The sequence below is a fragment of the Pantoea agglomerans NBRC 102470 genome, from assembly GCF_001598475.1.
Taxonomy (GTDB): domain Bacteria; phylum Pseudomonadota; class Gammaproteobacteria; order Enterobacterales; family Enterobacteriaceae; genus Pantoea; species Pantoea agglomerans.
The window spans coordinates 1-115,343 of the sequence record NZ_BCZA01000007.1; the positions used below are offsets into that span (position 1 = coordinate 1).

The following is a 115,343-nucleotide window of genomic DNA, read 5'->3' on the forward strand; positions in this document are numbered from 1 at the left end:
AGTAGTGCGGGGCTTTTTTACGTCTGCACTTTGCCACGTTAAACTGAAACATTTTCATTTTCTGCATCAAACCTCGACATCTTACAACGATCAGGCTAATGTTGGGCATCCAGATGTCTAAACGTTTATATGGTTGTAAGAGGTGAGCAGGTTATGCCAATCAGGGTTCCCGACGAATTACCGGCAGTGAATTTTTTGCGTGACGAAAATGTCTTTGTGATGACATCGTCGCGCGCCAGTGTTCAGGAGATCCGCCCGCTTAAAGTGCTCATACTGAATCTGATGCCGAAAAAGATCGAAACGGAGAATCAGTTTCTGCGTCTGCTTTCCAACTCGCCCTTACAGATCGATATTCAGCTGCTGCGCATCGACAGCCGCGAGTCACGCAATACGCCCACTGAGCACCTCAACAACTTCTACTGCAATTTTGAAGATATCCAGCATGATAACTACGATGGCTTAATCGTGACAGGTGCACCACTCGGGCTGGTTGATTTTAATGATGTCGCTTACTGGCCACAGATTCAGCGCGTTCTGCACTGGGCAAATGAGCATGTCACCTCAACCCTGTTTGTCTGTTGGGCGGTTCAGGCCGCGCTTAACATTCTGTATGGCATTCCCAAGCAAACCCGGCATAACAAACTGTCTGGCGTCTATGAGCATCAGATACTGCATCCCCATGCGTTACTGACCCGCGGTTTTGATGATAATTTCCTCGCACCGCACTCACGCTATGCTGATTTTCCCACTCATTTGATAACGGATTACACCGATCTTGAGCTGTTTGCTGAATCGGAACAAACCGGTGCCTATCTGATGGCGAGTAAAGACAAACGTCTGGTGTTTGTTACCGGTCACCCGGAATATGATGCCCTGACGTTGTCTGGTGAGTATCATCGCGATTATGAAGCGGGGGTAAATCCGGAAGTCCCTTATAACTATTTCCCGCAGGATAATCCGGTATTGCCACCCCGCGCCACCTGGCGCAGTCACGGCAATCTGTTGTTCTCGAACTGGCTCAACTACTACGTTTACCAGATCACGCCGTTCGATCTGCGTCACATGAACCCAACGCTGGAATAGTCCCGTCTGAAGATCAACTGAACCGTGTTAGCCGATGGCAACACGGTTTTTTTTCGCCTTTAAAACGTTAACTGAAAGCGATTCCTTTAATGGATTAAAGTTTTATTTCAGATAAAACATCAGGATAGGTTGTTTTGTATTTAAAAATGGAAATAGTTTTTTATTTAAAAAAATAAATGCTTATGCTCTGATCCTGTAGCTCACAAAATAAACACCGTGTGGATCCGCTGCTTTCGATCCTTTGAATACAGGAGAACGCCAGCATGACAGACTCAGTGATCAGCCATACCCTGATTTTCAGCCAGCCCTTTAGCCATGCAGAACAGCAGCTGTTAACGCCCGAGGCTGTTTCTTTTTTAGAGTCTCTGGTCGCACGCTTTGCACCGCAACGCGAAGTGCTGTTATCGGCTCGCCAGCAGCGTCAGCAGCAATATGACCAGGGCTATCTGCCAGACTTCGATATGGAAACGGCTTCCATAAGGGCCAGTGAATGGCGTATTCAATCTATTCCGGCAGATTTAGAAGATCGTCGGGTCGAGATCACCGGTCCACCCGATCGGAAAATGGTGATTAACGCCCTGAACTCAAACGTTAAAGTCTTTATGGCCGACTTTGAGGATTCGCTGTCTCCGGAGTGGTCAAAGTTGATTGAAGGGCAGCTGACACTGCGCGAAGCAGTACAGGGCACCCTGAGTTATACCAGCGACAAAGGCAAAATTTATCAGCTCGGCGCTACCCCTGCGGTACTGATGTGCCGGGTGCGCGGTCTGCATCTGTCAGAAAAACATGTCAGCTGGCAGGGGAAGGCAATTCCGGGCGGGCTGTTTGATTTCGCGCTCTATTTCTTCCACAACGTCCGGCCATTACTGGCCAAAGGCAGCGGGCCTTATTTCTATCTGCCGAAAACCGAGAGCTGGCAGGAGATCGCCTGGTGGCGTGAGATCTTCAGTTTCAGCGAGGATCAGTTCGATCTGCCGCGTGGCACTATCAAAGCCACTGTCCTGATCGAAACCTTACCCGCCGTGTTTCAGATGGATGAGATCCTGTGGAATCTGCGCGATCACATTGTTGGCCTCAACTGTGGCCGCTGGGATTACATCTTCAGCTATATCAAAACCCTTAAACAGCATGCGGATCGCGTGCTGCCGGATCGCCAGTCCGTCACCATGTCTCAGCCGTTCCTGGACGCTTATTCGCGACTGCTGATTAAAACCTGTCATCGGCGGGGGGCTTTTGCGATGGGCGGGATGTCAGCGCTGATTCCCGCTAAAGATCCCACGCGCAATGCCTGGGTATTGCAGCGCGTGACGGAAGATAAGCAGCGGGAGGCAGGTAACGGGCATGACGGCACCTGGATTGCTCATCCTGGTCTGGCAGAGACCGCGATGGCGGTCTTCAACGCTGCGCTGGGCGACCGGCCAAACCAGCTGCAGGTCATGCGGGAAGAGGATGCGACGATCACAGCGGAGCAGCTGCTGGCGCCCTGTCAGGGTGAGCGCACCGAAGCCGGTATGCGCGCCAACATCCGTGTTGCGCTGCAATATCTGGAAGCGTGGATCAGCGGTAACGGCTGTGTCCCGATTGACGGACTAATGGAGGATGCCGCCACCGCTGAGATCGCACGCACCTCAATCTGGCAATGGATTCATCATCAGCAAATGCTGAACAACGGCCAGCAGGTCACAGCTGAACTGTTTCTGCGCTGGCTTAACGAAGAGCTGCATCTGCTGCAAAACGCGCTGGGCGAAGCCCACTTCAGCGCCGGTCGCTATGACGACGCGGCGCAGCTGATGGCTCAGATCACCACCGAGCGCGAGCTGGTTTCCTTTCTTACCCTGCCAGGCTATCGCCTGATCCCCTGAACAGAGGAGTTATTGCCATGACACGTACTCAACAGATCGATCAACTGGAACAACTCTGGCAGACCGCACGCTGGCAGGGCATTACCCGCCCTTACAGCGCAGCAGAGGTCGTCAATCTGCGCGGCTCGGTCTTGCCCGCCTGTACGCTGGCAGAGCGCGGTGCGGAAAAATTATGGGCGTTGCTGAATGGCGAGGCGAAGAAAGGGTATATCAATAGCCTGGGTGCGCTGAGCGGCGGGCAGGCACTGCAGCAGGCCAAAGCGGGCATCGAAGCGATCTACCTTTCTGGCTGGCAGGTAGCGGCGGATGCCAACGTGGCGGGCCAGATGTATCCCGATCAGTCCCTCTACCCGGTGAACTCGGTGCCGGAAGTGGTGACGCGCATTAATCAGACCTTTCAGCGCGCCGATCAGATTCAGTGGTCCAGCGGCATTGAAGCGGGGGACAGCCGGCACACCGATTTCTTCCTGCCAATTGTGGCCGATGCTGAAGCTGGTTTTGGCGGCGTGCTGAATGCGTATGAGCTGATGAAGGCGATGATTCAGGCGGGCGCGGCGGCGGTCCACTTCGAAGATCAGCTGGCGGCGGTAAAAAAATGCGGTCACATGGGCGGCAAAGTTCTGGTACCGACTCAGGAAGCCATTCAGAAACTGGTGGCGGCACGGCTGGCTGCCGATGTGATGGGCGTGCCAACCGTGCTGCTGGCACGAACTGATGCCGACGCCGCCGATCTGATTACCTCAGACTGCGATGAATACGATCGTCCCTTTATCCAGGGCGACCGGACGGCAGAAGGCTTCTTCCGCACCCACGCCGGCATTGAACAGGCGATCAGTCGCGGGCTGGCCTATGCACCTTATGCTGACATCCTGTGGTGTGAAACCTCAACGCCGGATCTGGCGATGGCGCAGCGCTTTGCCGACGCCATTCATGCGCGTTTCCCCGGCAAGCTGCTGGCCTACAACTGTTCACCGTCGTTCAACTGGAAGAAGAACCTCGACGATCGCACCATCGCGAAGTTTCAGCAGGCGCTCAGCGACATGGGCTATCGCTTCCAGTTCATCACGCTGGCGGGCATCCACAGCATGTGGTTCAACATGTTTGATCTGGCCCACGCCTACGCCCAGGGCGAAGGGATGCGTCACTATGTTGAAAAGGTTCAGCAGCCTGAGTTCGCTGCCCGCGATCGCGGTTACAGCTTCTCTTCGCATCAGCAAGAGGTGGGCACCGGCTATTTTGATCAGGTAACCAATATCATTCAGGGCGGTAAGTCCTCGGTCACCGCGCTCACCGGTTCGACCGAAGAGCATCAGTTCTGACCCTTTTCCTCTGACTGATTCCCCGTCCGCAAACCGCGGGCGGGCGTTTACCGGAGCTGATTATGCCGCCACGCGAATCATTGATCGCCCACACTATCCTGCAGGGTTTTGATGCACAGTATGGTCGCTTTCTCGACATCACTGCTGGCGCACAGCAGCGGTTTGAGCAGGCGGAATGGCAGGCGGTGCAACATGCCATGAAGGCCCGTATTCATCTCTATGACCATCACGTCAGCCTGGTTGCCGATCAACTGCGGGTGCTGAACGGTGCGGCCAACTGGGATGAGATGTTCTGGCTGCGGGTTAAGGACCACTATCAAAGCCTGCTGCCCGGCTATCCACGGCATGAAATTGCCGAAAGCTTCTTTAATTCTGTCTACTGCCGGTTACATGGACATGCCGATCTGCAGCCGGACCGGCTGTTTATCTTCAGCTCTCAATCCCTGACCGCACCGGTCACACCTTTGCGCCCGTTATCGCGCCGTTATCAGCCGGAGCGGGGCTGGCTGGCACTGGTGGATCAGGTGTTGAGCGATTTACCGCTGACGTTGCCGTGGCAGCAGCGCGCTCGCGACGTCGGCTGGATTGTCCGCCACCTGCAGTCGCATTTTCCCCGGCTGAACCAGGGCTGGCTCGAGGTTAACAGTGAACTCTTCTATCGTAACAAAACTGCCTGGCTGGTGGCGCGCCTGCATCTGCCGGAGGGCATCTTGCCCTGTCTGCTGCCGATCCAGCGCAGTGAAACGGGCGAACTGTGGATCGACACCTGTCTGACCGATGTGAATGACGCCAGCATTGTGTTTGGTTTTGCCCGCGCCTATTTCATGGTTTATGCGCCGGTGCCTGCGGCGCTGGTTGCCTGGCTGCAACCGATACTGCCTGGCAAAACCCTGGCGGAGCGCTATATGGCGATTGGCTGCCAGAAGCACGGTAAAACCGAGAGCTATCGCGAATATCTTCAGGCGTTGGCAGAAAATGAGACGGCCTTTGAGATCGCACCCGGCGTGCGCGGCATGGTGATGCTGGTCTTCACGCTGCCGGGCTTTGACTGGGTGTTCAAGGTCATCAGGGATCGCTTCGCGCCGCAAAAAGAGGTGACGGAAGCACAGGTCCGCGCCTGTTATCAGCAGGTCAAAGAGCACGATCGCGTGGGACGTATGGCGGATACGCAGGAGTTCGAGCAGTTTGCGCTGCCGCTGTCGCGCATCTCTCCGGCGCTGCTGGCAGAGCTCCACGCCTGCGTGGCGGAGAAGCTGCATATCGAAGGCGATCGCCTGATTATTCGTCACCTGTGGCTGGAGCGCCGTATGCAGCCGCTCAATCTCTACCTGGCCCAGGCGAATGCCGCAGAGCGACGTCACGCGATTGAAGAGTATGGCAATGCTATCCGACAGCTGGCGGCGGCCAATATCTTTCCCGGAGACATGCTGTTTAAAAACTTCGGCATCACCCGCCATGGCCGGGTGATTTTTTACGATTACGATGAGATTCGCCCGATGCAGGAGTTGCACTTCCGGGAGGTGCCCGCGGCGCGCTATGAGGAGGATGAACTCAGCGCCGAGCCCTGGTACAGCGTCGGGCCGGACGATGTCTTCCCGGAAACCTTCCGCTATGCGTTATGCAGTGAAGCTGCTACCGGCGCATTGCTGTTGCAACTGCATCCGGAGATATTCGACGCCCGCTGGTGGCGCGCGCAGCAGCAGCGCATCGCCCAGGGCCATGTGGAAGAGGTGATCGCCTGGCGGCAGACGCAGCGTTTCAGCGTCTGCTACGGCGCAGATAAAGTTAACGACCACTGTACGCCAGCGTAACCTGGCGCGCTTCGCGGATGACCAGTGCACCTAATTCAGTAATCCGATCGTCAGTCATGCGGGCGATGGGGCCGGAGATAGAGAGCGCGGCAAACGCCTCGCCATGTTCGTCATAGATTGGCGCGGCGACACAACGCAGTCCAAGCGCATGCTCTTCATCATCAAATGAGAAGCCCGCTTTGCGCACCAGCGCCAGATTCTCTTTCAGACTCTGCGGTGACATCAGGGTTTTCGGCGTGTAGTAATGCAATCCTTTCTGATGCAGCAGGGCGGTGACCTGCTCATCGCCCAGGTGGGCCAGAAATGCTTTGCCTGCGCCAGACGCATGCATCGGCAGCTTGCCGCCAATCGGCGCAGACATTCGCATCAGCTGGGTACACTGCACCTGATCAATGATCACCGCCTGGTGATCGCTGAGATCCAGCACCGCCAGATTCACCGTTTCACCGGACTGCTCCATCAGGCTACGCAGCACCGGGTGTACCAGCGCCAGCAGGTTACGGCTCTGCAGGAAACTGCTGCCGACCACGAAGGCGTGTGCGCCGATCGTCCACAGCCCGAGATCGCCCACCTGCCGGACAAAACCCTGCTGCTGCATGGTGCTGAGCAGGCGATGCGTGGTGGAGTTAGGCAAACCCGCCTGCTGAGCCAGCTCGGTCAGCGCTACGCTGCCATGTGAGTCAGCAATCAGCTCCAGCAGCGTCAGGCCGCGGGTCAGCGATTGCACCTGACCGCCCGCGGGTGCGGCGACAGGGGTGCCACGGGGTTTCTTGCCGCGCTTAACAGGAACCGGGGTTGCCATCATTGTTCTCCTTTTACATTGTGGAAATCATTTTCGTTTTAATCGCGCGCTTTGCAAACGCTGGTTTTCTGGTCAGACCTGTACAGCCGTGACCTGAAAAACTCTCATTCGAGGTTACTTTGTCGCCTGACCAGCTTGTGCCAGAATGAAAAACGGGCTTTTCCGCCAGCAGACTGACGTGAATGGGGCAACAGTGAGCAATAAAATCGACGCGTTAAAACAGCAGCTCGCACAACGCATTATGGTGCTGGATGGTGGTATGGGCACCATGATCCAGAGCTATAAGCTGGAAGAAGAGGATTATCGCGGCAGCCGTTTTGCTGACTGGCCTTGCGATCTCAAAGGCAATAACGATCTGCTGGTGCTGAGTAAACCGGCAGTGATCCGCGAGATCCACGACGCCTATCTGGCGGCGGGTGCGGATATCCTCGAAACCAACACCTTTAACGCCACGTCGATTGCGATGTCGGATTACCAGATGGAAAGTTTATCGGCGGAGATCAATTTTGAAGCGGCCCGCCTGGCGCGAGCCTGCGCCGATGTGTGGACGGCGAAAACGCCGGATCGTCCGCGTTATGTCGCGGGTGTGCTCGGCCCGACCAACCGCACCTGCTCGATCTCACCCGATGTTAACGATCCTGCCTACCGTAACGTCACTTTTAATCAGCTGGTGGAGGCGTACCGCGAATCGACCCGCGCGCTGGTGGAGGGCGGTTCCGACATCATCATGATTGAAACGGTGTTCGATACGCTGAATGCCAAGGCGGCTATCTATGCGGTGCAGACCGAGATGGAAGCGCTTGGCGTGGCGCTGCCGCTGATGATCTCCGGCACTATCACCGACGCCTCCGGCCGAACGCTCTCCGGCCAGACCACCGAAGCTTTTTACAACTCGCTGCGTCACGCCGAACCGCTCTCTTTTGGCCTGAACTGCGCACTGGGACCCGACGAACTTCGTCAGTATGTGGCGGAACTGTCGCGCATCGCTGAAGGCTACGTGACCGCCCATCCCAACGCCGGTCTGCCCAATGCCTTTGGCGAATACGATCTGGATGCGGAAGTGATGGCGCAGCAGATTGGTGAATGGGCCACCGCCGGATTCCTGAACATTATTGGCGGCTGCTGTGGCACCACACCGCAACATATCGCTGCCATGGTGGCGGCGGTTGAAGGCGTCGCACCGCGTCAGTTGCCGACGATCCCGGTGGCCTGCCGTCTCTCCGGTCTGGAGCCGCTTAACATCACCGCAGAGTCACTGTTTGTTAACGTCGGTGAGCGCACCAACGTCACCGGCTCGGCAAAATTTAAACGGCTGATCAAAGAAGAGAAGTATAACGAAGCGCTGGAAGTGGCGCTGCAGCAGGTGCAGAGCGGCGCGCAGATCATCGATATCAACATGGATGAAGGCATGCTCGACGCCGAGGCGGCGATGGTACGCTTTCTGAATCTGATTGCTGGCGAACCGGATATCGCCCGCGTGCCGATCATGATCGACTCCTCAAAATGGGAGGTGATTGAGCAAGGGTTGCAGTGCATTCAGGGCAAAGGGATCGTGAACTCAATTTCGATGAAAGAGGGTGAAGCGGCCTTTATTCATCATGCGCGTCAGGTCCGGCGTTACGGCGCGGCGATGGTGGTCATGGCGTTTGACGAAGTGGGTCAGGCGGATACCCGCGCCCGTAAAATTGAGATCTGCCGCCGTGCTTACCGGATCCTCACCGAACAGGTCGGTTTCCCGCCGGAAGATATTATCTTCGACCCCAACATCTTTGCGGTCGCCACCGGCATCGACGAACACAACAACTACGCCATGGATTTCATTGGTGCCTGCGAAGATATCAAGCGCGAGCTGCCCCATGCGATGATCTCCGGCGGCGTCTCCAACGTATCGTTTTCATTCCGTGGCAACGATCCGGTGCGTGAAGCGATACATGCCGTCTTTCTCTATTACGCCATCCGTAAAGGCATGGATATGGGCATCGTCAACGCAGGCCAGCTGGCGATTTATGATGATTTGCCGGCAGAACTGCGCGAGGCGGTAGAGGATGTGATTCTTAACCGGCGGGATGATGGCACCGAGCGGCTGCTGGCGCTGGCGGAGAAATACCGTGGCGGCAAAAGCGATGGCGCGCAGGAAAAACAGCTCGCGGAATGGCGCAGCTGGGACGTGGTGAAACGGCTGGAGTATTCGCTGGTCAAGGGGATCACCGAGTTTATCGAGCAGGATACCGAAGAGGCGCGCCAGCAGGTACCACGGCCGATAGAGGTGATTGAAGGCCCGCTGATGTCCGGCATGAACGTGGTCGGTGACCTGTTCGGTGAGGGCAAGATGTTCCTGCCGCAGGTGGTGAAATCGGCGCGCGTGATGAAGCAGGCGGTGGCGTATCTGGAACCCTTTATCGAAGCCAGCAAAGAGGCGGGGCGCAGCAACGGTAAAATCGTGCTGGCCACGGTCAAAGGCGACGTGCACGACATCGGGAAAAATATTGTCGGCGTGGTGCTGCAGTGTAATAACTACGAAATCATTGACCTTGGCGTGATGGTGCCGGGCGAAAAAATTCTTAAAACGGCGCGCGAAGTGAATGCGGACATCATCGGCTTATCAGGCCTGATTACGCCGTCGCTGGATGAGATGGTCAACATGGCGAAAGAGATGGAGCGTCAGGGCTTTACCTTACCGCTGCTGATTGGCGGCGCGACCACCTCGAAGGCGCATACCGCTGTCAAAATTGAGCAGCATTACAGCGGCCCGACGGTCTACGTGCAGAACGCCTCACGCACCGTTGGCGTGGTGTCGTCGCTGCTTTCCGCTACCTTAAAAGAGGATTTCGTCGCCCGAACCCGCAAAGAGTACGAGACCGTGCGCATTCAGCATGCACGCAAAAAGCCGCGCACGCCGCCGGTCTCGCTGCAGGCGGCGCGCGATAACGCCACCTCAATTGACTGGGAGAGTTACACGCCACCCGTGCCGCATCGTCCCGGGGTCAGCCAGGTGGAGGCCAGCATTGAAACGCTGCGCAACTACATCGACTGGACGCCATTCTTTATGACCTGGTCGCTGGCGGGCAAATATCCCCGCATCATGGAGGATGAGGTGGTGGGTGAAGAGGCGCAGCGTCTGTTTGCCGATGCCAATGCGATGCTCGACAAATTAAGCCAGCAGTCGCTGCTGAAGCCACGTGGCGTGGTCGGTATTTTTCCGGCTAACCGGGTCGGCGATGATATTCATCTCTACAGTGATGAGCGGCGTGATGAGATTTTGTGTGTGAGTCATCACTTACGCCAGCAGACCGAAAAAACCGACTTCGCCAACTACTGTCTGGCGGATTTTGTGGCCCCGAAATCGAGCGGCAAAGCGGACTATCTCGGTGCTTTCGCGGTGACCGGCGGGCTGGAAGAGGATGCGCTGGCGGAGGCGTACGATCGTCAGCATGACGACTACAACAAGATCATGGTGAAAGCGCTGGCTGACCGTCTGGCGGAAGCCTTTGCCGAATACCTGCACGAGCGGGTACGTAAGGTGATCTGGGGCTTCGCGCCCAACGAAAATCTCAGCAATGAAGAGCTGATTCGGGAAAATTATCAGGGGATACGTCCGGCACCAGGCTATCCGGCCTGCCCGGAGCACACTGAGAAAGCCGCCATCTGGCGTCTGCTGGCGGTGGAAGAACAGACCGGCATGAAGCTCACCGAATCCTTTGCCATGTGGCCGGGCGCGTCAGTCTCTGGCTGGTACTTCAGCCATCCTGACAGCCGCTATTTCGCCGTGGCGCAGATCCAGCGTGACCAGGTGGAAGATTATGCGGCACGCAAAGGGATGTCGGTCACAGAAGTGGAGCGCTGGCTGGCGCCGAATCTCGGCTACGACGCGGACTAAGTAAAAAAGCGGCCTGAGGGCCGCTTCAGACTGCTGACAAATCCAGCTCCGGTTAAATCTGGCAGCAATGAGGAAACTCAACGCGCAGGGAACCCGGTCAGAGGAGGAAAGCGTCCCGCGCCAGGGACGGCGCGGGCCGAGCGGCCAGGGATGGCATTAGCGCCTTTCCGATCTGACCGGGTTCCCTGAGCAGGCGCGATCTCATTGCTATGCTTTGCTTCAGGCGTATGCTCCCTGAGCCTGCTTTCTGTTAACCGCATGAAACGGCCCTGAGGCCGCCATCTGCTTAGTTAAAGCGCGCGTCGCGATCGGACGTCAGATCATACAGCTGGTACTTGCGACCCAGCATCTGACCGCCATCACGCGTCAGCGGCACCCAGTTCACCTGCGCGCGACCGCGCGTTGGCGTCACAGTGAACAGATCCATTGGGATGGAGATATAGAAGCCTTTGGTGAAGTCGCCTTCGCCATACTCTTCAGACGAGACGTTGGTTTTGGTGGCATAGACACCCACCATCACGCCGCTGTCGAAGCGCTTCGACACATCGACCGTCACACCTTTATCTTTCGCCAGATACTGACCGACGCTGGTTTTCACCAATACATCCTGCATGAACCATGGACGCCAGTAACCCGTCAGGTTGCCGGTTGAGGCTTTGTAGCGATTGAACTGCATCATGTTGTCCCAGTCACGCTGACGGACATAGTTGGCATCGACGCCCACCGCCCAGTTCGCATCGACCGGACGATAGAGCAGCTCGCCACCCACGCCGCCATACATCGTCTCCAGGTACCCGCCGTAAACCTGACCATAGAAGCCGTTACCGAGGTGGCCCATATAGTTCGCCTGCAGATCGTTAACGTAGACGTTGTTCTCAACGTAGTCGCGGATATGGGTACGCACGCGCGGCAGCGAAGAGTCCGCCGGTGCGCCGTTGTAGTTGAACTTGTCGTAGTTGTTGGCGAGGTTACCAAACAGACTACCGCCCACCAGCAGGTGATCCGTCAGCCAGTAATCAGCGTTAGCCATTACGCCGACCTGATACATATAGAAGCTTTCCGGGCCGCCCACCGACTGATTCAGCACCGGCGACAGACTGTAGTTCAGGCGATCCTGACGGATAAACATCCCCTGCTCAGTGGTACCCGGATCGACCGGTTCTTTGCGGGTCTGTTGCAGTGGCTGCTCATGGCCCAGCGGATAGCCTTCCAGATTGTTACGCAGGCTGGCGACCTGCGTCTCAGTCGTCACCTGTGGCATGTTAAAGCGCGACTCGGTGACATTGATGGTGTCGATGCCGTCAGGCAGGTGGTTCATGATGATGCGGTTCGCACGATCCACCCCTTCACGGGTATCGCGATACTTCGTCTGCTCGCCTGACACATAGATCGTGTGACCCTGAGTCTGAATACGCGGACCATCGAGACCGGCATTGTATTTCAGATCGGTCAGCTGAGTGCCCACCACCGTCGGCTCCAGCAACTTAGGTTGCGGCTGCGGATTGTAGGAAGGCTTCTCGCTGTCGATGTGCGCCTGACGCAGATCGTTGAAGTTGGTGCGAATGGTGACACCAAACATAAAGGTGTTACCGCGTTCGTAGCTGGCGTTGATGTCAGCCCAGTCGGTCACGCGATAAATCGCGCCGACGTTGAGCTTGCTGCGCTGCTCAAGGCGACCAGCAAAGTCATTCTGGTAGTCGTTGCCCTCATACTCCATTTTAAGGCGCAGCGGCTGCCAGGGCGTCTGATACTCCACGCCGCCAAACAGCGCCGTCGGGCCGTGGAACATCTGCGAGCCGTTGATTGAACCCGCTTCGCCCACCTGCGGACGCTGGCAATAGCTGTCGCTGTATGAGCAGAACGGGTTCTTCACGGTGCCGCTGTTGCCGAGATAGCCCCAGCCAAGCCCCAGGGTAAAGTCGAACGGTCCCCATGCTTTGGTCGCCACCAGATATTCGCTGTCGAACAGACCGGTACCGCCCAGATCGCGGGTTCCCACCGCCACTTCCGGCAGCCAGAAGCCCTCCTGCCACAGACGGAGTTTCAGGTCGAAGGCTTTATCTTTATAGCTCTGCGTGCCGCTGAATTCTGAGACCGCACTGTACTGACGGGTGCGCACGTCGGTATACCGCACAGTGGTCTCCAGCCAGGGAAAGAGCTGCAGTGACGCGGAGTAGTATCGGTACTGATCGTTGTCGCGCGCGTTGAGGCTGAACTCGCCCTCTTTGGCCATGCGCGCCGTCGGCACCTGCATCAGACCCACGCCGCCGAAATCGGATTGTGAAGGGCCCACCGGCTCGGGCCAGGTGTCAGCCTGCGCCTGACAGGCTGCCGCCACGGAAACAGCCAACAGGCTGAAGAGATAACGTTTTTTCATCAGTCTGGTATCCGGTGAGTCAGTACGGAAAGGATGCGTTCATTAAGGTCTTCATAGCTGCCTGGCAGGCTCCATGACGAAAAGCCGAGCCAGATAATGCTGCCTGGCTCCATTTCCGCGTGGCGATGATTCCAGTAGGCAACCGGCACCTGCTGTGTGGCGCCTGAAGGTGCAATCACGGTGACAAAATTGCGTTCTGCCCCGGAGAGTGCGTCATGACCATCCAGATAGTCGCGTACTGATTTACCCGGCTGCCAGCTCACTTTGCCTGCGCCGCTCAGCGCGCCGAGCAGCAGTACAGAATCTGAGGGGGCCTGCAGATAGAGGTCATAGCTGCCTTCCAGCCGACGGTTGTCAGCCGGATGCAGACGGATCCAGTCCGGGTCGAGCGACGTGAACTGGCGACCTGCTACTTTGATGGCGCTCAGCTGGCGGATCACTTCATCAATGGCCGCCGCCCGATCGCCGCTGCTGTCGGCACGCCAGGCACGTAACGCGCCCAGCGTCTGTTGATAGTGCTGCTGTGCCACTGCGCTGGCGCCGCGCTCGGCAATAAAGGTCGCACGCCAGTCAGTGTTGACCTGCAGTGGAGGCAGAGTCACCAGCTGGGAGAGATCCGCGACCTGGCTCAGCTCAGCCTGACCGCCGTTGTGCGGTGCATGAACGATAACCTGCGCAGTTGCCTGCGCTTCTGCGGCGCTGAACAGGCTCAGCCCGGCCAGCAAAAAAGTGATTTTTTTCATGATTTCGCCGGCTTCAGAATAGTGATATCTACAGGGAAGGCGTCTGCCGCCAGCATCTGATGGGCCTGCACCACATCGCCGCTGCTGTTATCGATCCAGAAGGTGTTTTCCCACTCGCGGTTACTGCTGTCGATGCTCACCTGCTCATGCCAGACGCGGCACGGAATGCGGTTGCCCGCCACGGTCAGGACTTCGTCGGTGCCGCGCTGGAAGGTTGAACGCACAGTCGCGCCGCGAACCTTGCCCTGTTCGGTCCACTGCACGATGCGGGTCCAGCCTGCGCCGTTGCTGATATGCAGGCTGTCAGCGAGCGGATCCTGTTGCAGATTGCTGACGCTCAGCAGGTTATCCGGCAAGCCCAGGGTTTTAACCAGGCGGCCATGCTGTGTCACCAGCATCGCCTGATCCTGTGTCACCCATTTTTGCTGACCTTTCTCGTTGTAGCCGAGCACTACAAAAATGCGCGGACCTTCATTCAGGCGAGCATAGAGACTGGCATAGGGAAGATTGTTGACCTGTTGATCGGTAACGGTCACGTCGTCCGGACCGTTAACCGCAAGCAGCAGAGTCTGTTCAAGACCTTTTTGCGTTTGTGTACAGGCCTGCAGCAGCAGGCAAGCGAGCAGCAGAGGAAGTTGGCGCACTGTGTGTCCCTGATAAGTCATGCCAAAGTAAAAAATAACCACACAGGCGTGTGGTTATGTTTAAAGGTGCTCTGCCCGTCCCGTTCCGGCTGCAGAAATACAGGTTACGTGGCTCAGCGTCCTCACTCACCGAAGTCAGTGGTTCAGCCTCTGCCCGTTTGCTGCAGATCAGCAATCAGACGGGGGTCGGGCATCCATCAACGAGTGGTGCTCGTCGTGGTCGTGGTTGTTGTACCGGTATTTGCACCGTCACCACCGCCAGAAGCGGCAATGCCGAGCCCGACCAGCGCGCCAAGTGCACCGATACCCACAGCGGTCGACGTGCCAGCAGAGATTGCTCCCGCCTGCGCGCCAGCTGCGGTACCAGCTTCTTCCGGCGCAGCAAATGCGCTGGAAGAGACGGCAACGAAGATCAAGGCTGCACCGGCAACCATAGTTTTTTTCATAACAGCGTTTCCTGCATTGAGTGAATGAAGGATCTCTGTCCGCTGAGGTTGCAACGCAGTCAGACTGCGGCAAAATCGACAGACAGTCCCATTGCGGGCGCGTTCAGTATAGGGCAACAAAATACCAGAGTTCAGCACCGGAAAAACCAGGGTGAATAGCGGGGTGGGCGCGTGATTTAATTAGCTGGATTGGGGATAACTACTTTTTATATTGGAATATTTCGGGCTGATGCCAGATATTTCGCTACTGGCGAATCAATTGCAAAGCGGAATGTTCTTTTTTATTAATATCTGGTACGGAATAAGAATAATCAGAATTTACTCAGGATTGCTGAAACTGAATATGATTATGAATCAATAGCTAATAATAGAGATTGCCCCATTTCAGGACCATTTTATACTTTATGCTGGCCCGTTCAGTGTATCGATGTTCAGAATTATCTTAGGTTATTTTAAGACTTTTCCCTGACAACCCATGCTCTCCGACGATATAAACAGCCCATTCAGATGTAAAAACAGACAAAAAAAGGGCGGCAAAGTGGCCGCCCGATGAAATTAACGCCGATTAACGCCAGGATTTATAGCGGTTAATTAAGGCATTAGTGGAGCTGTCGTGAGTGGTAACTTCGTCCTCATTTTCCAGTTCCGGCAGAATACGGTTCGCCAGCTGCTTACCTAATTCCACACCCCACTGATCGAAAGTGAAGATATTCAGGATGGCACCCTGAGTGAAGATTTTGTGCTCATACAGGGCAATCAGTGCGCCCAGGCTGTAAGGGGTAATCTCACGCAGCAGAATGGAGTTAGTCGGGCGGTTACCTTCAAACACCTTGAACGGCACGATATGGGCCACAGACTCTGCAGATTTACCGGCATCGGTAAACTCTTTCTCTACAACGTCGCGTGACTTACCAAACGCCAGCGCTTCAGTCTGGGCAAAGAAGTTAGAGAGCAGCTTCGGATGGTGATCCGCGAGCGCATTATGGGTAATGGCCGGCGCAATAAAGTCGCACGGAACCAGCTTGGTACCCTGGTGGATCAGCTGATAAAACGCGTGCTGACCGTTGGTGCCAGGTTCGCCCCAGATGATTGGGCCAGTCTGGTAGTCCACCGGATGACCGTCACGATCCACATACTTGCCGTTTGACTCCATATTGCCCTGCTGGAAATAGGCGGCGAAGCGGTGCATGTACTGGTCGTAAGGCAGAATCGCTTCGGTTTCAGCACCAAAGAAATTGTTGTACCAGATGCCAATCAGCGCCAGCAGCACCGGCAGGTTCTGCTCAGCCGGCGCAGAGGCGAAGTGCTGGTCCATGGCATGTGCGCCGCTCAGCAGCTGCTCGAAGTTATCGAAACCAATCGAGAGAATGATCGACAGGCCGATCGCTGACCACAGTGAATAACGGCCGCCAACCCAGTCCCAGAATTCAAACATGTTGTTGGTGTCGATACCGAATTCGCCCACCGCTTTGGCATTGGTCGACAGCGCAGCAAAGTGTTTCGCTACGTGCTGCTGGTCGCCTGCCGTTTTCAGGAACCAGTCGCGCGCGCTGTGGGCGTTGGTCATGGTTTCCTGGGTGGTGAAGGTTTTCGATGCCACCAGGAACAGGGTGGTTTCCGGGCTGAGGTCTTTCAGCGTTTCGGCGATGTGGGTGCCGTCAACGTTAGAGACAAAATGCATGTTCAGATGGTTTTTGTACGGGCGCAGCGCTTCAGTCACCATAAACGGGCCGAGGTCAGAGCCGCCGATACCGATATTCACCACGTCGGTGATCGCTTTACCGGTATAGCCTTTCCATTCGCCGCTGATGATGCGCTCAGAGAAGCCTTTCATCTTATCCAGCACCGCGTTGACCTCTGGCATCACATCTTTGCCATCCACCAGAATCGGCGTGTTACTCCGGTTACGCAGCGCGACGTGCAGCACCGCACGATCTTCGGTGCGGTTAATCTTCTCACCCGAGAACATAGACTTAATGGCACCGCTCAGGTCGGTCTCTTTGGCCAGCGCCTGTAACTTATCGAGGGTTTCCTGGGTGATGCGGTTTTTGGAGAAATCCACCAGCATCTGATCATCAAAGGTGGCAGAGAATTTGGCAAAACGATCGGCATCCTGGGCGAACAGATCGGCAATTTCTACCGACTTCATCTGCTCAAAATGCTGTTGCAGCGCTTTCCAGGCTGCGGTTTGTGTCGGATTGATATTTTTCATGGCAACACTCTTGTTGATATTAAGAACCGTCATTCCATCGGAGGCACATCATGCCCGTTTAGCGTTTCAGTATGACCACAGTTGTAACTGAAAGGAAAAATTTTGTCAGCGCGCGCCGGACAGGCGATCTGAACGCCGCTGTTTATCGCCAGCATTCACTGGCGCGAACAGCCAGCCGACCGCAGAGGCAACGCGCGGTAAAGTGTGACGCGAAAGTCTGCGCAAAACGTTGTGCCGTATCAGGGATTGCTGCATGGGCTGAACCCATTAAGCACTGTAGCCGCTGCGACGCAGAGTCATTTGTTTTCTGATGCGGCGCTCCGGGCATCGCTGACATTGACAGCAGGTCCAGAAAAGGCTAGATCTATGCGCCTACTTGCGCACCTGTGCGCAAGCCAGAAGAGGCGCGTCGCCCAGGCAGTGTGTTGGAGGAACCGTATCCGGTGAAAACACATGATGGGGAGCGACGCCGAGGTGGGTCAGCACGCGGTGTGCTGCCTGTCGGCTACAGGGGCTGAATCCTCTGGGTTGTCACCAGAAACGTCTGCAGTCGACGTTTCGCAAGGTGGGGCGCTTCTGGGTGACTCGTCTATCCGATCTTGTCCGCCCGTTTCTGCTCTTTCCTTGTGCCTGGCTGAAAGAATGTTTCTCGACCCTTTCATCGGCGAGAACAAGATAACCTGACACGAGGTCCTACATGTCTCAAACACTGATAGTGGCAAAATTCGGCGGCACCAGCGTAGCCGATTTTGAAGCGATGAACCGCAGCGCCGATGTGGTGTTGCAGGACGCCAGCACGCGTCTGGTGGTGCTCTCTGCTTCGGCGGGCATTACTAATCTGCTGGTTGCGCTGGCTGAAGGCCAGCAGGCTCCCCAGCGCGCTGTGCTGCTTGATGATATCCGCCGTATCCAGTACGCCATTGTTGATCGCCTGCAGCGTCCGGAAGTGATCCGCGATGAAATTGATCGGATGATCGACAATATCAGCATGCTTTCCGAAGCCGCCTCACTGGCCACCTCGAATGCCCTGACCGATGAACTGGTCAGCCACGGTGAGCTGATGTCATCACTGCTGTTTGTGGAAATTCTGCGTGAACGCCAGGTTAATGCGGAGTGGTTCGATGTCCGCAAGGTAATGCGTACCGACGATCATTTTGGCCGGGCAGTACCGGATGTACAGGTGCTGGCGGAGCAGGCGACGGCGCAGTTACAGCCGCGCATTGAGCAGGCATTAGTCATTACTCAGGGTTTCATTGGCAGTGAAAGCGAAGGGCGCACCACCACCCTGGGTCGCGGCGGCAGTGATTACACCGCCGCGCTGCTGGGCGAAGCGCTGAATGCGGCGCGTGTGGATATCTGGACGGATGTGCCAGGCATCTACACCACCGATCCGCGCGTGGTGCCGACGGCGAAGCGTATTGATGAAATTACTTTTGAAGAAGCCGCTGAAATGGCGACGTTCGGCGCGAAAGTGCTGCACCCGGCGACGCTGCTTCCCGCTGTACGCCGGGGTATTCCGGTATTCGTCGGTTCCAGTAAGGATCCGGCAGCCGGTGGGACCCGCGTCTGCAATGAAACCCGCAACCCGCCGCTGTTTCGTGCGCTGGCGCTACGCCGTAAGCAGACGCTGCTAACGCTGCACAGCCTTAACATGCTGCATACGTTTGGTTTTCTTGCTGAACTCTTCAATATTCTGGCGCGTCATAACGTCTCGGTTGACCTGATCACCACCTCCGAAGTGAGCGTGGCGCTTACGCTCGACACCACCGGATCGACCTCAACCAGTGCCAGCCTGCTGACCCAGGCTTTACTGACTGAACTCTCGTCGCTGTGCCGGGTTGAAGTGGAAGAAGATCTGGCGCTGGTGGCGATTATCGGCAACCAGCTGTCAAAAGCGTGCGGCGTCGGCAAAGAGGTGTTTGGTGTGCTCGACCCGTTCAACCTGCGGATGATTTGCTACGGTGCCAGCAGCTACAACCTCTGCTTCCTGGTACCGGGCAACGATGCGGAAAGCGTGGTACGTACGCTGCATCGTAATCTGTTCGAGTAAACTTCTCTGCCATTCAGGCCGCGTCAGCGCGGCCTGAAAAGCGGCAAAAAAGGTTCATATCTCCTTCATTACTCCCTGCCACGCGACTTCCGATAAATCCTGTTAATTCATAAAATTACTTCCTGTTATTGCCAAATGGCAACCCCTTTCTCTGCGCATTTCGTGCACCTGCATTGCTATCCCTTTCCGCAGATTTATAATCCCGCCGCTGAATCAATTCACCCAAATTTAGGAAATATCATGAAAAGGTTAGTCGCAGAGGCGCTGGGTACCTTCGTGCTGGTGGCCGGCGGTTGTGGTAGTGCCGTGCTGTCAGCTGCGTTCCCGGAGCTGGGCATTGGCTTCATGGGCGTGGCGCTGGCTTTCGGGCTGAGCGTGCTGGTCATGGCGTATGCGGTCGGTCACATCTCAGGCGGGCACTTTAACCCGGCGGTGACCCTGGGATTAGTGGCAGGCGGACGTTTTCCCGCGTCTCAGGCCATTCCTTACATCATCGCGCAGCTGGCAGGCGGCATTGCCGCTGGCGCGGTGCTCTATCTGATCGCCAGCGGTAAAGGCGACTTCAGTGCAGCGGCCAGCGGCTTTGCGGCGAATGGTTACAGTGAACACTCGCCGGGCGGCTTCAGCCTGCAGTCAGGCATGATCGCCGAAGGGGTGATGACCGCTATCTTCCTGATTGTGATTATGGGTGCCACCAGCGAACGCGCGCCGAAAGGCTTTGCACCTATTGCGATCGGCCTGGCGTTAACCCTGATCCACCTGATCAGCATTCCGGTAACCAATACCTCGGTTAACCCGGCACGCAGCACCGCTGCAGCCCTGTTCCAGGGTGACTGGGCGATCTCTCAGCTGTGGATGTTCTGGTTAATGCCGATTATCGGTGCCGTGATTGGTGGTTTGATCTACCGCGGTTTAGAGGAAAAAGCAGCGTAATTTCTTCGATATGCAGCGGATCGGCAGCAGTCGATCCGCATTTTGCCGCCTCGCCCCATCTTCGCCTTACGCCATGATAATGAAATGTTATGATCCCGCCTTCGTCACGGCAGTCGTTCCTGCATGATGACTCTCTATGGCAAATCTGCATAAAACATAACATTCTTATAAGGAAGTCTGGCTATGCTCGCCACGTTAACCCGCCTGTTCCCGCTCTGGGCCGTGCTGTTGTCTGTCGCCGCTTATTACTCTCCAGGTACGTTTCTCGGCATCGGACCCTGGGTCACTTATCTGCTGATGCTGATTATGTTCGGCATGGGTGTGACCCTGAATATCGACGATTTTAAACGGGTCCTGACCCGACCTGCGCCGGTGATTGCCGGAACCTTTCTGCACTATCTGGTGATGCCGTTAGCCGCCTGGGGACTGGCAAAACTGTTTCATATGCCGCCCGATCTGGCTGCCGGTATGATTCTGGTCGGCTCAGTTGCCAGCGGCACCGCCAGCAACGTCATGATCTATCTGGCGAAGGGGGATGTGGCGCTGTCGGTGACCATCTCGTCAGTCTCTGCGCTGGTGGGTGTGTTCGCCACGCCGCTGTTAACCCGCTTTTATGTTGATACCCACATTCAGGTTGATGTGGCTGGCATGCTGCTGAGCATCGTGAAGATCGTCGTGATCCCCATCTCCCTGGGACTGATCATCCATCACAGCATGAACAGCGTGGTTCGCCGGGTGGAACCCTGGCTTCCTGCGTTTTCGATGGTCTGTATTCTGCTGATCATCAGTGCGGTGGTAGCGGGCAGTCAGGCCTTTATTGGATCGGTGGGTCTGATGGTGATCGCGGCGGTGATCCTGCATAACGCGATTGGCCTGCTTGGCGGCTACTGGGGCGGTAAGCTGTTTGGCTTCGATGAGTCAACCTGCCGTACCCTGGCGCTGGAGGTCGGCATGCAAAACTCCGGTCTGGCGGCGACGCTGGGCAAACTCTACTTCTCACCGCTGGCGGCATTGCCAGGCGCGCTGTTCTCGGTGTGGCACAACCTGTCAGGTTCACTGCTGGCGGGTTACTGGTCAGGAAAGCCGATTAAGAAGAAGTAACAGTGGCGGCGCATTATTACACTGCGCCGCATCTCACTGCTGCCGCGCCGGACGATCGCCGCTCCGGCGCGGCAGGTTATTCACTCCGCTCAGTTTTATTCATAGTCACGTTCATCGTCGGGCTGTTCCAGCACCGTGTAGGCCACACTACAAAACAGTGAATTCAGGCGCTTCATGTCGCCCAGTAAACCGAGATGCAGCGAACTGGTCTCAATACTCTGCACGTTCTTCTGGTGCAGGCGGTCAACATGCGCATGAGAGTAGCGGCGGATCATCAGACGGAAGCGATGTTTAGCGCGACGCAGACGTTTAGCGCTGGTGATATCGTGTGACAGAAACACCGACAGACTCATTCTGAGGTTAGCGATCAGCAGCTCATGCAGCTCCTGCAGCTCTTTTAATCCCTCGGCAGAGAACGCGCGGCCCGCTGCCAGTGACTTGTCAGCGACATCGCCGCTCATCCGCTCAATGATGTCCCCGGCCTGCTCCAGATTTAGTGACATTTCAATGATTTCGCCCCAGCGACGCGAGTCCTCTTCGGGGAGGTCCTCTTTTGGCATCCGCGCCAGATAGAGTTTGATGGCGGTATAGAGCACATCGACATCATCATCCAGCCTGCGCACCGTGCGTTCCTCGCGGGATTCGCCATGTACCACCTTATTAAACGCCTCCAGCATCTGCTCCAGCACGTCGCCCATGCGTAACGCTTCGCGGGCGGCATTCACCAGCGCCAGCGCCGGCGTATCCAGTGCGCTGCGATCGAGGTGCTTCGGCTTAAGGTGCAGCGCGTTATCCACGTCGTCGGCGATCATACGGCGACAGAGGCGCGCCATCAGGTCAGCAAACGGCACCATCGCCACGCAGCGGATCAGGTTGTAAAACACATGGAAGAAAATCACTAACTCTTCATCGTTGACCGGCAGCTTATCCAGCCACTCCGCCACAATATCGACAAACGGCAGGATGAACACACAGCCGATCAGCTTGAACAGCAGGCTGCCGAGCGCCACGCGCTTGCCCGCAGCATTCGAGCCGCTGGCGTTGATCATCGCCAGCAGGCCGCTACCGAGATTGGCACCAATCACCAGACAGAGCGCCACCTTAAACGAAATCACGCCGGTGGCGGTGAGCGTCGCGGTGATCAGCACCGCGGCCAGGCTGGAGTAGCTGATGATGGCGAACACCGCACCCAGCAGCGCATCGAGCATCACGTCGCCGGTCAGGCTGGAGAAAAGCACCTGGACACCGGCGGCCTGGGTAATCGGGCGAGCCGCTTCGACAATCAGCTGCAGCGCCAGCAATATCAGGCCCAGGCCGATACTGGCCCGGCCTAACTGACCCGCACGGGTCTGCTTGCGGCTGAGGAAGAACACCACGCCAAAGAAGATAAACAGCGGTGAGAGCCAGGAGAGATCAAACGTCAGGATACGCGCCATAATCGCGGTGCCGACATCCGCACCAAGAATCACCACCAGCGCGGGCGTCAGGCTGACCAGATTCTGCGCCACAAAAGAGGTCACCAGCAGCGTGGTGGCGTTGCTGCTCTGCACCAGCGTGGTCACGCCAATGCCCGCCAGAAACGCCATCGGTTTTTTTTCTATGCTGCGACTCAGGACGCGGCGCAGATCGGCACCGTAGACCCGCATGATGCCGGTTCGTACGATATGCGTGCCCCAGACCAGCAGGGCCACCGCAGAGAGTAAATTAAGCAGGGTTAACACGTGGTGTCGCTCCTCGAATGTCAGGCTCAAAGCACAGACTGCCAGCCTGACGGAAGAGAGCAATCTGTGAAGGGGATTGCCGTGCTATGCGTGATTTTTTCCTGTGTTTTAAGCCACCTGGCGCAAAGTCGACATCTCCAATTGTAGACCAATCTTCCTGCCAGCGGGATGCAAATCCGCCGCCGATCGGTTAAGCACATCAACCGAAAGTTCCACATCATGCGCCCGGATACGATAGCGGATCACGTTGCCCAGCAGGCTGTGGCTGAGGATTTCCGCAGGAATGCCCTGGCCCGGCGCGGTGAACAGCATTGATTCCGGGCGAATGGCCACCTGGCTGTGGAAAGGCTGACCGGTCAGTCGCGTCGCCTGCTCAGCGCTCAGCAGGTTGTAGTTGCCAATAAATCCGGCGGCGAAGAGATCGACCGGTTGGGTATAGAGCGCTTCGGCATCGCCATTCTGCACGATTTTGCCCCGGTTCATCAGCACGATACGATCGGATAGCGTCAGCGCCTCCTCCTGATCGTGGGTGACGAACAGGGTGGTGAGATTCAGCTCGCGCTGGATGCGCCGGATTTGATCGCGCAGATGGCGGCGAATACGCGCATCCAGCGCCGACAGCGGTTCATCCAGCAGCAGCAGACGCGGACGCGTCACCAGCGAACGTGCCAGTGCCACGCGCTGACACTGCCCGCCTGACAACTGGTGCGGATAACGGCGCGCATAATCATTGAGTTCAACCAGCTCCAGCACCTCCAGCACCCTCTGGCGAATCTGCGCTTCGGGCAGTTTCTGCATCTTCAGGCCAAATGCGACGTTCTTCTCTACCGTCATGTTGGGAAACAGCGCATAGCTCTGAAACACCATACCGATGGCGCGCTTCTGCGGGGCCAGCGGCACGATATCTTTGCCCTCCAGCCTGATTTCACCGCTGTCGACGCCGGTTAATCCCGCCAGACAACGCAGCAGCGTCGATTTACCGCAGCCGCTGGGGCCGAGCAGGGTGACAAATTCCCCTTCAGCGGCGCTGAAATCGATCTGCTCAAAAATGGGCGTGGGTCCATAGGACTTGTTCAGCTCTCTGACCTCAAGGTAACTCATATTCAGCCTCGTTCGGGATTCAGGGCGTTGGCCAGCCAGGTAACCAGCAGCACCACAAAGAAGTAGGAGATCACCAGCGCGCTGGTGAAGTGACCGCTGCCGTTACGCATGTTGAAGAGGTAAACCTGCAGGGTTTCATAGCGGTTGCCGACCAGCAGGTTAGCGAAGACAAATTCGCCAATCAGGAAGGAGAAAGAGAGCAGCACGGCAATCAGCATCCCTTTGCGCAGGTTGGGCAGCACGACCCACAGCGCCGCCTGCCAGGTGCTGGCACCCAGCAACTGCGCGGCATCAATCAGCTCTTTGAGGTTGATCGCCTGCATATTGTTCGCCAGCGCCCGGTAGATAAAGGGTAACGCGATAGTGAAATAACAGCCGATTAAGATCCACGGCGTGCCGGTCAGCATCAGCGGTGACGAAGAGTAGAGTTGCAGTAATCCCACTGACGACACCACCGGCGGCACGGCGAAAGGCATCAGGATCAGGACGTTCATCACCGCATCCAGTCGAGGAAAATAGTAAGCGATTACAAACATGGCAGGCAGCACCAGCAACAGCGAGAACAGCAGCGCACCCAGGCAAATCAGCAGCGAATGGCCCAGCGCCGTCAGAAATCGCGGGTCGCTCCAGAGCTGGATGAACCACTTCAGGCTATAGCCCTGTGGCAGAATGGTGTTACTCCAGTCGGACGACAGTGCATAAAGCAGTGTGGCCAGTAAAGGCAGTGCCAGCAGGGTAAAGAGTAACCCGACCATTATCCGGTGATAGAGGTGCTCAGCACGTGACATGGCGGCTCCTTTCATGGCTGTTTCGCATTGAGATAGCTACGGCGCACCAGATATTGCTGCACCAGGGTGATCAGCGCCATAATCGCCACCAGCAGCATCGCCAGCGCACTACCGGTGTTGGGATCCAGCGAGATATCGCCGGAGACCAGCGCGGCAATGCGCACCGGCACCACGTTGAAATTACCCGTGGTCAGGGCATAAATCGTGGCGTAAGCGCCCAGTGCATTTGCCAGCAGGATCACAAAGGTCCCGAGCAGCGCCGGAAACAGAATCGGCAGGCCGATATGCCACCAGTAGTGCCAGCGGCTGGCACCCAGCAGCGCAGCGGACTCCTGCCACTCTTTTTTCAGCCCGTCGAACGCCGGGTAGAGCAGCAGCACGCCCAGCGGGATCTGGAACCAGGTGTAGACCAGCACCATGCCGTTGCGCGAGAAGAGTCTGAAGCTCTCAACCAGACCATAATGGCGCAACAGCAATGTCAGGCAGCCGTTCAGCCCCAGCAGAATCACAAAGGCAAACGCCAGCGGGACACCGGCAAAGTTGCTGGTCATATTGGTAAAAGCGATGAGAAAGCGCTGCAGTCGTCCGCCGCCGAGCTGATGCAGTGAATAGCCGGTGACCAGTGCAATCAGTAAGCCGTAGACGCTTGACCAGAGTGAGATATCCAGCGAAAAACGAAACGCCTGCTGGTAGAAGGGCGAGGTGAGAATGTCCTGATAGTTATCCCAGCCCCACTGGCTGTTCATCTCACTCCAGAAGCTGTTAATGGCGATCCACAACAGCGGTGCCAGCTGAAAGGCGACCCAGAACAGGGTGAACGGTAACAGCAGCAGCAGCGCGACTCCTTTTCCTCTCATCTCTTCGACTCCGCCAGCAGGCCGCGACAGACCGGCTTGTCATGCGCCACCTCAAGCAGTTCACACAGCGTGCCGCACAGATCGGTCTGCTGCGGTGCCAGGTCAGGCTGCAGCGAGAAAGCCCGGCCAAAGACAAACAGCGGCACCGTGGTCTCTTCCGGCAGAATGCCGCCGTGGGAGCGATCGTCATTCATGCCGTGATCGGCGGTCACCATCACCTGATAGCCCTCAGCCAGCCACAAGGGCATCCACTGCGACAGCAGGCCGTCGGCGATGCGTGCCCGGTTGCGGTACTGTGGCGAGGAGAGGCCCGATTTATGACCGGCATCGTCGATATTCATCGGGTGGATTAGCAGAAAATCGGGATCGTGACGCAGCCGCAGGCTCTCTGCATCTTCAAACAGATGCGAGTCGGGATAGCTATCATCAGAATAAAAATGGCCATACTGAATGGGCAGGTCCGGCGCGTCAGTGTGACGATCGCGCGCCGGAACGAACGGCGTTCGGTTATAAAGCTCACTCACCCAGTGGTAGGCCGCCGCCGCAGTCGTCAGTCCCGCCGCTCGCGCAAAGTGAAAGATGCTACGCTCGCGACTTAACCGACTGACGCCATTATGAATAATGCCGCTTCTGACCGGCGGAACACCGGTCAGAATGCACTCATAAAGCGGGCGTGACAGCGAGGGTAATTCACAGGTCATACGGTAATAAAACCCGTTGCCCTGCGAACATTCGGCATGCAGGTAACCCATTGCATGTTGTGCGACCTGATTGCTCAGGCCGTCCAGCACTACCAGGATGGTCTTCATTCCGTTCTCCCTGCCGCGAATTACTGCTGCATGTTGATGATGACGTTTTCCTGCCACAGGCGTGGCAGCATTTTCGACGATTTATCCCAGGCAGCCTGATCCTTCACCGGACGGGCATTTTTATATTCAGATTGCGGCAGCAGGCGAGCCTGAACGTCCGCTGGCAGCGTCAGATGCTCGGCACGAATCGGACGGGCATAGCCCTTCGCCAGATTGATCTGTCCCTGGTCTGAGAAGATATATTCGCGCGTCAGTTTTGCGGCGTTAGGGTGTTTCGCATATTTGTTGATGACGGTGGTGTAGCCGGAGGTCACGGAGCCATCAGACGGGATAACCACTTCGTAGCGGTTTTTGTCGATCTGGTCCCGGTAGTTAAGGGCGTTAAAGTCCCACACCACCGCCATCTGCACTTCGCCTTTTTCGATATTGGCAATCACCGGATCGGTAACGCCAAGACGACCCTGTTTAGCCAGATCGGCAAAGAAAGCCAGCGCCGGTTTCAGGTTCTTCTCATCGCCGCCTAAGGCGTAGTTTGCCGCCAGTACGCCGTTAGCCGCCTGAGCTGCCACGCCGACGTCACCGATAGTAACCACATACTTACCTTTTTTCAGATCGGCCCAGCTATGGGGGATATCTTTAACCTGCTGCTTGTCGATCAGAAAGGCGATGGTGCCGGTATAGGCCAGCGCCCAGTGGCCATCTTTATCTTTAGCCCAGGCCGGAATCTGATCCCAGTGAGTGGGTTTATAGGGCTGGGTCACACCTTTAGCGACAGCGATCGGGCCAAAGGCGGCACCCACGTCACCGATGTCAGCGCTGGCGTTCTCTTTTTCTGCATCGAATTTCGCCAGCTCCTGCGCCGATGACATATCGGTATCGCTGTGCTTAAGGCCATATTTGCTGCTGATGTCGTTCCAGGTATCTTTCCAGTTAGCCCAGCTATCCGGCATCCCGACGCTGTTGACCTGGCCTTCACTGCGTGCCGCTTTTTCCAGTGCGGCAAGGTCGTTATCGGCGGCCTGCGCAACGGGCAGGGTGAGCACTACAGCACTGGCTACTACAGAGGCGATAAACGCTTTCATCTCAGTTGCTCCGGGTGTAAGTTGATGGGCCTGGCTGGTCTAGTCCAGCAAGAACCGAGCCAATGTAGCCCCTGTATATGAACGATTTATGACAGGGCGGCGCTGTGCGGGGGATGGGCGATGAAAGATGTGACCCGTTCGCCTGTCACAGGCGCGTTTACCTGAACAGTAAGAGTGCGGAGTCGCACCAAAATGAGGCTACTGTTGTGGAGTCGATAGCACTCAAAACGGCGGATGCGATCGCCAGCGTCCTGCTGACGCGCATTCAGGCCGGAGAGTTCAGCGCCGGGCGACTGCCGGCGGAGCGTGCCTTAAGCGAAGCATTCAGCACGACCCGGATTACCCTGCGGGAAGCACTGGGCAAGCTGGAAGCCCAGGGAATGATCTACCGGGAACTGCGTCGCGGCTGGTTTATCGCACCGCCGCGGCTGATCTATAACCCGCTGCATCACAGCCACTTTCATGCCATGGCAATGGAGCAGGGACGGCAGGCGGCCACCGAGGTCATCGCCGCCGAACAGGTCGCGGCGCACGACAGCGTGGCGACGGCGCTGCGGCTGGCATCCGGTTCGGCGGTGTACTGCATCCGCCGTTTGCGGCGCATCGACGGGCGTGCGGTGCTCTATGTTGAACACTACCTCAATCCGCGTTTTTTCCCTGGTCTGCTTGATGAAGATTTGACCCGCTCACTGACCGATCTCTATGACCAGCGCTACGGCATTCGTTACGGCGGCGCGCGCTTCACCATCCTGCCCGGCCCGCTGCCGGAGGTCGCCGCACCCATGCTGAATGTGGCACCGGGCAGCCCTGGTTTGTTGATCACCCGCATCAATCGCAACCAGCAAAAAGAGGTGATTGATTGCGACTGTGAATACTGGCGTTACGATGCGCTCTGTGTTGATGTGGAGGCCTGAGGAGTTATTGTGATTTGCGTCACACTCGCGCATGATACCGCGCGCTAACAACTCCTTTTTTAAGGCGCAACATGAGTGACAAAAATCCTTTGGCCCGCCACCTTGCAACGGTACTGCAATGGGTGCTGAATCTGGGTCTGCTGAGTCTGGCGATCATCCTGATCGTCTTTTTAGGCAAAGAAACTATCCATCTGGCAAACGTGCTGTTTAACACCAGCGAGCAGTCATCCTCCTATCTGTTGATTGAGGGGATTGTCATTTATTTCCTCTACTTCGAATTTATTGCGTTGATTGTTAAGTACTTTCAGTCGGGATATCACTTTCCGCTGCGCTATTTTGTCTATATCGGTATCACGGCAATTATCCGCCTGATTATCGTCGACCATAAAAACCCCTTCGATACGCTCTGTTACTCTGCGGCGATTCTGATTCTGGTAATCACTCTGTGGCTGGCAAACAGCAACCGCCTGAAACGCGAGTAATCTCCCTGCCGTCTGTCATGACGGCAGGTGTTCGCATCGCGTCTCTGCGCTAAACTAGCGTCCTGAAAATTATTGGGAGTGGTGCTATGTCGCAAGACGCGCTCAGCTTATTACGTGCACTCAACTGGCTTTCTCCGTCGCAGGCAACCCTTGCGCCGCCATTGCTCGACTGGCTGATGGAGGAAGATTCAATGACGCGCCGTTTTGAACAACATTGCCAGCGGGTCACGGTTCAGCCGCTGCGTGAAGGCTTTATCGACGCCAGCGAGTTGGATGATGAAAAGGGCTTGTTGCCAGACGATCAACGCTTCTGGCTGCGCGAAGTGTTGCTGTTCGGCGACGATCAGCCCTGGCTGGCTGGCCGTACGCTGGTGCCGGAAAGCACCCTCAACGGGCCAGAAGCGATGCTGCAGCAGCTGGGCACCCGGCCGCTGGGTCGCTATCTCTTCTCCTCTTCAACGCTGACCCGTGATTTTATTGAGCCGGGGCAGGTGGAGCGATTGTGGGGACGGCGCTCACGCCTGCGTCTCTCTGGCAAACCGCTGCTGCTGACTGAACTGTTTTTACCGGCATCGCCGCTCTATCGCGATCTGGTCTGAGGATCCTGTGGTGCAAAATAGCTTAAGTATAAATAAATGGCGGGCCTACACGCGCCTGATGCGTATCGATAAGCCGATCGGTACGCTGCTGCTGATGTGGCCAACGCTCTGGGCATTATGGCTGGCTGACATGGCGATCCCGCCGCTGCCGGTGCTGGCGGTGTTTGTTGCCGGGGTCATCGTGATGCGTGCAGCTGGTTGTGTGATCAATGACTACGCCGATCGCAAAGTAGACGGTCATGTCGAACGCACGAAGCATCGGCCACTGGCCAGCGGCGCGGTGAGTGCAAAAGAGGCTAAGCTGCTGTTCGTGATCCTGGCTCTGGCGGCTTTTGCGCTGGTGCTGACCATGAACATGATGACGATTATGCTCTCAGTGGTGGGGCTGGCGCTGGCCTGGGTCTATCCCTTTATGAAGCGTTATACCCACCTGCCGCAGGTAGTGCTGGGTGCCGCCTTTGGCTGGGCCATTCCCATGGCATGGTCCGCAGTTAGTGAGTCCTTACCTCTGGTCTGCTGGCTGGTATTCATCGCCAACATCTGCTGGACGGTCGCCTATGACACCCAGTATGCGATGGTGGACCGGGATGATGACCTGAAGATTGGCGTGAAGTCGACCGCGATTCTCTTTGGCCGTTTCGACAAGCTAATCATTGGTCTGCTGCAATTGGCGACGCTGCTGCTGATGGCGCTGGTTGGCCTCATGCTGCATCTGAACAGCGCCTTCTACTGGACGCTATTACTGGCCGCCGCGCTGTTTGTTTATCAACAGAAGCTGATCGCCGGACGCGAGCGGCAACCCTGTTTCCAGGCTTTTCTCAATAACAACTATGTCGGAATGGTGCTGTTCCTCGGTGTACTGATGAACACCCCGCCGTTCAGCCAGCTGTTCTGATAGAGAGTTTCCAGACATAAAAAGGCGATCCGGGAGGTCGCGAAACCTGATGAGGATGAATCTGGCAGCAATGGATGAGCTCAACGCGCAGGGAACATGGGCAGAAGAGGAAAGCGTCCCGCGGCAGGGACGGCGCGGGCCGAGCAGTCAGGGATGACGCTTTTGCGTCTTTCCGATCTGACCATGTTCCCTGAGCAGGCACCGTCTTACAGCGAATCGGACCAGACCTGGCCTATAAAAAAGGCGACCTCATGAGGTCGCCTTTTTACTGTGCGCGCTGGGGTCAGTCGTGCGCCACAGCGGTTTCAATCGTCATGCGGACATCGCTGGTGACCAGGTCTGCCAGCATATGCCAGGTCGCCAGGGTCTGCGCAACATCGGCATCACCGCTGTCGCTGATATACCCTTCATCGCGCAGGGTCAGGACCAGTGAGGTAAAGACCGCTTTGTCGAAGAATTCCGGGGCATTGATACCGTGCAGCACCGACAGACGCTGTGCCAGCGTCCGGCTCTCTTTCTCCAGCGTGCCGCGGTTAATCGTCGGCTTGGCGCTGAGAATGGAGAACGTAATAGCATAGCGCTGCAGTGTTTCACGCACACCGGCGGCCAGCAGTTGCAGCGTGCGATAGCGCGCTGAGGAAAAGCGCAATTCGCCGGCTTCGAGCGTAATCAGGCCCTGACGCGCCAGCTCCTGACTCAGTTCGGTCAGCAGTTGTGGCAGCTCATCGGTCTGCCAGCGCAGGAACAGCTCACTCTTCAGCATCGGGTAGATCAGGCTCACCTGACGCAGCAGTTCTGCTTCGCTCAGTGTCTGATGTTGCTGAACAATGGCGGCAATCAGCGACGGCATCACCAGCATGTGATGAATATTGTTGCGATAGTAGGTCATCAGCACCGCCTGCTCACGCGGCAGAATGATGATGTCGCCAATGCTGTCCTTTTCACTCTCAAACTTATTCATACCCATGGCGTGATCCAGCAGCGCTTCCGCTGAAAGATCGGGTACGGTCGCATTTGGCGAGTAAGGCACGTTGCGCAGCAACTGGGTGTAGCACTCCAGTTGTTCAATCAGCTGTTCACGGGTTAGTGAGCGCTGACGTGACGCCAGCAGGGCGGTGACACAGAGGTTCATGGCGTTAGCCGCGCCCGCTTCATTGATACGCACCATCAGGCTGGCAGCAATATCGTTGACGGTTGGGGTTAACCAGCTGGGACGCTGTGGCTCAATCGGATCGATGGCATCGCGCCATTCCGGCACCCGCTTATTGATATAGTTGACCAGCGGCAGGGGTTCGCCAAAGTTCACGTAACCCTGACCGAGATTGCGCAGCTTGCGTAAGCCGCGCACCATCTGCATGAAGCCCTCTTTCTCTTTCGCCGCGCCGCGCAGCTCTTTAGCGTAAGTGCCCACTTCCATCACGTGCTCATAGCCGATATAGATCGGCACCAGCGTGATGGGGCGATTTCCGCCGCGCAGCATCGCCTGCAGCGTCATGGCTAAGGTGCCCGTTTTAGGGTCCAGCAGGCGACCGGTTCGTGAACGGCCTCCTTCGACAAAGTACTCAACCGAATAGCCGCGGGTGAATAGCTCGCCGAGATATTCGCGGAATACCGTGGCGTAGAGCTTGTTGCCTTTAAAGGTACGACGAATAAAGAAAGCGCCCAGGCGACGGAAAATCGGGCCGGCTGGCCAGAAGTTGAGATTGATACCGGCTGCGATGTGCGGCGGCACCAGACCCTGATGATAGAGCACATAGGAGAGCAGCAGATAATCCATGTGGCTGCGATGGCACGGCACATAGACAATCTCGTGGCCATCCTGCGCCAGCTGGCGAACTTTTTCTCCGCCATTGACGTTGATGCCCTGATAGAGCCGACTCCAGAGCCAGCCCATCACGCGGTCAGTTACGCGGATGGCTTCATAGGAGAAGTTTGCCGCAATCTCCTCCATCATCTCGACGGCATTCTGCTGCGCTTTCTCATGGGAGATTTTTTTGCTACGAGCTTCATCTTCTACTGCTTTTTCAATCGCTTTGGATTGCAGCAGACGAGTAAACAGATCCTGACGCGCCGGCAAGCGCGGGCCAATCGCCGCCAGCCGCTGGCGGGCAAAATGAATGCGCGCCACGCGAGCCAGCTTCTGGGCGATCGACTGATCCGTACCGTGTTCAGTTGCCATGCGGCGCAGCGACACCGTCGGCGAGAAGCGGACAAAACTGTCGCGCCCGTGCCAGATCACCGCAAAGAACTTCTGCACCCCGTTCAGCACCCGCAGGTGTGGCGTTGCTTCGCCCTGGACTTCACGTCCTGGTGCGCGGCCAAACATCACCGTGACCGGCAGCATCTGAATATCCAGCTTAGGGTTATTGCGATGCAGGTCCAGGTAATCGTGAAAAATTTTCACGGATTCAACGCTGGGCACAAAATAGGGGAAGACGCGAGGGCCATTGTGGATAAAGACGTGGCGCGGCAGCAGAGAACCATCAATCTCCAGCGGAGTGAGCGGGTCGGGCAGATGATGCCGCAGACACTGTGCGCGTAAAGTCAGTAAGTCGGCCTTCGAATCGTAAGGCAAAACATACATAATAGGTCGGGTCGGATCCAGACCATGTTCAGACACGGGATCGGCCGGAATGGCCTTACTTTTTACCAAAAACGACAGTGGTAAATTAAGCAATTTGTAATAGAGTTTACGCCAACCTGACATAGACAACATGAAGCCTCTTGTTAGCAAAGCGCCGCAAGCATACCAGAAAGCGCAGCGAAGATCTGTGGTGGTGCCAATTGCACGCAGCCCAGACATTGACGTCAATCCGATGAAAGGGTTCCCACATCATGGCAAATAATGCCACCGGACTTATCAGAATAGTAAAAGCTGCAGGTTACTCATGGCAGGGACTGCGTGCCGCCTGGCAACATGAAGCGGCGTTTCGGCAGGAAGCGCTGGCTGCGCTGGCCGCTATTGTTATCGCGTGCTGGCTGGATGTCGATGTGGTCTCCCGCATCCTCATGATTGGGGCGGTGGTGCTGGTGGTCATTGTTGAAATCCTCAATAGCGCCATTGAAGCAGTGGTCGACCGCATCGGTCAGGAGCATCATCCGCTGGCGGGCCGGGCAAAAGACATGGGCTCGGCGGCGGTGCTGATCAGCATCTTACTGGCACTCTTCGTCTGGATCGCGCTGCTCTGGACACATTTGCGATAAGCCTTCCATAACGCGTCTGAGGGCGCGTTTTCCCTGACAATCGGTTTCCATTTCACCAATACCTGTATATACTCACAGCGACTGTATAAACAACCAGGGGGCGGGATGAAAGCATTAACCAGCAGGCAGCAGCAGGTCTATGACCTGATTCGCGACCATATTTCTTCAACGGGCATGCCGCCTACGCGTGCCGAGATCGCCGCGCAGCTGGGCTTCCGTTCGCCGAACGCGGCAGAAGAGCATCTGAAAGCGCTGGCGCGCAAAGGCGTCATCGAGATCGTTTCCGGTGCATCGCGCGGCATTCGACTGTTAATGGAAGAAGAAGCCTCAGAAGGGCTACCGCTGATTGGCCGGGTTGCTGCCGGTGAGCCGATCATGGCGCAGGAACATATCGAAACCCACTACAAGGTCGATCCGGGCCTGTTTAAGCCGTCTGCTGACTTCCTGCTGCGCGTCAGCGGAATGTCGATGAAAGATATCGGGATTATGGATGGCGACCTGCTCGCGGTGCATAAAACCCAGGATGTGCGTAACGGCCAGGTTGTGGTTGCCCGCATTGATGATGAAGTCACCGTTAAGCGCTGGAAAAAGCAGGGTGCTATCGTGCATCTGCTGCCGGAAAACAGCGATTTTGACCCGATTGTTGTCGATACCCGTGCGCAGTCACTGACCATAGAAGGTCTGGCTGTTGGCGTGGTGCGCAACGGCGAGTGGCTCTGATTCTTCTGCCAGCGTGCATTCGCCTTCTCTGATGCTATTCTGTCTGCCCTAATTTTGTCGCTGCCTCTTTTGCGCAGCGACACTGAGCACGGAACGGCGAATGCGCTTTATTACGGCAACCGATAAAAATCTCTGGCGGCTTGCGCTGCCGATGATCCTTTCAAATATCACCGTTCCCTTACTGGGAGTGGTCGATACTGCAGTAATTGGTCATCTCGACAGCCCTGTCTATCTTGGCGGGGTTGCGGTCGGGACTACAGTGACCAGCTTCCTCTTTATGCTGCTGCTTTTCCTTCGAATGAGTACCACTGGCCTTACGGCGCAGGCATTTGGCGCTGGCGATAAAATGGCGCTGGCACGCGCGCTGACTCAGCCGCTGATCATTGCGCTGCTGGCGGGCGTACTGTTCATCGCTTTGCGTTATCCGATTATTCAGCTGTCGACCCATCTGGTTGGCGGCAATCCCGATGTACTCGAACAGGCGGCACTGTTTATTCAGATTCGCTGGCTCAGTGCGCCTGCCACGCTGGCAAACCTGGTCATTCTGGGCTGGCTGCTGGGCGTGCAGTATGCACGCGCGCCGGTGATCCTGCTGGTGGTGGGCAACCTGGTTAACATCGTGCTCGATCTCTGGCTGGTGATGGGGCTGCACTGGGGTGTCGCGGGGGCGGCAACCGCCACGGCGCTGGCGGAATACATTACGCTGGTTGTCGGCAGCATCATGGTCTGGCGGGTGTTAAAACTGCGCGGAATTACGCTTAGCCTGCTGAAGCAGAGCTGGCGCGGTGACAGCGGCCGGCTGCTGCGACTGAACCGGGACATCATGCTGCGCTCTCTGATGCTGCAGCTCTGTTTCGCCTCGCTGACCGTACTGGGTGCCCGGCTGGGTCCGGATGTGGTGGCGGTTAACGCAGTATTACTGATGTTCATCACTTTTACGGCTTACGCGCTGGATGGCTTTGCCTATGCGGTTGAAGCTTTTGCGGGTGAGGCGCATGGTGCAAAAGATGGCAGCAAGCTCCTGCGCGTCTGGCACTCTGCCTGTCGGCAGGCGGTAGTGGTGGCGCTGTTCTTCTCGCTGATCTATGCCATTTTTGGCCCGCAGATCGTTACCCTGCTGACCTCTCTTCAGTCACTCCAGCAGACAGCGGACCGCTATCTGGTCTGGCAGATGATAATGCCGCTGATCGGCGTCTGGTGTTATCTGCTGGATGGCATGTTCATCGGAGCGACGCGCGGGCGTGAGATGCGTAACAGCATGGTAGTTGCCGCAGCAGGCTATTTTCTGACGCTGCTTAGCGTACCGGTGCTGGGTAACCATGGTCTTTGGCTGGCAGTCACGGTTTTCCTGGCGCTGCGCGGCCTGTCGCTGTGGCTCATCTGGCGTAAGCACTGGCGTCAGAACAGCTGGTTCGATGCCTGAGTCAGCCGTGGCTGCACGCAAGCCGATACGGATTATTCTGTATTATTCCACGGTTAATAAATTGGCTACTACAATTAACTCTATGCAGCGCAGTTAACCAGCGCTTTGTATCGTTATTTTGTTAAGTAGCAAGATAATCATTAAAACCCGAGGGTTGGAGGTCTGCCATGAATAAAGACGAAGCAAGCGGCAACTGGAAGCAGTTCAAAGGCAAAATGAAAGAGAAATGGGGCAAGCTGACCGACGATGATATGCAGGTTATCGAAGGTAAACGCGATCAGCTGGTCGGCAAAATCCAGGAGCGTTACGGCTCTACCAAAGATGAAGCCGAGCGCGAAGTAACCGCCTGGGAAGGTCAGAACAAAGATCACCGCTGGTAATCAGACAATAGCTTGATAATCAGCTGAATGCGTTCCGGTGGGCCCTCACCGGAACCGCACAAGGATGTGCCGATTACCCGCGTTTCCCCCGCTTTTTACCCTCATCCTGATGGTCATGCTCGCAGCTTTCATGGTGCGTACAGGCTTCAACCGCAGCACAATTTTCACATAAACCATGCGCTTCAATCACGCTGTGGCGTAATGCAAACTGCGCTTCACCTGCCAGACCAGCAATAATCTTCTCTACGCCCTGCGCCTGCTTCTCTGTAACGGCGGCACAGCGGTCACAGACCAGCATCACCGATGTATGTGCTGGTGCCTCAAAATGGTGACACATGACGTAGCTGTTGTTGGATTCCACCCGATGAATGAAACCCTGCTCCAGCAGGAAATCGAGCGCCCGGTAAACCGTGGGTGGCTTGGCCTGTGGCTCGCTGACCCGGAGTTGATCCAGCAGATCGTAGGCGCTGATCGAGCCAGGCTGCTCGGCCATCAGGCGCAACACTTCAGCACGCTGCGAAGTCAGACGCACACCGCGCTGCAGGCACATCTTTTCGGCCTGAATCAAAATTTGCTGCGACGTCATGTTTGTCATGAAAATTCTCCGCTGGATAAGTGATGTTATTTTATCACACATAGTTTCGCGGCGCTGAGGTTGGTTTTCGTCTGAAAAAAACAGCATCATTTGCCTGATAAAGCAGCACATTCAGAATTTAAGCCGTCTTCTATCTCAAATCTGACGACAAATCAGATCCATTCTGAATCCACCTGAAGCGGAATTTGTTGGCATTTTGCTTTGCATCTCACTGAGTTAAGAAGTAATGTTCAGAAAGACTTAAGAAAAGTCTGGCATTATTTGAAATATCCCAATGCAGTTTGAACAATTACAACGGTTTTTTGATTGGAAAACGTCCAATCCTTTGAATTAAGACACTGTTTCCTTTGAATTCACAGCAATAACGCGTTAGCCAGGGTTCACAATAGGGCTAACAAACTATTCAGTCATTGAATGTTTCAATGACAATTTCTCAGGTGATGGCAGGCAAATGGTGAAAAAATCCGCTCAACGTTCAGCGCTAATCTACACAGCTGTAACGACCGCGCTTTTCCTTTCTTCTTCCGCCATGGCGGCAGGGACCTGGTATGATGCACGTAATGACGCCATGGGCGGCACCGGCGTAGCATCTTCTCTTTATGGCTCCGCAGTGCTGGCGAACCCGGCATTAATGACGCGCGCCAAACCCGACGATAGCGTCAGCATTATTTTCCCTTCAGCCGGTATTCAGGTGACCGACAAAGATCATCTGATCGACAAAGTGGATGACATCACCGATACCGTTGATCGCTACCGCGACGTGCTCAGTAATTTAACCTTCGCTGATTATCTGCGTGGCTATCCTGAAGTGCGCGCCGCCTCAGGCGATGTCGCCAACCAGCTAAATGATTTACGCGGCAACAAAGCGGACGGTAACGCCGGGGTTGCCCTGGCCGTCACTATCCCTGACGAGACGCTGCCTTTCGCCTTTATCACCAAAGCCTATGGCTCAGCACACGTGCGTGCCAATGTGGTCCAGAGCGATATCGACTATCTGCGCGGTGTGGCTAACGGCACAGTGCTTCCTCGTCCTGGCGATCAAAATAACCTGCGCTCCAGCGCGAATGGCTTAGCGGCGCTGGTCACCGATTATGGTGTTGCGGTGGCGCATGAGTTCACCATCGCTGGTCAGCCAGTATCGGTAGGCGTCACACCGAAAGTGCAGAAAACCTGGCTCTATAACTACACCGCCAGCATTTACAACTACGACAAAAGTGACATCAATAACAGCCAGTATCGCAGCACTGACACCGGCTTTAACGTTGATGCCGGCCTGGCGACCACCTTTGCTGAAAACTGGACGCTGGGTGTAACCGGACAGAACCTGGTTTCACGCGATCTGCAGACCAAAGAGGTCAATGGTTTCCGCGACACCTACCAGATCCGCCCGCTGGTCACCACCGGTCTGGCCTGGGATAAAGGTCCGTTTACCGTGACGGGCGATGTGGATCTGACTGAAACCAAACGCTTCAAAACTCAGGATAACAGCCAGTATGCGGCAGTGGGCGCGGAATACCGCGTACTTGACTGGCTGCAGCTGCGTGCAGGTTATCGTGCGGACATGCGTTCTAACGACGAAAATGTCGCTACGGCCGGTTTTGGTCTGTCACCGTTTAACAAAGCCGTACATCTGGATCTGGCGGGCTCTGTAGGTGCTAACAACACCTGGGGCGCGATGATGCAGCTGGGCTTTAACTTCTAAGCGCGTTAATCAGACTGTTCGGGGGCGGGCGATGCACTATCGCCCGCCCTTGTGTTATCCTTGCACAGAATTCCATCACCCCTTAATTACCGGATTGTCTGCGCTTCATGCCTAATTTCTCTTCGCAACGTTTCTCTATCGCCCCTATGCTCGACTGGACCGATCGTCACTGTCGCTATTTTCATCGCCAGCTGACCGGTGACACGCTGCTCTACACCGAAATGGTGACCACGGGCGCAATCATTCATGGCAAAGGGGATTACCTGGCTTACAGTGAGGCTGAGCATCCGGTCGCGTTGCAGCTTGGCGGTAGCGATCCGGCGGCACTGGCGCAGTGCGCGAAGCTGGCAGAGCAGCGCGGCTACGATGAAGTGAATCTTAATGTCGGCTGTCCCTCTGATCGGGTGCAGAATGGCCGTTTCGGCGCCTGCCTGATGGCCGAGGCGAATCTGGTCGCAGATGCCGTTAAAGCGATGCGCGACGTGGTTTCAATTCCGGTCACGGTGAAAACCCGCATTGGTATCGATGAGCTGGACAGCTATGAATTCCTGACCGATTTTATCGGCACGGTGGCGGGACGCGGTGAGTGTGAGACATTTATCATTCATGCGCGTAAAGCCTGGCTCTCCGGCCTCAGCCCGAAAGAGAACCGCGAGATTCCACCGCTGGATTATCCCCGCGTCTATCAGCTGAAACGCGATTTTCCGCAACTGACCATTGCCCTCAATGGCGGCGTGAAAACGCTGGAAGAGGTACTGACCCATCTGCAACACCTTGACGGCGTGATGATGGGACGTGAAGCCTACCAAAACCCCGGCATTCTGGCGCAGGTCGATCAGACATTGTTTGGTCGTCAGCATCCGGCGGCGAACCCGGTTGAAGTGGTGCGCGCCATGTATCCCTATATTGAAGCGGAACTGGCAAAGGGGACGTATCTGGGACATGTCACGCGCCATATGCTGGGTCTGTTCCAGGGAATTCCGGGCGCCCGCCAGTGGCGACGCCACCTGAGTGAAAATGCCCACAAACCCGGTGCCGATGTTCGTGTGCTGGAAGCGGCGCTGGCGCTGGTCGCCGATAAAATCCCGCAGGAAGCCTGACGCCTCATCTGAACCCGAAAAAACCAGCTCTGAATGCTGGTTTTTTTTACGCCACTATGTGGTTTTTCTCACCAGGTTGCGCTCTTCTGTATATCTCTTATCAGCAGAAAATCAATGAGTTAACTATTGGCACGTTTTTTGTAATAACTATAACAATCGGAATCAAAAAGGAGCGCTGACGTGGAAATTTTATTCGTATTAGGGTTTTTCCTGATGCTGTTGCTGACCGGCGTTTCGCTGTTAGGCGTGCTGGCGGCACTGGTGGTCGCAACCATCGTGATGTTTGTCGGTGGACTGTTTGCAATTGTTATTAAAGTGTTGCCGTGGCTGGTGCTGGCGGTGATTGCGGTCTGGCTGCATCGTGCCTTTTTTGGCGACAGCGATGAGCGAGCACGTCGTAAGCTGCGGCGTAAGATCAACAGGTTAGACCGCAAAGGCTGGCGCTAAATGCGGTGAAGATCACAGTGTGAGAGATTGGTCAGGGCTGATTTGCAATTAAACATATTTTTTACTTATGTTTTCTGGCAGGATGCCTGTCGTCAAATCGATGTGCCATCGACTCGACACGAATTCATCGCCGCTGTCCCTACACCAGCGCGAACAAAAAATAAAAAAAGAGAAGGGCTTCCCGCGGGAGGCCCTTTTTGTTGCTCACTACTATGGAATTAAGAGACAGGATCCCTGCGTGGCGCGGCTCTCCAGCATCTGGTGCGCTTTGCTGGCCTCTTTCAGCGCAAACTTCTGCTGCTCCGGCACATCAACTTTAATTGCGCCACTCGCCAGCAGCGAGAAAAGCTCGGCACTGGCGGTTTCCAGCTCCTGGCGGTTGGTGATATAGCCAAACAGTGAAGGGCGGGTCACAAACAGCGAGCCTTTCTTATTCAGAATGCCGAGATCAATCCCGGTCACCGGACCCGAAGCATTGCCAAAACTGACCATCAGCCCATGACGGCGCAATGAGTCCAGCGATGCTTCCCAGGTATCTTTGCCCACGGAGTCATAAACTACGCCCACTTTTTTCCCGTCGGTCAGTTCGCTGACGCGTTGCGCAATATTCTCTTCGCGGTAGTTAATCGTCGCCCAGGCGCCGGCCTTCTTCGCCATCGCTGCCTTTTCTGCTGACCCAACCGTTCCAATCAAATGGGCACCCAGCGCTTTTGCCCACTGACAGGCAATTAACCCGACGCCGCCCGCTGCGGCATGAAACAGGAAGGTCTCACCAGCGCTGATTTTATAGGTCTGGCGCAGCAGATATTGTGTGGTCAGCCCTTTCAGGTAGCTGGCTGCGCCCTGCTCAAAGCTGATCGCCTCCGGGAGATGCATCAGGCGATCTTCCGCCACGTTGTGCACTTCGCTATAGGCCCCCATCGACGCCAGACAGTAGACCACGCGATCGCCGGGCTTAAATAATGTCACGCCACGTCCAACCCGCGACACCACGCCTGCGGCTTCTGTACCCAGGCCAGAGGGAAAAGCGGCGACCGGATAAAGCCCGCTGCGAACATAGGTATCGATGTAATTAATCCCGATAGCGCGATGTTCTACCTGCACTTCATGTTCGGCCGGGTCAGCAGGTTCAAAATCTGTCCACTCTAAAACGTCCGGGCCGCCATGTGCGCTGAACTGAATACGCTTTGCCATTCTGACTCCTGTGATTGTTTCATCATGAGGGTGAGGCACGCACCCCAACTAAGGTATACTTGCGCGTCCCCACAGAAGATCGGTAATGCATTCACTATGGCAGGAAATAAACCCACCAACAAATCGAACGAAACGCAGGATCGCCAGCTCGCAGGCGTGAAAATGCCCCCGCATTCGCTGGAAGCGGAGCAGTCGGTGCTCGGTGGGTTAATGCTGGATAACGAGCGCTGGGACAATGTCTCTGAGCGCGTCGTCGCGAATGACTTTTTCAACCGCTCGCATCGGCTGATTTTTTCAGAGATGCAGCGGCTGCTGGAAAACAGCAAGCCCATTGACCTGATTACGCTCTCCGAATCGCTGGAAACCCGTGGCGAGCTGGAGATGGCGGGCGGCTTCGCCTATCTGGCGGAACTGGCGAAAAACACCCCGAGCGCGGCGAACATCGGCGCCTATGCTGACATCGTGCGCGAACGTGCGGTGGTGCGTGAGATGATCGCCGTCGCTAACCAGATTGCCGATGCCGGTTATGATCCGCAGGGGCGTAACAGCGAAGAGCTGCTCGACTTCGCGGAGTCGAACGTCTTTAAAATTGCGGAAGCGCGCGCGGATAAGGATGCTGGCCCGAAAAACATCGAGCAGATTCTGGAATCGACCGTTTCCCGTATCGAATCGCTCTATCAGACACCGCACGATGGCGTCACCGGCGTCGATACCGGCTATCAGGATCTGAATAAAAAGACCGCGGGCCTGCAGGGTTCTGATCTGATTATTGTTGCAGCACGTCCTTCGATGGGTAAAACCACCTTTGCGATGAACCTGTGCGAAAACGCCGCCATGCTGCAGGAAAAACCGGTGCTGATCTTCAGTCTGGAGATGCCCAGCGAGCAGATCATGATGCGTATGCTGGCGTCACTCTCCCGCGTCGATCAGACCCGCATCCGTACCGGGCAGCTGGATGATGAGGACTGGGCGCGTATTTCCGGCACCATGGGCATCCTGCTGGAGAAGAAGAACATGTACATTGATGACTCTTCCGGCCTGACGCCCACCGAAGTGCGTTCACGCGCCCGACGCATCTACCGTGAAAACGGTGGATTAAGCATGATCATGATCGACTATCTGCAGCTGATGCGCGTGCCGTCGCTGTCGGACAACCGTACGCTGGAAATTGCTGAGATCTCCCGCTCGCTGAAAGCGCTGGCCAAAGAGCTGAACGTGCCGGTTGTAGCGCTGTCGCAGCTTAACCGCTCGCTGGAGCAGCGAGCCGATAAACGTCCGGTCAACTCGGATCTGCGTGAATCGGGCTCGATCGAGCAGGATGCGGATTTGATCATGTTTATCTATCGCGATGAGGTTTACCACGAAAACAGCGATCTTAAAGGGATCGCGGAGATCATTCTGGGTAAACAGCGTAACGGCCCGATCGGTACGGTACGCCTGACCTTTAACGGTCAGTGGTCACGCTTCGACAACTACGCTGGCCCGCAATACGACGACGAATAATCCCCGGTTTGTGCTGTCATGCACGATCTGTGCATGACAGCCCCCATCATCACAAAATAGTGTTGGACAACCTCTCGGGTTATCGGGTTATCTGTAACAAAGCGACGCCCATCACGCTGTGGAAACGGAATGACTCACGTAGACGATTACGACCTTAAAATCCTGACTTTATTACAATCCAACGGCCGTCTGACCAATCAGGAACTCAGCGATCTGGTCGGCCTTTCTGCCTCACAATGTTCCCGCCGTCGTATCAATCTGGAACAGGCTAATCTGATCCTGGGTTATCATGCCCGGCTGTCGCCCGATGCCATCGGGCTTGGGATGGTGGGATTGATTGAGGTGCGTTTAATTAACCACACCGCAGAATATGTTGAGAGCTTTCACCGGATGGTGGAGCAGGAACAGGCGATCGTGGATGCCTATAAAACCACCGGCGATGCGGACTATCTGCTTAAAGTGGCGGTGGCCGATCTCAATTCCCTTAGTGCGTTAATCAGCCAGTTAGTCGCGGGCCACCAGAGCGTTTCCCATGTGAAAACCTCGGTAGTGCTGGGACGCATGAAAGAGAACGGGCTGATGATGCTGCCTGAGCAGAAGACGCGCTAAAAAGGTGCGCGCTGTGCGCTTTTGGTGCACACTTGCGGCAATTAATGCGAAGAGCGCGCATAGAGTCGGACTTTAACGCATAGGTTGACGGTATCAGCCGGAATTTATGCACAAAGTTCTTTTTTAAAGCGCCTTAGATATCAATGGGATATCGCTGGCACCCGGTTTACAGCAGTTCAGTGCTGTGGCGATGGTGCGTTTTTTGCATCGAAACCGCATCATTTGCACTGAGAAAACCCCATGGATAACATCGCAGAACCCTCCCGCGTCCCACATTCGCGCATTGAAGATGCGCTGGCGATGGTGCTTGGCACCCTGATGGTCTCGTTCGGCGTCATTATGCTGAAACAGGCGGGAGCGCTGACCGGCAGCACCGCAGGCATCGCCTTTCTGATCAGCTACCTGTCGCCGCTTTCGTTCGGCAGCGCGTTCTTCCTGATCAACATCCCTTTTTACTGGCTGGCGGTAAAACGCATGGGCTGGGAATTTACGCTGAAAACCTTCTGCGCCGTCGGTCTGGTGTCGCTGTTCACCCAGCTGCACCCGCTGTTCGTCCACTTTTCTGACCTTAACCCCTTCTATGCGACACTGTTCGGTAACGTCATCATGGGAATCGGGTTTATAGTGTTATTTCGTCATAAGGCGAGCCTGGGCGGCATCAATATTCTGGCGCTGTGGCTACAGGATCGCTTTGGGATCCGCGCGGGGAAACTGCAAATGGTGGTCGATACCTGCGTCGTGCTGGCGTCACTCTTTGTGGTGAGTGGCCCCATCCTGCTCGCGTCGATTGCGGGTGCGGTGATCCTGAATCTGATTATTGCAATGAACCACCGTCCGGGACGCTATCGGGTTTAATCCGCATCTTCCCTCTGGACCAATCATGGAGACCTACACCGTGTTTCAAAACGTTGATGCCTATGCTGGCGATCCGATTCTGTCGTTGATGGAAGCCTTCAAACAAGACCCACGCGAACACAAAGTTAACCTGAGTATCGGCCTCTATTACGACGAAAAGGGCATCATCCCGCAGCTGAAGGCTGTAGCCGCTGCCGAAGAGCAGATCTATGCTGAGCCGCATCAGGCATCGCTCTATCTGCCAATGGAAGGGCTGAACAGCTACCGTAGTGCGATTGCACCGCTGCTGTTTGGTGCCGATCATCCGGTGTTAAACGCGGGCCGTATCGCCTCTATTCAGACGCTGGGCGGTTCTGGCGCGCTGAAAGTGGGCGCGGATTTCCTTAAGCGCTACTTCCCGCAGTCTGCGGTCTGGGTGAGCGATCCGACCTGGGAAAACCACGTCGCGATTTTTAATGGTGCAGGTTTTGAGGTAAATACCTATCCCTGGTATGACGCAGAGACCCACGGCGTGCGGTTTGATGCCTTTATCAGCACCCTGAAAACCCTGCCAGCGCAGAGCGTCGTGCTGCTGCATCCCTGCTGTCATAACCCGACCGGTGCTGACCTGACCGATGCGCAGTGGGATCAGACCGTTGAGGTGCTGAAAGCACAGCAGCTGATTCCATTCCTGGATATCGCCTATCAGGGCTTTGGTGCCGGCATGCAGCAGGATGCCTATGCGCTGCGTGCAGTCGCGGCGGCGGGCCTGCCAGCCCTGGTGAGCAACTCCTTTTCCAAAATTTTCTCGCTCTATGGCGAGCGCGTGGGCGGTCTCTCTATCGTCTGTGACAGCGCCGAAGAGTCAGCGCGTGTGCTGGGCCAGTTAAAAGCCACGGTTCGCCGCAACTACTCCAGCCCGCCGAATTTCGGTGCGCAGGTTGTCGCGCGCGTACTCAACGATGACGAGTTGAAAGCCAGCTGGCTGGCTGAAGTGGAAGCGATGCGCTTACGCATTCTGGACATGCGTCAGTCGCTGGTGGACGTGCTGAGCACTGCACTGCCAGGTAAAAACTTCGACTACCTGCTGAAGCAGCGTGGCATGTTCAGCTACACCGGCCTGAGTGCGCAGCAGGTCGATCGTCTGCGCAACGAATTTGGCATCTATCTGGTGGGCAGCGGCCGCATGTGTGTGGCCGGTCTGAACAGCAAAAATGTGCATCAGGTGGCTGAAGCGTTTGCCGCCGTGATGTAACTCTGCCGCCAGGCTGTAAAAAAAACCGTCAGGGTACTCTCTGGCGGTTTTTTTATGGGTCAGGGTTTACCTTTCGGCGACATGCTGCACACTTAAACGGGGTAACCGTTTCAGGAATAAGCTATGTGGCATCAACAAACTATTACGCTGAGCGCGAAGCCGCGCGGGTTTCATCTGGTCACCGATGAGATCGTGAACTCGCTCTCCGGACTGCGTGATATCAAAACCGGTCTGCTGCATCTGCTGTTGCAGCACACTTCGGCGTCGTTAACCTTAAATGAGAATTGCGACCCGACGGTGCGCAGCGACATGGAGCAGCATTTCATGCGGCACGTGCCGGAGAATGCGCCTTATCAGCACGACTACGAAGGGCGTGATGATATGCCGGCGCACATCAAATCGTCGATCTTAGGGGTTTCGTTGTTATTACCGGTTCAGCGGGGACGTCTGGTGCTGGGCACCTGGCAGGGTATCTGGCTGGGCGAGCATCGCATTGAGGGCGGTGCCAGGCGGATTGTCGCCACTTTACAAGGGGAATCGTAATGAATAACTCAGACTTACTGACCTATTGCATGAGCAAGCCGGGCGCGGAGCAGAGCGTCCACAGTGACTGGAAAGCCACGCAGATTAAAAGCAACGGCGTGCTGTTTGCGATGGTACATGAGGCGAAAGGGCGGCCAGCGGTCTCGCTGAAATCGACGCCTGCGCTGGCCGAATTACTGCGCGAAGAGCATAGCGATATTATTCCCAGCGAGCATCTGAACAAGTCACACTGGAGCACGCTGTTCCTGGACGGTTCGCTGAAAGATTCGCAGATCTACTATCTGGTCGATGCCTCATTCCAGCAGGTTGCAACGGCCCGCTAAACGGCAATAAAAAACCCTCTTACCTGAGCAAGAGGGTTTCAGAGGCAGCGGGTTACGCGGCAGGCTGCTCGCGCAGGGTATTGATGTCGATAACGAAGCGGTATTTCACATCGCTTTTCAGCATGCGCTCATAGGCTTCATTGATCTGGTCCATCGCGATCAGTTCAATGTCTGACGTAATGCCGTGCTCACCACAGAAATCGAGCATCTCCTGGGTCTCTGCGATGCCGCCAATCAGTGAACCGGCGATGCTGCGACGCTTGAAGATCAGGTTAAATACCTGCGGTGCCGGGTGATCGTGCTCCGGTGCACCCACCAGCGTCATGTTGCCATCCAGCTTCAGCAGGGTGATGAAGGGGTTGAGATCGTGCTGAGCGGCCACGGTATTCAGAATGAAGTCGAAGCTGTTGGCGTGCTGCGCCATCTGCTCCGCATCTTTGGAGATCACGACTTCATCGGCACCCAGACGTTTGCCATCTTCAATTTTGGAAGGCGAGGTGGTGAACAGCACCACATGTGCGCCCATGGCATGGGCGATTTTCACGCCCATATGGCCCAGGCCGCCTAAGCCTACAATACCCACTTTCTTGCCCGGGCCGACATTCCAGTGGCGCAGCGGCGAGTAAGTGGTGATACCGGCACACAGCAGCGGTGCCACGCCCGCCAGCTCGAGGTTCTCGGGAATGCGCAGCACAAAGCTCTCATCAACCACCATCGACGTTGAGTAACCGCCGTAAGTAATGGCGCCGGTTTCACGATCTTCACCGTTATAGGTGCCAACAAAGCCGTTTTCACAATACTGCTCCAGACCCTGCTGACAGCTCGGACAGCTGCGGCACGAATCGACCATGCAGCCTACGCCGACCAGATCGCCGACTTTGTATTTCTGCGTCTGCGGGCCAACGGCCGTGACGCGACCGACAATTTCATGGCCCGGAACCACGGGAAAAATGGTGTTTTTCCACTCATTACGGGCCTGATGCAGGTCTGAGTGGCAAACGCCACAGAACAGCACCTCAAGCTGAACGTCATGGGCGCGCAGCTCACGCGGCTTAAAATCGAACGGTGCCAGTTTGGATTTTGCATCCTGAGCAGCATACGCATGCGTAATATTCATGGTGTCTCCAGTTTCGATGTGTCGTGAGTGTTATTCGATGAAGTGCAGCAGCGTTGATGTGCTGCGAAAACAGGGCGACGCCAGGGGCGTGCCAAAGAGGAACCGCTTAAGGATAGTCAGCGTGGGGAAAAGCGTATATGCCTATACATGTCTGAATCTTGCCTGATTCTGCAATTTTCTGGCTGAATCGACAGGGGAGAGTAAAAGGCCCGCACGCGGCGGGCCTGACAGAATTACTTCTGTAACAGTGGCTTCAGGAAGCGCGCGGTATGTGATTTCTCACACTCCGCCACGGTTTCTGGCGTACCAGCTACCAGGATTTCACCGCCGCCGCTACCGCCTTCGGGACCCAGGTCGACAATCCAGTCTGCAGTTTTGACCACATCCAGGTTGTGCTCAATCACCACGATGGTGTTGCCCTGATCGCGCAGCTTATGCAGCACTTCCAGCAGCTGCTGGATATCGGCAAAGTGCAGGCCGGTAGTCGGTTCATCCAGAATGTAGAGCGTCTGACCGGTGCCACGCTTTGACAGCTCACGCGCCAGCTTCACGCGCTGGGCTTCACCGCCGGAAAGGGTGGTGGCGGACTGACCGAGGCGGATGTAGGTGAGACCCACATCGATCAGCGTCTGCAGCTTACGCGCCAGCGCCGGCACCGCATCGAAGAACTCACGTGCCTCTTCGATGGTCATTTCCAGCACTTCGTGAATGCTCTTGCCTTTGTACTTCACTTCCAGCGTTTCACGGTTATAGCGTTTGCCTTTGCACTGATCGCACGGCACATAAATGTCCGGCAGGAAGTGCATTTCGACTTTCAGCACACCATCGCCCTGACAGGCTTCACAGCGTCCGCCACGCACGTTAAAGCTGAAGCGGCCCGGATTGTAGCCGCGTGAACGCGCTTCCGGCACGCCCGCAAACAGTTCACGCACTGGGGTGAAGATGCCGGTGTAGGTGGCCGGGTTGGAGCGCGGTGTACGACCAATCGGGCTCTGGTCGATGTCGATTACTTTGTCGAAGTGCTCCAGTCCCGCCACGTCACGGTAAGGTGCCGGTTCGGCGATGGTCGCGCCGTTCAGCGCCCGCTGGGCAATCGGGAAGAGCGTATCGTTGATCAGGGTCGATTTACCCGAGCCGGAAACACCGGTAATACAGGTGAACAGTCCGACCGGCAGCGTCAGCGTGACATCCTTGAGGTTGTTGCCGCGTGCGCCAGTAATCTTCAGGACTTTGGCCGGGTCGCCTTTGACGCGCTCCTCTGGCACTGCAATGCCACGCTTGCCGCTCAGGAACTGGCCGGTCAGTGACGCTTCCTGCGCCATGATCTGATCAACCGTGCCTTCAGCCACCACCTGGCCGCCATGTACGCCCGCACCCGGACCGATATCGATCACATGGTCAGCGGCACGAATCGCATCTTCATCATGCTCAACAACGATCACCGTGTTACCGAGGTCGCGCAGATGAATCAGGGTGCCAAGCAGACGTTCGTTGTCGCGCTGGTGCAGGCCGATTGAAGGCTCATCCAGCACATACATCACGCCGACCAGACCGGCACCGATCTGGCTGGCCAGACGGATACGCTGTGCTTCACCACCGGACAGGGTCTCGGCGGAACGCGACATCGAAAGATAGTTCAGGCCGACGTTGACCAGGAAGCTCAGGCGATCGCCAATCTCTTTCAAAATTTTCTCGGCGATCTGCGCACGCTGGCCGCTGAGTTTCATGTTTTCAAAGAAGGACATCGCATGGCCGATGCTCATCTCAGAGATGGTCGGCAGCGTGGTGTTCTCCACGAAGACATGACGCGCTTCACGACGCAGACGGGTTCCTTCACAGCTGGCACAGGCGCGGTTGCTGATAAATTTCGCCAGCTCTTCGCGTACCGCTGAGGATTCGGTCTCTTTGTAGCGGCGCTCCATGTTATTGAGCACCCCTTCAAACGGATGACGGCGTACCGAGGTGTCGCCGCGATCGTTGATGTACTTGAATTCGATGCTCTCTTTGCCTGATCCGTACAGAATCACTTTCTGTACGTTTTCTGGCAGGCTGCCGAACGACGCTTCGATATCAAAATCGAGGTGTTCCGCCAGCGAACGCAGCATCTGGAAGTAGTAGAAATTGCGGCGATCCCAGCCGCGGATTGCACCGCCCGCCAGCGAGAGTTCAGGATTCTGCACCACGCGGTCAGGGTCAAAATATTGCTGTACGCCAAGGCCGTCACAGGTCGGACAGGCGCCCGCCGGGTTGTTAAACGAGAACAGGCGCGGCTCCAGCTCGCTCATGCTGTAACCACAGATCGGGCAGGCGAAGTTAGCCGAGAAGAGCAGCTCTTCTGCGGCGCTGTCATCCATGTCCGCCACGATGGCCGTCCCGCCGGAGAGCTCCAGCGTGGTCTCAAACGATTCCGCCAGGCGGGTTGCGAGATCTTCACGTACTTTAAAGCGGTCAATCACCACTTCAATGGTGTGCTTCTTCTGCAGCTCGAGTTTTGGCGGATCGGAGAGGTCACACACTTCGCCATCAATACGCGCACGGATATAACCTTGCGTCGCCAGATTCTCCAGCGTTTTGGTGTGCTCACCCTTACGATCTTTCACCACCGGCGCCAGCAGCATCAGGCGACGGCCTTCCGGCTGGGAGAGCACCTGATCGACCATCTGGCTGACGGTCTGCGCCGCCAGCGGCACATCATGATCCGGGCAGCGCGGTTCGCCAACGCGGGCAAACAGCAGACGCAGGTAATCATGGATCTCGGTGATGGTTCCCACGGTCGAGCGTGGGTTGTGCGAGGTGGATTTCTGTTCAATGGAAATGGCGGGCGACAAACCTTCGATATGATCGACGTCCGGCTTCTCCATTAACGAAAGAAACTGGCGCGCATACGCAGAGAGCGACTCCACATAGCGGCGCTGACCTTCCGCATACAGCGTATCAAACGCCAGTGAGGATTTACCGGAACCTGACAGGCCGGTTACCACAATGAGTTTGTCGCGTGGGATGGTCAGGTTGATGTTTTTCAAATTATGGGTGCGGGCACCACGAACTTCGATCTTATCCATTCACCTTTCCCGGATTAGCAGCACTCACCGCGCCTTGCCGACACGGCCAGAATAAACGTGTCATTATGGCACAAAAAATAGACTGAATAAATATCCAGTACTCTTAGCCTCTGGCGCGCAGAGTATTAAAACTGGAACCCCGCTCGAAAGTGGGAAACAGACCGCAGGACGTGTTAGAATTGATAGATTAGACTGTATGCATTAACTCATCGGGAGACAGCAACATGGCCAGTCGTGGCGTTAACAAAGTGATTCTTGTCGGGAATCTGGGTCAGGATCCGGAAGTACGTTATATGCCAAATGGTGGCGCTGTTGCCAACATTACGCTGGCTACGTCGGAAAGCTGGCGCGACAAGCAGACCGGTGAAAACAAAGAGATCACTGAGTGGCACCGTGTGGTGCTGTTTGGCAAACTGGCTGAAGTCGCGGGTGAATACCTGAAAAAAGGATCGCAGGTCTATATCGAAGGCCAGCTGCGCACCCGTAAATGGCAGGATCAGGGTGGCCAGGAGCGTTACACCACCGAAGTCGTGGTTAACGTTGGTGGTACCATGCAGATGCTGGGTGGCCGTCAGCAGGGCGGTAATGCCGGTGCAGGCGCTCCAGCCGGTGGTGGCGCGCAGGGCGGTGGCAACAACAATGGCTGGGGTCAGCCGCAGCAGCCGCAGGGCAACAATAACCAGTTCAGTGGTGGCGCGCAGTCCCGTCCGCAGCCGCAGCCACAGAGCGCGCCGGCCAGCAACAACAACGAACCACCAATGGATTTCGACGACGATATTCCGTTCTGATTCCGTTGGCCAGAGAGTACAAAAAAAGCCCGCTTTGCGGGCTTTTTTTATGCGCGGCGTCTGGCGGCCAGCTACGACCATTCCGCCAGAATCGCCTCCGTGCTCAGCACACGCGGCACGTTGCCGGGGATCAGCAGTGAGGCCCACACGTCATTGTGCTGGTTAATCAGTGCTTCGGCGCTGACCCAGCGGCGATCTGCCGTGGTGTGCGCATCGGCGGCAACGGTAATCGCATAGCCCGCACTGGCACCGACTTTTATCGTGGTATCCAGGCAGTAGTCAGTGGCACAACCGCACACCACTAATTCCTCTACCGCCAGCCTCTTTAACAGCGCGGCCAGGTCGGTGTGCCAGAAGCTGTCGCAGGCAGTTTTGGTCACATAGTGTGCGCCAGCAGGCTGAGCGATTTCCGGCAGCAGCTCGAAAGCCGCATTACCCTCGCACATCTCGCCTTCGCGGTGCTGGATAAATATTGTGATATCGGCGCGTTCGGTCAGCCGGTTAATCTGTGCAATCCTTCCCGCTGTGTCGAAGCGTGGCGTGCTGAAGACGCCATTCTGCATATCAATGACCACGACTACCCGCTGTGCCATGCTTAATCCCATCTGGTTTGAAAAAAGCAGTGTTACCTGAGGCATTGCGGAAAGCAATCTTTTGCATTTTCCCCCCTGTCACAGGCATGCTAAACCGACTGGTTAAATAAGGAGAGAGAAGTGGAAGGTGTTCCGGCGAGTTTTCCCTGTGAGAAAGACCGCGCCCGGTTTCAGCAACTCGCCGAGCTGCCCGGTGTGGAACTCTATCAGGCCCACATCTCCCGCTACGCATTTGAACCCCATACCCATGAAGCCTTTGGTATCGGCACCATTGAAGCGGGCGCGCAACGCTTTCGCTACCGCGGCACCGAATATACTGCGCCGGAGAACTCGCTGGTCATGATGAATCCGGATGAGCTGCATACCGGTGAGTCAGCGTGTGAAGAGGGCTGGCGCTACCAGATGATCTACATTCAGCCGCAGCTGATGGATGAACTGACCGGCGATCGCGGCTGGTGGTTCAACGAGGCGCTGTTGACCGATCCGCGCGTGGCACGGCCGCTCTCCCGCACGCTGGCGACACTCTGGCAGGCGGAATCACCACTGGCGCGCCAGAGCCTGCTGGCTGAACTGCTGTTGCAGATTCGTCCGCTGGCACGCATGTCCTCACAGGGCAGACCGGATGCACGGCATCGTTTTGATCAGGTAAGAGACTTTCTGCGCGCGAACCTCGCAGAACCGGTGCGGCTGGATGAGCTGGCGGCGCTGGCCTCGCTTTCGCCGTGGCACTTCTTACGCGCCTTTCGTCAGCACTATCACGTTACGCCGCATCAGATGCTGATGGCTTTCCGGCTTTACGACGCCAAGCAAAGGCTGGCACAGGGTGAAGCGGCTGCCAGCGTTGCGGCGGCGGTGGGATTAACCGATCAGGCCCATCTGACCCGCGCCTTTGCAAACCGTTATGGCATCACGCCGGGCCGCTATCAAAAGCAGGTGCGCCAGCCCTGATACCACCGCAATCTGCTACAAGCATTCCCCGCCCGAACCCGCCACACTGAACGAAAAAGCTATATAAGGAAGAAATTATGTTTGCTGGTGTCATGTTTGCCGTCACCGCCGGACTGCTGTGGGGGCTGATCTTTGTCGGGCCGCTGCTGGTGCCTGACTATCCTGGCGCGCTGCAATCGGCGGGACGTTATGTGGCGTTTGGGCTGATTGCGCTGCCGCTGGCCTGGCACGGTCGTCATCGCCTGCGCAAGCTGGCCCGGGCCGACTGGCGTGAGGCGGTAAAGCTCTCGCTGGTGGGAAACCTCTTCTACTATGCGTTTCTGGCGAACGCCATTCAGCGCACTGGCGGGCCGGTCTCCACCATGATTATCGGCACGCTGCCGGTGGTGATCGCTGTGACGGCCAATCTCTGTTACGGCCATCTTGAAGGACGCCTGCCGTGGCGGCGGCTGTTTCCGGCACTGGTCATGATGGCGGCCGGATTACTCTGCGTGAATGCGGCGGAGCTACAGAGTCAGGGCCACACCCTTGATCTCAGCCGTTATCTGACCGGTATCGCGCTGGCGCTGCTGGCTGTGGTCTGCTGGACCTGGTATCCGCTGCGCAATGCCCGCTGGCTGCGTACACATCCCGAACTGCGGCCCTCGACCTGGGCAACAGCGCAGGGAGTCGTGACGCTGCCGATGGCGCTAATCATGTACGCGCTGGTCAGCGCGCAGCTCGCCTGGCAACAGCCGGCTTTTTCGCTGCCGTTTGGGCCGCGTCCTGCGGTGTTTATCTCCCTGATGCTGGCGATTGGTCTGCTCTGTTCCTGGCTGGGGACCTTATGCTGGAACGCTGCCAGCCAGCGTCTGCCCACCGTACTGATGGGGCCACTGATTGTTTTTGAGATCCTTTTCGGTCTGTTGTGGACTTTTCTCTGGTATCAAAGCTGGCCACCCCTGCTCACCGTGACGGGGATTATTTGTCTGATGGCTGGTGTCCTGTGGGCAATGCGCATTAAACCGCAGCCTCTCGTCGTCGCGGTTAAAGAGTAAACCGCGAAGATTGCCAAAAGACCTCTGCCGCGCGGATAACACGCCGCGCGGCTTTTTAAGATTAAACCCTACCCCGATTTGCTCGCTCTCCGGCAGATTTGTGCCGCGAAATCGATTTCATGCCTCTGCGTAATCGTGCCTTTACCCCCGAAAGCCTCTTTCATCCCCTGTTTGTCAGTGAAAAAACGGGACTGATGGTCTCCTGAACATAGCCATGTTTAGCGTTGCCAGGGAGGAACTGTTCAGATATCGGTCATTAATCAGGAAAAATCGCGCAGCATTATGGACGTTATGCTTTTATCAGCGGCTTTTTATTGCGGTATGGTCCTGAGAAAGGGAGGCTGAAAACCACTATTAACTTCACTCAGTGATGAATGAGTAAGAAAACTCCGCCGCTGCGTTAATAATTAAAGATTAATCTCTGGCATCAATGATGCGCAATGAAGAGAGCGAAAAGATAGACACATAACGTTAGTGATAAGGAGCAATAAACTATTTATCCTGGATTAATCCTGGAGAAAGTATATGCCATTAACCCATTCCCCGGAATTAAACGCAGCCGCAAAAATTTGAGTCAGGTCCAGCATTAACTCAAATATACGGTGATTGTTTTTTGCGCGATGTTTAAATTGGCTTAATGATATTGAGACGATTTAGTTCCGACTATTAGCTGGGCTTACGTAAGAAAGGGAGGGCCCAATCCCGCGTAAACGAGATTGGGAAGGGAAGAGTAGCCGTAGAATGCGAGACGTTTGCTGTTGTGAATCAATTTTACCGCAAAAAAAGAAGCTTAGCCGTGAAGCCATTCATTAGTTATAAATGGAGCGGAAAAGGGTGCCGCAATTGTCCTGTTAAATGATCTTCATCTCTTCTGGTAAGAACAAATCTCAGCGTTAAGTCTAAAAAGCGCGGTAGCATTGGGGTTTAGCGGTTCTCCGTGCCTGACGGATAATGGTATACGCTGCGACTGATATCTAATAAGCGGCAGCTGCGACGGGTGCCAATGTCAAAGGTGGCCTGCAGGAAATCCACAGCCTGACGTTTTTCATTAGTGGTAAAGAAGTGCTTCAGAACACTCTGCAGCATCTCTTTGTCCGAGTTGAGCGTCTGCAGTTCACGCGTGATGTTCTGCAGTTTTTCTTCCAGCTCTTTGATTTTTCTGCCTTCTTCCGAAGACAACCCAGAAAACTTCTTCTTCCAGCTGTAGAACGTGGCTTCAGAGATGCCTAACTCTTCACAAATCTCTCTGACTTTCACGCCCGATTCAGAAGCTTTAATGGCATTTGTGATTTGATCTTCGCTGTATCGTGACTTTCTCATAAATGCTCTTACCTTTCTTATCGATTAATGGATGAGAATGACTTTAATAATTTCTGGCACTGTAAGATTCTATTAAGGCAGTATTAAAGTGCGCGAATTGAATTGCGAAGCCTAAATTAAGATATTTAGAATAAATATCATCATGGGATAAATCTTATTTTATTCTTATCCGGTGGGCGTGCCTTCCTGGAGGGGGATTTTTGTTATAAATTCATCGCATCCAAAATACGAAAAAATTCTACGTACATTGGATATTTAGCCTGACCGACTTGATTAATATGGCGGGAAGGGCTCTTAAAGGTTGTTTTATTTTCAGCCTGAAATCGTTTCCATCTGAAGTGATTCGCGCCATTTATAATAAGAATTATCCTGAATTAACACTCCGGATCATGATTTACATCTCAATTTTCGGACCAGCTTGGTCTGAAGTCTTACATTTTCGCCAGGCCCACTGAGCGCTTATTAATTCGTTACAGGGATGTTGTACCGAAGCGGTTGTAGTTGAGTAATACTAAGGAAGAGTCGATGAAATTGAGCGTAATGTCTAATGCCGCCTGGATGATGTCTGAGAAGATCATCTCCGTTTTTGGCGTCATTTTTGTGACGTCTTACGTGGCGAAATCCTTTGGCCCAACGGTGTTTGGCCAGATGGCGTTTTCTACTTCACTATTTGCGATGGTGCAAACCGTTGCAATCTTTGGCACCGAAACCATTCTGTTTAAACGCGTCAGCAAAAATGCGTCAAAAGGCCTGCGCCTGATGACCATCGCCCGTACGATGAGAATGGTGCTGTTGCTGGTCACTTCGGTGCCAGTCTTAATCTGGGTCTGGTACAACATGCAGGAAAATTTCCTGGCGTTTGCACTGGCCTCATTTGTTGCCTCGGTTTTTGTCACCCAGGACACCTTCAGCGTTTATAACAACGCGCGTCTTGCCTCGCGTCTTAACACCATCGCCAACGCCGTGGGCATGCTGCTGAGTTTCGGCATCAGCTTCACCGTCGCCTGGCTGCGTCTTAATCCGCTCTGGCTGACGCTGTCGATTGTCGCAGTGACTCTGGTGCCTTACCTGATTAAGCGTCACAACTTCTATCAGGACCATCAGGATCAGATGCCACCACGCGAAAAGCGCACTGCCTATCTGCGTTATCTGATGTATGCCGGTCTGCCACTGGCGATCTCCAGCATCTTTATCTCTGTGCAGGTAAAAGCGGCGCAGATGTTCCTGGCAGGCACGGCACCCGCGCGCGACCTCGGGCTGTTTGCGGCGGCGAATACCATTTCCGCCTCATGGATTTTTATCCCGGTGGCGCTCATCACCTCCTGCTTCACTGAAATCTTCAGGGAGCGCGGCGAGGTCGCCATTAAGCTGGCTGCGCGGCTCAATGGCTATGTTATGGCGGTTTCATTGCTGATGCTGCTGATCATTTCGCTTTACGGCGAGCGAATCATCATTGCGTTGTACGGCCCGGAATTCACACAGTCAGGAAGTCTCATTACGTTGCTGTCGATAGCGACCAGCTTTTCGGCAATGGGGACCGTAGCGTATCGCTACATGGTCAAAGAGGGAGGATTTAACTACTTGCTGAGGAAAATCATCTGCCTGATGGTCATCAGTTTGCCGCTCTCCTGGTGGTTGATCCAGGGTCACGGCATCATGGGGGCCGCGTGGAGCGTTTTCCTTTCAGAACTTTTGTCCCTGACCGTAATGAATTACTTCTTTAAAAACGGCGTCATTCAAAAGATTCAGGTTTCCTCACTCAACTACAAAACATACAAATGAGGTCAGATATGCTCAAGTTGAAAGAAGAACTCAGAAGAAGTGTGCAGTATTTTATTAAGAAGATGCCCTGGGCTTATCAGGACCGCATCTACTACTTCCATAAGTTCAGAAAGCTGCCCAATCTGCGTCAGCCAAAAGTGTTCAACGAGAAGGTGTTGTACCGTAAGTTTATCTTCGGCGATTACCAAAGCTATGGTCGTCTGTCAGATAAGTACTCGGTGCGCGAATTCATTGCTGAAAAAATCGGTAATGAATACCTGATCCCGCTGGTACACGAAACGACTGACCCGACCACGCTGAACAGCTTACCCTGCTGGAAGGGGACGGTGATCAAGCCGAACCACGCCTCCAACATGGTAGAGATTCTGCTGGAGGAGCCAGACGCACTGCGCAAGCAGCAGATCATTCATGACTGCTATCGCTGGCTGAAGACCGACTTCGCCAACGAAGCGCGTGAGATTCACTATCGCTACATCAAGCCACGTATCCTGGTTGAGAAGTACATTGGTGATGGCAAAAGCGCGCCGATTGATTACAAGTTTCATATGTTCAACAAGCGTGATGGCAAGTTCGAATATGTGCTGCAGGTGATCTACAACCGCTGCCAGCCGCTGCTGTCGATGAATTTCTACGTGAATAACCTCAATGAGGCCTATCACAAGATTCGCGATACCGGTCTGGATGTCTCACCGATTATGCCGTCACTGGAACATGCGCTCGAACTGAGCAAGAAGCTGGCCAGTGATTTCGACTACGTGCGTGTGGACTGGTATATCCATGACGAGCGCATCTACTTTGGCGAACTGACCTTCACCCCAGGTGCAGGACTGGTCACCGGATTAGATCGTGGTTTAAATCAGATGATGGGAGATATGTGGATTCAGGACCGCCGCGGAACGCAGAGCCCGGGCGTTACAGTGCAGGATGTTAATATTCCTGCCATGTTGAAGAAAATTTAAGCACACACAGCAATATAAAAAACCCCGCTTAGCGGGGTTTTTTATGCGCAAAAATCAGGGCATCGGCCAGTCAGCAGGCGCCTGGCTCATCACATCGATAAAGGCATGCTTTGAGATTTCCAGAAAGTTATGCACGTTATCCATGCTCAGGGTAATGCCCATCAGACCGGTAACAAACCAGCAGGTCATGCCTAAACCAATCCCGCCACACATAAATGCCATCACGTGACGGCTATCCTGACGAAGTTTGGTTTTCAGGGTGCTGGCAAAAAACATCATGATTGCGCTCAGCAATTCCCAACGCATAACAAGTAAACTGGCGGTTAACGTAGCCATCGGCCGGACCTCAATATCAGTAAGTATTCCTGACAATCTGCGGACATCACCGGCGGCGGAAAAGTGTGTCAGGGGGTGCTTTTTCGCCGTCAACCCAGGTTCAAAGTGTGACTTGGGTCACATTATATCACCCGATTTTAAATTTTGAACAAAATTTGACTCTGGTATGGTAGCGGCGTGAGGGAATAGTGAGCAGTAGAAGAAGAACGGCGGGGAAATCAGTCAGATGCGCCCGGGCGGGCGCATCTGAGGGGTCAACGAACCGGACAGCACTCGCCGGTCGTACGCTGGGTGAAGCTACTGATACCGTCATTGCAGCCAAAACTCAGCAGGCGAGGGCGCTGAATCGCCTGGCGGCGCATGGTATGGCGGTAAGCGGTAGGCGTCTGTGAAAACTGACGACGAAACACGCGGGAGAAGGTCTGCTGCGAGTCATAGCCATACTGCATCGCAATATCAAAAACCGGCCGCTGTGTCTGTGACAGCGCTTCCGCTGCCAGCGTCAGACGGCGCTCGCGAATATAGCCACCCAGCGTCTGTTTCGTTACCGAACGGAACATACGCTGCAGATGCCATTTCGAATAGCCCGATTTTGCGGCAACCTCATCGATCGACAGGCTCTTATCCAGGTTCTGGTCAATCCAGTGCGTCAGGGAATGAATGATCTCTTCTTGCATCATGGTCTCATCCTTCTGGTGCTTAATAAGCGGTAATGGGAGTTTAGTGGTTTTGATGGAGAGCGAGTATAATTCCTCAAGTTAACTTGAGGTAAAGAGCCTGATGAAAAAAGAACGCAACTATCCGAAACCGGTCTTAACACCGGGTGAAGTGGCGCGCCGCAGCGGTGTGGCGGTTTCGGCGCTGCACTTTTATGAGACAAAAGGACTTATTTTCAGCACCCGCAACAGCGGCAATCAGCGGCGATACAGCCGTGACGTGCTGCGACGCGTCGCGATTATCAAGATTGCGCAGCGTATCGGCATTCCGCTGGCAACGGTCAGTGACAGCCTGGATCACATTCCGCCTGACAAGCGCATGTCGACACCGGAGTGGGATGCGCTGACGCAGCACTGGCGCGAAGAGCTGGATAAGCGCATTGAAACCCTGACCCGCCTGCGTAATGACCTGGATGGCTGTATCGGCTGCGGCTGTTTGTCGATGCGCGACTGCCCGCTGCGCAATCCCGGCGACCGGCTGGGTCAGCAGGGCTCGGGTGCGGTGCTGCTTGACCCGGAACAGGATGATAAACATCCGGATGTGGAGTGACGTCTATACTTGGTGAAGGTCAAAACACAGGGAATCATGATGATCACCGTTCACCATCTTGAGAAATCGCGCTCGCATCGGGTGCTGTGGCTGCTGGAAGAGCTGGAAGTGCCGTACCAGATTAAACGCTATCAACGCGAACCGACCATGCTGGCCCCGGAGGCGCTGAAAAAAGTGCATCCACTGGGAAAATCACCGGTCATTACCGACGGGAACCAGGTAGTGGCAGAGTCAGGTGCCATTCTCGAATACCTTGAAGAGAAATATGATCACGAGTTCCGGCTCAAAGTGAGTGATGAGGCGTCACGGCTGCAGTGCCGCTACTGGCTGCACTATGCCGAAGGCTCGCTGATGCCGCTGCTGGTAATGAAGCTGATCTTCGGTCAGATGGGTAAAGCACCGGTGCCGTGGCTGCTGCGCCCGGTCGGGGCGGCATTCGGTAAAGGCGTGCAGAAGGCGTTTCTGGATAAACAGCTTAAGCCACACATGCAGATGATCGAACAGCATCTGGCTGCAAATCCCTGGTTCGCCGGTCAGCGCTTCAGTATCGCTGATATCCAGATGAGCTTTCCGCTGCTGGCGCTTGCGCGACGTGCCGGACTGGAGCAGATGCCCGCCAGCCAGAAATGGCTGCAGACTGTGCAACAGCGTGCCGCCTGGCAGCGCGCGATCGATCAGGGCGGCGAGCTTTCGCTGCCAGGTTAATTCCCCTCTTCCACTGGCGGGTCGTGTCTCATCACGGCTGCGCCAGTGCGCATCCCCCTGAAAATCGCGTTAACTTCAGGGCGTCAGCGTTTGACGTCGGCCTGGGCCACGTGGCTGCTGGCGACTTAAGCCTGATCTTTATGCTGAAGAATCTCCCTCTGACAGTTGAAAATGTGCCGCTAAACGCCGGATAATCGCATGCCTTTTTATCTGGCCGCTTCTGGCGGCCAACTATCTGCGGCAAGGTAAACGTTTGCCTGCCGGGTAAAACCCGACAGTGACGCCGTCTACCCGCTTATTCCAGGGACAGCGATGGTCGCAGAGCGATCCACACAACAAAAATTTTTGAGGCTCAACTATGTCAACTGAATCACGCCCGGCCAGTGGAAAACTGGACGCCTGGTTCTCGATCTCGGCGCGCGGCAGCAGCGTGCGCCAGGAAATTCTGGCCGGACTTACCACCTTCCTGGCGATGGTCTACTCCGTTATCGTGGTGCCAGGAATGCTGGGCAAGGCCGGTTTTCCCCCTACTGCCGTGTTTGTCGCCACCTGCCTGGTTGCCAGCTTTGGTTCCATCATTATGGGACTGTGGGCCAATCTGCCGATGGCGATTGGCTGTGCAATCTCCTTAACCGCCTTTACCGCTTTCAGCCTCGTGCTGGGCCAGCACATCAGCGTGCCGGTAGCGCTGGGCGCGGTGTTCCTGATGGGCCTGCTGTTTACCCTGATCTCAGTGACCGGCATTCGTGCCTGGATCCTGCGTAATCTGCCGATGGGCGTGGCGCACGGCACTGGCGTCGGAATTGGCCTGTTTTTGCTGCTGATTGCGGCTGACGGTGTAGGCCTGGTAGTGAAAAATCCGGCTCCGGGCCTGCCGGTGGCGCTGGGGCATTTCACCACCTTTCCGGTAATGATGACGCTGCTGGGACTGGCAGCGATTATTGGACTGGAGAAGCGCCGGATGCCCGGCGGTATTCTCATGACAATTATCGCCATTTCGCTGCTGGGGCTGATTTTCGATCCGGCGGTGAGCTACAAAGGATTGTTTGCGCTGCCGAGCCTGCGTGATGCCAGCGGTGAGTCGCTGCTGTTCAGTCTCGACATTATGGGCGCGATGCAGCCGGTCGTGCTGCCAAGCGTGCTGGCACTGGTGATGACGGCGGTCTTTGACGCGACCGGCACCATTCGCGCGGTCGCGGGTCAGGCAAATCTGCTGGATAAACAGGGCCAGATTATCAATGGTGGCCGTGCGCTGACTAGCGACTCCGTCAGCAGCCTGTTCGCGGGTCTGGTGGGCGCGTCACCGGCTGCGGTTTATATCGAATCGGCGGCAGGAACGGTGGCGGGCGGCAAAACCGGTCTTACCGCGATTGTGGTCGGCCTGCTGTTCCTTGCCATTCTGTTTATGTCACCGCTGGCGTATCTGGTGCCGGCTTACGCCACCGCCCCCGCGCTGATGTATGTGGGTCTGCTGATGCTGAGCAACGTGGCGAAAGTGGACTTCAATGATTTTGTCGATGCGATGTCGGGCCTGTTAACGGCGGTGATTATCGTGCTCACCTGTAACATCGTAACCGGTATTATGATCGGCTTCGCCAGCCTGGTAGTGGGGCGTCTCTTCGCGGGGGAATGGCGTAAGCTCAACGTCGGCACCGTCATTATTGCTATCGCGCTGGTGGCGTTTTACGCCGGTGGCTGGGCGATCTGACTGTACAACCGGGCGTGCGGCTGCACGTCCGGAATTTTCCACTATTTTCCCGCCCGGCGCACGCGTAGCTGACAATCTTCACCGCAGTTTGTTTTACACTTTAGTGCTTAACCAATGATTGAAAGAAACGACGCCTAAGGAAAGCATGGAAATCTTTTTTACAATTCTCATCATGACGCTGGTCGTGTCGCTCTCTGGCGTCGCGGCCCGCATTCTCCCTTTTCAGATCCCGTTGCCGCTGGTCCAGATCGCTGTTGGTGCGATGCTGGCCTGGCCAACTTTTGGTCTGCATGTCGACTTTGACCCGGAGCTGTTTCTGGTGCTCTTTATTCCGCCGCTGCTGTTCGCGGATGGCTGGAAGACGCCGATCAGTGAGTTCCTGCATCATGGTCGCGAGATAATTGGCTTAGCACTGGCGCTGGTCCTGATTACCGTGATCGGCATCGGCTATCTGATCTACTGGCTGGTACCAGGTATCCCGCTGATCCCTGCCTTTGCGCTGGCGGCGGTGCTGTCACCGACCGATGCCGTGGCGCTCTCAGGCATTGTCGGTGAAGGCCGTATTCCCAAGAAGATTATGTCGATCGTGCAGGGCGAAGCCCTGATGAATGACGCTTCGGGCCTGGTATCGCTGAAATTTGCCGTGGCAGTCGCCATGGGTACCATGGTGTTTACCTGGGGCGGTGCCAGCGTTGAGTTCCTGAAAGTGGCGGTGGGTGGTCTGATTGCGGGTGTCGCGATCTGCTGGCTCTACGGTAAGTCACTGCGCCTGCTCAGCCGCTGGAGCGGTGACGATCCGGCTACCCAGACCGTACTGCTGCTGCTGCTGCCGTTCGCCTCTTACCTGATTGCTGAACATCTGGGTGTCTCAGGCATCCTGGCGGCCGTGGCTGCCGGTATGACCATCACCCGTTCCGGTATTATTCGTCAGGCACCGCTGGCGATGCGCCTGCGTGCCAACAGCGTCTGGCAGATGCTGGAGTTCGTCTTTAACGGCATGGTCTTCCTGATGCTGGGCCTGCAGTTGCCGGATATTCTGCAGACCTCTGTTGATCAGGCGCAGGCCGATCCGAACGTCGAGCTCTGGATGCTGTTTGCCGATATCGGGCTGGTCTATGCCGCGCTGATGATCGTGCGTTTTGGCTGGCTGTGGATTATGCAGCGCTTCAGCAAACGCCTGCTGAAGAAGAAGCCGCTGGAGTTCTCCAACTACTCGTTGCGTGAACTGCTGATCGCCTCCTTTGCGGGTGTGCGCGGCGCGATTACCCTGGCCGGTGTCCTGTCGATTCCGCTGTTCCTGACCAACGGCGAGCCTTTCCCGGCGCGTTATGAACTGGTCTTTATCGCCACCGGCGTGATTCTCTTCTCGCTATTGGTAGGGGTAGTGATTCTGCCGATTCTGCTGCGCGGCATTGATACCATTGATAAAGGCGCACATCGTCGCGAGCTGCAGAATGCGCGTGCGGTAATGGCAGGCGCAGCCATTGAGAGCCTGCACAAGATGGAAGAGCGGCTGGAGAATGAGTCGGAAGAGAACATCGATCCGGAGCTGCTTAAAGAGGTGAGTCTGCGGGTGATTGGCAACTTACGTCGTCGCGCTGAAGGGAAGAATGACCTTGAACACGCGCTGTTCGCCGAGAACCTGGAGCGTCGCTTCCGCCTGACCGGACTGCGTGCCGAACGTGCTGAGGTCTATCATCTGCGCGCCACCCAGCAAATCTCCAATGAGACGATGCAAAAGTTACTGCACGACCTGGATCTGCTGGAAGCGCTGCTGATCGAAAAAGAGGAGTAAGTCCTGACTGGCACGCCTGCGCGTTAATGCGGCGTGCCAGCCTTTCACACCGACAGGCGCGGCGGCTCATCCGGCCAATGCTCGCGACAACAGGCTATCCACGCCTGCGCACTGCGCGACAGATAACTCCCTTCCCGCCAGATCAATCCCAGACTCCACTTCAGCTCCGATTCCAGCGGCAGCCACAGCAGCGACTGCTTATCCAGCCGCTGACAGATCGGCTCCGGCAGAATCGCCAGCCCCATCTCCGCCTGCACCATCGCCGCCAGAAAATCCCACTGTCCGCTGCGAACCGCCACCGTTGGCGTCAGGTTGAGCCGCTGAAACGCCTGCATCAGCTGACGATTCAGCGAGAACTCCTCATTAAAAATCAGCAGTGGATGCTCTGCCAGTTCTGCCAGTCCAATCTGCTGGCGGCTGAGCCACTCCGGGCGACGCGGCAGCAGTACGCAGAGCGGATGATGCATCAGAGGCAGGGTGTTCAGCGGCAGCTCGGCATCGACCGGTAGCGCGGTCAGGGCGATATCCAGACTGCCCGCCAGCACCGCCTGTTGGACGGTCAGACCGCCGAACTCAGAGATTTTCAGCTTCACACCGGGGTAGCGGCGGCGAAACGCGGAAATCGAGCCGGCAATCTGCATACCGACCATCGGCGGAATACCCAGTCGCAGCTCACCGGTTTTGAGCTGGTTAATGTCACCAATCTCCGCTTCCAGCTGATGAAACTCCTGCAGGATCGCCAGGCCGCGCTGATAGACCGCCTGGCCGCTGTCGGTGAGGTGCAGACGACGACCATCGCGCAGGATCAGCGTGCAGCCCAGCTCCTCCTCCAGCTGGCGCAGCATTTTGCTGATGGTCGGTTGTGTCACAAACAGCTTCTGCGCCGCACGGGTAAAGCTTTGCTGGCGTACGACTTCAGTAAAGTAACGCAGGGCGCGGACATCCATAACTATTCCTTTCAGGCATGATTTCGATAATTTTAATTCATTTTTTTCACCTTCTGTTGACGATTTATACTGGTGACATCAATTTAATCGGGGAGACAAGGTGATGGCGTTAGCGCTCACTTTACGCAGCAACCGCGCAGTGCAATGGCTCAGCCTGCCGCTCCAGCTGGGTTTCTATATCGGCCTGTTTATCGCCTGCGACCGGCTGGTGAGCTGGCTGCATCTGCCGCTGCCCGCCAATATCGTCGGGATGCTGCTGCTGCTGGCGTTAATCGTGACGCGGATTGTGCCGCTGAACTGGGTGAAAGCCGGATCACGCTGGCTGCTGGCCGAGATGCTGCTGTTCTTTATTCCGGCGGTGGTGGCGGTGGTGAACTATGGCGATCTGCTGCGGGTTGATGGCTGGCGCATCTGTGTGGTGATCGGCGTCAGTACGCTGCTGGTGCTGGCCTCGACTGCCTGGGTGGTGGACCGGCTTTATCAGTATGAAGTCGCGCGCGCCGCGCGTAAGCAGGATCCGCATGCGTGATTTTCTGCTCAGCCTGCTGTGTGTAGCCGTTACGCTGCTGGTTTATGCGCTGAATAAACGGCTTTACCGCCGCTGGCGGACGCTGCTGCTGATGCCACTGGTGATGACGCCGCTGGTGCTGGTGGCATTGCTGCTGCTGACGCATATCAGCTGGCAGGATTACATCGCCGAAAACCACTGGCTGCTCTGGCTGCTGGGGCCAGCGACGCTGGCGTTTGCGGTGCCGGTCTATGAGAACGTGGAAATTATTAAGCGCCACTGGCTGTCGCTGAGCGCGGGCGTAGTGACCGCGACGCTGGTCGCCGTCTGCAGTTCCGTCTGGCTGGCGCGGCTGTTAACCCTGCCGGAGTCGATTCAGCGCAGCCTGGCCGTGCGCTCTATCACCACGCCGTTTGCGCTGGCTGCGGCGGGTCCGATTGGCGGGCAGCCCGATCTGGTAGCGCTGTTCGTGGTGATTACAGGCGTGTTTGGCATGGCAATCGGCGACGTGCTGTTTCTGCGGCTCGCCATTAAGCAGGGTGTGGCGAAAGGCGCGGGATTCGGTGCGGCGTCACACGGTGCCGGCACGGCACGCGCCTATCAGATTGGCGAGCAGGAGGGCGTGGTCGCCAGCCTGGTGATGATGCTCTCTGGCGTGGTGACCGTGGTGCTGGCCCCGCTGATTGGGCACCTGATGTGGACAATATAGGCTACACTCCGTCGCACAGGGACTGGTCTGCGCTGAGACACGTATTTTTACGTAAAGTTTTCCAGATTTTGTTGTCTCCCCATTTCAGGCTGTTAACCTTGCGGCCGAATTAATTGTCCTTTCACGGAGTGGAATCATGTTTAAGCAACTTGTTGCCGGGAGCGCCCTCGGGCTGGTTTTAATGAGCGGTGCCGCTCAGGCGATTGAAGGCAGTGTTGATGTCAGCGAACACAACACCAACCTGAATGTGGGTCTGGGCACCACAACACCCGGTCTGTTTCTGAAAGGTAACTGGCTGCGTAGCGACCATGACGGCAGCACCTACGGTGCCGGTCTGGGTTACAACGTTGATTTCGGACCGCTGCGTCTGGCGCCGACCGCAAAAGCGATCTTCACCCATCCTGAAGATGGGAAAGATGGATTTGCGGTGGCGCTGGGTGGTGCAGCACACTACAGCTTCAACAGCATGTGGGGCCTGTATGGCGAATATTATTACGCGCCAGAGTCTTTCACCGATCAGCTCGACAGCTATCAGGAAGCCGGTGGCGGCCTGAGCTTCACGCCGGTTTCACTGCTTAACCTGCGTGTGGGTTATCAGTATATCGAACTGAACAACAAAGATGGACGCAAAGATAACGTGCTGGTCGATGGCCCGTACGTGGGTGCATCGCTGCGCTTCTGATTCTGCTGCGCAAAAGAAGAGGGCGACTACTTCGGTAGCCGCCCTTTTTTATTGCCTGCTCGTTATGAACGAAAAGCCACGATCAGTGCGCTTTGCCCTGTTCGATGCCGGTGCCGGTCTGCGAGCGGATAAACTGTGCACGGAAGCGTGAACGTTCTTCTGCGCCCTGCTGCGAATGGTCGGTAATGGAGAAGAGCCAGATGCCCACGAAGGCCACCGCCATGGAGAACAGCGCCGGATACTCATAGGGGAAAATCGCCTTCGCGTTGCCCAGCACCTGTACCCACACCGTCGGGCCGAGGATCATCAGGATAACGGCGGTCAGCAGACCGAGCCAGCCGCCCACCATCGCGCCGCGCGTCGTGAGTTTTGACCAGTACATCGACAGCAGGATGATCGGGAAGTTACAGCTGGCCGCAATCGAGAAGGCCAGCCCGACCATAAAGGCGATGTTCTGTTTCTCAAACAGAATACCCAGCGCAATCGCCACCACGCCCAGCGCCAGCACGGTAATTTTTGAAACCCGCAGCTCATCTTTCTCGCTCGCCTGGCCTTTACGATACACGCTGGCGTAGAGGTCGTGAGACACCGCCGACGCACCTGCCAGGGTTAAGCCTGCGACAACGGCCAGAATCGTGGCGAAGGCAACCGCAGAGATAAAGCCCAGGAAGGTGCTGCCGCCCACGGCGTTCGCCAGATGCACTGCCGCCATATTGGTGCCGCCAATCAGCGCGCCGCTGGCATCTTTAAAGGCCGGATTAGCGCCCACCAGCAGGATGGCACCGAAGCCGATAATAAAGGTCAGGAAGTAGAAGTAACCCATAAAGCCGGTGGCCCAGAAGACGCTTTTACGTGCCTCTTTAGCATCCGCTACGGTAAAGAAGCGCATCAGGATATGCGGCAATCCGGCCGTACCAAACATCAGCCCCAGCCCCAGCGACAGCGCGGAGATAGGATCTTTGACCAGTCCGCCAGGCTGCATAATCGCGATGCCTTTTGGATGGACCGCCATCGCTTCGGTGAACAGCGTATTAAAACTGAAACCGGTCGCCTTCATTACCATGACCGCCATGAAGGTGGCACCAAACAGCAGCAGCACGGCTTTGATGATCTGCACCCAGGTGGTGGCCAGCATGCCGCCAAACAGCACATACATCACCATCAGAATGCCGACCAGGACTACCGCAACATGGTAGTTAAGGCCAAACAGCAGCTGGATCAGTTTACCGGCCCCGACCATCTGCGCGATCAGGTAGAGCGCCACGACCACCAGCGAGCCGCAGGCTGACAGCGTGCGGATCGGCATCTGCTTCAGACGATATGAGGCGACATCGGCAAACGTGTAGCGACCCAGGTTGCGCAGTCGCTCGGCGATTAAAAACAGAATCATCGGCCAGCCAACCAGGAAGCCGAGCGAGTAGATCAGCCCGTCATAACCGGAGGTGTAAACCAGCGCCGAAATGCCCAGGAACGAGGCGGCCGACATGAAGTCACCCGCCATCGCCAGGCCATTCTGGAAGCCAGTGATATTGCCGCCCGCGGTGTAGTAGTCATTACGTGATCGGGTGCGCTTTGAGGCCCAGTAAGTAATTCCCAGCGTGGCCCCGACGAAAATCGTAAACATGATAATCGCCTGGTAGTTGGTCGCCTGGCGCTGCACGGCACCGGTTATCGCATCGGCAGCCAGCGCTGAAAACGGCAGCATTAAGGCCAGCAGCCATAAGGTGAGACGAGTCATGATTTCACCTCGCTGAGGATCGCTTTCGTTAAACGGTCAAACTCACCGTTGGCACGCCAGACATAGACGCCAGTCAGCACAAACGACATCACAATCAGCCCGACCCCAATCGGGATACCGCGCGTGACGTTGGTGCCGGCATGCAGCGGCGTACCGAGCCAGCCGGGGGCAAACGCGATCAGCAGGATAAAGCCGACATAGAGCACCAGCATGATCAGCGACAGCAGCGTCGCGAACGCCTGACGCTTACGGACTAACTCATGAAAAAGGGGATTACGCTCAATCTGTTGATTGATGGCATCCTGATTCGAAAGGGCGTCATTCATCACATTTTCTCCAGAGGGCTTGCAGGCGAGAACCTCGCGACAGGGCGCGGATTCAGCTGGTTATAATATTTGTGACTACCGAAACAGACTGCGTAGGGCGGGTGTGGCGGGAAGCGATCTTCCCGCCGGACAGCGTGCGCTTAAGGCATCTTGATCGACTGTTTCTCCTCAAGCAGTTTTTCTACTACGCCAGGATCGGCGAGCGTAGAAGTATCACCAAGATTACTGGTATCCCCGGTGGCAATTTTGCGCAGAATACGCCGCATGATTTTGCCGGAGCGGGTTTTCGGCAGTGAGTCGGTCCAGTGCAGTACATCCGGTGTGGCTATCGGGCCAATCTCTTTACGGACCCACTGGCGCACTTCGGTGTACAACTCCGGCGACGGCTCTTCGCCATGATTCAGCGTGATATAGGCATAAATCGCCTGGCCTTTGATGCTGTGCGGAATCCCCACTACCGCCGCTTCGGCAATTTTAGGGTGCGAGACCAGCGCCGATTCAATTTCGGCGGTGCCGAGTCGGTGACCGGAAACATTGAGTACGTCATCGACGCGTCCGGTGATCCAGTAGTAGCCATCTTCATCACGACGGGCACCATCACCACTGAAGTAGACATTTTTAAAGGTAGAGAAGTAAGTCTGCTCGAAACGGTCGTGATCGCCATAGAGGGTACGTGCCTGACCCGGCCACGACTCGGTGATCACCAGATTGCCTTCACAGGCGCCTTCCTGTGGCTGGCCTTCGTTATCCACCAGCGCGGGCTGCACGCCAAAGAACGGTCGGGTGGCGGAACCCGCTTTCAGCTCGGTCGCACCCGGCAGCGGCGTGATCATGAAGCCGCCGGTTTCGGTCTGCCACCAGGTATCAACAATCGGGCAGCGGCTGTTGCCGATTTTCTTGTAGTACCACTCCCAGGCTTCCGGGTTAATTGGCTCACCGACCGATCCCATAATGCGCAGGCTGCTGCGGTCGGTGCCGGCAATCGCCTTATCACCTTCCGCCATCAGCGCACGGATGGCAGTGGGCGCGGTGTAGAGCAGCGTGACTTTATGTTTATCGACCACTTCCGCCATACGGCTCGGCGTTGGCCAGTTCGGCACCCCTTCAAACATCAGTGTGGTGGCGCCACAGGCCAGCGGGCCATAAACCAGATAGCTGTGGCCCGTCACCCAGCCAACATCAGCGGTGCACCAGTAGATATCATCCTGATGGTAATCAAAGACGAACTTAAAGGTGGTCGCGGCATAGACCAGATACCCGCCGGTGGAGTGCAACACGCCTTTGGGTTTGCCGGTTGAACCGGAGGTATAAAGGATAAACAGCGGATCTTCCGCGCCGACTTCTGCGGCAGCGTGGTTGGTGCTCGCGTTCAGCATCAGGTCGTGCCACCACTGATCGCGGCCTTCAACCCAGCCCACATCTTTACCAGTGCGCTGGAACACCACCACGTTTTTCACGCTGGTGACATTAGGATTTTTTAACGCGTCATCAACATTTTTCTTCAGCGGAATGCTGCGACCGGCGCGGATCCCTTCATCGGCCGTGATTACCAGCGAGGCGCTGGAATCGACGATGCGGCCCGCGACCGCCTCCGGTGAGAAACCGCCAAAGATCACCGAGTGAACGGCACCGATACGCGCACAGGCCAGCATCGCTACTGCGGCTTCCGGCACCATCGGCATATAGATCGCCACCACGTCGCCTTTTTTCACTTCCAGCAGTTCCAGCACGTTGGCGAAGCGACAGACTTCTGCATGCAGCTGGCGGAAAGTCAGGGTTTTGCTTTCGCTGGCGTCGTCGCCCTCCCAGATAATCGCCGGGTGATCGCCGCGCGTGGCTAAATGACGGTCAAGGCAGTTTGCCGCCAGGTTGAGCGTGCCATCTTCGTACCAGCGAATGTTAATGTTACCTGGTGAAAACGAGCAATTTTTCACTTTGCTGTAAGGCTTGATCCAGTCAAGGATTTTGCCCTGTTCGCCCCAGAAACTGTCTGGATCGTCGACAGATTGCTGATACATCGCCTGATACTGTTCTGCAGTAATCAGGGTGTTTGCTGCAATATTCTCTGGAACGGGATGTTTGTGTATTTGGCTCATGGCGGATCTCCTTGAAGATGTTAATGATATGTAAATCAATGGTTAATTAAAGCCTGCGCCAGAGCTTTGTTTCTTTTTTGCGCCACAGATCACGTGATACACATCCCCCGAGAAGCGTTAAGCCATTCTGATCTATCAGGTTAACGCTCTGGCGGCGCTGGAGAAGTCAGGCATCTGTTTTACGCTTTTATCCTGAATAAAAAGCGAGCAAACGCGCCGGATCAGTTTTTAATCGTTTCTGCATAGCTATGCGTAAATTCATCGAAGTAATACTTTTCATAACAGCAGGTTAGGGTTTTTCAGCTCCAGCAGCACTTTATGCTGCTTAGATGGTGAACTTTTAATCGGATCCGCCAGGGGTTGCATTTACCACAGTGAAAATGGTACTTATCTCGCCCCTGTTCTGCAGGTATCAACTCAGACCGCGTCTGAAAATGGGTATGGGAATCATCAGATTTTCATACGAGGCGCTGTTTCAAGACACCCTCTAATTTACCGGGCTTTTTGCTCACTCCCTGTGTGTATTGTCTTCTGCACCTTCGCAGTAGAGAGAAACGGGTTTTGACTGAGGAAATTACACGTTATGAAAGGTTTTAAAATCAGCCTGGCCTGGCAGATTCTGACAGCCCTGGTGCTTGGCATCGTTGTGGGTGCTGTGTTGCATAATCAGCCAGACAATCGTGAATGGTTAGTCACCAACATTCTCAGCCCGGCAGGCGATATCTTTATTCATCTTATCAAGATGATTGTGGTACCGATTGTGATTTCATCCCTGATTGTCGGCATCGCTGGCGTGGGTGATGCAAAGAAGCTGGGACGTATCGGCGTCAAAACGATTCTCTACTTTGAAGTGATCACCACCATTGCCATTGTGGTCGGTATTACGCTGGCCAACGTATTTCAACCCGGCACCGGCATTGATATGTCAACGCTGGCAACGGTGGACATCTCTAAATATGAAGCGACAACGGCAGAGGTACAGGGCGGTCCGCACAGCCTGGTGACCACCATTCTGTCGCTGATCCCGCAGAATATTTTCGCCTCAATGGCGAAGGGCGACATGCTGCCGATTATCTTTTTCTCGGTGCTGTTTGGCTTAGGCCTGTCGTCACTGCCGTCAGAACAGCGCGATCCGCTGGTGAACCTGTTCCGTGGCATTTCTGAAGCGATGTTTAAAGTGACGCACATGATCATGCGCTATGCCCCGGTGGGTGTGTTTGCGCTGATTGCGGTGACGATTGCTAACTTCGGCTTTGCCTCGCTCTGGCCACTGGCTAAGCTGGTGCTGCTGGTTTATGCGGCGATTCTGTTCTTCGCGTTTGTGGTGCTGGGCGGGGTGGCGCGCTTCTGTAAGCTGCGGATTACCACGTTGATGCGTATCCTGAAGGATGAGCTGATTCTCTCTTACTCTACTTCCAGCTCGGAAACGGTGCTGCCGCGTATCATGGAGAAGATGGAAGCCTACGGCGCGCCGAAAGCGATCACCAGCTTCGTAGTGCCGACCGGTTACTCGTTTAATCTGGATGGTTCAACGCTTTATCAGAGTATCGCAGCGATCTTTATTGCGCAGCTGTATGGCATTGACCTGTCGCTGACCGACGAGATTGTGCTGGTAATAACGCTGATGGTGACCTCGAAAGGTATCGCTGGCGTGCCAGGTGTCTCCTTCGTGGTGCTGCTGGCCACGCTGGGCAGCGTCGGCATTCCTCTGGAAGGTCTGGCGTTTATCGCCGGTGTTGACCGCATCATGGATATGGCGCGTACCGCGCTGAACGTGGTTGGTAATGCGCTGGCGGTGCTGGTGATTGCCCGCTGGGAAAACCAGTTCGACGTCGAAAAGGCGAAAGAGTATGAGCTGGAGCTGCGGACACAGACCGCAAGCTGAACACGGCATTAACGTAAGAATGGGCTCAACGAAAGTTGGGCCTTTTTTTTTATGAGATTTTTCATGGCAGATATACAGGTTGACTGAAAATTAAAAGGTTATATTTTTATAACTAAAAACCATAATTATGAGACGATAGTATTGTTGTTATGATTGATTATAGTTATATTTCGTTGCGGTAAGTTGACTGTCTTCTTTGACAACATGGAGTGTTGACGGATGCCAGAAATTAACTGGACGAAAAAGGCATTGAAACAGCTTTATGGGCTGCCTCAGAAAGAGGGTAACGCTATTGAAGATGCTGTAGAGGCGCTGGCTAAATGGCCGGATATTCCCCATCTGAAAGTCGAAAAGCTGACTGATGATAAACAGAAGCGAATGAAGCTGGTAGTAGGTCACTACCGCGTACTCTGGAAGATAGAGAAAGGTCAGCCAGTAGTGATAGATATACTTGAAGTCGTAAGAAGAACATCGACCACGTACAAAAAGCGCTAGCAGTGTGGCAGGAGCAATGTGCGTCATCAATAAGTTCTGTGCAGCCGGATTTAGCGTTCCGCAGCACAGGCAGACGATCAGACAGTTCCGCAGCACAGGCAGACGATCAGACAGTGTTGCCTGCCGTACCACTAAGGAGTGATTACCCATGAATGCTATACAGTTTCTGACGGACGAGCGCGGGAACCGCACTGGTGCTGTCATCCCTATAGAGCTGTTTAATAAGCTCATGGCTGAACGTCATTTAGATGATGTGTTTGAGTCTGTCCCTTATGAAGTGGGTCCAGACGATGATGAAACGATTCCTCACGATGTAATGAAAATCAGCCGACGGCAATCTGTTCCTTTGCATGTTGCCTGGCGTTTGCATCGTCACCTGTCACAGGAAGAGGTGGCGAATAAACTTGGCATCACGCAGGCTGGCGTGTCGAAGTTAGAGTCGAGAAAGAAACCTCAAAAACAAACGCTTGAGAAGCTGGCTGCTTTATATGGCTGCAGAACGTCACAACTTTATATTGATTAAATGGATGCGCTTTTAACCTGCGATTGGTGGGTTTTAATTGGCTGACGCGGCTCCCTCGCGATGTCGAATGGTGCCCTCAGAACCCATTATGAGGCAGGCAATTGCTCACTGTTTTCTGATACCTGAAGAGTAAAGCGTCCCACGGCAGGGACAAAAACGCCGGGAGCGTTTTTGAGCAACGCAGAGCGTTGGCCCGGCAACGGGCGCACCTCATGGATGAGGTGCGTAATCGCGTGGGCCGAGCGTCATGGATGACGAATGCGTCTTTACGATCAGGTGAACCTTTTCTGACCGGCACCGGTCTCCCAGCGATTGCACTCACATGCACCGCACCCAGCCCGTAATACGCATCAATTAAGCATGTATCAATACTCGATTGCGCTTCCTCGCCGATCAGGTGAACCTATTCTGACCTGCGCCAGTCTCCCAGCGATTCCTCTCACATGCACCGCACCCAAGCCGGAATGCGGAGCGATTAAGCTCCCAATGCCCAATATCACTCACCCAACCTGATCCCCCGCAACATGACTCACCCCACATCCATCGAAAAAAGATCTCACCCAATGAATTAATCATTCGTTATGATAGTTAGTAATTTGAATAATTTATTCCTTTGCGGAGCCCGCCATGAAACTCGACCTCAGCCAGATGATCACCGAAGGCCGCAACCCGGCCAGCCAGAATATTGACGAACTTTCCACCGAAGCGATGCTTCGCGTCATCAATGATGAAGATAAAAAGGTAGCGCTGGCGGTTGAGGCCATCGTGCCGCAGATTGCCGCCGCCGTTGACGCCATCTGCGCCGCCTTCCAGGCCGGTGGACGACTGATCTATTGCGGCGCAGGCACCTCCGGTCGGCTGGGCATACTGGATGCCAGCGAATGCCCACCTACCTTTGGCACACCCCGCGAGCAGGTGGTCGGCCTGATTGCAGGAGGTCATACCGCCATACTCCAGGCGGTAGAAAACGCGGAAGACAACCGGGAGCAGGGCGCGCAGGATCTGAAAGATATCCACTTCAGCCGCCACGATGTGCTGGTTGGCATCGCCGCCAGCGGTCGGACACCCTACGTACTGGGCGCACTGGCTTACGCGAACGAACTTGGCGCGACTACTGTATCGCTCACCTGTAATCCAGGCAGCGCCATGTCGCAGGTTGCCGCGATTGCGCTCACGCCGGTGGTCGGCCCCGAAGTGGTCACCGGGTCTTCCCGTATGAAAGCGGGCACGGCGCAAAAACTGGTGCTCAATATGCTCACCACCGGGTCGATGATTCGCAGCGGAAAAGTGTACGGCAACCTGATGGTCGATGTGGAAGCCACCAATCAGAAACTGGTGCAGCGTCAGGTTAACATCGTCATGCAGGCCACTGACTGTGATGAGGCGACGGCCAGCGTGGCGCTCACCGCCTGTGGCGGACACTGCAAAACCGCCATCCTGATGGTACTGGCTGACCTGGCTGCCGATGAGGCGAAAGCGCTGCTCAGTCAGCATCAGGGCTTTATCCGTCAGGCTTTACAGGCAGCGGGAGCACGCTAATGGCCAGAATCACCGAGGCTCTGTTGCGCGACATCCTGCAGGCGGTCGGTGGCGCGCAAAATATCGCGGCCTGTGGTCACTGCATGACGCGGCTCCGCCTGACGCTCAATCAGCCGGGAGAGAGTGATCTGGCACGGTTAGAAAGCCTGCCGGGTGTCTTAGGCGTTATCGACAGCGAGGCACAGTTGCAGATTGTGCTGGGACCTGGCAAGGCGCAAACCGCCGCCGAAGGGATGCAGAACCTGCTGGCTCAGGGTGATACCGCGCTGGCACCGCAGGGCGAAACAGCGGAACTAAGCCTGCTGGCACAGCAGCAGAAGCAGCAGCTAAAGGCGAAACAGACCAGCGGCGTGCATCAGTTCCTGTCGCGCTTCGCCACCATCTTCACTCCGCTGATTCCGGGCTTTATCGGCGCGGGGCTGCTGCTGGGATTTGCCACGCTGATTGAACAGAGTCTCCACCTCAATGCACCCGGTGACCACGCGCCCTGGCTGCTGCATACCGTGGCGTACATGAAAGTCTTCGGTAAAGGGCTGTTCACCTTTCTCAGCATCCTGATTGGCTACAACGCGCAGAAAGCGTTTGGCGGCAGCGGCGTCAATGGCGCAATCATCGCCTCGCTGTTTGTGCTCGGCTATGTGCCCACGGCTACCACCGGCTACTACAGCGGCATGGAAAACTTCTTTGGCCTGGCGATCGACCCGCGCGGCAACATTATTGGCGTGCTGATGGCGGCGATTATCGGGGCGTGGATTGAAAAACAGCTGCGCAAAATCATTCCCGACAATCTCGATATGATCCTCACCTCGCTGTTTACGCTGTTGATCACCGGCGCCATCACCTATCTGTTGATCATGCCGCTGGGCGGCGAACTGTTTAAAGGGATGTCGTGGCTGTTTATCCATCTCAATAACAATCCCTTTGGCTGTGCGCTGCTGGCCGGGCTGTTCCTGATCGCGGTGATGTTCGGCATCCATCAGGGCTTTATTCCGGTCTACTTTGCGCTGATGGAAACCCAGGGTTTTAACTCGCTCTTCCCGATTCTGGCGATGGCGGGAGCAGGCCAGGTCGGCGCATCACTGGCGTTGTGGTGCAAAGCAGAAAAAGGGGCGCTGCTGCGGGCGCAGATCAAAGGCGCTATCGTACCGGGGCTGCTTGGCGTCGGTGAACCGCTGATCTACGGCGTCACTTTGCCGCGCCTCAAGCCCTTTATTACCGCCTGCGGCGGGGGTGCGCTGGGCGGGTTCTTTATCGGGCTGGTGGCGTGGCTGGGCTTGCCGGTCGGGATGAACACGGTATTCGGACCCTCCGGCCTGGTCACGCTGCCACTGATGACCTCCAGCCAGGGGATCTTCGCTGGCATGGCGGTCTATCTGGCCGGGCTGATGGTGGCCTGGATCGGCGGATTCCTGCTCACCTGGTGGTTTGGCACCCGTAATGTCGACCTCAGCTGACCCGCTGCCGGAATTCTCCAGTCCGGCTAACGGATGGATAATCAACCAAAAATGTGAAAGCCGCTACAAAGCGGCTTTATTATTGCCACTAATTTAACTTAAACGCTAAAGAGTAGGCAGAAGCATGCCGAAAACATAAAAAAAGGTAATCGTTATCTCTCAGCCCACAGTTTTCATGCCGACACTCAGACCGTCGCGTGCAGGACGTCGGGTCTCCAAGGACTTTTGATGCGTAACAACCAGCCTGTCTCTCAGCGTGAATATCTGTTCGACGATAATGCGACACTGATGTCGACCACCGATCTTAACAGCCACATCACCTACGCTAACGACGCGTTTATCGAGGCGAGCGGATTCACCGCCGACGAGATCAACGGCCAGCCGCATAACATGGTACGTCACCCCGATATGCCATCAGAAGCGTTTGCCGACATGTGGGCGACGCTGAAACAGGGTGAACCCTGGACGGCACTGGTCAAGAACCGCCGTAAAAATGGCGATCACTACTGGGTACGGGCCAACGCCATTCCGGTAGTACGCGACGGTAAAGTGCAGGGCTACATGTCGGTGCGCACCAAACCCACGGCAGAGGAAGTGCGTCAGACTGAGGTGCTCTATCAGGATTTTCGTGAAGGGCGCGCCAGAGGGCGACGTTTTCACAAAGGCCTGCTGGTTCGCAGCGGCTGGCGTCGTCCCGCCTCAATCCTGAAGACGCTGCCCCTTCGCTGGCGGATCCGCACAACGCTGCTGACGTTACTGCCCCTCTCGGTGGCAGGCGTCTGGGCGCTGGGCATGACGCCCGCGGCACTGGCAGGCTTTACCGCGGGAATGGCTGCGCTGCTTCTGCTCTGCAGCCTGTGGCTGGAGCAGCAGATTTCACGCCCTATTGAGCGGATGTGCAAACAGGCGCTGAGCGTGGCAACCGGTGCCAGCCATAAAGTGGAGCAGATGGACCGCGTTGATGAGGTGGGTGTGACGCTGCGCGCCATCGGTCAGCTCGGATTGATGTTCCGCTGGCTGGTGGATGATGTCAGCGGCCAGGCGATCAACGTGCTGAGCGCCAGCGACGCCATCGCCCGCAGCAACAACGAACTCAGCCGCCGTACCGAACAGGCGGCTGCCAACGTGCAGCAGACTGCGGCCACCATGAACGAAATGACCGCCACGGTGAAGAGCAACACTGAAACTGCGCATGAGGCGAATACCCTCTCAGCCGGCACCAGCCACGCTGCCAGCAAAGGCGGCGAGGTGATGACCGAAATGATGGGCATGATGGGCGAAATTGCTGACAGTTCAAAGCGGATTGCCAATATTACCAGCGTTATCGACGGGATTGCGTTCCAGACCAATATCCTGGCACTGAACGCCGCCGTGGAAGCGGCGCGGGCCGGTGAGCAGGGCAAAGGCTTTGCGGTGGTCGCCGGAGAAGTGCGCAGCCTGGCGCAGCGCAGCGCCAAAGCCGCGAGCGAAATCAAAATGCTGGTTGAAACCAGCGCCAGCCGGGTCAACTCGGGCAATGAGCACGCCAGCGCGGCAGGCCGCACGATGCAGGATATCGTGTCGCAGGTGCAGAATGTCACCGCACTGATCGCCCAGATCAGCGCCGCCACGGCCGAACAGGCGACCGCGCTCAGCGAAGTCAGTTCAGCGGTGGAAGATCTTGATGATATCACCCACCAGAACGCCGCCCGCGTGACAGAAAGCGCCGAGGCTTCAGGTCGCATGACTCATCAGGCTAACCGTCTGGTCGAAGCGATCAGCGTCTTTCGTTAAGAGAAGAGATTCAGCGGCCCGGTTAAGAGGCCAGCGCCTGCGTGCCGTCGCGTCCGGCACGCAGTGCGCCTGGTGGCTGACCGACAATCCGTTTAAAGGCGCGACTGAATGCCGCAATCGAGCCGTAGCCGAGATGATAAGCCACGGCTTCCACCGCTTCACCGTTGTTCACAATCCGCTGCACCGCCAGCCGCATCCGCAACTCCGTCAGATAGCGCAGCGGCGTCATGCCGGTGGCATTGAGAAACCGTCCGGCAAACACTGAGCGCGAACAGCCTGCCACGCTGGCCAGCCGCGCCACCGTCCAGTTTTCTCCTGGCTCCCGATGCATCGCAGCAATCGCCTGACTCAGACGTGGATCGCGCATCGCCTGCACCAGCCCACTGCGCTCGCCGCAGCCGTTCTCTACCCAGCCGCGCACAATCAGCGCGGCAACCACGTCTGCCAGACGCGACAGAATCCCGGCGAATCCCGCCTGGCGGGTGAGCGACTCCCGCTCCATCGCCGCCAGAATCGGCTGAATCTCCGGGTATTGCGACAGCAGAGTACTCACCAGCATCACATCGGGCATGGTATTGATCAGCGGCTGCATGCCGCCGAGCTCAAACGCCATGCAGGCGCTGAACAACAGCACACTGTGCTCGTCATCACAGGCATCTTCCGGTGCTGCAATGGCGCAGACGCTGTCGCAGAGCGGCTTGCTCGCCATGTTCTTAATACACTGGCAGCTCGCCTCCTCACTGGAGATCAGGCTGTGGGGTTTGCCGTGCGGCACCAGCAGCGCATCGCCGCTGTTGAGCTGAAACACCTCGCCGGAGGCGCTGCGCACCATCAGTGAGCCGCGTCCGACAAAGTGGAACTGCGCCCGGCCCGGCGCGTGCTCATAACGCAGCCCGAACGGCGCGCTCACTGCGATACGCTGATAGTTCACGCCATAGAGGCGCATCCCCATCAGCAGCTCGCTGGTCAGATCTCCATAGTGGCTCATGTGATTCCAGACGAATTATCAAAAATGAAGGTGTAAGCATCATAGATCGTCCTGACACGGCGTTCTATGCTCACACTCACTTTTTTATCTTCCGGAGAAGCAGCATGAGTCTGACAACCGAAGTGGCTGATGAGGTTTCCTCGCCGACCCGTCCCGCGTGGGGCGCGGTATTTGCTATGGCATTTGGGGTGTTCAGCCTCATCACCGCCGAATTTTTACCCGTGAGTCTGCTGACGCCGATGGCTCACAGCCTGGGCGTATCCGAAGGCCAGGCGGGACAGACCGTCACCATCACCGCGCTGGTGGCGCTGTTTACCAGTCTGGTCACCGGCAGCGTCACGCGGCGCATCGACCGCCGCATCGTCATGCTGGTGTTTTCGCTGTTGCTGATCGCTTCGGCACTGATGGTGGCGTTTGCGGCTGACCTGACGGTGATCCTGCTGGCGCGGGTGCTGCTGGGTATGGCCATTGGCGGCTTCTGGACACTCTCAACCGCCATCACCATGCGCCTGGTTCCCACCGATCAGGTGCCGCGTGCGCTCTCTATCGTCTTCAGCGGTATCTCGCTGGCGACGATTATCGCTACGCCACTGGGCAGCTATCTCGGCGGACTGGTGGGCTGGCGCAACATCTTTATGCTGACTGCCGGACTGGGTGCGGTGGCGCTGCTGTGGCAGTTCTTTACCCTGCCCGCCATGCCGGCAGAGAACAAAGCCCGCAACGGCGGGGTGCTGGCGCTGCTGCGTATTGGTGTGATGCGCTGGGGAATGCTGGCGGTAATCATGATGTTTACCGGTCACTTTGCCTTCTTTACCTATCTGCGTCCATTTCTGGAAAGCGTTGCGCAGCTCAACCTCAATCAGCTGTCGCTGGTGCTGCTGGCCTTTGGTGTGGCGAACTTCTTTGGCACCTCGCTGGCCGGTTTCCTGGTCACCCGCAGCGTATCACTGACCCTGAGTGGCATGGCGCTGTTGATGTGTGTCACCGCGCTGCTGCTGGTGAGCTTTGGCGATGTCAGCTGGATGGTAGGTGCAGGCGTGGCGATCTGGGGTATGGCGTTTGGTTCGATGCCAACCGGCTGGTCAACCTGGATTTCGCGCGCGGTGCCGGATGATGCGGAGTCAGGCGGCGGTTTACTGGTTGCCACCATCCAGCTGGCGATTACTGTCGGCGCGGCGGCGGGCGGCTGGATGTTTGACCTGCGCGGCGCAGGCGGTGTGTTCGTTGCCAGCGGAGTGCTGATGCTGCTGGCCGCGCTGACCATCTTCACCCGGGTACGACATCACGGTTAAATCCTCAAGGGCAGCAATATATGCTGCCTTTTTTAATGGGGGTAGATTATTAACCTTTTGAGTGATAACTGTGCGAAATGTGCTTTTTATCATCAATTTTACTGAACGAGTTAAGCAAAACCCTCCGCTTTTTACTGATCAACTTCCGGACTAATATATCTATCAACAAGGCAGCACGCCTTACCTGATAAAAATTAACCGAGGAATTGACCATGAAATCTATCAAAACTTTTGCAGCTGTTATCGCGCTTTCTGTTCTGCCATTCGCCAGCTTCGCCCAATCTGTGACCGCCATCGACTCTACGCTGGATGGTGCTGAAGCGAAAATCGCTGCGCAGGCTCAGGAAGCTGGTGCTTCATATAAAATCACTGAAGCTTATACCAACAACGGCGTTCACATGACCGCTGAGCTGATGAAATAAGTTAAGTTTTACCCTCTTGTGCTGACAGGACGCCTTTGGGCGTCCTGGCGGCGTTTATCCGCTAATAATCCTGTCCCTTTCCCCCCGAAATAATTATTATTCTCAAAAACAATTCTGCATCTGACTGCTGGTCAGCTGTTTCTGGTTGCAATGTCGGGCTTTCTTTTCACTGCGTCTGCAGTGGATTAACTATGGAGAAGTTATGAAAGCGATTACCAATACGTGCCGGACCCTGCGTCCGCTGTTACTGGCTACGGCCCTGTTCTCTGCCTCAGGATGGCTGGCGGTGCAGGCTGAAGATCTCAATCAGGCCGTGGGTAAAGGCGTCTATGAACTGGCAGTCAGCCCGAAAGATAACGCGCTGTTCGTGGCGACAGCGCAGAACAGCAGCGGTGACGGCGGCACAGTTTTCCGTCTCGACCCGGCGACGCTGGCGGTACAGCAGTCGATCAACACGGAGCTGAAATCGTTCGGCGCGGCGATCAACCCGCAAACCAACGTGCTCTACATCGGCAACACCGTAAACGGCTCGGTTACGGCCATTGACGCCAGCAGCGGCAAAGTGCTCAACACGCTGGTGCTGGATAGCCGTAAGCGCAGTGAGACAGTGCGCCCATTGCAGCCGCGTCAGGTGGCGGTTGATGCTAAAACTAACCGGGTTTATATCACCGGCCTGGGACCGCAAAGCGTGGTCTGGGTGGTGGATGGCAGCACGCTGAAGCTTGTCAGTACCATCCCGAATACCGGTAAAATGGGCACCGGCCTGGCGGTAGATTCAGACGCGCAAAAGGTCTACGTCACCAACGGTGATGGTGAACTGGTGACGATCAATGCGCGCACCAATGCCATTGAGAAAAAGCAGAAGATTGACGGAGATAAAGAGCACTTCTTCCTGAACATCGCGCTGGATACGCGCGGTCAGCGCGCCTTCCTGACAGATTCAAAGCAGGCGCAGGTGCTGGTGGTTGATCTGCGTAATCAGCAGGTGATTCAGCGGATTGATGTGCCGGAATCACTGGCGGTGCTGTTTAATGGTGAGCGCGATGAGCTTTATGTCACCCATCGCAAAGCGGGTGAAGTCAGCATCATCGACGCCAGCAGCTATAAGGTGAAGCGCACGGTGAAAACCCCGGCGCTGCCTAACAGTCTGGCACTCTCGGCAGATGGCAAGGTGCTTTATGTCAGCGTGAAACAACCTGGCTCGCGTAAGGCGCCGCCAAAAAATCCTGACAGCGTGATGCGTATTGCACTGTAAGGCGTGACGTCCCGGGCACTGCTGTGTTGAAGCTGTTTTACATCCGGTCTTTGTAAACGAGAAAGCCACTCTGACGAGTGGCTTTTTATTTAAACAGAATCGCTTTCGCCGTTTTGAGGGTTCAGATGCGAAAGGCCACTCTTTTTCCGGTCGGAAGTTCCACATCAAGACTGAGTTTTCCGCCCATTGCTTCGACATAGCGTTTCAGCGTGGCAACCTTAATCTCATTTCCGCGTTGCTCAATCTGAGCAACGGCAGGCTGACGCACGCCCATGGCCTCGGCGAGCGTCTTTTGTGATAACTGAAGCTCTTCGCGAATCATCTGAAGCCCGACTTCCAGAATCATTTCATCAGACATTTTTTTGATTCGCGCCTGAGTCTCAGGGGAGAAGTCGGCGATAACATCATCCAGGGTTCTCATTAATTATTTCCCTTCTCCTGTTCAGCCAGCCAGGCTGAAAATTCATCGTCAGCGATGCGTATCATTCGGATATAAAAACGTTTGTCATGACTCTTATCTCCGGCACATAACACAATAGCCTGGCGGACAGGGTCAAATGCATAAAATGCCCGAATTGGCTTTCCTGAAAACTGTACGCGGAGTTCTTTCATATTCCTGTACTGCGAGCCCTTGAGAGTATCAGCATAAGGGCGAGGCAAATCAGGGCCGTATACTTTTAACTTTCCCAGATCCGCTAACATTTTTTCCTGCAGGGCTTCTTCCTGCTCACTTAGCCAGCTTTCAAAGCGCGGGCTCAGGAGTACGGTCCACATGACATACTTCCTTGTATATATTCCGTCATACAGGGTACAGATTATAAGCTACAGCTTATAAATTCAAGCCAGAGAACACGCATGACGGCTGATTTAAGCATTAAAAAAGCCCGCTTTCGCGGGCCAGGAGCAGCACATCTCTGCTGTTACAGGAGTCCTGCAGGTTCTTTGCGGGATGATCCGTGGCTGAGGAGAGTGGGGTGGAAATCGACCTGTGCCGCCATACTTAAGTAGTTACACCTCTTCCGACGCTTCGCGCATCATCTCATCGTGCGGAACATCATCCAGAATCTGTTCAAAGCTGCGCAGACGCTTATAGATCGACATCAGTTCGATCAGCGTCGACCAGGAGGCGATCAGATACTGGAACGAGCCGCGCACCTGATCAAACACGTTGGTGATCTGGTTGAGTAAGCCCAGCGTGATGGTGCCCGCCACAATGGATGGAAACAGCAGGAACAGACCAAACACGTTATCAACCTGCAGATAGAGAATGCGGGTGATGTTGAAGTAGAGATAGTGAAAGTAGAGACGGAAGTAGTTAACCCGCACCCGACTGAATAACTCCTGAACCGTCTGCGGTGTGGCACGATCGGCATTGTCTTCGCCGTAGACCAGTTCTTTACGGTAGGCGGCTTCAACCCGCTGATTGCGGAACTCCAGCCCCGGCAGCTTAATCCCTACCAGCGCCAGCAAACCGGTACCAAACACTGACCAGAGCACAGCGGCAATCACCAGTGCGTAAGGAATATTGCCGAGGATGGGAATATCTTTCACGTGATGGGAGAGCGCGACCAGCACCGGTAAAAACGCCACCAGCGTCATAATCGCCTGAATGAAACTGACACCCCAGTTTTCCAGCGTGGTCGCAAACCGCATGGTGTCTTCCTGCACACGCTGTGCGGCACCTTCGACATGACGCAGACGCTGCCAGTTGTGCATGTAGTAGTTATTCATGGCGCTACGCCAGCGGAAAACCCAGTGGCTGATAAAGAAGGAGTTGAGTACGCCAATCACCACTGCGATTAATGCGATGCCGAGAAAAGAGAAAACCTCATGGTAAAACTCCGCAATCTGCACCGATCCCGCTTTGGTTAACGCTTTCTGAATCAGATCATAAAACGGTCCATACCAGGCGTTAATGGCCACTCCGACCTGCACGCCAAACCAGGTAACAAAGATGATCAGCGCGGAGCCCCAGACTGACCAGCGTTGCCATGGATGCGCATCAATCAACCGCCAGGCCCCGGCAAAAATGGCTACCATGATCCAGTAATAGAGGTAGAACCAGAGCTGACTCACGGCGATAAAACGCGCTGCCGTCGTCGGCAGGGGCTGTTTCATTGCTGTTTCAAAGGTGGGCCAGATGCCGGGCAGATGCGCGGCAAAACCGAACCAGGCAAAAATCGCTACTAAGCTCCAGACAGCCGCAGAGCTGAAAAACAGCGCTGGCCGCGGAAAAAAAGACTTAAACATAGGCACTCCGCTGTTGTGTGTTGCCTGTTATAACGTTTTTGACGGGTCGCTGTCTGTAGTCTGTTGTTTCTGCTAATGACAGGAGGGGGATAGATGTTAATGAAATTGTGCGGTTTTGTTTCCTGGAACTAAATCTTTGTGAATGGCAGTGTTACAATAGGTTGTTTGTTACCGGTAACAAACAGGCTCCTGGCCTGTATCTGCTGATAAAAACCATTACAACGCAACCACCTATTTTTTTCATACCGCCGGTCAGCGCGGGAATGAGGCAATGTCATGTCAGAACAAAAAAAGGGTCATTCACGCAGGGATTTTTTGCTGAAGACAATCACCCTGGCGCCTGCAATGGCGGTAGGTTCCACAGCGATGGGTGCTCTCTCCCTGCCGCTGGCCACACAGGCGGCTGAAACCCCGGCCACGCCACAGCAGGCGCGCGACTACCAGCCGAACTGGTTCACCGCCGAAGAGTTTGCTTTTATTACCGCCGCCGTGGCACGGCTTATCCCCAGCGATGAACGCGGGCCTGGTGCGCTGGAAGCAGGCGTGCCTGAGTTTATCGATCGTCAGATGAATACGCCGTATGCCACGGGGTCGAACTGGTATATGCAGGGGCCGTTTAACCCCGACCTGCCGAAAGAGCTGGGCTATCAGCTGCCGCTGGTGCCCCAGCAGATCTACCGCCTCGGTCTGGCCGATGCCGATAATTACAGCAAAAAGCAGCACGGCAAGGTGTTCGCCCAGCTCAGTGGCGAGCAGCAGGATGCCTTACTGCAGGCGATGGAAAGTGGCAGTGCTGAATTCAGCCAGCTGCCGGCAAAAGTTTTCTTTAGTTTCCTGTTGCAGAATACCCGCGAAGGCTTCTTCAGCGATCCTATACACGGCGGGAATCAGGGCATGGTCGGCTGGAAGCTGATTAACTTCCCTGGCGCACGCGCCGACTTTATGGACTGGGTAGAGCGCGGCGAACGTTATCCGTTCCCGTCAGTGTCGATTCGCGGGGAGAGAAGCTAAGCATGGCAAACGAAATGAAAAAAGTGGATGCGGTGATTGTCGGCTTCGGCTGGGCGGGTGCCATTATGGCGAAAGAGCTGACCGAAGCAGGCCTGAACGTACTGGCGCTGGAGCGCGGACCGCATCGCGATACCTATCCCGATGGCTCCTATCCGCAGTCCATTGATGAGCTGACCTATAACGTCCGCAAAAAGCTTTTCCAGGATCTCTCCAAAAGCACCGTGACCATTCGTCATGATGCGTCGCAGACCGCAGTGCCCTATCGTCAGCTGGCGGCATTTCTGCCCGGCACCGGTACCGGTGGCGCGGGTCTTCACTGGTCCGGCGTCCATTTCCGTGTCGATCCGGTTGAGTTGCGGATGCGCAGCCATTACGAAGAGCGCTACGGCAAGAACTTCATTCCGGAAGGCATGACGATTCAGGATTTTGGCGTCAGCTACGATGAGCTGGAGCCGTTCTTCGACAAAGCGGAAAAGGTTTTTGGCACCTCAGGCAGCGCCTGGAGTATCAAAGGCAAAGTGGTCGGCAAAGATACAGGCGGCAACCCGTTTGCGCCCGATCGCTCAGATAACTTCCCGCTGCCCGCGCAGAAGCGCACTTACTCGGCGCAGCTGTTTGCTCAGGCGGCAGAGTCGGTCGGCTATCACCCTTACGATCTGCCGTCCGCCAATACCTCGGGTCCGTATACCAACACCTACGGCGCACAGATGGGGCCGTGCAACTTCTGCGGTTATTGCAGCGGCTACGCCTGCTACATGTATTCCAAGGCGTCGCCTAACGTCAATATCCTGCCTGCGCTGCGTCAGGAGCCGAAGTTTGAGCTGCGCAATAACTCTTATGTGCTGCGGGTCAATCTCAGCGATGACAAAACGCGTGCGACCGGCGTGACCTATGTGGATGGGCAGGGCCGCGAGCAGATTCAGCCCGCTGACCTGGTGATCCTCTCCGCCTTCCAGTTCCACAATGTTCACCTGATGCTGCTGTCGGGCATCGGCAAACCCTACAACCCGATTACCAACGAAGGGACCGTAGGCCGCAACTTCGCCTATCAGAACCTCTCTACGCTGAAGGCGCTGTTTGATAAGAACACCACCACTAATCCGTTTATCGGTGCGGGTGGCGCAGGCGTTGCGGTTGATGATTTCAACGCGGATAACTTCGACCATGGGCCGCTGGGCTTTGTTGGTGGTTCGCCATTCTGGGTTAACCAGGCGGGCACCAAACCGATCTCCGGCCTGCCGGTGCCGGCGGGTACGCCCAACTGGGGCAGCAAATGGAAAGCGGCGGTGGCGGATACCTACACCCATCATCTGTCGATGGATGCGCACGGCGCCCACCAGTCTTATCGCGCCAACTACCTTGATCTCGATCCCAACTACAAAGATGCCTATGGACAGCCGCTGCTGCGCATGACCTTTGACTGGCAGGAGAACGACATCAAAATGGCGCAGTTCATGGTCGGCAAGATGCGCAATATCGCTGAAGCGATGAATCCGAAGATGATCATCGGCGGCGCGAAAAAGCCTGGCACCCATTTCGACTCCACGGTTTATCAGACTACCCACATCAGTGGCGGTGCGATCATGGGCGACGATCCAAAAACCAGTGCGGTTAACCGTTATCTGCAAAGCTGGGATGTACCGAATGTGTTTGTACCGGGCGCATCAGCTTTCCCGCAGGGACTGGGCTACAACCCGACCGGCATGGTGGCGGCGCTGACCTACTGGTCAGCTAAAGCGATTCGCGAACACTACCTGAAAAACCCAGGCCCACTGGTGCAGGCATAAGGACATGGCGATGAAAAATGGCATTCTGGCTCTGATTCTTGGCTCCCTGACGTTCGCCGCCCTGGCGGAGAGCAGCCAGGACGATCTGGTTAAACGGGGTGAGTATCTGGCGCGAGCCGGTGACTGTGTGGCCTGCCACACCAGCAAAGGCGGCGCGGCCTTTGCCGGTGGGCTGCCGATGGCAACACCGATTGGCACCATCTACTCCACCAACATTACGCCCGATCCCGCGACTGGCATTGGCGCATACAGCTACGACGACTTCCAGAAAGCGGTGCGTCAGGGCGTGGCGAAAAATGGCGATACGCTCTATCCGGCGATGCCATATCCCTCTTACGCCGTGGTCAGCGATGAAGACATGAAGGCGCTTTACGCCTACTTCATGCATGGCGTCGCGCCGGTCGGGCAGCCAAACCGGGAGAGCGACATTCTCTGGCCGCTGTCGATGCGCTGGCCGCTGGCGATCTGGCGCGGGATTTTTGCGCCCGACGTGAAAGCGTTCCAGCCTGAAGCCCAGGAAGATCCGGTGCTGGCACGTGGTCGCTATCTGGTAGAAGGACTGGGTCACTGCGGGGCCTGTCACACGCCGCGCAGCATCACGATGCAGGAGAAGGCGCTGACCAACAATGAGGGCAGCGACTATCTGGCGGGCAGCAGCGCACCGATTGATGGCTGGACCGCCAGCAACCTGCGTGGCGACAACCGCGATGGACTGGGTCGCTGGAGCGAAGAGGACCTGCGTCAGTTCCTGCGTTATGGCCGCAACGATCAGACCGCTGCTTTTGGTGGCATGACCGACGTGGTGGAACACAGCCTGCAGCACCTGAGCGAGTCCGATATCACGGCGATTGCGCGCTATCTGAAGTCGCTGGGCGCGAAAGATCCCCATCAGGCAGCCTTCAGCGTCGATGACGCCACCGCCAAAGCGTTGTGGAAAGGTGACGACAGTGCGACGGGGGCAGCCACCTACGTCGACAGCTGTGCGGCGTGCCATAAAACCGATGGCAGCGGCTATAAACGTTTCTATCCGGCGCTGCGCGGTAATCCGGTGGTGCTGGCGGACGATCCGACCTCACTGATCCATATCGTGCTGGTGGGCGGACAGTTGCCTGGCGTAAATGGCGCGCCGTCGACCATTACTATGCCAGCATTTGGCTGGCGTCTTGACGATCAGCAGGTGGCGGACGTGGTAAACTTCGTGCGTAACAGCTGGGGCAACAAGGCGTCGGAGCCGGTCAGCGCGAAGCAGGTCGCTGAGCTGCGTAAAGATGAGAAAGATCGGCTGGGCAGTGCAGATATCCGGGTACTGGAAGGCAAATAATCGGCAGTAAAAAAGGCCGTCATCATCAGGATGACGGCCTTTTCTTTTAGATATTCTCCAGATCGATACCGCGCGTTTTCGGCCCATAAATCCCTACCGACAACATCACCATCATCATGCTCAGCACGATAAAGGTAATCACACCTGGTGTACCGGCATACTGCAGGATCACCCCAATCAAAATACTGCTGAATACCGTAGAGAGACGGCTGAAGGAGTAGCAGAAGCCGACCGCCCGCGCACGAATATGGGTCGGGAAAATCTCGGTCTGATAGGCGTGGAAGCTGAAGGTCAGCCAGGCGTTGGACCAGGTGATCAGGAAGCCGCAGAGAATCAGCAATACCGGCTGCGTCTGGAAGGCGAACAGCGTGCCGAACACCACCGTCATCAGCGACGACAGGACAATCTGCCACTTATTTTCCAGCTTATCGGCGTAGCGGCTACAGATCAGCGATCCCAGCGGATAGGCCAGCGTGATGAAGAAGGCATAAAGCAAACTGTGCGTCACCGTGGCACCGCGGCCTGACAGCAGCGCAGGCAGCCAGTTACCAAAGCCGAAAAAGCCGATCGCCTGGAAAAAATTCATCACCACCAGCATCAGGGTGCGCTTGCGGTAAGCGGGTGACCAGATCTCGCTGAAGCGCCCCCGTTTTGGCAGCTGCGCCGCGGCGTCATCGGCTGAAAAAGCGGGGCCGGCCGCGATGCCGCAGCGTTGCTCCATCGTGGACAGCACCTGATGCGCCTCCTGATGACGACCCTGCTGCGCCAGCCAGCGCGCCGACTCCGGCAGGTTCCTGCGCACCAGCCAGATCACCAGCGAGCAGACCGCGCCCGCAATGACCACCCAGCGCCAGCCTTCAAGGCTGAACAGCGTTTGCGGAATCAGCCACCACGACATCAGCGCCACGGCCGGCACCGATAAAAACTGCACGAAAAAGGAGAAGGCAAAGGCGCGGCTGCGCAGATGGGTCGGCACCCATTCCGACAGATAGGTGTCGATGGTCACCAGCTCGACGCCCAGCCCGATCCCTACCAGAAAGCGGAACAGAATAATCATCTCCGCGCTCTGCTGGAACGCCATCAGCAGTGAAAACAGCCCGTACCACAGCAGCGCACACATAAAGGTGAGACGGCGACCAAAGCGGTCAGCGTAGGGTGCCAGCAGGCTGGCACCAAAAAACAGACCGAGAAAAGTGGCTGAGGCGAAGGCCGCCTGATCGGAGAAGCCCAGCACGCCTGCCGCACCCGTGTGAAATACGCCCGCCGACAGCAGGCCGGTACTGATGTAGCCGGTTTCAAACAGGTCATAAAGCTCAAAAAAGCCGCCCAGCGCCAGCAGCGTAATAAAGCGCCACAATCCGGCGGAGGAGGGCAGCGCATCAACCCGAGCGGCTAAGCTGTTACGGGCCGCCGATGAAGCGTGCATCGGTGGCAGGCTGGTGGAGGAGGTGGTCATGTCAGCGTGAACCTCTGGCAGTGTGGAGACGACTCGCAGCCGGTCGGAGGCTTATTAAAATAGTTAACCGTTAGCAAGCGAAGAAATAGCAGAATAGTCAATTCATCCGCCGTTGCCGAGAGGGTCGTTGCTGACTATTTAGCAACGTACGTTGCAGGTTTTGCCATCCGTGGCACTGTGCTTTACGGCAGTTTCGGCCAGACACCTGGCCCGATCGGCAGACCCAGCAGATACCACACCAGCAGCAGCGCTATCCAGCTGATAAAGAACACCAGCGGATAGGGGAAGATCAGCACGTAATAGGTGCCGAGCTGCGCATCTTTCTGGTAACGCTGCAAAAAGGCGAGAAACAGCGGCAGAAACGGCGACATCGGTGCCAGCGGCAGCACGGCGGAGTCGGCGATGCGGAAAATCATCTGGGCAAAGGCGGGGTGGAAACCGAGCAGCATAAACATCGGCACAAAGACCGGCGCCAGAATCGACCAGATGGCTGAACCGCTGGCGATAAACATGCAGAGAAACGCCGACAGGAACATCAGGCCGAGAAAAGCGGGCGCGCCGCTGACGCCTGCGCTCTCCAGCACATCAGTCAGCCCGATCGCCATGAATTTGCCCATGTTGCTCCAGTTGAAGAACGCCACGAACTGCGACAGCGGAAACACCATCACGATAAAACCCGCCATGCCCTTCATCGGATCGACCAGCAACTGCGGGATATCATCCGGACGGCGGATCTGTCGGGTGACCACGCCATAAGCAATCGCCACCACAAAGAAGAACAGAATGATGATCGGCACAATGCCCTGAATAAAAGGCGAGGGAATAATGGCGCCGCTGGCGGGATTGCGCAGCGGTGCATTTTCCGGCACCACCAGCAGCGCCATCAGGGCGATAAACAGCAGCGCGGCGATCCCGGCAGCCCGCAGACCGCGGTTTTCAAGCGGCGTCAGCGCCGCCAGCTTCTCGCCGTTGCCCTGCCACTTTGGCAGTCGCGGCTCGACAAATTTATCGGTCAGCAGCGCGCCCACAATCGTCAGCACAATCACCGACGTGGCCATAAAGAACCAGTTATCGATGACGCTGACATGCACCGTGTCGCTGACCGCTTTAGCCGCTTCAGTGCTGATGCCCGAGAGCAGCACATCGGTGGTGACAATCAGCAGGTTGGCGGTAAAGCCGGAGGCCACACCGGCAATGGCGGCCAGCAGGCCCGCCACCGGATGACGGCCCACCGCCAGAAAGATCAGTGCGCCCAGCGGCGGCATCACTACCAGCGCGGCATCCGAGGAGATATGGCTGAAAAAGGCGATAAACAGCACCATGTAGCTGGCATAACGGCGGCTAACGCGTGACGCCATCTTCACCATCAGCGACTGGAGCAGGCCGACCTTTTCCGCCAGTCCGGCACCAATCACCAGCGCCAGAATCGATCCCAGCGGGGTAAAGCTGCTGAAATTTTTGATGATATTTGGCAGGATCCACTGAATGCCTGCGACGCTCAGCAGGTTATTCACCCGCACGATTTCGCCGTTGCTCGGGTTCTTCACCGCCAGATCCAGCGCGCTGATAATGGCGGTCGCCACCATCAGCACCACGATCAGATAGACAAACAGTAAAAACGGGTTGGGGACTTTATTCCCCACGCGCTCGATCCAGCTGAAGAGCCGGCCAGGACTGCGGTTCTCGGATGTTGCTTCCATGGTATTGGTTCTCGTCTTGTGTCCCTTTTATCGGCGGTAGCAAGGCCTGACGCCGGTCGCGTTGTGCGACAGGCGGTGAGTTCAGTTCCGGCACCGCTGAATCGGGGAAGTGTTTGCAATATTTTTTTATAGTGGTCCGCGTCAGAGACACGGCCGTTGGCTCATTCGGCCAGTTTTGTTGGTGTGATCCCCGCCGGGATCGGGCAGTGATAGGGCTGCGCGGCGCGTACCCGATCAAACTCGGCCCGGCAGCCAGCCAGCGCCTGCCGATCCGTTAACAGCGTTAGCACCGTGGCCGCCATCACTTTGCCCGCCAGAAACATCCCCTTATGCCCGATACTGGTGCGTCCCTGCGCCACCAGTTGCCAGGTGTGCAGCGGCGTGCCGAAGGTAAAGCAGGGCGCAAAACACTGTGCAGTCGGCGTCACCCAGCTGACATCGCCGACGTCGGTGGAGCCATAAAGCAGATCACGTGTGACCGCATAGGGCGCGACCTCATCCATAAACAGCTTGTCACCCAGTTGTTCAGCCCAGGCGTGACCGGCTTCACCACCGGTTCGGGCGGCATTGAGCCGTGCATTGCGCAGATCGTCATCAGTGAGCGTGGCACGCAGTTCAGCCGCAAACGCGCGTTCTTCGTCGCTGTAGTCGGGCAAACCAAACTGATGCAAATAACGCTCCATGACCGCTTCCAGCGCGCGATTCGGCACGTAATCCGAGCAGGCTTTATCAAAACGTACTGTCAGCGTGGTGTCGGTCATCAGCGCTGCACCCCTGGCGATATTGATCACCCGTTCATAGATCGCCTGCGCCTGTGGCAGTTCCGGGGCGCGGATCAGGTAGAGCACCTCCGCATCGGCCTGCACCACGTTTGGCGAAACACCGCCGCTGTTGGTGATGGCGTAGTGCAGACGTGCCTCCTGAACAATATGCTCGCGCAGAAAGTTGGCCCCGGTATTCATCAGCGTGACGGCATCCAGGGCGCTTCGGCCCAGATGGGGAGAATTGGCCGCGTGCGCCGCAACCCCTTTGAAGCTGAACGCCGCCTGAATATTGGCGAGGGTGCGCAGATTGAACATGCCGCTGAACCCCTCCGGATGCCAGGTCACGGCGGCATCAACGTCGTCAAACAGCCCTTCGCGCACCATAAAAGTCTTGCCCGAACCGCCTTCTTCGCCAGGGCAGCCGTAAAAGCGAACCGTGCCGCCCGTGTGATGCTGTTCCATCCAGGCTTTCACGGCGCAGGCCGCCGCAACACCTGCCGTGCCGAGCAGGTTGTGACCGCAGCCGTGTCCGTTGCCGTTGGCTTCCAGAGGTTGTGGCCGGGCGCAGCCCGCCTGCTGACTCAGGCCCGCCAGCGCATCGAACTCGCCAAGGATGGCAATCACCGGCTTACCGCTGCCCGCACTGGCGATAAACGCCGTATCGATGCCACCCACGCCGCGTTCCACTCTGAATCCCTCTTCTGCCAGCGCATCAGAAAGCAGGGCTGACGAGCGGGTTTCGGCAAAGCGGGTCTCCGGTGTGTCCCAGATGGCGTCGCTGAGCGTGCTGAAACGAAGCTGATGACGATGGATATAGTCGGCAATAAAGTCTTCCATCATCGTGAGCCCCCATACTGCGCCTGGTTCAGCGCCAGCGTCGCCAGCAGCGTGATGGCGTCCGGCATCACCCGCTCATCAAAGTCGAATTTCGCATTGTGGTGACCCGCCGCCAGCTCACAGCCAAAAATGACGTAAGAGGCCTGACCGCCGCGCTGCTTTACCCGTTCCATCATGTAGGTCGCATCTTCTGAACCCGCCGCCTGCGCTTTACGATCGACCACGGAGTTGAAGATACCGAGCGCGTCCGCCTGCTGATGGATGAAATCAACCCATGGCTGCGTCGGGGTACAGCTGCGCGCGGCCCCCATCAGCGAGACCCGCTGCTCAACGCCATACATCGCCGCCGCACCGGCAATCACCCGCAGCGCCTGCTGATAAATATCGTCATTAACCTGATTGGTCACGCCACGGGTTTCGACTTTCAGCAGGGCGCAGTCGGCTACCACGTTGCGGCCGGTTCCCGCCTGCAGCACGCCCACGTTGACCCGTGCCACGCCGCCGCTGTGCTGGGTTAAACCATGCAGCGCCAGCGTTGCCTGTGCGGCGGCCAGCAGGGCATTGCGCCCCTCTTCAGGACGACCGCCCGCATGGGCACCGACGCCGGTAAAGTGAACATCCAGCTTGGTAGTGGCGAGGAAGCTGTCGCTGCCGCACACCACTTCGCCTGCCGGTACGCCGGTTCCAATATGAATCGCGGTGAAGCGATCAACGTCATCGACCACGCCCGCCGCTACCATCGCTTTTGCGCCGCGAACACCCTCTTCGGCGGGCTGAAAGATCAGTTTAATCGTACCGCTGAGCTGATCTTTCATCGCCATCAGCACCGAGGCGAGACCCAGCCCGATAGTGGTGTGGCCGTCATGCCCGCAGGCGTGCATCATGCCTGCGTTGCAGGAGGCGAACCCTTCACGTTGCGGCAGATGATCGTCAGCCTGGCTCTCGTTGAGATCCAGGGCATCCATATCGACGCGGAAGCCCATCACCGGGCCAGAACGGCCGGTCTCGAGCGTTGCCACGATGCCGCAGAATCCGCCGGAGAAGTGGCTGATCCACTGCGGCAGCGCGCCCTGTTGCAGCGCGCGCGCTTCCTGCTGCTTCAGCACCGCCTCGTCGGGCAAGCCCATCCGCGCGTCAGCGTCGATGACCTCACGGCCCAGCTTCAGTTGATAACCGAGCTTATGCAGCTCTTCAGCGACTAAGGTGGCGGTGCGGAACTCCAGCCAGCCCGATTCGGCATAGTGATGGAAGTCGCGACGCCACTGTTGCAGCTGTGGCAGCCGGGCGCTGACGTGGTCTGAAAGGGGGTTCATCGGCTCTCTCCTCGTTGTTGATTTTTTATGCACTGTTCCGAATCTACACAATGGTATTGACCGGCATAAGATGCGAATATCTTGTGACTGATAAACAACGGTTATCGCAAAATTATGTCTGCCAATCTCAAGCTCCATCAGCTGCGCGCCTTCGTTGACGTGGCGCGACAGGGCAGTATCCGGGCGGCAAGCCGTCTTTCCGGGCTGTCACAACCGGCGTTAACCAAAGCGATTCAGGAACTGGAGCGCGAGCTGGGGGCAAAGCTGTTTATCCGCCGTCAGCAGGGCGTGGTGTTAACCGATATCGGTGATAACTTTTTTCGGCATGCCAGCCTGGTGCTGGCGGAGTTGCGGGTCGCCGAAGAGGATATCCAGCAGCGGCTGGGACTGGGTGGCGGTCAGGTGAATATCGGCGTCGGTGGCAGCGTGGCGCGCACCATTATGCCGCAGGTGATTAATCAGTTTCATCGCGAATACCCGCTGGTAAAGGTGCGCATCGTCGAAGGCCAGCTGGTGTCGATGGTGCATGAACTGCGCCAGGGCGCGCTCGATTTCACCATTAATACCTACGATCAGAGCCATCTCGATCAGGAGCTGATGTATGAGCGGATGATGGAGCGCGAGTACAAGGTGGTGGTGCGCAAAGGCCATCCGCTGGAAAAGGCGCGTTCTCTGGCGGAGTTACAGCAGGCGGACTGGACGATGCCAACGCCTAAAGGCAGTTACTACCGCTTGTTGCACGATCTGTTTGGCGAACGCGGCATGGCACCCAAAATCGTGGTGACCTGTGAAACCTTTATGGCCTGCACCAGCCTGGTCGCGCAAAGCGATTTCATCAGTATTCTGTCGGTCGACGTCATTGACGACCCGATTCTGGGTCGGTCGCTGGTGGCGCTGACGCTCGACGAACCCCTGCCGAAAGCGATCTTCTATCTGATCCAGCGCAAAGACACGACGCTGACCCCAATGAGCAGTTATATGGCACAACTCTTTCGCCGTTATTGCCAGTAAAATCAGTGAGTAAAGTCGATCGTCTACACTGTTAAGGTACTGAAAAAAATCCACCCGACAAATATAGAGGTTACGATGCAAGTCAGTCCTTATCTGTTTCTCTATGGCCGTTGCGAAGAGGCTATCGACTTTTACCTGCAGGCGACCGGGGGAGAGTTGCTCTCTAAAATGAAATTCGGTGATATGCCGGATCAGGGTGAGCAGGTCGGCGATCAGTCTGCCGCGCCGCAGCCGCCAGAAAAGATCATGCATGCCCAGCTGCGTATTGGTGACGGTGAGCTGATGCTGAGCGATGGCAACACCGATCAGCCGCCAGCGTCTGAGCATGCCGGTTACGCGGTCAGTCTCTCAACTAACGATGTCGAAAAGGGTAAAGCCTGGTTTGAGAAACTGTCGGCAGGCGGCAAGGTGACAACTGAGTGGCAGGAGACGTTCTGGTCGAACGGATTCGCGATGTTCATTGATAAGTTCAACATTCCGTGGCGCATCAATGTCGAGAAGCCGCAGGAATAATCGGGCCAGTCGGCGTCGCAATTTGCGGCGCCGTATTAATTAATGGCAACTGCCCGGATTAATGCGCGGCGGCGCTATTCAGGCCGCCGCACGTAATCAGAAGTTATAACCCGCCACCAGGTAGTAACCCCAGCCAGTCGATTTCACTTCAAACGGCCCGTTGCCGAAGTTCAGCTCCTGACCATCCGCCCACTGTCCGCCGTTGTGGAAGTAACGCGCCACCGCAGAGAAGTGCCAGTGATCGTAACCCAGTGACAGAATGTGGCTGGAGGCGATGGAGTTGCTGGTGCGTGATGAACCGCCTTTATCGCGGAGATCGGAACCCCAGTCGAAGTTGGTGAAGCCCACATAGCCCAGATTGCCGCCCCACAGCGTGGTGATTGGCACGAAGTATTTCACCTTGAAGCGATAGCCATCCCAGCTGTTTTCATTCGCCGCACCGTAGTTTTCCCACTGATATTTGGCGTAGACGTTCAGCGACAGGCCGACATCGCTGTGCGTATCGATATCGGTGCCCAGACCCATATACCAGGTGTTCTGGCGGCTATCGCTGTTGCGGCCCATGTCGTAGATGTAGTTGTTAGCGAAATACCACTCTTTGAACGGACCAAAGGCCAGGCTGGTGCCGGTCAGTTTGTCGATAGAGAAGCGCGGCTCAATCTCCATAAACATCGGTGAACCGTGATCAAAAATGCCGTTGGCGTTGCTGTTGCCTGCGCCGAAGAAGTTGGTCAGGTCGAGGTAGCCATAAAAATCGAACCAGTCCTTCTTCGCAAACGCTTCATATTCCAGATAAACGTCGTTGTTAAACTGCGGTCCGAAACGGGTGTGGTAGCTGCCTACCACGTTAACGCTCTGATGCCACCAGTCGGAGACATACTGCGGATCGCTTTCAGCGGCCTGTGCAGCACCACTCAATGAACATGCCAGCACGGCACCTGCTATCAACGTTTTAAATTTCATTATTATCAGCCACATGCTTTTGACCGCCGCACAGCAGACGCAGTCAGAGAGAAATCGGTCCCTTGATGGGAATGAGGGTTTCACAGCAAATAACAGCCAGTTCTTCAGCCCGCGTAGCGTGCCTGTAACAGATCGATAGAAAATAGATTTTGCTCACGTTTGTCAAAAAGTGTTGCATTACAATTCAGCTAAAATGTGATGCGCTTCACAATAATGACCAGGATCGAACGGAACCAGGCAACCGTTTACGTTGTCTGGTTCGTGATCAAACGGGCGGGATCAGGGAAGGGTGACGCGAACCTGCAAACCACAAATGGCACCCTGTGGCGTCAGGCAATTGGAAAGGGCGACGTGAATCTGATGCTTCTGTGCGACGTTGCGCACAATGGATAATCCCAGCCCGCTGCCCTGGGCTTTAACGTCAGGCGAACGGGTAAAACGGTCAAACGCGCGTTCGATAAAGGATTCCGGCATGCCTGGCCCGTTATCGACAATATCGACCACTGTTTTACCTGCGACCCGATGCAGCAGCACATCGACCAGGCTGCCCTCCGGCGTGTGCAACATGGCGTTACCAATCAGGTTATCGAACAGGCTGCGCAGCTCGGAACGGCTGGCCTGCAGACGATACTGCGTGGAGCCATTAAAGCCGATATCGATGCCGCGTTTATCTGCCACCACCATCAGCTGCTCAATGCTCTCTTTCAGCAGATCGTCCAGTTCGATATGCTCGACGCTGGCGACCACGCTCTGGTCATCCTGACGCGAGACATTGAGTAACTGCGTGACCAGATGACGGGTGCGTGTGACGCCCGCTTCCAGCTGGCTGAACTGTCGGCTCGCTTCGCCTGGCTGGATGTGCTGACGCAGATTTTCCAGCTGCAAGGTCACCGCCGTTACTGGCGTGCGCAGCTCATGCGCCGCATCTTCCAGGAACTGACGCTGCGACGACCAGGCCTCACGCAGCTTACTCAGCAGCGAGTTGTAGGCGGCCACCAGCGGCAGGATCTCATCCGGCAAGCCTTCGGGTGAGACATTGTGCGGATGGTGCGTCTCCTGCGCGGCAATCTGACGCGAAGCGACCTGCAGATCCCGGGTGATCTTGCGCACCACCAGCCAGATCACCAGCAGTGACAGCGGCATCATCAGAATCAACGGAATAATCGCTGACAGCGCCCGCTTGACCATCAATGCCTTCATGTAGCTGAGGTTGTGCATCACCTGGATAGTTTTGATCTCGCTGCCAGGTAAGCCGGGCCGGGTATAGATGCGCCATTCGCAGTCGTCGCACTGACCCACATGCACGTCGCGATAGCCCCGTTGATTTTGCAGCGGAGCCTGCAGCTCCGGCCATGAGCTGGCCCGTAACTGACCCCGATCGTCCCACAGTTGCACCACAAAGGCGCTCTTCGCCTTGTCAGGCGCAATAAGCATCGGCATCAGGGCGGGCATCTGTTTATTAGTGGACCAGGCATCAGCGATTTTTGCCAGCTGATCGTCCTTCATGGTGCCGACCATATCGCCATAGCAGCTGAAGAAATACCAGGTGACGCCGCCGATCATCAGCAGATGAATAATCAGCAGCGTAGAGAGTAATTTGTTGCGTAATGAACGCATAAAGGTGAAGGGTTTCATATTGCCGGTACCCGCCAGCCCAGCCCGCGCACATTGCGGATCACGTCGTTATCCAGCTTGCGGCGCATCCCGTGGATCAGGACATCCACCGCGTTGCTGCTGACTTCATCGCCCCAGCCATAGATGCGATTTTCCAGCTGCTCGCGCGACAGAATAGCGCCTGGCCGCTCCAGCAGGGCGTAGAGCAGGGCATATTCGCGCGCCGTAAGCTGCTCGCGCTGTCCTTTGTAGAGCACTTCGCGGGTCATCATATCCAGCTGCACATCGCCGCTGCCCAGCACCGAGTCTGCTGCGCCGTGGCTGCGTCGGGTAATCGCGCGCATCCGGGCCATGACTTCCTGTAAATCGAACGGTTTAAGCAGGTAGTCGTCAGCGCCGCTGTCGAGTCCCTGAATCCGCTGCGCCACCGTGTCGCGTGCGGTAAGAATCAGCACCGGCGTGGCGTCGCCGCGCCCGCGCGCCCGGCGCAGTACCTGCAGGCCATCATCGCGCGGTAAGCCGAGATCGAGCAGCACGCAGCTGTAGCCGCCTTCGCTCCAGGCATTCTGGGCATAGATGCCATCACGCACCCAGTCCACCGACCAGCCCGCCCCCTCCAGTGCCTGCTGCAGGTTCGCGCCGATCATTTCATCATCTTCAACCAGTAACACGCGCATGGCTGATCTCCTTCAGAAAGATGAGGGGAGTTTACTCACCAATTGTTAGGCCAGAATTATCCGCCGTCATACTTCGCGCTGTAGCGGCGTTGGCTGCTTTTGCTCACCCCAGTCACTGACTTATGTCAGCTCCTGGGGACTCGCGCAGTTGCCGCCTTGCCACAGCATGAATTATTTCGCGGACCGCCGTCACCGGTATTTTATGGAGGAGTCAGGTGGCCTGATGTCCCCATCCATATCCATTGAGATGCCAGCGATTGCAAGCGTAAATGGGGTGACGTATATTTGAGCAACAGATTAATGCCAGACATTTCAGCGGTGAATAGTATGTCAGCCCAGGAAGCAAAAATCAGACATCAGCGCGAGTATCAGGAGCGTGTTGAAGCCGTCCGAAATGGTCAGGCTCCGGGCCGCGTGCTTGAAAAACGTCCTCAGGGTATTGTGCCTGCAAAAAGTGGACGCAGCCTCGCATTTTTCTGATGTCACGCCGTGCTGAAATCAGCCAGGTAGTAAAATAAGCTCATCATACAGGTGGGCTTTTTTTATGACATTGCACGCTATTCCTCCAGAAGAACAGATCCTTAAACTCAACCGTTATCTTATTGATAACGCCGGACAACTTCCGTCACCGGTTATTACTGTAGGCGGTCAGGCTGTTATGTACTGGTATCTGACCTACCTGCATCTTTATCCTGATCAGCCTGATGTAACATCCATAACCTCAATTGATGTTGATTATGTCACCCGAAAGGAAGGCGTTGATTTTCTGGCTCAGGAATATCAGCGATATCTCAAACATGTTGACGCCTGACAGGGCTGAATGCCCCCGTCACTTATGATGCAGAAATAAATTTGTCTGACTCAGCGTTTTTATCTTCTGCCTTTTTTCAGCAGCAATCTCTTCACGAACTTTCACACTAAAGCCCCGCTGGCTGCGCGATCCCGCCTCCGTTTCAGCCGTTGCTAATTCTGCGCTAATTTTCTGCTAATTAAGGGATAAATTTTAGCGGGTAGAGTGGCTCCACTGCACATCAGCATCAACAGGAGGAACCATGAATCAGCGCGAGTTTATTCGGAGTTTGCTGGACTGGATTGAGAACAACTTAGGACACGATCTGCATCTGGATGAGGTGGCGCGCCGCTCGGGCTATTCGCGCTGGCATCTGCAACGGCTGTTTCGCCAGCATACCGGCTTTTCACTGGCAGAATATATCCGTCAGCGCCGTTTAACCGAGTCTGCGCTCACGTTGCTGAGCAGCAACGAAGCGATACTGCAGGTGGCGATGAACTATGGGTTTGATACCCAGCAGGCCTATACCCGCACGTTTAAAAACTACTTTATGGTGACGCCTGGCCAGTTGCGCCGTCAGCGTCGCGTCGAGCCGGATCGGCTGCTATTCCCTCTGGCGATGGCCAGCTGATGCCTGATAAGACCTTCCCGTCACAGCCTGCGGACGGGAAGGTCGGCCCGCGCTTTGCGTCTCTCTCCACCTGCTCTTCGCCTCGATTTTTTTTGCCCATCAGCCACAGTGACCCCGTCCGGACGTGTTAGTTTGTTGCCAGCATCCCTTTACTGTCGGAGTCGGGAAACATGGAAAACGGCGCGAATTTAACCGCCATGTTGGTATTTGCACGGGTTGTGGAATTACAGAGTTTCAGTGAGGCGGCACGCGCACTCGGCTTGTCCAAATCCCATGTCAGCCGGGAGATCGCCCGTCTGGAGCTGCGGCTCGGTATCCGGCTGCTGCAACGCACCACCCGGCGGCTGGCGCTGACCGAGCTGGGCCAGGCGTACTATCCCTACTGTGTGCGGATGCTGGCCGAAGTGCAGCGCGCCGAAGCCTTTGTGCAGCAGGTGCATCAGCAGCCCGCCGGCCATGTCAGGCTGCAGGCACCCGTTACGTTTGGCTGCCAGTGCGTAGTCCCTGTCCTTAACCGCTTTCTGCGTCGGCATCTGCATATCAATGTCGATCTTGATCTGACCGATCGCAGTCACGATCGGCTGGATGATCAGGCGGATCTGGCGATTGTGATCCGATCCCGATCGCCACAGCAGGGCAATTTTCGGGTACTGAGCGAAATCGAGTGGGGGCTCTATGCCGCGCCTGCCTACCTGGCGCAGCGACCCGCTATCACACATCCTGAGATGCTGCCACGGCACGACCTGCTGCTGTTTCATGGTCCGGCGCACACCGCCGCACTGCCGTTCCGCCGTGATAAACAGCGGCTGGCACTGGATGTACGCAGCCGTTTTCGCGCCAATAACAGTATGGCGCTGCTCAATGCGGCACTGGCGGGGAGCGGCATCGCCTATCTGCCCTCCTACATGGCCCAGGAGGCGATGGCGCGCGGTGATATTCAGCAACTGCTGCCGGAGTGGCAGATGGATCGTCTGCAAAGTTATCTGCTGCTGCACGACACGCCTGAACCGGCGTCGCCCGTGACGCTGCTGTGCGATGCCCTGGTTGCGGCGCTGAATACAGGCTGATTGTTGCCTGCTGACAACAATCAGCGCCACAGAGTAACTATCCCGCCGCGACTGTTGTTACTCCGCTACGCCGGTTAGCCTGTATCCCTGATTACTCACCGGATATCATCATGCAACAGTCACCCGAAACTGCAGAGTTTCAGCACTGGCGACGTAACTTAGGGGTCTGCGTCGTCGGCTCTTTTACCACTATCGTGGCGATGACGCTGCTGCTGCCGTTCCTGCCGCTCTATGTGCAGCAACTCGGCGTTGAGCAGCCTGCCGCTATTGCCCGCTGGTCCGGCCTTGCCTACGGCGCGACCTTTTTCAGCGCCGCACTGACGGCGCCGTTGTGGGGCAGGCTGGCTGACCGCTATGGTCGTAAGCTGATGCTGATTCGGGCCAGTCTCGGGATGGCGATTGCGATGTCGCTGATTGGCATGGCGACCGCGCCGTGGCAACTGGTGGCGCTGCGCCTGCTGGCGGGGCTGCTGGGCGGCTACGCATCGGGATCGACCATTCTGGTGGCGGCACAAACGCCGAAAGCGCAGACCGGCTGGGCGCTGGGGGTGTTGTCTTCCGGCATTATGGCCGGCAACGTGGTCGGGCCGCTGCTGGGCGGTGTGCTACCGCCACTGATCGGGATTCGTCAGACTTTCTGGCTGACCGGCGCCGTGATTTTTCTCGCCTTCCTCGCCACCACCTTTTTACTCAAAGAGCAGCCACGTGCTCCCGCTACATCGCGCGCCAGCCAGCAACCGCATCCTGAAGCCGGGCCGGTTAATCACAGCCTGATACGGCTGATGTGGCTCTCTGGCATGTTGCTGATCTTCGCCAGCATGTCGATTGAGCCGATTATTACGCTTTACGTGGGCGAGTTTGTGCAGGGCGACCACCAGATCACCCTGATAGCCGGACTGGTGATGTCCGCGGCGGCGCTGGGCACGGTCCTGGCGGCACCACGACTGGGTCGGCTGGCCGATCGGGTAGGGCACTGGCAGGTGCTGACCGGTGGTTTAGTCGTTAGCGGGCTGCTGCTGATACCCCAGGCATTTATCACGGCGGCCTGGCAACTGGTGCTGCTGCGTTTTCTGATGGGGATGGCGCTGGGCGGATTGATGCCGTGCATCACGGCGATCATTCGTCATAACGTGCCGGGTTCACAGGTTGGGCGGATGCTGGGATATTCGACATCGGCACAATATATCGGCCAGGTCAGCGGCCCGCTGTTCGGTGGGCTGGTGGGCGGTGCATTCGGGATGCGGCCGGTGTTTCTGGCAACCTGCGTGGTGATGCTGTTTTGCGCCTGGCTCAACTGGCGTGGGATGAAAAAGTAGCGCGATCAAAAAAGGCGGACCGGAGTCCGCCTTAGTTTATTCACCGCTGCGTGAATTACTTCTGGTCTGGCAGCGCGTAGGCAATCACATAATCGCCCAGCCTGGTACCAAACGAGCCGTGACCCCCTGCCGCGATGACAACGTACTGCTTGCCATCTACTTCATAGGTCATCGGTGTCGCCTGGCCGCCTGCTGGCAGACGTGCCTGCCATAACAGTTCGCCGGTATCAGTGCTGAAAGCACGCAGGTAGTTATCTGCGGTCGCACCAATGAAGAACACCTTACCCGCGGTGGTGATAGGACCACCCAGCATCGGCATACCCATTTTGAACGGCAGCGGAACCGGTGCGCTATCGCGAACGGTACCGATACGCTGTTTCCACACCACGTTGTTGGTCTTCAGATCCACCGCGGAGATGTAACCCCAGGCAGGCTGTTTGCATGGCAGACCAAACGGTGACAGGAACGGGTTCAGCTCGACGCCATAAGGCACGCCATACTGAGGCTGAATACCGGTTTCAGTACCTGAACCACCTTCAGCGCCTTTCGGCGGCTCAATCGGGTTGCCTGGGCCACGTGGAATCAGCTTAGAGACAAACGGCAGCGCCATTGGGTTAGCAATCGCGATCTGACGATGAGGATCGACTGCGATGCCGCCCCATTCGAACATACCGAGGTTACCCGGGAACACCAGCGTACCCTGCTCAGATGGCGGGGTGAACGGACCTTCATAGCGCAGGCGCTTGAAGATCACGCGGCACACCAGTTGGTCAAACATCGTTGCGCCCCACATATCCTTGTCCGTGAGATTCTGTTTCGGACGGAAGGTCAGCTCAGAGTAGGGCTGAGTGGCGGCAACGTGATCGCCTTTAGCAGCACCCTGTGGCACTGGCGTTTCTGGCGCAGGCACGACTGGCTTGCCGGTACGGCGATCCAGTACAAAGATGTTGCCGGTTTTCGCTGGCGCGTAGACAACCGGTACGGTGTTGCCATCTTTGTCGGTGATGTCAGCCAGCGTAGGCTGCGACGGCAGGTCCATATCCCACAGATCGTGATGCACAGTCTGATAAGACCAGACCAGCTTACCGGTGGTGGCGTTCAGGGCCAGCACGCTGCTCGCATAACGCTCCTGCTCTGGTGTGCGGTTACCGCCCCAGATATCCGGTGTGCTCACGCCCATCGGCAGGTAAACGGTATCCAGTTTCGGATCGTAAACTGCCGGTGCCCATGAGTTCGGAGAGTTCATGGTGAAGGTGTGTTCATCAGCCGGAATGGCATTAGGATCTTTTGCGCCTGGATCAAATACCCACAGCAGTTTGCCGGTATTCACATCAAAGCCACGAATCACGCCTGACGGCTCGCGGGTTGAGTAGTTATCGGTAACCGCACCCGCCATCACGATGGTGGTGTTAGTAATCACCGGCGGTGAGGTCGGCTCATACTGACCCGCAGTGGTGACAGGCTGTTTGTGTTGCAGATCCAGCTCGCCGTTGACGCCAAATGCCGGGCAGCGTTCGCCGGTCTCTGCGTCCAGTGCAAACAGACGACCATCGTTGACCGGCAGATAGATACGACGTGAACACAGCGCAGGCTGAGTGTTCGCTGCATCGGCGGCTGCCGGCACTTCGTGGTAAGAAACACCGCGACAGGTCACGTGCTGGAAGGTCGGGTTGACCTTCATGCCCGGATCAAATTTCCACTTCTGCTTACCGGTGGCCGCATCCAGTGCAAACAGGATCTGGTGTGGCGAACAGAGATAAAGCGTGTCGCGGATTTTAATCGGCGTGACTTCGTCGGTAATTTCACCCGGATCGTTAGGGGTTTTCATGTCGCCAGTCTGGAACTGCCAGGCAACCTGCAACTCTTTCACGTTCTGATGATTAATCTGCTTCAGCGGAGAGAAACGGGTTCCCTGCTGATCACGCGCATAAGCGGGCCAGTCAGCGTCCGGGATGTTGCTCAGCGGCGCAGCCTGCGGGGCGTTGTCAGCGGTTTCTGGTACTGACCCGTTGATGACCTGCGGATCGTTGAATACCGCATAGGCCAGCACAATGGCACTGGCAATCAGCGCCACAGCCATGGTACCCAGCGCGGCTTTGCTGCCCGCGTTGAAGCTGCGATAAACAAACGGCAGGATCAGCCAGACACCGAAGATCACCAGCACATCGGTGCGTGGTGCCAGTGCCCAGAAGTCGGTGCCCACTTCCCATACACCCCAGATCAGGGTGCCGATCAGCAGCAGCGCATAGAGAACCAGCGCAGTGCTTTTACGACGGGAAAGCAGATAAGCGGTGATAAGCATCACCACACCGCCAAAAACGTAATACCAGGAACCACCAATGGCGGCTAACCAGCCACCGCCAATCAGCATAAACGCGCCCGTCAGCACTGCGAACAGCACCGTCAGGAAACGAATTACGCCAAAAGATGAGGAGTTTTTCCCCATAATATCGACCTCGTTTCGTTGCCATAAAACACACGAAAACAACCAGATAGGCTGTTTCCAGTTATCAAGTACAAATGATTAGGGTGTTCTGAAGTATCTCTTCCGTTAAGACAGACGATCCCTTTGTGTTAAATGTTATAGCAAAATCAGATCGAGGTTTGATTTTTTTGGCTTAAACCGCTTAACAACTGGAATAAAACGACATTTTATGGGGGATTAAAGGACGTTAAGCGCACCGCCGTGTGCCCTTAACGCCGGAAGGCAGGATTTGTGAATCAGCAGCTAATAAGATCGCCGTCCGAGCGTTGCTGTTGCCAGCCGCTGATATTTATCTCAGCAAACTGCTCAGCGGTTAAGGGCGGCGTATGACTTCGTACGATTACCTCTGCCCCTTTTTCACGAAACGTCGCCATAAAAAAGGGAAAGGTAAACTTCTCATAATTATCATTAAAGAAAGATTCGGTTAAAACAATTCCTGAAAAAGGAAATGATTCCAGCAGTCGCCAGTCTGCACCCGGTGGCGCAAAATCATAAAGCCAGAAATCAAATTTCTTTGTTAATTCAAGCAGTGACGTACTGTGTGCTGCCAGACTGGAATAATTAATTCCAATCCGGACACGCGCATTTTGTAAATGCGTATAGGCATCCGGAACCGCGATCATTCCCCGTAATCGAATATCTTCCACCGGCACAACCATTAATGCTGCTTCAGTAGCAATTTGATTGTGTAATGAAATAATGTTGTTTGTATTAAGTATATTGCCGCTATCCTGGTTTTGCTGAAGATAAGGCACGCTATAACAAATGCCAGTGACATTACGCTTAACGTGATGGATTGGTTCAGTAACATAGGGGTTATATAAACTGTTTTTCATTATCTCTATGAAATTCAATAGAAAGGATTTGTTGTTAATTAAGCATATAAAAAGTCGCATTTTTCTAAACGCGTGAATAAATATAGATCACATGCTTAATCCAAATCATCCTTTTGTTGCCTGAGAAAGTAAATAAACCTGTTAGCAAAGAAACGATAATTCCTTTGGCATCTGATGATGTGCTGGAATATATTCAATAGTCGGGACCAATAGGCTGGTAATAATCATGAGGGGTCTGACGTGCCTCGGCCGGACAGGGACGCTGCTTATCGCGCAGGGAGGCTGCGCTGGAGCCGCAGGCCTTCTGCTCGCATCCGGTCTGCTAACGTGAAGCCGACAATCACCACACCAATAACACCGCGCAACGACGCGGGTTTCCTCACCTGATTTGGGATAAGACATGGGATTTATGGCATCGGCGGCGGAAGAGTCACTGTGGCGACATCGGACATTTGTCGCCTTCTGGGTGGCGCGTACCTGCTCATCATTTGGTTTTCAGATGTTCTCGGTCGCAATCAGCTGGCAGATCTATGCGCTGACCAACAGCGCAATGGCGTTAGGGATGATTGGCTTAATGCAGTTTCTGCCGTCGGTGTTGCTGGCGCTGCCAGCGGGTCATCTGGCGGATCAATATGACCGGCGGCGGATCGTGCTGTTGGGTCAGCTGGTGGAATTTGCCGCACTGCTGGCATTAGTGGTGCTTACCTTATTCCATACCCCCGATAAGACCGCCTTGTGGGGGCTGGTGTTTATGATTGCGGTGGCGAAAGCGCTGGAGTGGCCTGCGATGTCTTCGATGCTGCCGTCGCTGGTGCCGCCTTCGATTCTGGCGCGTGCGATGGCGATGAACTCCGTGGGCGGTCAGGCAGCGGTTATCGTCGGGCCGACGATTGGCGGGCTGCTTTATGTCGCCGGGCCGCATGTGGTGTATGGCGTTTCCGGGCTATTTTATCTGGTTTCGCTGACGCTGGTGAGTCTGCTGCGTTATGAGCGTCCGGTGCAGGCTCGTCTGCCGATGAATATGAAGAATCTGTTTGCCGGGATTCACTTTATCCGTGAGCGCAAAGATGTGCTTGGGGTAATTTCGCTCGATCTGTTTGCGGTGCTTTTGGGCGGTGCAACGGCGCTGCTGCCGATTTTTGCCAAAGATATTCTGCATACCGGGCCCTGGGGGTTGGGGATGTTGCGCGGCGCGCCGTCGGTGGGAGCATTGCTGGTGGGCATCTGGCTGAGCCGTCACAAGCTGGAGAAGCATGTCGGGATGATTATGTTTGGCTCGGTGGCGGGCTTTGGCGTTGCGACGCTGGTGTTCGCGCTTTCCACGCAGTTATGGCTGTCGCTGGTGGCGCTCTGTGCATTGGGTGGCTTTGATATGGTGAGTATGGTGATCCGGGGTGCGCTGGTGCAGCTGGATACGCCGGACACCATGCGCGGTCGGGTGAATGCGGTTAACGCGATTTTCATTAATACGTCGAATCAACTGGGCGAGTTTGAGTCGGGGTTGCTGGCTGCCTGGATGGGTGCGGCACCGGCGGCAGCGATTGGCGGCATCGGTACGCTGGTGGTGGTGGCGCTGTGGATGAAGTTGTTTCCGCATCTGCGACGTCGTCAGAAGCTGGAGAATGAGGTGGATCCGGTTTGATGACTGGCGTTGGGGTTAGGTGAGGGGGTTGTGCGGTGGTGAACCACGGCGCAGGCGCAGGGAACAAACACCTTTCGCAAAGACGCAAAAGCGCCATCCATTCGCTCATTCGCTTTGAGTTTGTTCGTTGCCTAAGGCTGCGGAGAGATGGATTGAGGCTGGCTGGATTATTGCGGTTGTAGAATTGTGTGCAGGCATATGCTGCCATCGCTTTAAGTTTGTTTGTGACCAAAGCCTGTCTGCGGACCTTGAGAGTCCTTTAATGCTTTTCTGATACGAACGGCTCGTTTCCGGCACCTTTAACTGTTCCGCCATTTAGTGATGCTGCGCAGCGGCAATGATTAAAAAATGCCCTTTTCTAATCCCAGTTCTTGATCCTGGTATAGGAGTGAATGAAAAATCAGTGCCAATTAAAACTATATTGATGGCACTTAAGAGATCAGTTTTCGTTTACGGAAGGCTGCACTGCCTGATATTTTTCAGGCTGGTATCTAAAACGGTAGAAGAATGAATGGACGCAAAGACGCTCGCCGTATCAGTTGCTCATGGTATTGCTTCACTTCCGATGGATTTTTATTTGGGTATTGAAAGAACCTTTCAGGATCTCAACCTGACAGATGGCGGCAGAAACATTCAGCGCCGTAACTTCGGTGAGGATGAGAGGATGTATCGGGCTTTGAACAAGCTCTTCCGTAACAGAGCCATTCTGGGGCAGATTGCAGAGATGATAATCAAAGACTCTCTTTCCTACCTTCCGGATCCAGCCCTTAAAAAAATCACAGATAAACTCATCGGAGCAGCGTCTTCACTGGGTTCAAGACAGTCCATGCAGCTGGCCATTACAGGTTATCTTGGTTCAAAAGTTGTTGGAGGAATGATGGCCAGCGTGATAACGAAGTTATCACTGCGATTATGGACAGGCACCCTTGCGGGCGGCATAGTTCTGCAGGGGGTGCTTTCGCGTGCTTCTGCAGCTTCACGGCGTTTGAGGCATCAAAATCCTGAATTATGGTCAAGGCTTTACATACTTGATTTTGAAATGCTTTACTTCCTCTTTGAAGAACCTTTAGCCAATTACATCGAGCTCGGTGAGACTCTACGTAAAAATCCTTCGAAAACGGAGCAATTTCTGGGTGCAATCGAAAATCTTTAGACTAATCAGAAAAGTCATTTCTGAGTTATCAGGGGCGGTTGTTGTCAGCGCTGTAGTGATTGGAATTTTCATCGCAATATTTGCGAATGAAGGAATTATGCGCGTTATCGCCCCCTTACTCGTCTTTATCGCTGGCCTGGTTCTTTACTGGTTAGCCTGGAAGATTTCATCCAAAGAAGATTGAAACCAGGTCACTAATAAACACATTACCATCAGGGATGAAAGACTGTCGCGCATCAGCACAAGATCACCCGGTGCAGGCTCAGCGCGGGCGATTACGCACCTCATCCCTGAGGTGCGCCCGAAGCCGGGCCAACGCTTTGCGTTGTTCAAAAACGCTCCCGGCGTTTTTGTCCGTGGCCCGCGATGCTTTGCTACAGGCATATGTTCCCATCGCTTTAAGTGTTTAAGTTGCCTCTGACTGAGACGCAAACCGGACGAACGCAAAGCTCCGGGACGCCTTTCAAAACGTTCCTGATTTACACGAAAACACGTTCCTTGCTATAACTTATCTCTCATCGGCAGGCCTGTGGCCTCCTCAGTCAGCTTAAGCGCTTATAGAGGGTACCGTTATGAATCAGACTCACTCCATTCCGGAAATTTATAATCCTGATGTGCCGTATTCAGTAAAGTGCGAGATCGTGGCGCAGCTGTGCCGTGCGCTGGCTTCCCATAAAAACATCCCGGTTAGCGCCCTGAGAAAATATCTTCTGGAAAAAACTCACGTTGATTTCGAAAATCTGGAGGATAACCCGGTAGGAATGCTGCTGCTGTATGAGTACCTTCACTGCCAGCGCCCCTCGGTCTGCGCCCGGAATGAAAAAAACCTTCATTAAGCGCTGCCTCCAGCAGGGGGCCATTTAATCAAATACGCCTTCGGAGAAGAGGGCTGGAGAAGGGGCGGTTGAGTTGTCGCTGGCAACGGTTTCCCGAGCCAGCTCAACCTCAATATTGTCACTGGCCCGAAGGCCAGTACAGGAAGTTACCAGTCATACTGCCATTAAAATCCTGGGGTCAGAGGGGGAGGCCGACCCGCAGGCTGGGGCCATCAGGCCCCGGTTTTTCCCAGGTTGGCGTCAAATGTTAGCCAGCTTTCACGCATGTCCACTACGCTGCGGGTTTTACGAGCCTCATCGATTTTAATTGCCGTGAGGCCCGCTTCCAGCGCGTCCACTACTGAAACTTTCAGCGGTGTTCCCTGTTTAATATGTTTAACGATCTCTTCAGCCATCAACGCATCTGCGCCGTAATGGCCATCATACGCATTGCCGCTGTAGGCGGTATCGACCTCTTTCTCGCCGCTGCGCGCGTTGTGTACGCGGAAGTAGTTGCGCACGAAGTCGCCTTCCGCCATGCCGTCGGTGCCCATGACACAGAAACGGCGGAACTCATCCGGCACATTCAGATTGGCGTGGAAGGCCAGCGTCGCGCCGCCTTCGTACTCAATCAGGGCAGTCTGGTAGTCGACAATATCGGCATCGCTGTCGAACACCGCATCGGTGCTCGACCAGCCGCTGGGCTTCACGTGATAAAGTTCTGAGTCAGCGGTGATAGCTCCCTGCGGCGCATGAGCGGGAGTAAAGGATTTCCGGCCACCAAAGCTGGCGACGCGGATCGGGCGCTCCTGCAACAGGCCCTGATAGAGATCGATGTCGTGACAGCATTTTTCCAGAATGTACGGGCCGGCATATTTCTCCAGACGTCGCCAGTCGCGCTGAAAGAATGCGCCGTGATAAGGCTTGATATGTTCTGTCGCCTCAATCGAGGTGATCTCACCCAACTGACCCGCATCGCGTGCCGCCAGCAGATCGTGATAGAGCGGGGAATAGCGCAGTACCAGGCCGACCAGAATGCGCGCTTCGCCATACTGACGCACCAGCTTCGCCATCTCCATGGTCTGCTCTTCATTGATCACCACCGGCTTTTCGGTAAACACCGTGTAACCCGCTGCCAGCGCCTGACCCACATGCTCCAGATGCAGAAAGTTGGGAGAGCCAACCAGCACGACATCCATTCCGCCATGTTCCAGCAGAGCATCGATTGACGCAAAGGCCTGGCCGGGCGCGATACCAAAGCTGTGCAGATTAGGCAGTCCGGCGGGTGCCGGATCGTAATAACCCACTACCGAGAAGGCGTCGTCGGCTTTGCTGAACTCTTTGATCACGTGGGACAGTCGAAAGCCGAGACCGATAATGCCTACTTTCATGTTAAACCCCTGCTCCTGAAATCGCATGATGCATAGCCCGCCTGTGATCGGGCGCGCCTGTTGATAATCTGACCACCAACTTATTACGACAGAAAAACTAATGTCAATAACGCACTGCGCGTTTTGCGAGGGTGTTTTTGTTATGACGATGTAAAATAACAAGAAAATTCAGATATGATTTTGCTATATTTATTTGTTATTGCGATTTAAGTTTTTTTATCCTATCGTTCGCTCATTATGGCTATAACCCTTAATCAGGGAAGGAAGCGCGTGCAACCACACTATCTTCTGGGCATTGATGGCGGCGGTACACAGTGTCGCGCGCGGTTAACCGACCTGCAGGGTCGCATCCTGGCTGAAGCCACCGGCGGGCCTGCCAACGTCTGGTCAGACTATGACGCGGCACTGACCTGCGTCGGGCAGCTGATCGAACGGGTATTGTCACAGGCGGGATTCGCCCCGGAGGCGCTGGCGCAAACCACGCTGGTGGCCGGATTAGCCGGTGCGAATGTCACCTCGGTACAGGCGCGGCTCGCCAGCTGGCAGCCTGACTGCGCGGCGTTACAGGTGGTCAGCGATGTGGAGATCGCCTGTGCGGGCGCCCATGGCGGCGCACCTGGCGCCGTCTTTATTATCGGCACCGGCAGTCAGGGAGCCGCGTGGGATGGCGATCAGTTTACGCTGCTTGGCGGCTGGGGCTTTGCCTTGTCTGACCAGGGATCGGGCGCTGAGCTGGGCCGTCGTGCGCTGCGGCTGGCGCTGCTGGCCCATGAAGCGATTATTACCCAGAGCGCTCTTACCCGGCAGCTGATGGCGCAGTTCGACCACATTCCGGAAACCATGCTGCTCTGGACGCGCTCAGCGACGCCTGCAGACTGGGCCCGCGTGGTGCCACAGATTTTTGCGGCCGCCGACGCGGGCGATGGTCATGCACAGGATCTGCTGCATCAGACCGCAGCCGATATCGGCCTGATGGTCCGCCGTCTGACTGCCCTGAGCAGCGGACCCGTGGCGCTGATGGGGGGACTGGCCACGCCGATTCAGCGCTGGCTGGATGACGATATTCAGGCCCGGCTGGTGACGCCGCAGGGCGATGCCCTGAGCGGGGCGCTGATACTGGCGCAGCAGCTGACGCCTGCCCGATTACCGATCTGAAGCTGGCTGAGCATCCTCAGCCGGATAACCCGAGGAATTTATGACCGCTCCCAACGTAACCGCGCGCATTCTGCGGTTGATTGTTGAAAATGCGCCGATCAGCCAGTCAGACCTGAAAGTTCGTAGCGGACTGAGCATGTCGACCGTGTCGCAGGCAACTAATCGCCTGCTGGCGCAGGAAATCGTGCAGGAGCTGGGACTGCGTCGCGTGTCGATGGGGCGGCCAAAAACGTTGCTTGGGCTCAATCCCGATCGCGCCAGCGTGATTGGCATTCAGCTCAATGCGGAACGCAACCTGATCGTCATGACCGATCTCAGCGGCAATCTGCTGGGCGAACAGCAGATGCCGAAAGGCACGCTGACGCCGCGCCAGCTCGGCGATGCGCTGGCGAAATTCCTGCGCGGCGTTGAGGAGAAGCGGGTGGGCGCCATTGGCCTTGCCCTGTCGGGACTGGTCGATGCCGAAAACGGCTACTGTATCCGATCCAAAGTGCTCGACTGGGACAACGTCCCGATTGCGCGCCTGCTGGAAGAGCGTTTTTCGCTGCCGGTGTTTATCGAGAATGACGCCAACGCCATGGCAATGGCGGCGCTGGTGTTTGGTCAGCTCGGCAACGCGCAGTCGGCGGTGATCGCCACCTACGGCAAAGGGATCGGGGCGGGCATCATCCTGAATCGTCAGCTCTACCGCGGTCGTCACGGCAAGGCGGGGGAGATTGGCAACGGGCTGGTGGGCGACGGCTCACTGCGTCTGCTGGAAGATGTCGCCTCATCGCGCGCCATTCTGCAACGGCTTGCTGAGCAGGAACCGGTGGAAGGCCTCACGTTGCAGGCGCTGGATCAGCGGCCAACGCCCGAGGTGCTGGCGGTGCTGGAAGAGGCAGGACGCGAGCTGGGAATTTCACTGGCGAACCTGTCGGTGGCTTACGATCCGGATGTGGTTTATCTGGCGATGGAGCCGCACATGGCGTCACGCATTCTGCTCGATCACATCACCCAGAGCTTCCAGGCCTACCGGCTTAAACTGACGCCGCACATGACGCCGCTGCAGTTCCTGACTGAATCGAACCGCATGTGGGCGCTGGGCGCGGCGGGTTTTGCTGTCAACCGGCTGCTTGATCTGCTGGCGGCGCAGGCCGATGAAGAGCCGGTCACCTGAGTTATCCCTCCAATAAAAACGGGCGCCGCGGCGCCCGTTTTTGTTTCCGCGCTTCCCTTAGCGCAGGCGCATTCCCTGCTCATCAAACAGCAGGCAGTGCGCGGCAGAAAAGCCCAGTTCAACCTGGGTTCCCAGATCGCGCGTGGTTGCTTCGCGCTCTTCCACCACCAGCATCTCTTCACGCCCGATATCCAGGTAGAGGTAGTTGGTGTGGCCCAGCATCTCGCCATAGGCCAGCTCGCCGTGAAAGCGCAATGCCTCCGGCGTCTGCGCGGCAGGCTGGAAATGCTCGGGACGAATCCCCAGCGTCACGGTTTGCCCCTCGCGGCAGTCGGCGGCGATTTTCAGCACCAGCCCCTCAATCTTCAGTTCCGGCACCCGCAGCTGCACTTCACCCTCGCCCTTGGCGCTGATTTCCGCCCGCAGGAAGTTCATTTTTGGCGAGCCGATAAAGCCGGCGACAAACAGGTTATCCGGGTCGTGATAGAGCGTCAGCGGTGCGCCGACCTGCTCAATGCGGCCCTGACGCAGCACGACGATGCGGTCAGCCAGCGTCATCGCTTCCAGCTGATCGTGGGTGACATAAATCATGGTATTGCCGAGCGAGGCGTGCAGCCTCGCAATCTCAATCCGCATCTGCAAACGCAGCTCGGCATCGAGGTTAGAGAGCGGCTCATCGAACAGGAAGATACGCGGATGACGGATAATTGCCCGGCCAATCGCCACGCGCTGCCGCTGTCCGCCAGAGAGCGCGCGCGGCAGGCGGTCGAGCAGTTCGGTGAGATGCAGGCGGGCGGCCGTCCGGGCAATCGCCTCATTGATCTCCGCCTTAGACTTCTTCATTACCTCCAGCGGATAGGCCAGGTTGCCGCGCACCGTCATGTTGGGGTAGAGCGCATAAGACTGAAACACCATAGCAATGCCGCGCTCGGTGGCGGGCTGCTGCGTCATGTCCTGCTCCTCAATCAGCAACTGCCCGCTGCTGATCTCCTCCAGCCCGGCGATCATCCGCAGCAGCGTCGATTTGCCGCAGCCGGATGGCCCGACAAACACCACAAATTCGCCGCTGTTGATCGTCAGATCGATGCCATGAATGACATTAACGTGTTCATAAGACTTTTTCACATTCTGCAAGCGCAGGCTGGTCATCGGCTACCTCACTCAGAGTAACTGGCCCATGTAGATGGCATTGCTGCGCAGGATTGGGGTGAACCCCATGCGCTGATAAAAGGCACAGACCTGCTCATTCTGCAGGCTGACGCCAAGATGGACACCGCTGACACCGGCAGCGCGCAGCG

101 protein-coding genes and 1 riboswitch (1 of these 102 running past the window's edge) are annotated in these 115,343 nt (G+C 56.1%); of the genes, 60 read left to right on the forward strand and 41 right to left on the reverse strand.

Translation table 11 applies throughout. The annotated features are described in order from the left end of the window. Positions 1-153: 153 nt before the first annotated feature. The 4 genes from metA to aceK all read left to right on the forward strand — a co-directional run bounded on the left by metA (position 154) and on the right by aceK (position 6,075). Positions 154-1,083, forward strand: a complete 930-nt coding sequence (gene metA / locus PAG01S_RS14950; protein ID WP_010252696.1) for a homoserine O-acetyltransferase MetA — start codon at positions 154-156, stop codon at positions 1,081-1,083. Positions 1,084-1,346: 263 nt separating this feature from the next. After that, entirely contained in the window at positions 1,347-2,945 is a 1,599-nt protein-coding gene (gene aceB / locus PAG01S_RS14955) for a malate synthase A (RefSeq protein ID WP_062759328.1), read from the forward strand. Positions 2,946-2,962: 17 nt separating this feature from the next. Next, on the forward strand, positions 2,963-4,264 hold the full coding sequence (gene aceA / locus PAG01S_RS14960) for an isocitrate lyase (protein ID WP_010672196.1): 1,302 nt from the start codon (positions 2,963-2,965) through the stop codon (positions 4,262-4,264). A 62-nt stretch (positions 4,265-4,326) separates the two neighbouring features. After that, positions 4,327-6,075, forward strand: coding sequence for a bifunctional isocitrate dehydrogenase kinase/phosphatase (gene aceK / locus PAG01S_RS14965; protein WP_062759329.1), 1,749 nt, complete (start codon positions 4,327-4,329; stop codon positions 6,073-6,075). Here aceK and iclR read toward each other — a convergent pair. Next, complete coding sequence (iclR, locus tag PAG01S_RS14970) at positions 6,050-6,877, reverse strand: glyoxylate bypass operon transcriptional repressor IclR (protein ID WP_010252683.1); 828 nt, start codon at positions 6,875-6,877, stop codon at positions 6,050-6,052. The genes aceK and iclR overlap by 26 nt on opposite strands. 193 nt (positions 6,878-7,070) lie before the next feature. Here iclR and metH point away from each other — a divergent pair, with 193 nt between their 5' ends. Further along, a complete protein-coding gene (gene metH / locus PAG01S_RS14975; protein ID WP_062759411.1) occupies positions 7,071-10,754 on the forward strand; it encodes a methionine synthase in 3,684 nt (1,227 codons plus the stop codon). A 286-nt stretch (positions 10,755-11,040) separates the two neighbouring features. On the opposite strand, the gene PAG01S_RS14980 is transcribed toward metH, so the two are convergent. From PAG01S_RS14980 to pgi, 5 genes are all read right to left on the reverse strand, one after another. Beyond that, positions 11,041-13,131 carry a YjbH domain-containing protein gene (locus PAG01S_RS14980; protein WP_062759330.1) on the reverse strand — a complete coding sequence of 697 codons (2,091 nt, stop codon included), beginning with the start codon at positions 13,129-13,131 and terminating at the stop codon, positions 11,041-11,043. Then, positions 13,131-13,874, reverse strand: a complete 744-nt coding sequence (locus PAG01S_RS14985) for a capsule biosynthesis GfcC family protein (RefSeq protein WP_062759331.1) — start codon at positions 13,872-13,874, stop codon at positions 13,131-13,133. The genes PAG01S_RS14980 and PAG01S_RS14985 overlap by 1 nt, the downstream gene beginning before the upstream one ends. Further along, a complete protein-coding gene (locus tag PAG01S_RS14990) occupies positions 13,871-14,518 on the reverse strand; it encodes a YjbF family lipoprotein (protein WP_010672200.1) in 648 nt (215 codons plus the stop codon). The genes PAG01S_RS14985 and PAG01S_RS14990 overlap by 4 nt, the downstream gene beginning before the upstream one ends. Positions 14,519-14,715: 197 nt before the next feature. Then, complete coding sequence (gene yjbE, locus PAG01S_RS14995; protein ID WP_010252668.1) at positions 14,716-14,964, reverse strand: exopolysaccharide production protein YjbE; 249 nt, start codon at positions 14,962-14,964, stop codon at positions 14,716-14,718. Positions 14,965-15,529: 565 nt separating this feature from the next. After that, the gene (gene pgi / locus PAG01S_RS15000; RefSeq protein ID WP_022625205.1) at positions 15,530-17,176 is read right to left on the reverse strand and encodes a glucose-6-phosphate isomerase; all 1,647 of its coding nucleotides are present in this window, start codon (positions 17,174-17,176) and stop codon (positions 15,530-15,532) included. A gap of 391 nt (positions 17,177-17,567) precedes the next feature. Continuing rightward, a riboswitch (Lysine riboswitch) is annotated at positions 17,568-17,760 on the forward strand. A gap of 113 nt (positions 17,761-17,873) precedes the next feature. On the opposite strand from pgi, the gene lysC reads away from it, so the two are divergent. The 3 genes from lysC to panS all read left to right on the forward strand — a co-directional run bounded on the left by lysC (position 17,874) and on the right by panS (position 21,260). Beyond that, positions 17,874-19,226 carry a lysine-sensitive aspartokinase 3 gene (lysC, locus tag PAG01S_RS15005; protein ID WP_022625207.1) on the forward strand — a complete coding sequence of 451 codons (1,353 nt, stop codon included), beginning with the start codon at positions 17,874-17,876 and terminating at the stop codon, positions 19,224-19,226. A 240-nt stretch (positions 19,227-19,466) separates the two neighbouring features. Beyond that, on the forward strand, positions 19,467-20,159 hold the full coding sequence (aqpZ, locus tag PAG01S_RS15010; protein WP_062759332.1) for an aquaporin Z: 693 nt from the start codon (positions 19,467-19,469) through the stop codon (positions 20,157-20,159). Positions 20,160-20,342: 183 nt separating this feature from the next. After that, positions 20,343-21,260: a ketopantoate/pantoate/pantothenate transporter PanS gene (panS, locus tag PAG01S_RS15015; protein ID WP_010252655.1), complete on the forward strand. Its 918-nt coding sequence runs from the start codon at positions 20,343-20,345 to the stop codon at positions 21,258-21,260. Positions 21,261-21,355: 95 nt separating this feature from the next. Here the strand turns inward: panS and PAG01S_RS15020 are convergent, their stop codons facing one another. From PAG01S_RS15020 to PAG01S_RS15045, 6 genes are all read right to left on the reverse strand, one after another. Further along, positions 21,356-22,981 (reverse strand): Na/Pi cotransporter family protein, encoded by a 1,626-nt coding sequence (locus PAG01S_RS15020; RefSeq protein WP_010672204.1) that lies wholly within the window; start codon positions 22,979-22,981, stop codon positions 21,356-21,358. Between the two features lie 108 nt (positions 22,982-23,089). After that, complete coding sequence (locus PAG01S_RS15025) at positions 23,090-24,082, reverse strand: ABC transporter ATP-binding protein (protein WP_010252646.1); 993 nt, start codon at positions 24,080-24,082, stop codon at positions 23,090-23,092. A 2-nt stretch (positions 24,083-24,084) separates the two neighbouring features. Further along, positions 24,085-24,870 carry an ABC transporter permease gene (locus tag PAG01S_RS15030; protein WP_062759333.1) on the reverse strand — a complete coding sequence of 262 codons (786 nt, stop codon included), beginning with the start codon at positions 24,868-24,870 and terminating at the stop codon, positions 24,085-24,087. Between the two features lie 11 nt (positions 24,871-24,881). Beyond that, positions 24,882-25,727 carry an ABC transporter permease gene (locus PAG01S_RS15035; protein ID WP_010252254.1) on the reverse strand — a complete coding sequence of 282 codons (846 nt, stop codon included), beginning with the start codon at positions 25,725-25,727 and terminating at the stop codon, positions 24,882-24,884. Next, a complete protein-coding gene (locus PAG01S_RS15040; RefSeq protein WP_045140868.1) occupies positions 25,724-26,536 on the reverse strand; it encodes an alkaline phosphatase family protein in 813 nt (270 codons plus the stop codon). Before PAG01S_RS15040 ends, PAG01S_RS15035 begins: the two co-directional genes overlap by 4 nt. 20 nt (positions 26,537-26,556) lie before the next feature. Then, on the reverse strand, positions 26,557-27,618 hold the full coding sequence (locus tag PAG01S_RS15045) for an ABC transporter substrate-binding protein (protein WP_010252250.1): 1,062 nt from the start codon (positions 27,616-27,618) through the stop codon (positions 26,557-26,559). Between the two features lie 206 nt (positions 27,619-27,824). Between PAG01S_RS15045 and PAG01S_RS15050 the strand changes: the two genes are divergently transcribed. The 4 genes from PAG01S_RS15050 to ubiA all read left to right on the forward strand — a co-directional run bounded on the left by PAG01S_RS15050 (position 27,825) and on the right by ubiA (position 30,508). Then, the gene (locus tag PAG01S_RS15050) at positions 27,825-28,532 is read left to right on the forward strand and encodes a UTRA domain-containing protein (RefSeq protein WP_010672207.1); all 708 of its coding nucleotides are present in this window, start codon (positions 27,825-27,827) and stop codon (positions 28,530-28,532) included. Between the two features lie 71 nt (positions 28,533-28,603). Then, positions 28,604-29,014, forward strand: a complete 411-nt coding sequence (psiE, locus tag PAG01S_RS15055) for a phosphate-starvation-inducible protein PsiE (RefSeq protein ID WP_010252246.1) — start codon at positions 28,604-28,606, stop codon at positions 29,012-29,014. 86 nt (positions 29,015-29,100) lie between these two features. After that, on the forward strand, positions 29,101-29,613 hold the full coding sequence (ubiC, locus tag PAG01S_RS15060; RefSeq protein WP_062759334.1) for a chorismate lyase: 513 nt from the start codon (positions 29,101-29,103) through the stop codon (positions 29,611-29,613). A 10-nt stretch (positions 29,614-29,623) separates the two neighbouring features. Next, positions 29,624-30,508 carry a 4-hydroxybenzoate octaprenyltransferase gene (gene ubiA / locus PAG01S_RS15065; RefSeq protein WP_022625214.1) on the forward strand — a complete coding sequence of 295 codons (885 nt, stop codon included), beginning with the start codon at positions 29,624-29,626 and terminating at the stop codon, positions 30,506-30,508. A 283-nt stretch (positions 30,509-30,791) separates the two neighbouring features. Here the strand turns inward: ubiA and plsB are convergent, their stop codons facing one another. Then, on the reverse strand, positions 30,792-33,215 hold the full coding sequence (gene plsB, locus PAG01S_RS15070; protein WP_062759335.1) for a glycerol-3-phosphate 1-O-acyltransferase PlsB: 2,424 nt from the start codon (positions 33,213-33,215) through the stop codon (positions 30,792-30,794). A gap of 128 nt (positions 33,216-33,343) precedes the next feature. Here plsB and PAG01S_RS15075 point away from each other — a divergent pair, with 128 nt between their 5' ends. The 4 genes from PAG01S_RS15075 to PAG01S_RS15090 all read left to right on the forward strand — a co-directional run bounded on the left by PAG01S_RS15075 (position 33,344) and on the right by PAG01S_RS15090 (position 36,235). After that, positions 33,344-33,712, forward strand: a complete 369-nt coding sequence (locus PAG01S_RS15075; RefSeq protein WP_010252234.1) for a diacylglycerol kinase — start codon at positions 33,344-33,346, stop codon at positions 33,710-33,712. Between the two features lie 105 nt (positions 33,713-33,817). Further along, positions 33,818-34,432 carry a transcriptional repressor LexA gene (lexA, locus tag PAG01S_RS15080; RefSeq protein WP_010252231.1) on the forward strand — a complete coding sequence of 205 codons (615 nt, stop codon included), beginning with the start codon at positions 33,818-33,820 and terminating at the stop codon, positions 34,430-34,432. A 100-nt stretch (positions 34,433-34,532) separates the two neighbouring features. Continuing rightward, entirely contained in the window at positions 34,533-35,855 is a 1,323-nt protein-coding gene (dinF, locus tag PAG01S_RS15085) for an MATE family efflux transporter DinF (protein WP_010672211.1), read from the forward strand. A 167-nt stretch (positions 35,856-36,022) separates the two neighbouring features. Further along, a complete protein-coding gene (locus PAG01S_RS15090; protein WP_010672212.1) occupies positions 36,023-36,235 on the forward strand; it encodes a CsbD family protein in 213 nt (70 codons plus the stop codon). 73 nt (positions 36,236-36,308) lie between these two features. Here PAG01S_RS15090 and zur read toward each other — a convergent pair whose 3' ends face one another. Next, positions 36,309-36,830, reverse strand: coding sequence for a zinc uptake transcriptional repressor Zur (zur, locus tag PAG01S_RS15095; protein WP_010252202.1), 522 nt, complete (start codon positions 36,828-36,830; stop codon positions 36,309-36,311). A 451-nt stretch (positions 36,831-37,281) separates the two neighbouring features. Between zur and PAG01S_RS15100 the strand changes: the two genes are divergently transcribed. The 3 genes from PAG01S_RS15100 to pspG all read left to right on the forward strand — a co-directional run bounded on the left by PAG01S_RS15100 (position 37,282) and on the right by pspG (position 40,079). Further along, positions 37,282-38,532, forward strand: coding sequence for a conjugal transfer protein TraF (locus PAG01S_RS15100; RefSeq protein ID WP_062759336.1), 1,251 nt, complete (start codon positions 37,282-37,284; stop codon positions 38,530-38,532). Between the two features lie 107 nt (positions 38,533-38,639). Further along, positions 38,640-39,632 carry a tRNA dihydrouridine(20/20a) synthase DusA gene (dusA, locus tag PAG01S_RS15105; RefSeq protein WP_033770835.1) on the forward strand — a complete coding sequence of 331 codons (993 nt, stop codon included), beginning with the start codon at positions 38,640-38,642 and terminating at the stop codon, positions 39,630-39,632. Between the two features lie 180 nt (positions 39,633-39,812). Beyond that, positions 39,813-40,079 (forward strand): envelope stress response protein PspG, encoded by a 267-nt coding sequence (pspG, locus tag PAG01S_RS15110; RefSeq protein ID WP_010252199.1) that lies wholly within the window; start codon positions 39,813-39,815, stop codon positions 40,077-40,079. A gap of 210 nt (positions 40,080-40,289) precedes the next feature. Here pspG and PAG01S_RS15115 read toward each other — a convergent pair whose 3' ends face one another. Beyond that, positions 40,290-41,273: a quinone oxidoreductase gene (locus tag PAG01S_RS15115; protein ID WP_010252198.1), complete on the reverse strand. Its 984-nt coding sequence runs from the start codon at positions 41,271-41,273 to the stop codon at positions 40,290-40,292. Positions 41,274-41,369: 96 nt separating this feature from the next. On the opposite strand from PAG01S_RS15115, the gene dnaB reads away from it, so the two are divergent. The 6 genes from dnaB (at position 41,370) to PAG01S_RS15145 (ending at position 46,340) form a co-directional block, all read left to right on the forward strand. Next, positions 41,370-42,776: a replicative DNA helicase gene (dnaB, locus tag PAG01S_RS15120; protein WP_010252197.1), complete on the forward strand. Its 1,407-nt coding sequence runs from the start codon at positions 41,370-41,372 to the stop codon at positions 42,774-42,776. A gap of 129 nt (positions 42,777-42,905) precedes the next feature. Continuing rightward, positions 42,906-43,385, forward strand: a complete 480-nt coding sequence (locus PAG01S_RS15125) for an Lrp/AsnC family transcriptional regulator (RefSeq protein WP_010252196.1) — start codon at positions 42,906-42,908, stop codon at positions 43,383-43,385. A gap of 240 nt (positions 43,386-43,625) precedes the next feature. Then, positions 43,626-44,240: a YitT family protein gene (locus PAG01S_RS15130; RefSeq protein WP_010672216.1), complete on the forward strand. Its 615-nt coding sequence runs from the start codon at positions 43,626-43,628 to the stop codon at positions 44,238-44,240. Positions 44,241-44,280: 40 nt separating this feature from the next. After that, positions 44,281-45,474 carry an amino acid aminotransferase gene (locus PAG01S_RS15135; RefSeq protein WP_010252191.1) on the forward strand — a complete coding sequence of 398 codons (1,194 nt, stop codon included), beginning with the start codon at positions 44,281-44,283 and terminating at the stop codon, positions 45,472-45,474. Positions 45,475-45,597: 123 nt separating this feature from the next. Beyond that, positions 45,598-46,017 (forward strand): secondary thiamine-phosphate synthase enzyme YjbQ, encoded by a 420-nt coding sequence (locus tag PAG01S_RS15140; RefSeq protein WP_010252188.1) that lies wholly within the window; start codon positions 45,598-45,600, stop codon positions 46,015-46,017. Continuing rightward, the gene (locus tag PAG01S_RS15145; RefSeq protein WP_010252186.1) at positions 46,017-46,340 is read left to right on the forward strand and encodes an MmcQ/YjbR family DNA-binding protein; all 324 of its coding nucleotides are present in this window, start codon (positions 46,017-46,019) and stop codon (positions 46,338-46,340) included. Before PAG01S_RS15140 ends, PAG01S_RS15145 begins: the two co-directional genes overlap by 1 nt. Before the next feature lie 52 nt (positions 46,341-46,392). Here PAG01S_RS15145 and PAG01S_RS15150 read toward each other — a convergent pair whose 3' ends face one another. Together PAG01S_RS15150 and uvrA are read right to left on the reverse strand one after the other, a co-directional pair. After that, on the reverse strand, positions 46,393-47,457 hold the full coding sequence (locus PAG01S_RS15150; protein ID WP_010252184.1) for an NAD(P)-dependent alcohol dehydrogenase: 1,065 nt from the start codon (positions 47,455-47,457) through the stop codon (positions 46,393-46,395). Between the two features lie 233 nt (positions 47,458-47,690). Next, positions 47,691-50,519 (reverse strand): excinuclease ABC subunit UvrA, encoded by a 2,829-nt coding sequence (uvrA, locus tag PAG01S_RS15155; protein WP_010252182.1) that lies wholly within the window; start codon positions 50,517-50,519, stop codon positions 47,691-47,693. A 224-nt stretch (positions 50,520-50,743) separates the two neighbouring features. On the opposite strand from uvrA, the gene ssb1 reads away from it, so the two are divergent. Next, positions 50,744-51,307, forward strand: coding sequence for a single-stranded DNA-binding protein SSB1 (gene ssb1 / locus PAG01S_RS15160; protein WP_010252180.1), 564 nt, complete (start codon positions 50,744-50,746; stop codon positions 51,305-51,307). Positions 51,308-51,378: 71 nt separating this feature from the next. Here ssb1 and PAG01S_RS15165 read toward each other — a convergent pair whose 3' ends face one another. Further along, positions 51,379-51,900 carry an isochorismatase family protein gene (locus PAG01S_RS15165; RefSeq protein ID WP_052271218.1) on the reverse strand — a complete coding sequence of 174 codons (522 nt, stop codon included), beginning with the start codon at positions 51,898-51,900 and terminating at the stop codon, positions 51,379-51,381. Positions 51,901-52,020: 120 nt separating this feature from the next. Between PAG01S_RS15165 and PAG01S_RS15170 the strand changes: the two genes are divergently transcribed. Both PAG01S_RS15170 and PAG01S_RS15175 read left to right on the forward strand, forming a co-directional pair. Next, complete coding sequence (locus tag PAG01S_RS15170) at positions 52,021-52,848, forward strand: AraC family transcriptional regulator (protein ID WP_010252176.1); 828 nt, start codon at positions 52,021-52,023, stop codon at positions 52,846-52,848. A 77-nt stretch (positions 52,849-52,925) separates the two neighbouring features. Further along, a complete protein-coding gene (locus tag PAG01S_RS15175) occupies positions 52,926-53,885 on the forward strand; it encodes a DMT family transporter (protein WP_062759337.1) in 960 nt (319 codons plus the stop codon). A gap of 924 nt (positions 53,886-54,809) precedes the next feature. Here the strand turns inward: PAG01S_RS15175 and PAG01S_RS15180 are convergent. Beyond that, positions 54,810-55,205 (reverse strand): transposase, encoded by a 396-nt coding sequence (locus tag PAG01S_RS15180; protein WP_003855733.1) that lies wholly within the window; start codon positions 55,203-55,205, stop codon positions 54,810-54,812. 525 nt (positions 55,206-55,730) lie between these two features. Here PAG01S_RS15180 and PAG01S_RS15185 point away from each other — a divergent pair. Both PAG01S_RS15185 and PAG01S_RS15190 read left to right on the forward strand, forming a co-directional pair. Continuing rightward, the gene (locus PAG01S_RS15185; RefSeq protein WP_010252170.1) at positions 55,731-56,987 is read left to right on the forward strand and encodes an oligosaccharide flippase family protein; all 1,257 of its coding nucleotides are present in this window, start codon (positions 55,731-55,733) and stop codon (positions 56,985-56,987) included. A gap of 8 nt (positions 56,988-56,995) precedes the next feature. Next, positions 56,996-57,946, forward strand: a complete 951-nt coding sequence (locus tag PAG01S_RS15190; protein ID WP_010252168.1) for an ATP-grasp fold amidoligase family protein — start codon at positions 56,996-56,998, stop codon at positions 57,944-57,946. A gap of 54 nt (positions 57,947-58,000) precedes the next feature. On the opposite strand, the gene PAG01S_RS15195 is transcribed toward PAG01S_RS15190, so the two are convergent. Both PAG01S_RS15195 and soxS read right to left on the reverse strand, forming a co-directional pair. Beyond that, positions 58,001-58,282, reverse strand: coding sequence for a YjcB family protein (locus PAG01S_RS15195; protein WP_010252166.1), 282 nt, complete (start codon positions 58,280-58,282; stop codon positions 58,001-58,003). Positions 58,283-58,536: 254 nt separating this feature from the next. Beyond that, entirely contained in the window at positions 58,537-58,962 is a 426-nt protein-coding gene (gene soxS / locus PAG01S_RS15200; protein ID WP_010252163.1) for a superoxide response transcriptional regulator SoxS, read from the reverse strand. 100 nt (positions 58,963-59,062) lie between these two features. On the opposite strand from soxS, the gene soxR reads away from it, so the two are divergent. From soxR to PAG01S_RS15220, 4 genes are all read left to right on the forward strand, one after another. After that, positions 59,063-59,548, forward strand: a complete 486-nt coding sequence (soxR, locus tag PAG01S_RS15205; protein ID WP_010252161.1) for a redox-sensitive transcriptional activator SoxR — start codon at positions 59,063-59,065, stop codon at positions 59,546-59,548. 39 nt (positions 59,549-59,587) lie between these two features. Further along, positions 59,588-60,253, forward strand: a complete 666-nt coding sequence (locus tag PAG01S_RS15210) for a glutathione S-transferase family protein (protein WP_010252159.1) — start codon at positions 59,588-59,590, stop codon at positions 60,251-60,253. 358 nt (positions 60,254-60,611) lie between these two features. Continuing rightward, positions 60,612-61,961 carry an NCS2 family permease gene (locus tag PAG01S_RS15215; RefSeq protein ID WP_062759338.1) on the forward strand — a complete coding sequence of 450 codons (1,350 nt, stop codon included), beginning with the start codon at positions 60,612-60,614 and terminating at the stop codon, positions 61,959-61,961. 145 nt (positions 61,962-62,106) lie between these two features. Continuing rightward, positions 62,107-63,756, forward strand: coding sequence for a Na+/H+ antiporter (locus PAG01S_RS15220; RefSeq protein WP_010252155.1), 1,650 nt, complete (start codon positions 62,107-62,109; stop codon positions 63,754-63,756). A 44-nt stretch (positions 63,757-63,800) separates the two neighbouring features. Here the strand turns inward: PAG01S_RS15220 and PAG01S_RS15225 are convergent, their stop codons facing one another. After that, positions 63,801-64,703: a LysR family transcriptional regulator gene (locus PAG01S_RS15225; protein ID WP_010252153.1), complete on the reverse strand. Its 903-nt coding sequence runs from the start codon at positions 64,701-64,703 to the stop codon at positions 63,801-63,803. A 103-nt stretch (positions 64,704-64,806) separates the two neighbouring features. Between PAG01S_RS15225 and PAG01S_RS15230 the strand changes: the two genes are divergently transcribed. From PAG01S_RS15230 to PAG01S_RS15240, 3 genes are all read left to right on the forward strand, one after another. Next, positions 64,807-65,232, forward strand: a complete 426-nt coding sequence (locus PAG01S_RS15230; RefSeq protein WP_010672051.1) for a CidA/LrgA family protein — start codon at positions 64,807-64,809, stop codon at positions 65,230-65,232. Further along, positions 65,225-65,920, forward strand: coding sequence for an LrgB family protein (locus PAG01S_RS15235; protein WP_010252149.1), 696 nt, complete (start codon positions 65,225-65,227; stop codon positions 65,918-65,920). The genes PAG01S_RS15230 and PAG01S_RS15235 overlap by 8 nt, the downstream gene beginning before the upstream one ends. Before the next feature lie 136 nt (positions 65,921-66,056). Continuing rightward, the gene (locus PAG01S_RS15240; RefSeq protein ID WP_010252147.1) at positions 66,057-66,602 is read left to right on the forward strand and encodes a YfaZ family outer membrane protein; all 546 of its coding nucleotides are present in this window, start codon (positions 66,057-66,059) and stop codon (positions 66,600-66,602) included. Between the two features lie 82 nt (positions 66,603-66,684). Here PAG01S_RS15240 and PAG01S_RS15245 read toward each other — a convergent pair whose 3' ends face one another. The 3 genes from PAG01S_RS15245 to acs form a co-directional block, all read right to left on the reverse strand. Beyond that, entirely contained in the window at positions 66,685-68,340 is a 1,656-nt protein-coding gene (locus PAG01S_RS15245; protein ID WP_022625224.1) for a cation acetate symporter, read from the reverse strand. After that, positions 68,337-68,666 carry a DUF485 domain-containing protein gene (locus tag PAG01S_RS15250; RefSeq protein WP_010252143.1) on the reverse strand — a complete coding sequence of 110 codons (330 nt, stop codon included), beginning with the start codon at positions 68,664-68,666 and terminating at the stop codon, positions 68,337-68,339. The genes PAG01S_RS15245 and PAG01S_RS15250 overlap by 4 nt, the downstream gene beginning before the upstream one ends. A gap of 140 nt (positions 68,667-68,806) precedes the next feature. Beyond that, entirely contained in the window at positions 68,807-70,762 is a 1,956-nt protein-coding gene (acs, locus tag PAG01S_RS15255) for an acetate--CoA ligase (RefSeq protein ID WP_062759339.1), read from the reverse strand. Positions 70,763-71,345: 583 nt separating this feature from the next. On the opposite strand from acs, the gene gltP reads away from it, so the two are divergent. From gltP to PAG01S_RS15285, 6 genes are all read left to right on the forward strand, one after another. Next, a complete protein-coding gene (gene gltP / locus PAG01S_RS15260) occupies positions 71,346-72,647 on the forward strand; it encodes a glutamate/aspartate:proton symporter GltP (RefSeq protein ID WP_010252141.1) in 1,302 nt (433 codons plus the stop codon). A gap of 219 nt (positions 72,648-72,866) precedes the next feature. Further along, complete coding sequence (locus tag PAG01S_RS15265) at positions 72,867-73,142, forward strand: type II toxin-antitoxin system RelE family toxin (protein ID WP_010252139.1); 276 nt, start codon at positions 72,867-72,869, stop codon at positions 73,140-73,142. Between the two features lie 148 nt (positions 73,143-73,290). Beyond that, positions 73,291-73,665 (forward strand): helix-turn-helix domain-containing protein, encoded by a 375-nt coding sequence (locus tag PAG01S_RS15270; protein ID WP_033780420.1) that lies wholly within the window; start codon positions 73,291-73,293, stop codon positions 73,663-73,665. Positions 73,666-74,292: 627 nt separating this feature from the next. Further along, complete coding sequence (murQ, locus tag PAG01S_RS15275; protein WP_062759340.1) at positions 74,293-75,204, forward strand: N-acetylmuramic acid 6-phosphate etherase; 912 nt, start codon at positions 74,293-74,295, stop codon at positions 75,202-75,204. Then, positions 75,204-76,658 (forward strand): PTS N-acetylmuramic acid transporter subunit IIBC, encoded by a 1,455-nt coding sequence (gene murP, locus PAG01S_RS15280; protein ID WP_062759341.1) that lies wholly within the window; start codon positions 75,204-75,206, stop codon positions 76,656-76,658. The genes murQ and murP overlap by 1 nt, the downstream gene beginning before the upstream one ends. A 228-nt stretch (positions 76,659-76,886) precedes the next feature. Beyond that, positions 76,887-78,431, forward strand: a complete 1,545-nt coding sequence (locus PAG01S_RS15285) for a methyl-accepting chemotaxis protein (RefSeq protein WP_010252127.1) — start codon at positions 76,887-76,889, stop codon at positions 78,429-78,431. A 22-nt stretch (positions 78,432-78,453) separates the two neighbouring features. On the opposite strand, the gene PAG01S_RS15290 is transcribed toward PAG01S_RS15285, so the two are convergent. Further along, complete coding sequence (locus PAG01S_RS15290) at positions 78,454-79,419, reverse strand: AraC family transcriptional regulator (RefSeq protein WP_062759342.1); 966 nt, start codon at positions 79,417-79,419, stop codon at positions 78,454-78,456. A gap of 104 nt (positions 79,420-79,523) precedes the next feature. Between PAG01S_RS15290 and PAG01S_RS15295 the strand changes: the two genes are divergently transcribed. From PAG01S_RS15295 to yncE, 3 genes are all read left to right on the forward strand, one after another. Beyond that, positions 79,524-80,711 carry an MFS transporter gene (locus PAG01S_RS15295; protein WP_062759343.1) on the forward strand — a complete coding sequence of 396 codons (1,188 nt, stop codon included), beginning with the start codon at positions 79,524-79,526 and terminating at the stop codon, positions 80,709-80,711. 212 nt (positions 80,712-80,923) lie between these two features. After that, positions 80,924-81,133, forward strand: a complete 210-nt coding sequence (locus PAG01S_RS15300; RefSeq protein WP_062759344.1) for a YdgH/BhsA/McbA family protein — start codon at positions 80,924-80,926, stop codon at positions 81,131-81,133. Positions 81,134-81,335: 202 nt separating this feature from the next. After that, on the forward strand, positions 81,336-82,388 hold the full coding sequence (gene yncE / locus PAG01S_RS15305; RefSeq protein ID WP_061901847.1) for a 7-bladed beta-propeller protein YncE: 1,053 nt from the start codon (positions 81,336-81,338) through the stop codon (positions 82,386-82,388). Between the two features lie 121 nt (positions 82,389-82,509). On the opposite strand, the gene PAG01S_RS15310 is transcribed toward yncE, so the two are convergent. The 3 genes from PAG01S_RS15310 to sbmA all read right to left on the reverse strand — a co-directional run bounded on the left by PAG01S_RS15310 (position 82,510) and on the right by sbmA (position 84,638). Continuing rightward, positions 82,510-82,809, reverse strand: a complete 300-nt coding sequence (locus PAG01S_RS15310; RefSeq protein ID WP_062759345.1) for a helix-turn-helix domain-containing protein — start codon at positions 82,807-82,809, stop codon at positions 82,510-82,512. Beyond that, positions 82,809-83,162 carry a type II toxin-antitoxin system RelE/ParE family toxin gene (locus PAG01S_RS15315; protein WP_010672045.1) on the reverse strand — a complete coding sequence of 118 codons (354 nt, stop codon included), beginning with the start codon at positions 83,160-83,162 and terminating at the stop codon, positions 82,809-82,811. The genes PAG01S_RS15310 and PAG01S_RS15315 overlap by 1 nt, the downstream gene beginning before the upstream one ends. A gap of 234 nt (positions 83,163-83,396) precedes the next feature. Further along, positions 83,397-84,638 carry a peptide antibiotic transporter SbmA gene (gene sbmA / locus PAG01S_RS15320; protein WP_010672044.1) on the reverse strand — a complete coding sequence of 414 codons (1,242 nt, stop codon included), beginning with the start codon at positions 84,636-84,638 and terminating at the stop codon, positions 83,397-83,399. 276 nt (positions 84,639-84,914) lie between these two features. Here sbmA and PAG01S_RS15325 point away from each other — a divergent pair, with 276 nt between their 5' ends. The 3 genes from PAG01S_RS15325 to PAG01S_RS15335 are packed head-to-tail and all read left to right on the forward strand — an operon-like array spanning position 84,915 to position 88,757. Next, positions 84,915-85,649, forward strand: a complete 735-nt coding sequence (locus PAG01S_RS15325; RefSeq protein ID WP_033787533.1) for a gluconate 2-dehydrogenase subunit 3 family protein — start codon at positions 84,915-84,917, stop codon at positions 85,647-85,649. Positions 85,650-85,651: 2 nt separating this feature from the next. Beyond that, complete coding sequence (locus PAG01S_RS15330) at positions 85,652-87,436, forward strand: GMC family oxidoreductase (protein ID WP_010252112.1); 1,785 nt, start codon at positions 85,652-85,654, stop codon at positions 87,434-87,436. A 10-nt stretch (positions 87,437-87,446) separates the two neighbouring features. After that, the gene (locus tag PAG01S_RS15335) at positions 87,447-88,757 is read left to right on the forward strand and encodes a c-type cytochrome (protein WP_062759412.1); all 1,311 of its coding nucleotides are present in this window, start codon (positions 87,447-87,449) and stop codon (positions 88,755-88,757) included. A 46-nt stretch (positions 88,758-88,803) separates the two neighbouring features. On the opposite strand, the gene PAG01S_RS15340 is transcribed toward PAG01S_RS15335, so the two are convergent. The 4 genes from PAG01S_RS15340 to PAG01S_RS15355 all read right to left on the reverse strand — a co-directional run bounded on the left by PAG01S_RS15340 (position 88,804) and on the right by PAG01S_RS15355 (position 94,827). Continuing rightward, positions 88,804-90,213 (reverse strand): MFS transporter, encoded by a 1,410-nt coding sequence (locus tag PAG01S_RS15340; protein ID WP_062759346.1) that lies wholly within the window; start codon positions 90,211-90,213, stop codon positions 88,804-88,806. 182 nt (positions 90,214-90,395) lie between these two features. Beyond that, entirely contained in the window at positions 90,396-91,913 is a 1,518-nt protein-coding gene (abgT, locus tag PAG01S_RS15345) for a p-aminobenzoyl-glutamate transporter (RefSeq protein ID WP_062759347.1), read from the reverse strand. A gap of 161 nt (positions 91,914-92,074) precedes the next feature. Beyond that, positions 92,075-93,517, reverse strand: coding sequence for a M20 family metallopeptidase (locus PAG01S_RS15350; RefSeq protein ID WP_060681544.1), 1,443 nt, complete (start codon positions 93,515-93,517; stop codon positions 92,075-92,077). Continuing rightward, positions 93,514-94,827: an amidohydrolase gene (locus PAG01S_RS15355; RefSeq protein WP_062759348.1), complete on the reverse strand. Its 1,314-nt coding sequence runs from the start codon at positions 94,825-94,827 to the stop codon at positions 93,514-93,516. The genes PAG01S_RS15350 and PAG01S_RS15355 overlap by 4 nt, the downstream gene beginning before the upstream one ends. A 114-nt stretch (positions 94,828-94,941) precedes the next feature. Here PAG01S_RS15355 and PAG01S_RS15360 point away from each other — a divergent pair, with 114 nt between their 5' ends. Both PAG01S_RS15360 and yjdN read left to right on the forward strand, forming a co-directional pair. Continuing rightward, the gene (locus PAG01S_RS15360; protein ID WP_010252093.1) at positions 94,942-95,838 is read left to right on the forward strand and encodes a LysR family transcriptional regulator; all 897 of its coding nucleotides are present in this window, start codon (positions 94,942-94,944) and stop codon (positions 95,836-95,838) included. Between the two features lie 75 nt (positions 95,839-95,913). Further along, positions 95,914-96,351 (forward strand): VOC family metalloprotein YjdN, encoded by a 438-nt coding sequence (gene yjdN / locus PAG01S_RS15365; RefSeq protein ID WP_022625240.1) that lies wholly within the window; start codon positions 95,914-95,916, stop codon positions 96,349-96,351. Between the two features lie 96 nt (positions 96,352-96,447). Here yjdN and PAG01S_RS15370 read toward each other — a convergent pair whose 3' ends face one another. The 3 genes from PAG01S_RS15370 to PAG01S_RS15380 form a co-directional block, all read right to left on the reverse strand. After that, positions 96,448-97,314, reverse strand: coding sequence for a nucleoside-specific channel-forming protein Tsx (locus tag PAG01S_RS15370; RefSeq protein ID WP_010252090.1), 867 nt, complete (start codon positions 97,312-97,314; stop codon positions 96,448-96,450). Positions 97,315-97,593: 279 nt separating this feature from the next. Next, positions 97,594-98,949 (reverse strand): sensor histidine kinase, encoded by a 1,356-nt coding sequence (locus PAG01S_RS15375; protein WP_010252088.1) that lies wholly within the window; start codon positions 98,947-98,949, stop codon positions 97,594-97,596. Beyond that, a complete protein-coding gene (locus PAG01S_RS15380; protein WP_010252086.1) occupies positions 98,946-99,605 on the reverse strand; it encodes a response regulator in 660 nt (219 codons plus the stop codon). The genes PAG01S_RS15375 and PAG01S_RS15380 overlap by 4 nt, the downstream gene beginning before the upstream one ends. A 544-nt stretch (positions 99,606-100,149) precedes the next feature. On the opposite strand from PAG01S_RS15380, the gene PAG01S_RS15390 reads away from it, so the two are divergent. The 4 genes from PAG01S_RS15390 to PAG01S_RS15405 all read left to right on the forward strand — a co-directional run bounded on the left by PAG01S_RS15390 (position 100,150) and on the right by PAG01S_RS15405 (position 103,409). Next, a complete protein-coding gene (locus PAG01S_RS15390; RefSeq protein ID WP_010252074.1) occupies positions 100,150-100,416 on the forward strand; it encodes a hypothetical protein in 267 nt (88 codons plus the stop codon). Positions 100,417-100,657: 241 nt separating this feature from the next. Further along, positions 100,658-101,026 (forward strand): helix-turn-helix domain-containing protein, encoded by a 369-nt coding sequence (locus PAG01S_RS15395; RefSeq protein WP_009092546.1) that lies wholly within the window; start codon positions 100,658-100,660, stop codon positions 101,024-101,026. A gap of 170 nt (positions 101,027-101,196) precedes the next feature. Further along, complete coding sequence (locus PAG01S_RS15400; RefSeq protein WP_010252069.1) at positions 101,197-102,093, forward strand: LysR family transcriptional regulator; 897 nt, start codon at positions 101,197-101,199, stop codon at positions 102,091-102,093. 110 nt (positions 102,094-102,203) lie between these two features. After that, complete coding sequence (locus PAG01S_RS15405) at positions 102,204-103,409, forward strand: MFS transporter (protein WP_062759349.1); 1,206 nt, start codon at positions 102,204-102,206, stop codon at positions 103,407-103,409. A gap of 55 nt (positions 103,410-103,464) precedes the next feature. Here the strand turns inward: PAG01S_RS15405 and PAG01S_RS15410 are convergent, their stop codons facing one another. Both PAG01S_RS15410 and PAG01S_RS15415 read right to left on the reverse strand, forming a co-directional pair. Beyond that, positions 103,465-105,855 (reverse strand): glucose/quinate/shikimate family membrane-bound PQQ-dependent dehydrogenase, encoded by a 2,391-nt coding sequence (locus PAG01S_RS15410; RefSeq protein ID WP_010252065.1) that lies wholly within the window; start codon positions 105,853-105,855, stop codon positions 103,465-103,467. A 275-nt stretch (positions 105,856-106,130) separates the two neighbouring features. Beyond that, on the reverse strand, positions 106,131-106,730 hold the full coding sequence (locus PAG01S_RS15415; RefSeq protein ID WP_029519503.1) for a hypothetical protein: 600 nt from the start codon (positions 106,728-106,730) through the stop codon (positions 106,131-106,133). Between the two features lie 400 nt (positions 106,731-107,130). On the opposite strand from PAG01S_RS15415, the gene PAG01S_RS15420 reads away from it, so the two are divergent. The 3 genes from PAG01S_RS15420 to PAG01S_RS22275 all read left to right on the forward strand — a co-directional run bounded on the left by PAG01S_RS15420 (position 107,131) and on the right by PAG01S_RS22275 (position 110,361). Further along, complete coding sequence (locus tag PAG01S_RS15420; RefSeq protein WP_010252060.1) at positions 107,131-108,372, forward strand: MFS transporter; 1,242 nt, start codon at positions 107,131-107,133, stop codon at positions 108,370-108,372. Between the two features lie 511 nt (positions 108,373-108,883). Then, entirely contained in the window at positions 108,884-109,525 is a 642-nt protein-coding gene (locus tag PAG01S_RS15425) for an Ssp6 family T6SS pore-forming effector (protein ID WP_062759350.1), read from the forward strand. 572 nt (positions 109,526-110,097) lie between these two features. Continuing rightward, the gene (locus PAG01S_RS22275) at positions 110,098-110,361 is read left to right on the forward strand and encodes a hypothetical protein (protein ID WP_155724511.1); all 264 of its coding nucleotides are present in this window, start codon (positions 110,098-110,100) and stop codon (positions 110,359-110,361) included. A gap of 212 nt (positions 110,362-110,573) precedes the next feature. Here PAG01S_RS22275 and PAG01S_RS15440 read toward each other — a convergent pair whose 3' ends face one another. Then, positions 110,574-111,731 (reverse strand): Gfo/Idh/MocA family protein, encoded by a 1,158-nt coding sequence (locus tag PAG01S_RS15440; protein WP_010252054.1) that lies wholly within the window; start codon positions 111,729-111,731, stop codon positions 110,574-110,576. Positions 111,732-112,001: 270 nt separating this feature from the next. Between PAG01S_RS15440 and PAG01S_RS15445 the strand changes: the two genes are divergently transcribed. Then, entirely contained in the window at positions 112,002-112,886 is an 885-nt protein-coding gene (locus PAG01S_RS15445; protein ID WP_062759352.1) for a glucosamine kinase nucleotide-binding domain-containing protein, read from the forward strand. A gap of 40 nt (positions 112,887-112,926) precedes the next feature. Further along, positions 112,927-114,045, forward strand: coding sequence for an ROK family transcriptional regulator (locus PAG01S_RS15450; RefSeq protein WP_010252050.1), 1,119 nt, complete (start codon positions 112,927-112,929; stop codon positions 114,043-114,045). A 57-nt stretch (positions 114,046-114,102) separates the two neighbouring features. Here the strand turns inward: PAG01S_RS15450 and PAG01S_RS15455 are convergent, their stop codons facing one another. After that, on the reverse strand, positions 114,103-115,194 hold the full coding sequence (locus tag PAG01S_RS15455) for an ABC transporter ATP-binding protein (protein WP_033759588.1): 1,092 nt from the start codon (positions 115,192-115,194) through the stop codon (positions 114,103-114,105). A gap of 12 nt (positions 115,195-115,206) precedes the next feature. After that, on the reverse strand, positions 115,207-115,343 hold the 3' portion of the coding sequence (locus PAG01S_RS15460) for a GNAT family N-acetyltransferase (RefSeq protein WP_061901841.1). The gene runs 463 nt beyond the window's last position; only the last 137 of its 600 coding nucleotides appear in the window; the start codon falls outside the window, past its right edge — the gene reads right to left on this strand; it ends in the stop codon at positions 115,207-115,209.

Excerpts from the sequence above, each read along its gene's own strand:
- metA (WP_010252696.1), top strand. The coding sequence starts at position 154 with ATGCCAATCAGGGTTCCCGACGAATTACCGGCAGTGAATTTTTTGCGT.
- aceB (WP_062759328.1), top strand. The coding sequence starts at position 1,347 with ATGACAGACTCAGTGATCAGCCATACCCTGATTTTCAGCCAGCCCTTT.
- aceA (WP_010672196.1), top strand. The coding sequence starts at position 2,963 with ATGACACGTACTCAACAGATCGATCAACTGGAACAACTCTGGCAGACC.
- aceK (WP_062759329.1), top strand. The coding sequence starts at position 4,327 with ATGCCGCCACGCGAATCATTGATCGCCCACACTATCCTGCAGGGTTTT.
- iclR (WP_010252683.1), bottom strand. The coding sequence starts at position 6,877 with ATGGCAACCCCGGTTCCTGTTAAGCGCGGCAAGAAACCCCGTGGCACC.
- PAG01S_RS14980 (WP_062759330.1), bottom strand. The coding sequence starts at position 13,131 with ATGAAAAAACGTTATCTCTTCAGCCTGTTGGCTGTTTCCGTGGCGGCA.
- PAG01S_RS14985 (WP_062759331.1), bottom strand. The coding sequence starts at position 13,874 with ATGAAAAAAATCACTTTTTTGCTGGCCGGGCTGAGCCTGTTCAGCGCC.
- yjbE (WP_010252668.1), bottom strand. The coding sequence starts at position 14,964 with ATGAAAAAAACTATGGTTGCCGGTGCAGCCTTGATCTTCGTTGCCGTC.
- pgi (WP_022625205.1), bottom strand. The coding sequence starts at position 17,176 with ATGAAAAATATCAATCCGACACAAACCGCAGCCTGGAAAGCGCTGCAA.
- lysC (WP_022625207.1), top strand. The coding sequence starts at position 17,874 with ATGTCTCAAACACTGATAGTGGCAAAATTCGGCGGCACCAGCGTAGCC.
- aqpZ (WP_062759332.1), top strand. The coding sequence starts at position 19,467 with ATGAAAAGGTTAGTCGCAGAGGCGCTGGGTACCTTCGTGCTGGTGGCC.
- panS (WP_010252655.1), top strand. The coding sequence starts at position 20,343 with ATGCTCGCCACGTTAACCCGCCTGTTCCCGCTCTGGGCCGTGCTGTTG.
- PAG01S_RS15025 (WP_010252646.1), bottom strand. The coding sequence starts at position 24,082 with ATGAGTTACCTTGAGGTCAGAGAGCTGAACAAGTCCTATGGACCCACG.
- PAG01S_RS15030 (WP_062759333.1), bottom strand. The coding sequence starts at position 24,870 with ATGTCACGTGCTGAGCACCTCTATCACCGGATAATGGTCGGGTTACTC.
- PAG01S_RS15035 (WP_010252254.1), bottom strand. The coding sequence starts at position 25,727 with ATGAGAGGAAAAGGAGTCGCGCTGCTGCTGCTGTTACCGTTCACCCTG.
- PAG01S_RS15040 (WP_045140868.1), bottom strand. The coding sequence starts at position 26,536 with ATGAAGACCATCCTGGTAGTGCTGGACGGCCTGAGCAATCAGGTCGCA.
- PAG01S_RS15045 (WP_010252250.1), bottom strand. The coding sequence starts at position 27,618 with ATGAAAGCGTTTATCGCCTCTGTAGTAGCCAGTGCTGTAGTGCTCACC.
- psiE (WP_010252246.1), top strand. The coding sequence starts at position 28,604 with ATGAGTGACAAAAATCCTTTGGCCCGCCACCTTGCAACGGTACTGCAA.
- ubiC (WP_062759334.1), top strand. The coding sequence starts at position 29,101 with ATGTCGCAAGACGCGCTCAGCTTATTACGTGCACTCAACTGGCTTTCT.
- plsB (WP_062759335.1), bottom strand. The coding sequence starts at position 33,215 with ATGTCAGGTTGGCGTAAACTCTATTACAAATTGCTTAATTTACCACTG.
- PAG01S_RS15075 (WP_010252234.1), top strand. The coding sequence starts at position 33,344 with ATGGCAAATAATGCCACCGGACTTATCAGAATAGTAAAAGCTGCAGGT.
- lexA (WP_010252231.1), top strand. The coding sequence starts at position 33,818 with ATGAAAGCATTAACCAGCAGGCAGCAGCAGGTCTATGACCTGATTCGC.
- dinF (WP_010672211.1), top strand. The coding sequence starts at position 34,533 with ATGCGCTTTATTACGGCAACCGATAAAAATCTCTGGCGGCTTGCGCTG.
- PAG01S_RS15090 (WP_010672212.1), top strand. The coding sequence starts at position 36,023 with ATGAATAAAGACGAAGCAAGCGGCAACTGGAAGCAGTTCAAAGGCAAA.
- zur (WP_010252202.1), bottom strand. The coding sequence starts at position 36,830 with ATGACAAACATGACGTCGCAGCAAATTTTGATTCAGGCCGAAAAGATG.
- PAG01S_RS15100 (WP_062759336.1), top strand. The coding sequence starts at position 37,282 with ATGGTGAAAAAATCCGCTCAACGTTCAGCGCTAATCTACACAGCTGTA.
- dusA (WP_033770835.1), top strand. The coding sequence starts at position 38,640 with ATGCCTAATTTCTCTTCGCAACGTTTCTCTATCGCCCCTATGCTCGAC.
- PAG01S_RS15115 (WP_010252198.1), bottom strand. The coding sequence starts at position 41,273 with ATGGCAAAGCGTATTCAGTTCAGCGCACATGGCGGCCCGGACGTTTTA.
- dnaB (WP_010252197.1), top strand. The coding sequence starts at position 41,370 with ATGGCAGGAAATAAACCCACCAACAAATCGAACGAAACGCAGGATCGC.
- PAG01S_RS15125 (WP_010252196.1), top strand. The coding sequence starts at position 42,906 with ATGACTCACGTAGACGATTACGACCTTAAAATCCTGACTTTATTACAA.
- PAG01S_RS15130 (WP_010672216.1), top strand. The coding sequence starts at position 43,626 with ATGGATAACATCGCAGAACCCTCCCGCGTCCCACATTCGCGCATTGAA.
- PAG01S_RS15140 (WP_010252188.1), top strand. The coding sequence starts at position 45,598 with ATGTGGCATCAACAAACTATTACGCTGAGCGCGAAGCCGCGCGGGTTT.
- PAG01S_RS15145 (WP_010252186.1), top strand. The coding sequence starts at position 46,017 with ATGAATAACTCAGACTTACTGACCTATTGCATGAGCAAGCCGGGCGCG.
- PAG01S_RS15150 (WP_010252184.1), bottom strand. The coding sequence starts at position 47,457 with ATGAATATTACGCATGCGTATGCTGCTCAGGATGCAAAATCCAAACTG.
- uvrA (WP_010252182.1), bottom strand. The coding sequence starts at position 50,519 with ATGGATAAGATCGAAGTTCGTGGTGCCCGCACCCATAATTTGAAAAAC.
- ssb1 (WP_010252180.1), top strand. The coding sequence starts at position 50,744 with ATGGCCAGTCGTGGCGTTAACAAAGTGATTCTTGTCGGGAATCTGGGT.
- PAG01S_RS15165 (WP_052271218.1), bottom strand. The coding sequence starts at position 51,900 with ATGGCACAGCGGGTAGTCGTGGTCATTGATATGCAGAATGGCGTCTTC.
- PAG01S_RS15175 (WP_062759337.1), top strand. The coding sequence starts at position 52,926 with ATGTTTGCTGGTGTCATGTTTGCCGTCACCGCCGGACTGCTGTGGGGG.
- PAG01S_RS15180 (WP_003855733.1), bottom strand. The coding sequence starts at position 55,205 with ATGAGAAAGTCACGATACAGCGAAGATCAAATCACAAATGCCATTAAA.
- PAG01S_RS15185 (WP_010252170.1), top strand. The coding sequence starts at position 55,731 with ATGAAATTGAGCGTAATGTCTAATGCCGCCTGGATGATGTCTGAGAAG.
- PAG01S_RS15190 (WP_010252168.1), top strand. The coding sequence starts at position 56,996 with ATGCTCAAGTTGAAAGAAGAACTCAGAAGAAGTGTGCAGTATTTTATT.
- PAG01S_RS15195 (WP_010252166.1), bottom strand. The coding sequence starts at position 58,282 with ATGGCTACGTTAACCGCCAGTTTACTTGTTATGCGTTGGGAATTGCTG.
- soxS (WP_010252163.1), bottom strand. The coding sequence starts at position 58,962 with ATGATGCAAGAAGAGATCATTCATTCCCTGACGCACTGGATTGACCAG.
- soxR (WP_010252161.1), top strand. The coding sequence starts at position 59,063 with ATGAAAAAAGAACGCAACTATCCGAAACCGGTCTTAACACCGGGTGAA.
- PAG01S_RS15210 (WP_010252159.1), top strand. The coding sequence starts at position 59,588 with ATGATCACCGTTCACCATCTTGAGAAATCGCGCTCGCATCGGGTGCTG.
- PAG01S_RS15215 (WP_062759338.1), top strand. The coding sequence starts at position 60,612 with ATGTCAACTGAATCACGCCCGGCCAGTGGAAAACTGGACGCCTGGTTC.
- PAG01S_RS15220 (WP_010252155.1), top strand. The coding sequence starts at position 62,107 with ATGGAAATCTTTTTTACAATTCTCATCATGACGCTGGTCGTGTCGCTC.
- PAG01S_RS15225 (WP_010252153.1), bottom strand. The coding sequence starts at position 64,703 with ATGGATGTCCGCGCCCTGCGTTACTTTACTGAAGTCGTACGCCAGCAA.
- PAG01S_RS15230 (WP_010672051.1), top strand. The coding sequence starts at position 64,807 with ATGGCGTTAGCGCTCACTTTACGCAGCAACCGCGCAGTGCAATGGCTC.
- PAG01S_RS15235 (WP_010252149.1), top strand. The coding sequence starts at position 65,225 with ATGCGTGATTTTCTGCTCAGCCTGCTGTGTGTAGCCGTTACGCTGCTG.
- PAG01S_RS15240 (WP_010252147.1), top strand. The coding sequence starts at position 66,057 with ATGTTTAAGCAACTTGTTGCCGGGAGCGCCCTCGGGCTGGTTTTAATG.
- PAG01S_RS15245 (WP_022625224.1), bottom strand. The coding sequence starts at position 68,340 with ATGACTCGTCTCACCTTATGGCTGCTGGCCTTAATGCTGCCGTTTTCA.
- PAG01S_RS15250 (WP_010252143.1), bottom strand. The coding sequence starts at position 68,666 with ATGAATGACGCCCTTTCGAATCAGGATGCCATCAATCAACAGATTGAG.
- acs (WP_062759339.1), bottom strand. The coding sequence starts at position 70,762 with ATGAGCCAAATACACAAACATCCCGTTCCAGAGAATATTGCAGCAAAC.
- gltP (WP_010252141.1), top strand. The coding sequence starts at position 71,346 with ATGAAAGGTTTTAAAATCAGCCTGGCCTGGCAGATTCTGACAGCCCTG.
- PAG01S_RS15265 (WP_010252139.1), top strand. The coding sequence starts at position 72,867 with ATGCCAGAAATTAACTGGACGAAAAAGGCATTGAAACAGCTTTATGGG.
- PAG01S_RS15270 (WP_033780420.1), top strand. The coding sequence starts at position 73,291 with ATGAATGCTATACAGTTTCTGACGGACGAGCGCGGGAACCGCACTGGT.
- murQ (WP_062759340.1), top strand. The coding sequence starts at position 74,293 with ATGAAACTCGACCTCAGCCAGATGATCACCGAAGGCCGCAACCCGGCC.
- murP (WP_062759341.1), top strand. The coding sequence starts at position 75,204 with ATGGCCAGAATCACCGAGGCTCTGTTGCGCGACATCCTGCAGGCGGTC.
- PAG01S_RS15285 (WP_010252127.1), top strand. The coding sequence starts at position 76,887 with ATGCGTAACAACCAGCCTGTCTCTCAGCGTGAATATCTGTTCGACGAT.
- PAG01S_RS15290 (WP_062759342.1), bottom strand. The coding sequence starts at position 79,419 with ATGAGCCACTATGGAGATCTGACCAGCGAGCTGCTGATGGGGATGCGC.
- PAG01S_RS15295 (WP_062759343.1), top strand. The coding sequence starts at position 79,524 with ATGAGTCTGACAACCGAAGTGGCTGATGAGGTTTCCTCGCCGACCCGT.
- PAG01S_RS15300 (WP_062759344.1), top strand. The coding sequence starts at position 80,924 with ATGAAATCTATCAAAACTTTTGCAGCTGTTATCGCGCTTTCTGTTCTG.
- yncE (WP_061901847.1), top strand. The coding sequence starts at position 81,336 with ATGAAAGCGATTACCAATACGTGCCGGACCCTGCGTCCGCTGTTACTG.
- PAG01S_RS15310 (WP_062759345.1), bottom strand. The coding sequence starts at position 82,809 with ATGAGAACCCTGGATGATGTTATCGCCGACTTCTCCCCTGAGACTCAG.
- PAG01S_RS15315 (WP_010672045.1), bottom strand. The coding sequence starts at position 83,162 with ATGTGGACCGTACTCCTGAGCCCGCGCTTTGAAAGCTGGCTAAGTGAG.
- sbmA (WP_010672044.1), bottom strand. The coding sequence starts at position 84,638 with ATGTTTAAGTCTTTTTTTCCGCGGCCAGCGCTGTTTTTCAGCTCTGCG.
- PAG01S_RS15325 (WP_033787533.1), top strand. The coding sequence starts at position 84,915 with ATGTCAGAACAAAAAAAGGGTCATTCACGCAGGGATTTTTTGCTGAAG.
- PAG01S_RS15330 (WP_010252112.1), top strand. The coding sequence starts at position 85,652 with ATGGCAAACGAAATGAAAAAAGTGGATGCGGTGATTGTCGGCTTCGGC.
- PAG01S_RS15335 (WP_062759412.1), top strand. The coding sequence starts at position 87,447 with ATGAAAAATGGCATTCTGGCTCTGATTCTTGGCTCCCTGACGTTCGCC.
- PAG01S_RS15340 (WP_062759346.1), bottom strand. The coding sequence starts at position 90,213 with ATGACCACCTCCTCCACCAGCCTGCCACCGATGCACGCTTCATCGGCG.
- abgT (WP_062759347.1), bottom strand. The coding sequence starts at position 91,913 with ATGGAAGCAACATCCGAGAACCGCAGTCCTGGCCGGCTCTTCAGCTGG.
- PAG01S_RS15350 (WP_060681544.1), bottom strand. The coding sequence starts at position 93,517 with ATGATGGAAGACTTTATTGCCGACTATATCCATCGTCATCAGCTTCGT.
- PAG01S_RS15355 (WP_062759348.1), bottom strand. The coding sequence starts at position 94,827 with ATGAACCCCCTTTCAGACCACGTCAGCGCCCGGCTGCCACAGCTGCAA.
- PAG01S_RS15360 (WP_010252093.1), top strand. The coding sequence starts at position 94,942 with ATGTCTGCCAATCTCAAGCTCCATCAGCTGCGCGCCTTCGTTGACGTG.
- yjdN (WP_022625240.1), top strand. The coding sequence starts at position 95,914 with ATGCAAGTCAGTCCTTATCTGTTTCTCTATGGCCGTTGCGAAGAGGCT.
- PAG01S_RS15370 (WP_010252090.1), bottom strand. The coding sequence starts at position 97,314 with ATGAAATTTAAAACGTTGATAGCAGGTGCCGTGCTGGCATGTTCATTG.
- PAG01S_RS15375 (WP_010252088.1), bottom strand. The coding sequence starts at position 98,949 with ATGAAACCCTTCACCTTTATGCGTTCATTACGCAACAAATTACTCTCT.
- PAG01S_RS15380 (WP_010252086.1), bottom strand. The coding sequence starts at position 99,605 with ATGCGCGTGTTACTGGTTGAAGATGATGAAATGATCGGCGCGAACCTG.
- PAG01S_RS15390 (WP_010252074.1), top strand. The coding sequence starts at position 100,150 with ATGACATTGCACGCTATTCCTCCAGAAGAACAGATCCTTAAACTCAAC.
- PAG01S_RS15395 (WP_009092546.1), top strand. The coding sequence starts at position 100,658 with ATGAATCAGCGCGAGTTTATTCGGAGTTTGCTGGACTGGATTGAGAAC.
- PAG01S_RS15400 (WP_010252069.1), top strand. The coding sequence starts at position 101,197 with ATGGAAAACGGCGCGAATTTAACCGCCATGTTGGTATTTGCACGGGTT.
- PAG01S_RS15405 (WP_062759349.1), top strand. The coding sequence starts at position 102,204 with ATGCAACAGTCACCCGAAACTGCAGAGTTTCAGCACTGGCGACGTAAC.
- PAG01S_RS15410 (WP_010252065.1), bottom strand. The coding sequence starts at position 105,855 with ATGGGGAAAAACTCCTCATCTTTTGGCGTAATTCGTTTCCTGACGGTG.
- PAG01S_RS15415 (WP_029519503.1), bottom strand. The coding sequence starts at position 106,730 with ATGAAAAACAGTTTATATAACCCCTATGTTACTGAACCAATCCATCAC.
- PAG01S_RS15420 (WP_010252060.1), top strand. The coding sequence starts at position 107,131 with ATGGGATTTATGGCATCGGCGGCGGAAGAGTCACTGTGGCGACATCGG.
- PAG01S_RS15425 (WP_062759350.1), top strand. The coding sequence starts at position 108,884 with ATGGACGCAAAGACGCTCGCCGTATCAGTTGCTCATGGTATTGCTTCA.
- PAG01S_RS22275 (WP_155724511.1), top strand. The coding sequence starts at position 110,098 with ATGAATCAGACTCACTCCATTCCGGAAATTTATAATCCTGATGTGCCG.
- PAG01S_RS15440 (WP_010252054.1), bottom strand. The coding sequence starts at position 111,731 with ATGAAAGTAGGCATTATCGGTCTCGGCTTTCGACTGTCCCACGTGATC.
- PAG01S_RS15450 (WP_010252050.1), top strand. The coding sequence starts at position 112,927 with ATGACCGCTCCCAACGTAACCGCGCGCATTCTGCGGTTGATTGTTGAA.
- PAG01S_RS15455 (WP_033759588.1), bottom strand. The coding sequence starts at position 115,194 with ATGACCAGCCTGCGCTTGCAGAATGTGAAAAAGTCTTATGAACACGTT.